This is a genomic window from Burkholderia guangdongensis, assembly GCF_013403875.1.
Classification (GTDB): Bacteria; Pseudomonadota; Gammaproteobacteria; order Burkholderiales; family Burkholderiaceae; genus Burkholderia; species Burkholderia guangdongensis.
In genome coordinates this window covers 1-106,883 of record NZ_JACBNX010000018.1, presented here as the reverse complement: position 1 = coordinate 106,883, position 106,883 = coordinate 1, and the positions used below count along the sequence as shown (strand labels likewise).

The 106,883-nt window shown below is 66.6% G+C and carries 97 protein-coding genes, 2 tRNA genes, 2 pseudogenes and 4 riboswitches; of the genes and pseudogenes, 46 read left to right on the top strand and 55 right to left on the bottom strand.

The annotated features are described in order from the left end of the window. Positions 1-138: 138 nt before the first annotated feature. From HZI36_RS18740 to HZI36_RS18715, 6 genes and pseudogenes are all read right to left on the bottom strand, one after another. Positions 139-471 (bottom strand): annotated as a pseudogene (locus HZI36_RS18740) (site-specific integrase); the annotation flags it as partial. A 120-nt stretch (positions 472-591) separates the two neighbouring features. Then, a tRNA-Ala gene (locus HZI36_RS18735) sits at positions 592-667 on the bottom strand. Positions 668-721: 54 nt separating this feature from the next. Then, complete coding sequence (locus HZI36_RS18730) at positions 722-1,066, bottom strand: c-type cytochrome (RefSeq protein WP_179404159.1); 345 nt, start codon at positions 1,064-1,066, stop codon at positions 722-724. Next, positions 1,066-1,863, bottom strand: a complete 798-nt coding sequence (locus tag HZI36_RS18725; RefSeq protein ID WP_179404152.1) for a BON domain-containing protein — start codon at positions 1,861-1,863, stop codon at positions 1,066-1,068. The genes HZI36_RS18730 and HZI36_RS18725 overlap by 1 nt, the downstream gene beginning before the upstream one ends. Before the next feature lie 17 nt (positions 1,864-1,880). Next, a complete protein-coding gene (locus tag HZI36_RS18720; protein ID WP_179404151.1) occupies positions 1,881-2,465 on the bottom strand; it encodes an SIS domain-containing protein in 585 nt (194 codons plus the stop codon). Between the two features lie 140 nt (positions 2,466-2,605). Continuing rightward, positions 2,606-3,088: a YraN family protein gene (locus HZI36_RS18715; protein WP_425485262.1), complete on the bottom strand. Its 483-nt coding sequence runs from the start codon at positions 3,086-3,088 to the stop codon at positions 2,606-2,608. Between the two features lie 46 nt (positions 3,089-3,134). Here HZI36_RS18715 and rsmI point away from each other — a divergent pair, with 46 nt between their 5' ends. After that, positions 3,135-4,037, top strand: a complete 903-nt coding sequence (gene rsmI / locus HZI36_RS18710) for a 16S rRNA (cytidine(1402)-2'-O)-methyltransferase (protein ID WP_179404149.1) — start codon at positions 3,135-3,137, stop codon at positions 4,035-4,037. A gap of 110 nt (positions 4,038-4,147) precedes the next feature. On the opposite strand, the gene HZI36_RS18705 is transcribed toward rsmI, so the two are convergent. Continuing rightward, a complete protein-coding gene (locus tag HZI36_RS18705) occupies positions 4,148-4,744 on the bottom strand; it encodes a septal ring lytic transglycosylase RlpA family protein (RefSeq protein ID WP_179404148.1) in 597 nt (198 codons plus the stop codon). Between the two features lie 638 nt (positions 4,745-5,382). Between HZI36_RS18705 and HZI36_RS18700 the strand changes: the two genes are divergently transcribed. The 3 genes from HZI36_RS18700 (at position 5,383) to HZI36_RS18690 (ending at position 7,219) form a co-directional block, all read left to right on the top strand. Further along, positions 5,383-6,027 (top strand): MBL fold metallo-hydrolase, encoded by a 645-nt coding sequence (locus HZI36_RS18700; RefSeq protein ID WP_179404147.1) that lies wholly within the window; start codon positions 5,383-5,385, stop codon positions 6,025-6,027. Next, a complete protein-coding gene (locus tag HZI36_RS18695) occupies positions 6,024-6,671 on the top strand; it encodes a 3'-5' exonuclease family protein (protein WP_179404146.1) in 648 nt (215 codons plus the stop codon). Before HZI36_RS18700 ends, HZI36_RS18695 begins: the two co-directional genes overlap by 4 nt. An 89-nt stretch (positions 6,672-6,760) precedes the next feature. Then, positions 6,761-7,219, top strand: coding sequence for an Lrp/AsnC family transcriptional regulator (locus HZI36_RS18690; RefSeq protein WP_006401367.1), 459 nt, complete (start codon positions 6,761-6,763; stop codon positions 7,217-7,219). A gap of 101 nt (positions 7,220-7,320) precedes the next feature. Here HZI36_RS18690 and HZI36_RS18685 read toward each other — a convergent pair whose 3' ends face one another. The 3 genes from HZI36_RS18685 to HZI36_RS18675 form a co-directional block, all read right to left on the bottom strand. After that, positions 7,321-8,487 carry a cation diffusion facilitator family transporter gene (locus HZI36_RS18685; RefSeq protein WP_179404145.1) on the bottom strand — a complete coding sequence of 389 codons (1,167 nt, stop codon included), beginning with the start codon at positions 8,485-8,487 and terminating at the stop codon, positions 7,321-7,323. Positions 8,488-8,720: 233 nt separating this feature from the next. Further along, complete coding sequence (locus HZI36_RS18680) at positions 8,721-9,017, bottom strand: H-NS histone family protein (RefSeq protein ID WP_179404144.1); 297 nt, start codon at positions 9,015-9,017, stop codon at positions 8,721-8,723. 356 nt (positions 9,018-9,373) lie between these two features. Further along, positions 9,374-10,030, bottom strand: a complete 657-nt coding sequence (locus HZI36_RS18675) for a pyridoxamine 5'-phosphate oxidase family protein (RefSeq protein WP_179404143.1) — start codon at positions 10,028-10,030, stop codon at positions 9,374-9,376. 170 nt (positions 10,031-10,200) lie between these two features. Here HZI36_RS18675 and HZI36_RS18670 point away from each other — a divergent pair, with 170 nt between their 5' ends. After that, positions 10,201-11,403, top strand: a complete 1,203-nt coding sequence (locus HZI36_RS18670; RefSeq protein WP_179404142.1) for an MFS transporter — start codon at positions 10,201-10,203, stop codon at positions 11,401-11,403. Positions 11,404-11,520: 117 nt separating this feature from the next. Here the strand turns inward: HZI36_RS18670 and HZI36_RS18665 are convergent, their stop codons facing one another. Next, positions 11,521-12,663: a branched-chain amino acid ABC transporter substrate-binding protein gene (locus HZI36_RS18665; RefSeq protein WP_179404141.1), complete on the bottom strand. Its 1,143-nt coding sequence runs from the start codon at positions 12,661-12,663 to the stop codon at positions 11,521-11,523. Between the two features lie 520 nt (positions 12,664-13,183). Here HZI36_RS18665 and HZI36_RS18660 point away from each other — a divergent pair. Then, positions 13,184-13,876 carry a dienelactone hydrolase family protein gene (locus tag HZI36_RS18660; protein ID WP_179404140.1) on the top strand — a complete coding sequence of 231 codons (693 nt, stop codon included), beginning with the start codon at positions 13,184-13,186 and terminating at the stop codon, positions 13,874-13,876. A 101-nt stretch (positions 13,877-13,977) separates the two neighbouring features. Continuing rightward, positions 13,978-15,450 (top strand): amidase family protein, encoded by a 1,473-nt coding sequence (locus HZI36_RS18655; RefSeq protein WP_179404158.1) that lies wholly within the window; start codon positions 13,978-13,980, stop codon positions 15,448-15,450. Between the two features lie 82 nt (positions 15,451-15,532). On the opposite strand, the gene metF is transcribed toward HZI36_RS18655, so the two are convergent. From metF to flhD, 24 genes are all read right to left on the bottom strand, one after another. Then, complete coding sequence (gene metF / locus HZI36_RS18650; protein WP_179404139.1) at positions 15,533-16,363, bottom strand: methylenetetrahydrofolate reductase [NAD(P)H]; 831 nt, start codon at positions 16,361-16,363, stop codon at positions 15,533-15,535. A 19-nt stretch (positions 16,364-16,382) separates the two neighbouring features. Then, on the bottom strand, positions 16,383-16,736 hold the full coding sequence (locus HZI36_RS18645; protein WP_179404138.1) for a phage holin family protein: 354 nt from the start codon (positions 16,734-16,736) through the stop codon (positions 16,383-16,385). Between the two features lie 124 nt (positions 16,737-16,860). Beyond that, positions 16,861-18,282 (bottom strand): adenosylhomocysteinase, encoded by a 1,422-nt coding sequence (ahcY, locus tag HZI36_RS18640; protein WP_179404137.1) that lies wholly within the window; start codon positions 18,280-18,282, stop codon positions 16,861-16,863. A gap of 31 nt (positions 18,283-18,313) precedes the next feature. Next, a riboswitch (S-adenosyl-L-homocysteine riboswitch) is annotated at positions 18,314-18,436 on the bottom strand. 133 nt (positions 18,437-18,569) lie between these two features. Beyond that, entirely contained in the window at positions 18,570-19,304 is a 735-nt protein-coding gene (locus tag HZI36_RS18635; RefSeq protein ID WP_179404136.1) for an RNA polymerase sigma factor FliA, read from the bottom strand. 23 nt (positions 19,305-19,327) lie between these two features. Continuing rightward, the gene (locus HZI36_RS18630) at positions 19,328-20,200 is read right to left on the bottom strand and encodes a MinD/ParA family ATP-binding protein (protein ID WP_179404135.1); all 873 of its coding nucleotides are present in this window, start codon (positions 20,198-20,200) and stop codon (positions 19,328-19,330) included. Next, entirely contained in the window at positions 20,193-21,977 is a 1,785-nt protein-coding gene (flhF, locus tag HZI36_RS18625) for a flagellar biosynthesis GTPase FlhF (protein ID WP_179404134.1), read from the bottom strand. Before flhF ends, HZI36_RS18630 begins: the two co-directional genes overlap by 8 nt. Continuing rightward, positions 21,974-24,076 (bottom strand): flagellar biosynthesis protein FlhA, encoded by a 2,103-nt coding sequence (flhA, locus tag HZI36_RS18620; RefSeq protein ID WP_179404133.1) that lies wholly within the window; start codon positions 24,074-24,076, stop codon positions 21,974-21,976. Before flhA ends, flhF begins: the two co-directional genes overlap by 4 nt. Further along, positions 24,073-25,266 (bottom strand): flagellar biosynthesis protein FlhB, encoded by a 1,194-nt coding sequence (gene flhB / locus HZI36_RS18615; protein WP_179404132.1) that lies wholly within the window; start codon positions 25,264-25,266, stop codon positions 24,073-24,075. The genes flhA and flhB overlap by 4 nt, the downstream gene beginning before the upstream one ends. Positions 25,267-25,551: 285 nt before the next feature. Further along, entirely contained in the window at positions 25,552-26,049 is a 498-nt protein-coding gene (locus HZI36_RS18610) for a VOC family protein (RefSeq protein WP_179404131.1), read from the bottom strand. Between the two features lie 27 nt (positions 26,050-26,076). After that, on the bottom strand, positions 26,077-27,333 hold the full coding sequence (locus HZI36_RS18605) for a DUF3443 domain-containing protein (protein ID WP_425485261.1): 1,257 nt from the start codon (positions 27,331-27,333) through the stop codon (positions 26,077-26,079). A 16-nt stretch (positions 27,334-27,349) separates the two neighbouring features. After that, on the bottom strand, positions 27,350-27,853 hold the full coding sequence (locus HZI36_RS18600; protein WP_179404130.1) for a DUF2844 domain-containing protein: 504 nt from the start codon (positions 27,851-27,853) through the stop codon (positions 27,350-27,352). A gap of 207 nt (positions 27,854-28,060) precedes the next feature. Beyond that, complete coding sequence (gene cheZ / locus HZI36_RS18595) at positions 28,061-28,849, bottom strand: protein phosphatase CheZ (RefSeq protein WP_179404129.1); 789 nt, start codon at positions 28,847-28,849, stop codon at positions 28,061-28,063. Further along, a complete protein-coding gene (cheY, locus tag HZI36_RS18590; protein ID WP_179404128.1) occupies positions 28,849-29,244 on the bottom strand; it encodes a chemotaxis response regulator CheY in 396 nt (131 codons plus the stop codon). The genes cheZ and cheY overlap by 1 nt, the downstream gene beginning before the upstream one ends. 109 nt (positions 29,245-29,353) lie before the next feature. Beyond that, positions 29,354-30,445 (bottom strand): protein-glutamate methylesterase/protein-glutamine glutaminase, encoded by a 1,092-nt coding sequence (locus tag HZI36_RS18585; protein WP_343050278.1) that lies wholly within the window; start codon positions 30,443-30,445, stop codon positions 29,354-29,356. Beyond that, positions 30,442-31,263, bottom strand: a complete 822-nt coding sequence (gene cheD, locus HZI36_RS18580) for a chemoreceptor glutamine deamidase CheD (protein WP_179404126.1) — start codon at positions 31,261-31,263, stop codon at positions 30,442-30,444. Before cheD ends, HZI36_RS18585 begins: the two co-directional genes overlap by 4 nt. Beyond that, positions 31,260-32,276, bottom strand: coding sequence for a CheR family methyltransferase (locus HZI36_RS18575; protein ID WP_179404125.1), 1,017 nt, complete (start codon positions 32,274-32,276; stop codon positions 31,260-31,262). Before HZI36_RS18575 ends, cheD begins: the two co-directional genes overlap by 4 nt. Before the next feature lie 3 nt (positions 32,277-32,279). Further along, a complete protein-coding gene (locus tag HZI36_RS18570; RefSeq protein WP_179404124.1) occupies positions 32,280-34,361 on the bottom strand; it encodes a methyl-accepting chemotaxis protein in 2,082 nt (693 codons plus the stop codon). A gap of 36 nt (positions 34,362-34,397) precedes the next feature. Continuing rightward, entirely contained in the window at positions 34,398-34,931 is a 534-nt protein-coding gene (cheW, locus tag HZI36_RS18565) for a chemotaxis protein CheW (protein WP_179404123.1), read from the bottom strand. 33 nt (positions 34,932-34,964) lie between these two features. Continuing rightward, a complete protein-coding gene (gene cheA, locus HZI36_RS18560) occupies positions 34,965-37,346 on the bottom strand; it encodes a chemotaxis protein CheA (RefSeq protein WP_179404122.1) in 2,382 nt (793 codons plus the stop codon). Between the two features lie 32 nt (positions 37,347-37,378). Beyond that, the gene (locus tag HZI36_RS18555; RefSeq protein WP_179404121.1) at positions 37,379-37,756 is read right to left on the bottom strand and encodes a response regulator; all 378 of its coding nucleotides are present in this window, start codon (positions 37,754-37,756) and stop codon (positions 37,379-37,381) included. Positions 37,757-37,771: 15 nt separating this feature from the next. Beyond that, positions 37,772-38,797, bottom strand: a complete 1,026-nt coding sequence (gene motB / locus HZI36_RS18550) for a flagellar motor protein MotB (protein WP_179404120.1) — start codon at positions 38,795-38,797, stop codon at positions 37,772-37,774. A gap of 13 nt (positions 38,798-38,810) precedes the next feature. Further along, complete coding sequence (gene motA / locus HZI36_RS18545) at positions 38,811-39,671, bottom strand: flagellar motor stator protein MotA (RefSeq protein ID WP_179404119.1); 861 nt, start codon at positions 39,669-39,671, stop codon at positions 38,811-38,813. Positions 39,672-40,020: 349 nt separating this feature from the next. Then, positions 40,021-40,608: a flagellar transcriptional regulator FlhC gene (gene flhC / locus HZI36_RS18540; RefSeq protein WP_179404118.1), complete on the bottom strand. Its 588-nt coding sequence runs from the start codon at positions 40,606-40,608 to the stop codon at positions 40,021-40,023. A gap of 126 nt (positions 40,609-40,734) precedes the next feature. Next, a complete protein-coding gene (flhD, locus tag HZI36_RS18535; protein ID WP_246327127.1) occupies positions 40,735-41,055 on the bottom strand; it encodes a flagellar transcriptional regulator FlhD in 321 nt (106 codons plus the stop codon). A 493-nt stretch (positions 41,056-41,548) separates the two neighbouring features. Between flhD and HZI36_RS18530 the strand changes: the two genes are divergently transcribed. Next, complete coding sequence (locus tag HZI36_RS18530) at positions 41,549-42,613, top strand: glycosyltransferase family 4 protein (RefSeq protein WP_179404116.1); 1,065 nt, start codon at positions 41,549-41,551, stop codon at positions 42,611-42,613. Positions 42,614-42,690: 77 nt separating this feature from the next. On the opposite strand, the gene HZI36_RS18525 is transcribed toward HZI36_RS18530, so the two are convergent. The 3 genes from HZI36_RS18525 to HZI36_RS18515 form a co-directional block, all read right to left on the bottom strand. Next, complete coding sequence (locus HZI36_RS18525; RefSeq protein ID WP_179404156.1) at positions 42,691-42,987, bottom strand: H-NS histone family protein; 297 nt, start codon at positions 42,985-42,987, stop codon at positions 42,691-42,693. Positions 42,988-43,548: 561 nt separating this feature from the next. Next, the gene (locus HZI36_RS18520; protein WP_179404115.1) at positions 43,549-44,373 is read right to left on the bottom strand and encodes a Cof-type HAD-IIB family hydrolase; all 825 of its coding nucleotides are present in this window, start codon (positions 44,371-44,373) and stop codon (positions 43,549-43,551) included. Positions 44,374-44,445: 72 nt separating this feature from the next. Further along, a complete protein-coding gene (locus HZI36_RS18515; protein ID WP_179404114.1) occupies positions 44,446-45,333 on the bottom strand; it encodes a glucosamine kinase nucleotide-binding domain-containing protein in 888 nt (295 codons plus the stop codon). Between the two features lie 142 nt (positions 45,334-45,475). Between HZI36_RS18515 and HZI36_RS18510 the strand changes: the two genes are divergently transcribed. After that, positions 45,476-46,066 (top strand): DNA-3-methyladenine glycosylase I, encoded by a 591-nt coding sequence (locus tag HZI36_RS18510; protein ID WP_179404113.1) that lies wholly within the window; start codon positions 45,476-45,478, stop codon positions 46,064-46,066. Between the two features lie 129 nt (positions 46,067-46,195). Here the strand turns inward: HZI36_RS18510 and rpsU are convergent, their stop codons facing one another. After that, positions 46,196-46,408, bottom strand: coding sequence for a 30S ribosomal protein S21 (rpsU, locus tag HZI36_RS18505; RefSeq protein WP_006401410.1), 213 nt, complete (start codon positions 46,406-46,408; stop codon positions 46,196-46,198). A 476-nt stretch (positions 46,409-46,884) separates the two neighbouring features. Here rpsU and HZI36_RS18500 point away from each other — a divergent pair, with 476 nt between their 5' ends. The 4 genes from HZI36_RS18500 (at position 46,885) to HZI36_RS18485 (ending at position 50,594) form a co-directional block, all read left to right on the top strand. Continuing rightward, positions 46,885-47,736: a flagellin N-terminal helical domain-containing protein gene (locus tag HZI36_RS18500; protein WP_179404112.1), complete on the top strand. Its 852-nt coding sequence runs from the start codon at positions 46,885-46,887 to the stop codon at positions 47,734-47,736. Between the two features lie 202 nt (positions 47,737-47,938). Further along, positions 47,939-49,462, top strand: coding sequence for a flagellar filament capping protein FliD (gene fliD / locus HZI36_RS18495; RefSeq protein WP_179404111.1), 1,524 nt, complete (start codon positions 47,939-47,941; stop codon positions 49,460-49,462). Between the two features lie 52 nt (positions 49,463-49,514). After that, positions 49,515-49,817 (top strand): flagellar protein FliT, encoded by a 303-nt coding sequence (locus HZI36_RS18490; RefSeq protein WP_179404110.1) that lies wholly within the window; start codon positions 49,515-49,517, stop codon positions 49,815-49,817. A gap of 3 nt (positions 49,818-49,820) precedes the next feature. Next, on the top strand, positions 49,821-50,594 hold the full coding sequence (locus tag HZI36_RS18485; protein ID WP_179404109.1) for a glycosyltransferase family 2 protein: 774 nt from the start codon (positions 49,821-49,823) through the stop codon (positions 50,592-50,594). A gap of 68 nt (positions 50,595-50,662) precedes the next feature. On the opposite strand, the gene HZI36_RS18480 is transcribed toward HZI36_RS18485, so the two are convergent. The 6 genes from HZI36_RS18480 to HZI36_RS18455 all read right to left on the bottom strand — a co-directional run bounded on the left by HZI36_RS18480 (position 50,663) and on the right by HZI36_RS18455 (position 61,638). After that, entirely contained in the window at positions 50,663-52,873 is a 2,211-nt protein-coding gene (locus tag HZI36_RS18480; protein WP_179404108.1) for an O-linked N-acetylglucosamine transferase, SPINDLY family protein, read from the bottom strand. Between the two features lie 160 nt (positions 52,874-53,033). Further along, positions 53,034-56,783, bottom strand: a complete 3,750-nt coding sequence (locus HZI36_RS18475; protein WP_179404107.1) for a beta strand repeat-containing protein — start codon at positions 56,781-56,783, stop codon at positions 53,034-53,036. 706 nt (positions 56,784-57,489) lie between these two features. Further along, positions 57,490-57,705: a hypothetical protein gene (locus HZI36_RS18470; RefSeq protein WP_179404106.1), complete on the bottom strand. Its 216-nt coding sequence runs from the start codon at positions 57,703-57,705 to the stop codon at positions 57,490-57,492. Positions 57,706-57,902: 197 nt separating this feature from the next. Continuing rightward, complete coding sequence (locus HZI36_RS18465) at positions 57,903-59,012, bottom strand: porin (RefSeq protein ID WP_246327126.1); 1,110 nt, start codon at positions 59,010-59,012, stop codon at positions 57,903-57,905. 133 nt (positions 59,013-59,145) lie between these two features. Further along, on the bottom strand, positions 59,146-60,531 hold the full coding sequence (locus HZI36_RS18460) for an MFS transporter (RefSeq protein ID WP_179404104.1): 1,386 nt from the start codon (positions 60,529-60,531) through the stop codon (positions 59,146-59,148). A 135-nt stretch (positions 60,532-60,666) separates the two neighbouring features. Beyond that, the gene (locus tag HZI36_RS18455; RefSeq protein WP_179404103.1) at positions 60,667-61,638 is read right to left on the bottom strand and encodes an amidohydrolase family protein; all 972 of its coding nucleotides are present in this window, start codon (positions 61,636-61,638) and stop codon (positions 60,667-60,669) included. Positions 61,639-61,806: 168 nt separating this feature from the next. Between HZI36_RS18455 and HZI36_RS18450 the strand changes: the two genes are divergently transcribed. The 3 genes from HZI36_RS18450 to HZI36_RS18440 all read left to right on the top strand — a co-directional run bounded on the left by HZI36_RS18450 (position 61,807) and on the right by HZI36_RS18440 (position 65,297). Then, a complete protein-coding gene (locus tag HZI36_RS18450) occupies positions 61,807-62,265 on the top strand; it encodes a MarR family winged helix-turn-helix transcriptional regulator (RefSeq protein ID WP_343050275.1) in 459 nt (152 codons plus the stop codon). Between the two features lie 36 nt (positions 62,266-62,301). Further along, a riboswitch (cobalamin riboswitch) is annotated at positions 62,302-62,498 on the top strand. A 204-nt stretch (positions 62,499-62,702) separates the two neighbouring features. Beyond that, positions 62,703-64,634, top strand: coding sequence for a TonB-dependent receptor domain-containing protein (locus HZI36_RS18445; RefSeq protein WP_179404102.1), 1,932 nt, complete (start codon positions 62,703-62,705; stop codon positions 64,632-64,634). A 372-nt stretch (positions 64,635-65,006) separates the two neighbouring features. Next, positions 65,007-65,297 carry a BrnA antitoxin family protein gene (locus HZI36_RS18440; protein WP_179404101.1) on the top strand — a complete coding sequence of 97 codons (291 nt, stop codon included), beginning with the start codon at positions 65,007-65,009 and terminating at the stop codon, positions 65,295-65,297. A 120-nt stretch (positions 65,298-65,417) separates the two neighbouring features. On the opposite strand, the pseudogene HZI36_RS27040 reads toward HZI36_RS18440, so the two are convergent. Both HZI36_RS27040 and HZI36_RS18435 read right to left on the bottom strand, forming a co-directional pair. Beyond that, positions 65,418-65,579: pseudogene (locus HZI36_RS27040) on the bottom strand (VOC family protein); the annotation flags it as partial. 122 nt (positions 65,580-65,701) lie between these two features. Continuing rightward, the gene (locus HZI36_RS18435; protein ID WP_179404100.1) at positions 65,702-66,598 is read right to left on the bottom strand and encodes a LysR substrate-binding domain-containing protein; all 897 of its coding nucleotides are present in this window, start codon (positions 66,596-66,598) and stop codon (positions 65,702-65,704) included. A gap of 206 nt (positions 66,599-66,804) precedes the next feature. Between HZI36_RS18435 and HZI36_RS18430 the strand changes: the two genes are divergently transcribed. From HZI36_RS18430 to HZI36_RS18380, 11 genes are all read left to right on the top strand, one after another. Continuing rightward, positions 66,805-67,443, top strand: a complete 639-nt coding sequence (locus HZI36_RS18430; RefSeq protein ID WP_179404154.1) for a hydrolase — start codon at positions 66,805-66,807, stop codon at positions 67,441-67,443. An 879-nt stretch (positions 67,444-68,322) separates the two neighbouring features. Then, on the top strand, positions 68,323-68,601 hold the full coding sequence (locus HZI36_RS18425; protein ID WP_179404099.1) for a metal/formaldehyde-sensitive transcriptional repressor: 279 nt from the start codon (positions 68,323-68,325) through the stop codon (positions 68,599-68,601). Positions 68,602-68,610: 9 nt separating this feature from the next. Further along, on the top strand, positions 68,611-69,909 hold the full coding sequence (gene dmeF, locus HZI36_RS18420; RefSeq protein ID WP_179404098.1) for a CDF family Co(II)/Ni(II) efflux transporter DmeF: 1,299 nt from the start codon (positions 68,611-68,613) through the stop codon (positions 69,907-69,909). 3 nt (positions 69,910-69,912) lie between these two features. Then, positions 69,913-70,098 (top strand): DUF1289 domain-containing protein, encoded by a 186-nt coding sequence (locus HZI36_RS18415; protein ID WP_179404097.1) that lies wholly within the window; start codon positions 69,913-69,915, stop codon positions 70,096-70,098. A 448-nt stretch (positions 70,099-70,546) separates the two neighbouring features. Continuing rightward, positions 70,547-71,056 carry a PAAR domain-containing protein gene (locus HZI36_RS18410; RefSeq protein ID WP_179404096.1) on the top strand — a complete coding sequence of 170 codons (510 nt, stop codon included), beginning with the start codon at positions 70,547-70,549 and terminating at the stop codon, positions 71,054-71,056. Further along, the gene (locus tag HZI36_RS18405; RefSeq protein ID WP_179404095.1) at positions 71,053-71,760 is read left to right on the top strand and encodes a VRR-NUC domain-containing protein; all 708 of its coding nucleotides are present in this window, start codon (positions 71,053-71,055) and stop codon (positions 71,758-71,760) included. The genes HZI36_RS18410 and HZI36_RS18405 overlap by 4 nt, the downstream gene beginning before the upstream one ends. Positions 71,761-71,765: 5 nt before the next feature. Beyond that, entirely contained in the window at positions 71,766-72,854 is a 1,089-nt protein-coding gene (locus HZI36_RS18400; RefSeq protein WP_179404094.1) for a type VI immunity family protein, read from the top strand. Positions 72,855-73,082: 228 nt separating this feature from the next. Continuing rightward, on the top strand, positions 73,083-73,397 hold the full coding sequence (locus tag HZI36_RS18395) for a hypothetical protein (protein ID WP_179404093.1): 315 nt from the start codon (positions 73,083-73,085) through the stop codon (positions 73,395-73,397). A gap of 571 nt (positions 73,398-73,968) precedes the next feature. Next, positions 73,969-74,424, top strand: coding sequence for a hypothetical protein (locus HZI36_RS18390; protein ID WP_179404092.1), 456 nt, complete (start codon positions 73,969-73,971; stop codon positions 74,422-74,424). Then, complete coding sequence (locus HZI36_RS18385; RefSeq protein ID WP_179404091.1) at positions 74,424-75,014, top strand: hypothetical protein; 591 nt, start codon at positions 74,424-74,426, stop codon at positions 75,012-75,014. The genes HZI36_RS18390 and HZI36_RS18385 overlap by 1 nt, the downstream gene beginning before the upstream one ends. Beyond that, a complete protein-coding gene (locus HZI36_RS18380) occupies positions 75,011-75,508 on the top strand; it encodes a hypothetical protein (protein WP_179404090.1) in 498 nt (165 codons plus the stop codon). The genes HZI36_RS18385 and HZI36_RS18380 overlap by 4 nt, the downstream gene beginning before the upstream one ends. A 261-nt stretch (positions 75,509-75,769) precedes the next feature. Here the strand turns inward: HZI36_RS18380 and HZI36_RS18375 are convergent, their stop codons facing one another. Both HZI36_RS18375 and HZI36_RS18370 read right to left on the bottom strand, forming a co-directional pair. Further along, positions 75,770-77,017: a PDDEXK family nuclease gene (locus HZI36_RS18375; RefSeq protein ID WP_179404089.1), complete on the bottom strand. Its 1,248-nt coding sequence runs from the start codon at positions 77,015-77,017 to the stop codon at positions 75,770-75,772. Positions 77,018-77,194: 177 nt separating this feature from the next. Then, positions 77,195-77,722, bottom strand: a complete 528-nt coding sequence (locus tag HZI36_RS18370) for a hypothetical protein (RefSeq protein WP_179404088.1) — start codon at positions 77,720-77,722, stop codon at positions 77,195-77,197. A 163-nt stretch (positions 77,723-77,885) separates the two neighbouring features. Between HZI36_RS18370 and HZI36_RS18365 the strand changes: the two genes are divergently transcribed. Continuing rightward, the gene (locus HZI36_RS18365) at positions 77,886-78,149 is read left to right on the top strand and encodes a hypothetical protein (RefSeq protein ID WP_179404087.1); all 264 of its coding nucleotides are present in this window, start codon (positions 77,886-77,888) and stop codon (positions 78,147-78,149) included. A gap of 188 nt (positions 78,150-78,337) precedes the next feature. After that, entirely contained in the window at positions 78,338-79,840 is a 1,503-nt protein-coding gene (locus HZI36_RS18360; protein WP_179404086.1) for an ATP-dependent nuclease, read from the top strand. A 71-nt stretch (positions 79,841-79,911) separates the two neighbouring features. Here HZI36_RS18360 and HZI36_RS18355 read toward each other — a convergent pair whose 3' ends face one another. Together HZI36_RS18355 and HZI36_RS18350 are read right to left on the bottom strand one after the other, a co-directional pair. After that, positions 79,912-80,913 (bottom strand): tyrosine-type recombinase/integrase, encoded by a 1,002-nt coding sequence (locus tag HZI36_RS18355; protein ID WP_179404085.1) that lies wholly within the window; start codon positions 80,911-80,913, stop codon positions 79,912-79,914. A 72-nt stretch (positions 80,914-80,985) separates the two neighbouring features. Continuing rightward, positions 80,986-81,061 (bottom strand) — tRNA-Arg (locus tag HZI36_RS18350). Between the two features lie 270 nt (positions 81,062-81,331). Between HZI36_RS18350 and HZI36_RS18345 the strand changes: the two genes are divergently transcribed. Then, entirely contained in the window at positions 81,332-82,222 is an 891-nt protein-coding gene (locus tag HZI36_RS18345; RefSeq protein WP_179404084.1) for a c-type cytochrome, read from the top strand. A 121-nt stretch (positions 82,223-82,343) separates the two neighbouring features. On the opposite strand, the gene HZI36_RS18340 is transcribed toward HZI36_RS18345, so the two are convergent. Further along, the gene (locus HZI36_RS18340) at positions 82,344-84,434 is read right to left on the bottom strand and encodes a UvrD-helicase domain-containing protein (RefSeq protein ID WP_218884049.1); all 2,091 of its coding nucleotides are present in this window, start codon (positions 84,432-84,434) and stop codon (positions 82,344-82,346) included. Positions 84,435-84,707: 273 nt separating this feature from the next. Between HZI36_RS18340 and HZI36_RS18335 the strand changes: the two genes are divergently transcribed. From HZI36_RS18335 to HZI36_RS18275, 13 genes are all read left to right on the top strand, one after another. Further along, complete coding sequence (locus HZI36_RS18335; protein WP_179404082.1) at positions 84,708-85,487, top strand: hypothetical protein; 780 nt, start codon at positions 84,708-84,710, stop codon at positions 85,485-85,487. Between the two features lie 62 nt (positions 85,488-85,549). After that, a complete protein-coding gene (locus tag HZI36_RS18330) occupies positions 85,550-86,317 on the top strand; it encodes an SDR family oxidoreductase (protein ID WP_179404081.1) in 768 nt (255 codons plus the stop codon). Between the two features lie 254 nt (positions 86,318-86,571). After that, on the top strand, positions 86,572-87,603 hold the full coding sequence (locus HZI36_RS18325; protein WP_179404080.1) for an AraC family transcriptional regulator: 1,032 nt from the start codon (positions 86,572-86,574) through the stop codon (positions 87,601-87,603). A 244-nt stretch (positions 87,604-87,847) separates the two neighbouring features. Continuing rightward, on the top strand, positions 87,848-89,221 hold the full coding sequence (locus HZI36_RS18320) for an MFS transporter (RefSeq protein ID WP_179404079.1): 1,374 nt from the start codon (positions 87,848-87,850) through the stop codon (positions 89,219-89,221). A 21-nt stretch (positions 89,222-89,242) separates the two neighbouring features. Continuing rightward, entirely contained in the window at positions 89,243-90,439 is a 1,197-nt protein-coding gene (locus tag HZI36_RS18315) for a CaiB/BaiF CoA transferase family protein (protein ID WP_179404078.1), read from the top strand. A gap of 61 nt (positions 90,440-90,500) precedes the next feature. Then, positions 90,501-91,505, top strand: a complete 1,005-nt coding sequence (locus tag HZI36_RS18310; RefSeq protein ID WP_179404077.1) for an NAD(P)H-dependent flavin oxidoreductase — start codon at positions 90,501-90,503, stop codon at positions 91,503-91,505. A gap of 10 nt (positions 91,506-91,515) precedes the next feature. Then, the gene (locus HZI36_RS18305; RefSeq protein WP_179404076.1) at positions 91,516-92,286 is read left to right on the top strand and encodes an enoyl-CoA hydratase-related protein; all 771 of its coding nucleotides are present in this window, start codon (positions 91,516-91,518) and stop codon (positions 92,284-92,286) included. Between the two features lie 219 nt (positions 92,287-92,505). Beyond that, complete coding sequence (locus tag HZI36_RS18300; protein ID WP_179404075.1) at positions 92,506-93,558, top strand: oxidoreductase; 1,053 nt, start codon at positions 92,506-92,508, stop codon at positions 93,556-93,558. 110 nt (positions 93,559-93,668) lie between these two features. After that, entirely contained in the window at positions 93,669-94,049 is a 381-nt protein-coding gene (locus HZI36_RS18295) for a hypothetical protein (RefSeq protein WP_179404074.1), read from the top strand. A gap of 72 nt (positions 94,050-94,121) precedes the next feature. Next, positions 94,122-94,225: riboswitch (glycine riboswitch) on the top strand. Positions 94,226-94,253: 28 nt separating this feature from the next. Next, positions 94,254-94,390: riboswitch (glycine riboswitch) on the top strand. Positions 94,391-94,475: 85 nt separating this feature from the next. Beyond that, on the top strand, positions 94,476-95,594 hold the full coding sequence (gene gcvT, locus HZI36_RS18290) for a glycine cleavage system aminomethyltransferase GcvT (protein WP_179404073.1): 1,119 nt from the start codon (positions 94,476-94,478) through the stop codon (positions 95,592-95,594). 104 nt (positions 95,595-95,698) lie between these two features. Then, a complete protein-coding gene (gcvH, locus tag HZI36_RS18285; protein WP_179404072.1) occupies positions 95,699-96,079 on the top strand; it encodes a glycine cleavage system protein GcvH in 381 nt (126 codons plus the stop codon). Positions 96,080-96,155: 76 nt separating this feature from the next. Then, positions 96,156-99,083, top strand: coding sequence for an aminomethyl-transferring glycine dehydrogenase (gene gcvP, locus HZI36_RS18280; RefSeq protein WP_179404071.1), 2,928 nt, complete (start codon positions 96,156-96,158; stop codon positions 99,081-99,083). 138 nt (positions 99,084-99,221) lie between these two features. Continuing rightward, positions 99,222-100,346: an alginate lyase family protein gene (locus tag HZI36_RS18275; protein WP_179404070.1), complete on the top strand. Its 1,125-nt coding sequence runs from the start codon at positions 99,222-99,224 to the stop codon at positions 100,344-100,346. A 335-nt stretch (positions 100,347-100,681) separates the two neighbouring features. Here the strand turns inward: HZI36_RS18275 and HZI36_RS18270 are convergent, their stop codons facing one another. Further along, positions 100,682-101,128, bottom strand: a complete 447-nt coding sequence (locus HZI36_RS18270) for a DUF2778 domain-containing protein (protein WP_179404069.1) — start codon at positions 101,126-101,128, stop codon at positions 100,682-100,684. Positions 101,129-101,430: 302 nt separating this feature from the next. Between HZI36_RS18270 and HZI36_RS18265 the strand changes: the two genes are divergently transcribed. Beyond that, positions 101,431-101,877, top strand: a complete 447-nt coding sequence (locus tag HZI36_RS18265; RefSeq protein WP_246327125.1) for a BON domain-containing protein — start codon at positions 101,431-101,433, stop codon at positions 101,875-101,877. 62 nt (positions 101,878-101,939) lie between these two features. Here the strand turns inward: HZI36_RS18265 and HZI36_RS18260 are convergent, their stop codons facing one another. Then, positions 101,940-103,328 (bottom strand): nucleobase:cation symporter-2 family protein, encoded by a 1,389-nt coding sequence (locus HZI36_RS18260; RefSeq protein ID WP_179404068.1) that lies wholly within the window; start codon positions 103,326-103,328, stop codon positions 101,940-101,942. Positions 103,329-103,495: 167 nt separating this feature from the next. On the opposite strand from HZI36_RS18260, the gene HZI36_RS18255 reads away from it, so the two are divergent. Beyond that, positions 103,496-105,220, top strand: a complete 1,725-nt coding sequence (locus tag HZI36_RS18255; RefSeq protein ID WP_179404067.1) for a thiamine pyrophosphate-binding protein — start codon at positions 103,496-103,498, stop codon at positions 105,218-105,220. 3 nt (positions 105,221-105,223) lie between these two features. Beyond that, positions 105,224-106,303, top strand: a complete 1,080-nt coding sequence (locus HZI36_RS18250; RefSeq protein WP_179404066.1) for a glycosyltransferase family 9 protein — start codon at positions 105,224-105,226, stop codon at positions 106,301-106,303. Here HZI36_RS18250 and HZI36_RS18245 read toward each other — a convergent pair. Beyond that, positions 106,276-106,883 (bottom strand): aldehyde dehydrogenase family protein (locus HZI36_RS18245; protein ID WP_179404065.1); only part of this gene is annotated, 608 nt, incomplete at its 5' end. The two genes, HZI36_RS18250 and HZI36_RS18245, sit on opposite strands and share 28 nt — an antisense overlap.

Genomic DNA, 106,883 nt, shown 5'->3' with positions numbered 1-106,883 from the left:
ACCAGTTGCTTGATCAGCTCCGGGTCAAGGTTCAAGCCCTTGCCCGGTTCAATCGTCACTTCTTCCTTGCGTTTGCGTGGCATAAAGTGGCTCCTTGGCCATCAGTTTATGCCTCACACACAAGGTTCCGGATAGGCTCCTCAGTTTGGCAATGTCCGCGCTTCGCACCGAAGCCATTGGTCTGGACGCGATGACCGTGCTCTTCCACATGCGCAGCAGAGACGCCTCCTGTACGTAGCCCTTCTTGGAGGCGGCGATTTCGCGATCGTATCGATCGAGCGCTTCCGCGAGCGTGGTCGATTCCGCTTCGGCCCGGCTGACGAAGACGCCGCGATCGATCTCCGACTCGATCAGTCGAGCCCAAGCCTCTGCTTCAGCTCGCGTGTTGAACGTCTTGATCTGTACCGGGTAGCCCTTGCGGCGAACGCGGGCCTGCCACTGAAGATCGCCTCGACGGGTGATAGATGCCATTCACTGCTCCTTAAGTGTTGCGTCCAAGGCTTCGACAGCCCAAGTGGCGCAAAATTGGCGCAATAAATCGAATCTACCAAAGAAAAAGGGCCTAGCCATCGGCTAAGCCCTTGATTCTATTGGTGGAGCGGATGAGGATCGAACTCACGACCTTCGCATTGCGAACGCGACGCTCTCCCAGCTGAGCTACCGCCCCAACAGACGATGATCATACACAAGTATTCTCGTGCTTAGCAATACCCCAAAACCATCATTTCAAAGGCGCCCCGACCAACACCCACTGCACGACCATCCGGATATCCGTATCGCTCATCCGTGGATGAGCCGGCATCGGCACCACACCCCACACCCCCGCCCCACCATCCTTCACCTTCTTCGCGAGCTTATCGACCGCCTGCGGATCCCCCTTATACCGGGCCGCAACATCCTTGAACGCCGGCCCGACGAGCTTGCGATCAACCGCATGGCACCCGAGACAAGCATTACTCCGCGCGATCCTGAGCCCATCCCCAACATCCGCGTGCGCATTCGCCCCGAAGACCATCCCAGCCAGCACCACCACCACGCCAGCCCCACGCCTCACACCCAACGACATCACGGCCCCACCGCCTTCGGGTTCCCCGGATGCACGTTCGTCGAATTCGAGATCGGCGCCGGCGCCTGCAACGGCGTCGCGCTCACCCCCGTATCCGGCACCGCACCCACAGTCGCATTATCCGGCACCGCCTGCGGCATCGACCCCGCATCGCTCACCGGCGCCCCCGACTGCTGCACCGCCTGCACGTCCTGCGGCTGAATATACTGGAACACCTTCACGACCTGCACGACACCCGGCACCTGGCTCGCGACATCCGCGCCACGATTGCCCTCGTCAACAGTCACGAGCCCCATCAGATAAACATTCCCGCGCTCGCAAACCACCTTGTAGTTGTTCGCCGAAATCCCCTTCTCGGCAACCATCGCGGCCTTCACGCGCCCCTCGAGATACGAGTCGTTCGCGCGGTCCGTGAACGAAGCCCCCGGCCCGACCGCCAGCTCGTTGATGATCCCGTTCACGTTGTTGATGTCGCGCACGATCGCCTCGGCGCGCTGCTTCGACGCGTCGTTCGGCACCTCGCCCGTCATCAGCACGCGCCGGTTGAACACCGCCACATTCACATGCGCTTCGTCCGGCAGGTTGGCCTTGATCTGGCTCAGCGCCTTGACCTGGATCTCGCGGTCTTCCGTCTGCGCCCCCACCGTGCGGCGATCGGTCGCGACGAGCGCGCCGCCGCCCGCGGCCGCGCCCACCAGCGCGAGCGCGCAGCCTTGCAGGGATGCCGCCGCGCCGGCAATCAGCGCGGCCAGCAGCGTGGTTCTGACGAGCGTCTGTCGGACGCGACTCTTATTCATCGACGGCTCTCCTTCGTTCAATCCTCGCCGAGCAGCATCGCGTCGATGCCGTCGCACAAGCAGTGGATGGTCAGCAGATGGACTTCGTGGATGCGCGCCGCACGCTCGGCGGGCACGCTGATCGGAATGTCGGTGTCGGACAGCACGGCTTCGAGCGCGCGGCCCGCGGCGCCCGTCAGCGCGACAACGGTCATTTCGCGCTCGTGCGCCTCCACGATCGCGGTCAGCACACGCGGCGACGCGCCCGACGGATCGATCACGAGCAGCACGTCGCCAGCGTGCCCGAGCACCCGCACCTGCTGCGCGAAAATCTGCTCGGCCGCGTCGGCGACGGTCAGCCCGCCGTGCGACGCGTCGGTCGCAAGCGCGATCGCGGGCAGGCCCGGCCGCTCGCGCTCGAAGCCGCCGACGAGCGATACCGCGAGGTGCTGCGCAGCGGCCGCCGACGGGCCGTCGCCGCACGCGACGATCTTGTTGCCGTTCGCCAGCGCTGCAAACATCGCGTCGACCGCGGCCGCGATCGGCAGCGACAGCGCATCGACGGCTTCGAGATGGAGCGCCACGCTGTCGCGGAAGTGTTGCTGAATACGTTCGACTGACATCGATTCCTGACCGGTACTACGCGCGCCGAACACGGCGCGACGGGCATCATGAGTGCGGCGAGTTTACCGCACTCCGGGGGCCACACCGCCGGCGCGGCGGAACTCTTTACATCTCGACACATTCGGCGGGCGCCGCCGCGCTACACGTCGTCGGCCCGAAACGCGTCGCGCAGCCACACGAGCCGCCCCGCCTCGAACGCGACGACGTCGAAGCGGCATCGCGCATCGTCGCCCCGCATCGCCCAGTAGCGCCGCGCGGCCGCGACGAGCCGCGCGCGCTTCGTCCGCCCGATACTCGCGGCCGCGCCGCCGTGCCGCGTGCTGCGCCGCGCGCGCACCTCGACGAATACGAGCGTACCGTCCGGCTCGCGCATCACGAGGTCGAGCTCGCCGACGCGCATCGACACGTTCGCCGCAACGAACGCGAGCCGTCGGCCTTCGAGGAAGCGCCGCGCTCGCATCTCGAACGCGCTACCCACCGATTTGGATCGCATCGGCGCGGAAAAGTTGTCCGGATGCGCAGGCACACGGTCTTCGGCCCGCGCCGCACGCACGCGCCGCACCGCCTGCGTGGTGCCAGGCGCGCCGGGCGCGCCGGGCGTCGCCGCCTTCACGTGGCACAATGCCGACCTTGTTCCGCTCGCGCCGCGTCCGCGCGCCTTGCCTGCCATGACTGCCCTCCTCGAACTTGCGCACACGCAGCACTATCCGACGGCCGCGCTGTACGTCGTCGCGACGCCGATCGGCAACGCGGCCGACATCACGCTGCGCGCGCTGCACGTGCTCGGCCTCGTCGACCGGATCGCCGCCGAAGACACCCGCAACACCGGCCAGCTCCTCGCGCGCTACGGGATCTCGAAGCCGCTCGCCGCGGTGCACGAGCACAACGAGCGCGAAGCGGCGCTGCGCGTGATCGAGCATCTGCGTGCGGGCGAACGCGTCGCGTACGTGTCGGACGCCGGCACGCCCGGCATCTCCGATCCGGGCGCACGGCTCGTCGACGCGGTGCGCGCGGCCGGCTTCGCGACGATCCCGCTGCCGGGCCCGAGCGCGGCGGTCACGGCGCTCAGCGTCGCCGGCGACTGGGCCGGCGCGTTCACGTTCGCCGGCTTCCTGCCGCCGAAGGCAAAGCAGCGTGCCACCGCGCTACAAGCGCTGAAAGCCCATCCGTACGCGCTCGTGTTCTACGAGGCGCCGCACCGGATCGTCGAGACCGTCGCCGCGCTCGCCGACACGCTCGGCGCCGCGCGCCGGCTGCTGATCGCGCGCGAGCTGACCAAGCTACACGAGCAGCTGTTCCAGGGCACCCTGGCCGAAGGGACGACGTGGCTCGAAGCTGATTCGAACCGGCAGCGCGGCGAGTTCGTGCTGGTCGTCGAAGGCGCGGCGCAGGACGCGGCGCCGGCCGACGACACCGCTCACGATGCGCTGCTGAAGCTGCTGCTTGACGAGGTGCCGGTGAAAAGCGCAGCGAAGCTCGCGGCGGCGCTCACAGGCGCACCGCGCAACGCGCTCTACGCGCGCGCGCTCGCGCTGAAGGATGCCGGCGTGGCGGACGACGACGACGCGTAACGGCAACGCGCACAGGCAACGCGCAAACGACAACGCGTAAGGCCAACGCCTAAACGCAAAAAGGGCTGCCCTGAGGCAGCCCTTTCTTCAGATGCGACAAATGCGCGCAGTTACTTCGTCGTCGTCGTCGACGCAAGCGTCTCGTCGCGAGCCTCGCGCGCTTCCTGCGGCGACAGCCCTTCGATCTTCACGCGCCCGGTGCCGGCATGGATCAGGCCGATCACCTTCGCGGCCGCGTACGACAGGTCGAGCACGCGGCCGCGCTTGTACGGCCCGCGGTCGTTGACCTTCACGACGACGGACTTGCCGTTCGACTGATTCGTCACGCGAATGTACGACGACAGCGGCAGCGTGCGGTGCGCGGCGGTCAGCGCGTTCATGTTGAAGCGCTCGCCGTTCGCGGTGCGGCGGCCATGGAAATCGCGGCCGTACCACGACGCGCGGCCGACTTGCCGGAAATCGGAAGCATCCGCCGCGTCGAGCGGCTTCGCGTCGGACAGCGACGCGTGCTTGGCATCCTTCGCGTCCGCGGGCGGCATCGACGCCAGCGCGGAATCAATGTTGACGTTGTCAGCACCCGCCGTATGAACGGCATTCTTCTGGTCAGCGTTGCCGGTCGTCTGGCCCGGCTGGTTGGGCGCGGCACAGCCCGTCAGCACGAGAAAAATAGCCAGAGCCCCGAAACGGCTCGGTAATCGAAAATTCATCGACGTGTCGCCTTCTGTTCGGGCCGCAAAAAAACTTCGCAAAAATGCGGCCCGGACGGCAAATGCGTGCACGTCCCGCTCGATTCGCGAGCGGGCGGCTAGCATGGACGCGGCTTACGTACTGCCGCAACCGTCCTGATTAGCTTTCACGTCTGGCACAGCCTGTCCCCGGCAGCCTGACCAGACCCCAAATGCCGCCATCGAACATGGCTCCCACGTTCGCGCGCGTCGCATAACGACCGACGCACAGGAACGGCGGCATAGGCCCCATCCGGCTTCGCGGCAGCAAGGCCGCAGCGGGCGCGCAGCACCCGGCCGGACAAGACGTGAGCACCGAACGTCTCGGTGCTGGATGATTCACCGCCGGACTACCCGGCGGTATTGCATTGACAGTGCCCGTCGCCCCGCGGAAACGGGGCACAAACACCTACAGATCGCGTGGTTTTCACGCAGGTTGAGCGCATTATACACAACACGAAACGGCACAGTCGCAGGAATAACACCGATATCCACCCGGCCATTCTCGCAATTGGCGTAACAATCGCGCCCTTTTACGTTGCGCTGCAGCATTTTACACGACCAGGACAGCCCCTGCACGCGGCCGGTACAATCGGTCTTTTTCAGCCGCCGGTGCCCTCATGAAAGTCACGCTGATCCCGGTCACGCCGTTCCAGCAGAACTGCTCGCTGCTCGTCTGCGAAAAGACGGGACGCGCCGCCGTCGTCGATCCCGGTGGCGATCTCCAGCTGATCGAACAGGAGATCGCACGGCAGAACGTGCAGGTCGAGAAGGTGTTCCTCACGCATGGCCACGTCGATCATTGCGCGGGCGCGAAGCGGCTCGCGACGCATTTCGGCGTGCCGATCGAGGGCCCGCAGGAAGACGAGCGCTTCTGGATCGAGAAGCTGCCCGCGCAGAGCGAGCGCTTCGGCTTTCCGGCCGCGGAGGCGTTCGAGCCCGACCAGTGGCTCAACGACGGCGACACCGTGCAGTTCGGCGACGAGACGCTCGAGGTCTATCACTGCCCCGGCCACACGCCGGGCCACGTCGTGTTCTTCAGCCGCGAGCATCGGCTCGCGATCGTCGGCGACGTGCTGTTCGCCGGCTCGATCGGCCGCACCGATTTCCCGCGCGGCAATCACGAAGACCTGATCCGCTCGATCAAGGAGAAGCTCTGGCCGCTCGGCGACGACGTCACGTTCGTCCCCGGCCACGGCCCTGTGTCGACGTTCGGCGAGGAGCGCCGCACGAATCCGTTCGTCGCTGACCGGGCCTACGGATGAGCGAAGAAATCTACGTTAGCACCGACGTCGAGGCGGACGGCCCGATCCCCGGCCCGCACTCGATGCTGAGCTTCGGGTCCGCCGCGTTCACCGCGGACAAGAAGCTGATCGCGACGTTTTCCGCGAACCTGGAGACGCTGCCCGGCGCGCAGCCGCATCCGGTCCAGGACGCGTGGTGGAAGACGCAGCCCGAAGCGTGGGCCGCGTGCCGCCGCGATCTGCAGGCGCCCGACGCGGCGCTCGTCAAGTACGTCGAATGGGTCGAGGCGCTGCCCGGCAAGCCGGTGTTCGTCGCGATGCCGGCCGGCTTCGACTTCACGTTCATGTTCTGGTACATGATGCGTTTCGCGGGACGCTGCCCGTTCTCGTGGTCCGCGCTCGACATCAAGACGCTCGCGTTCGCGATGACGGGGCTGCCGTACCGCAAGGCGATCAAGCCGCGCTTGCCGAAGCGCTGGTTCGACGAGCATCCGCATACGCACGTCGCGCTCGACGACGCGATCGAGCAGGGCGCGCTGTTCTGCAACATGCTCGCCGAGTTGCGCACGCAGCAGGCGGCGCTCTCGAGCGCCGCCGCGGTTGCATCGACCGGCAACGGCAACGACGCAGCGGGACAAAATCCTACGGACCCGCGCGCAAATTAGCGAATCTCCCTCAGCATCGCGCCTCTGATTGCGTTTCCTTTCTCCCGCTTCTAACATTGACGGTATTCAGCAGCCGTGTGGAGGCGCCGGTGACGCTCGATTCGTTTTCGCAAAAGATCCTTCGCCTGCTGCAGCTCGACGCGCGCCGTTCAGTGCAGGAGATCTCCGATCAGGTCGGCCTGTCCAGCACGCCGTGCTGGCGGCGGATCAAGGACATGGAGCAGTCGGGCGTGATCCAGCGCTACACCGCGCTGCTCGACCGCGAGAAGCTCGGCCTGCACGTCTGCGCGCTCGCGCACGTGCATCTGACCCGCCACAACGAAGGCGGCGTCGAGCAGTTCGAGCGCGAGATCGCGACTTGCCCCGAAGTGACCGAGTGCTACAGCACGACCGGTGAAGCCGACTACATCCTGAAGATCGTCGCGCCCGACATCAAGGCGTATGACGTATTCCTGCACGAGCGCATCTTCAAGATTCCGGCCGTGTCGCAGGTGCGCACGAGCGTCGTGCTGCGCGAGATCAAGTTCGATACGCAACTGCCGCTCTGACGCGGTCTCCACGCCCTCACGCGCGCCCTGATGTGCACTCCCGATGTGCACCCCGACGTGCACCCCTCAGCGCACCCTCACGCGCGCCCTCAGCACGTCCGCTAAGCACGCACCGGCACCGCGCGCGCGATGCCGATCCGGCGCGCGCCGAACTCGCGCTTCAGCGCTTCGACGTCCAGCCGCTCGGCGAGCGCCGCGTCGGTCTCGCCGCTCGTGCCCGGCTCGGCCGCGAGCGTCAGGTCGATCTCGAGCCCGGTGCTCAGATAGTGCAGGTTGACGGCCGTCGCGCGCAGTCCGCGGCGCGCGAGCTCGGCCTCGATCCGCGCGGCGACGTCGCTGCGCGGCGGCAGCGCGAGCGTCGGGCGCCGCATCGCGTCGTTCTCCGGATCGACGTGGATCAGCGCGTCGAGCACGCGATTGTCCGACAGCGCGCGCAAGCGCGCGCTCTCCGCGATGAAATGCCCTTCGGACACCGAGATCATCGGATCGACGAGGATGTGCGCGTCGACGAGCGCCGCGTCGCCCATCTTGCGCGTGCGCAGCTCGTGGACGTCGCGCACGCCCGGCGTCGCCGCGAGCAGCGCGCGGATCTCGGCGGTGTCGGCCTCGTCGAGCGCGCGGTCGGACAGATCCTGCAGCGCGTCCCAGCCGAACGTCCAGCCCATCCGCGCGACCATGAAGCCGACGATCGCGGCCGCGATCGGGTCGAGCAACCGCACGCCGAACAGGCTGCCGATGATGCCGAGCGCGACGACGAGCGACGACGCCGCATCGGAACGCGCATGCCACGCGTTCGCGACGAGCAGCGCGGAGCGCACGCGCCGCGCCTCGCGCAGCATGTAGCGGAACAGCGCCTCTTTCGACACGAGCACGGTGAACGCGACGATCAGCGCGGAGAAACGCACGGGCGGAATGTCACTGATATTCACGAGACGATCGCCGGCGCGCCACAGCATGCCCACCCCGACCGCGATCAGAATCGCGCCGAGAAACAGCGACGCGACCGTTTCGTATCGGCTGTGCCCGTAATTGTGATCGGCATCGGGCTGTGCGCCACTATGCCGATTGGCGAGCAATACGACAAAATCGGATATCAAATCCGAAATTGAATGCACGCCGTCGGCAATCAATGCCTGCGAATGCGCGATTGCGCCGATCACGATCTGCAATGTGGCGAGCACGACGTTCAGCACGATGCTGACGAAAGTGCTCTTGCGCGCAACGGCGTGCTTTTCGTTGCTCGCCTCTTCGCCGGTAAAGGTGGACATGGAATGCTTGAATTCGGAAGGTATGCCCGAATTCTATCAAGATTCGCGGGCAAGCCTTGCCGATACCCACAAATTTCGCATTAAAATCAATCGGTTATGCGAACAGCTCGCATTTTCATTCACGTGGCGGGCGACCACTCCGTGACATCGCGCACCATAATCGGGCACGCCAAAAAAGTAAAAAGCCACGTTCCCGCCCGGGAAACGTGGCTTTTCAGCCGAAGCGGCGGCGTTCAGATCGCGAATTGCTCGCGGTCCTTGCCGGCGATCCAGCGCGGCGGCTTGCCGCGGCCCGACCACGTCGCGCCACTTTCGGGGTCGCGATATTTCGCCGCAACGCCCGCGCGCGGACGCGCACCAGCCTTGCCGGCCTTCGCACGTGCGAGACCGAGTTCAGGCAGCGTAAAGCCGTAATCGGAGATTTTCTGCTTCACGTCATTGAGCACCTCGGCGTATTCACGCGCCTTGGCTTCTTCGATTTGCTTCTCCAGCTTCTCCCGCTGGGCGAGGAGGTCCTTGTAAGAAGACATGTGTTTCCTTTTATCTGAGCAAATGACGCCGATCTGAAGCCGGTTTGTCATTCGTACTGACTTTGATGCCTCGGATTTTCGAGGGCAGAGATTAACACAGAAAAGAATTGACCAACGTAAATATCCATATCAATCGCGACTTCGATTGATATGGCAACGCATTCTTTGGATCCGCACTGTCGAAATTCCGTTTTCTTCCGCTTTCTTTACGTCCTTACATTGAGATTAGGACAAATCTCAATATCCATTCAGTCTCGCAGCATACGCAATTACCCTGCATGCAAGGATTTTGAAGCTTTCATCCGACGACAGGATCGGGGCGGCCGCCCCGGCGCCCCCGTGCATCGCGCGATGCGTCATGCGATGCGCCGCGCGCACGCGTCGAGCAGCGCGCGCAGCGCGGCGGCGTCGGCCTGCGGCGCGTCGAACGCGGTCCGCACGCGCCGGCCCGCGTGCCGCCAGTCGGCGCCGTAGCGGTCGACCCCGAGCAGATCGAGCCCGGGCCGCGGCGCGGTATCGTACGCGTTCCAGAGCGCGCGCTCGTCGTCGAACCCGAGCGGCGCGAGCGGATCGAGCGCCGCGCCGTCGACCCAGCCCATCCGGCCGAATCCGCCGATATAGCGCAGCCGCTCGACGTCGAGCACCCAGAACGAGAAATCGCCGAGCGCGAGATACCGCTCGCCGTCCGGCTCGTAGCGCAGATAGCGCGCGACGAGATGCGGATCGTCGGCCGAAAGCCGCGCGATGCGGCCGAGCAGCGTCGCGCGCTCCGCGTCGCGGACGTCGCCGTCCGGCGCGTCGACGACGAAAAAGCCCGCGCGCGGATCGGCCACGAGGTTGCGCGTATGCTCGGCGAGGCTGCTCACGAGGATCACCGGCCGGTGCCGCGCGTCGAGCGCGTAGGGCACGACGCTCGGATACGGATAGCCCTGCGGGTCGCGCGCGATCGTCCCGAGCGTGCCGGACGCGCATCGGTGCAGCAGATTGAGCGGAAGGACCGAATCGATGTTCACGAACACTCCTGCGACTGAAAATGGACGCCCGACGCCGATGTTACCGGCGCGCCGCCGCCTGCGCGAGCGCGGCGGGTTCGATAGAATCTGACGATTTGCAAGGTGGCGGGCTTTTTCCGCGCGCGCCGCCGTCCGTCCTTCCGACGTTCCGACGTTCTGATTAGCCGACCGTGTCCGATACCGCCCCCGACTTCACCGCGCCGAGCGCGCACCGCGACCTCTCCCTGCCGACCCGTCGGCGCGCGCGCACCGCGACGATGGCGCTGTTCTTCGTCGCCGGCACGATGTACGCGTCGTGGGGCGTGCACGTGCCGACCGTGCGCGACAAGTTCGCGCTGAGCCCGGCCGCGCTGTCGGTCGCGCTGTTCTCGGTGGCGATCGGCTCGATCGTCGCGATGATGACGATCGCCCGCTGGATCGCGCGCGTCGGCTCGCGTACCGCGTGCCTCGCGGGCGGGCTCGCGATGGCGGCGAGCGGCGCGCTGATCCTCGTCGTGCCGAACTATCCGCTGTTGATCGCGGTGCTCGCGCTGTTCGGCTTCTCGATGGCGACGCTCGACGTCGCGATGAACGCGGAGGCGAGCGCGGTCGAGACGGCGCTCGGCCGGCCGATCATGTCGGCGCTGCACGGGATGTTCAGCGTCGGCGGGATCGCCGGCGCGGCGGCCGGCGGCGCGCTGCTGTCGGCCGGCATGGCGCCGGCCGTGCATCTCGCGCTCGCGTCGGCCGCCGCCGCCTTAGTGATCGGCGCCGCAACGCCGGCCGTGCTGCCGCACGTGCCGCCGCACGAAACCGCGCACGGCAAGCCCGGCGACCGCTGGCGCTCGCCCGCGCTGTGGATGCTCGGCGCGATCGCGCTCGTCGCGCTGATCGCCGAGGGCGCGATGTACGACTGGGCGACCGTCTACATGCGCGACGTCGTCGCCGCCGGCCCGGCGCTCGCGAGCGCCGCGTATGCGGCGTTCTGCTGCGGGATGGCGGCCGCGCGCTTCGCCGGCGACGCGGTGCGCGCACGCTTCGGCGCGCCGCAGCTCGTGTTCGCGAGCGCGTCGCTCGCGTGCGCGGGGATGGTCGGCGCGCTGCTGCTGCCGTATCCGGCCGCCGCGCTCACGGGCTTCACGCTGATGGGCCTCGGCCTCGCGAACATGATGCCGGTGCTGTTCGCGGCCGCGATGCGCGTGAAGGGGATCCACGCGGCCGAAGGGCTCGCGCACGTGGCCGGGCTCGCGTATTTCGGCCTGCTGTTCGGGCCGGTCGCGATCGGCGCGGTCGCGCAGGCCGCGAACCTGAAGGCCGGGCTGTCCGTCGTCGCGCTGTGCGCGGCGCTCGTCGCGATCGCCGCGCCGAAGGTGCTGGACCGACTGAAGGTCTGAAAATCTGGAGGTTCGAAGGTCCGAAGGCCGCCCCGGCGCCTGCGCGCGTCTCCCAAACGACAAGGCGCGCATGCGTTGCCGCATGCGCGCCTTCAACCCCTTCTGTCGACCGCTCGATTACATCTTCACTTCGTCGAGCAGCGTCTTCTTGCCGCCCTTGTAGTTGTAGAGCGAGATCACGCCGTGCTGCAGGTCGCCCTTCGAGTCGAACGTCGTCTCGCCGATCACGCCCTTGTAGTCCGTCGTCGGCATCTGCGCGAGGATCTTCGCCGGATCGGTCGAGTTCGCGCGCTTCATCGCGTCGACGATGATGTACACCGCGTCATACGTGAACGGCGCGTAGATCTGGATCGGCTGGCCGAAGCGCTTCTGGTACTTCGCCGCGAACGCGGCGCCGCCCGGCATCTTCTCGAGCGAAGCGCCCGCTTCCGAGCACACGACGTTGTCGGTCGCGTTGCCGGCCAGGTCCGCCAGCTTCTCCGTGCAGACGCCATCGCCCGCGAAGATCCTCGCGCGCAGGCCGAGCTGCTTCGCCTGTTTCGCGAACGGGCCGCCCGTCGCATCCATGCCGCCGTACATGATCGCGTCCGGATTCTCACCCTTGATCTTGGTCAGAATCGCGCGGAAGTCGACCGCCTTGTCGTTCGTCGCGTCGTGCGACACCACGGTCATGCCGAGCGCTTTCGCCTTCTTCTCGAACTCGTTCGCGAGACCCTGGCCGTACGCGGTCGCATCGTCGACGACCGCGACCGTCTTGATGCCGCCCTTCTTCGCGTAGGCCGCGAGCGCCGGGCCCTGCTGCGCATCGGTCGCGACGACGCGGTACGCGGTCTTGAAGCCCTGCTGCGTGTAGGCCGGGTTCGTCGCCGACGGCGAGATCTGCACGATGCCCGCATCGCTGTAGATCTTCGAGGCCGGGATCGTCGTGCCGGAGTTCAGGTGGCCGATGACGGCGACGACGTGATCGTCGACGAGCTTCTGCGCGACCTGCGTCGCCTGCCGCGGGTCGGCGGCGTCATCCTGCGCGTCGAGTTGCAGCGTGATCTTCTGGCCACCGACCGTGAGACCCTTGGCGTTGATCTCTTCGATCGCGAGACGCGCGCCGTTTTCGTTGTCTTTACCGAGGTGCGCAATTTCGCCGGTCAACGGGGCGACGTGACCGATCTTGACGACCTGGTCGGCCGCCGCATTCGTCACGCCTGCAGCGCACATCATCGCCGCAGCGGTAATCGGCAACAGCTTATGCATCTTGATATTCATATGAGTCTCCAGTTTCGATCCCAAAAAACGCCATCGTCCGGTGCCCCGCTGCCATCCCTGTGCTTGCAATCACTGGACGATTCGCCGGCTGCATCGTTCATGCACTTTGGCCTCAAGCGCTTGAAACGGCCGCTCGTAGCAACCGCCTCCCGCACTTGCGCGCAAGTGTAGGCGAACAAATTAATTTGTGGGGTCTTTTTGAGGTAGTGGTAACACTACCGATGTGTAACCCGCGCAACGCTTCCGTTCATATCAGTGAAACCCCCGTCGGATAAGGGTTTCCGCCAATTTTTTACCGTCGTGTGAAAGCCCCCGGCGCGAGTCGAGTGATTATTCGAATTCGATATTCGTGGCTTGCTTTCTACGAAACAAATGCGCGGACGCACCCGCGTTTTCGCGATCCGCCATTGCGCCGATCGGCCGAACGGCCACGCTGCAACCCGCGCCGATTGGTGGCACACTAGGCCGCCCGTTTTCCCATCACTGAGGCGCGCGGCGCCTCGTCTGCGAGGAGTTCAACGTGACTGCCCAATGGATCGACATCCCGTCCGGCAAAGACGCCTTCGGCGGCTACCTGTCGCTGCCCAAGCGCGGCAAGGGCCCCGCCGTCATCATCATCCAGGAGATCTTCGGCGTGAACGCGCACATCCGCGCGGTCGCCGATCAGTACGCGGCCGACGGCTACGTCGCGCTCGCGCCGGACGTGTTCTGGCGCACGCAGCCGCGCGTCGAGCTGACCTATGAAGGCGCCGACCGCGACAAGGGCATCGAGCTGCTGCAGAAGACGAACGTCGAGCTCGCGGTCGCCGACATCGCGACCGCGGCCGACCTGCTGCGCACGCGGCCCGAGGTCGGCGGCAACGTCGCCGCGATCGGCTACTGCTTCGGCGGCCGCCTCGCGTATCTCGCGGCGGCGACCGGCAAGATCGACGCGGCCGTCGCGTATTACGGCGGCGGCATCCAGGGCCGCCTCGACGTCGCGGGCAGCGTCACGCGGCCGATCCTGTTCCACTACGCGGAGAACGATCACGGCATTCCGCTCGCGGCCGTCGACGAGGTCAAGGCCGCGTTCGCGGGCCGCGACAACGCGTCGTTCCATCTGTATCCGGGCGCCGAGCACGGCTTCAACTGCACGGACCGCGCGTCCTACAACCAGCGCGCCGCCGCGCTCGCGCACGGCCGCACGCTGACGTTCCTCGCCGAGCACCTGTAAGCGCCCGGCCGCGGCGGGCTCGGGCCGGGCCCGCCCGCCCGCCGTTTCATCGATCTTATCGATCTTATCGATCACCAGACGTCACAACGGGGATGACCACGGTGCATGCCGACTATCTCGCACACGACGCGATCGGCCTCGCCGATCTCGTGCGCCGGCGCGACGCGAGCCCGCGCGAGCTGCTCGACGCGGCGATCCGCCGCGCGGAAGCGGTGAATCCCGCGATCAACGCGATCGTGCTCGCCGACTACGACGCGGCGCGCGAGCGCGCGGCCGCGCAACGCGCGCCGGACGGGCCGTTCGGCGGCGTGCCGTATCTGATCAAGGATCTCGGCGTCGCGGTCGCCGGGCTGCCGTTGACGATGGGCAGCCGCCACTACCGCTACTTCGTGCCCGACGCCGACGCGCCGCTGATCGCGCGCAGCCGCTCGGCCGGGCTCAATCCGTTCGGCAAGACCAACACGCCCGAGCTCGGCCAGATGCCGTACACGGAGCCCGAGCTGTTCGGTCCGTGCCGCAATCCATGGAGCCTCGACCACACGCCGGGCGGGTCGAGCGGCGGCGCGGCCGCGGCGGTCGCGGCCGGCATCGTGCCGCTCGCGCATGCGTCCGACGGCGGCGGCTCGATCCGGATTCCGGCATCGTGCTGCGGGTTGTTCGGGCTCAAGCCGAGTCGCGATCCCGCGCTCGTCACGCGCGTGAGCGCGGGCGAGCTGAGCGTCAATCACGCGGTCTCGCGCAGCGTGCGCGACAGCGCGCTGCTGCTCGACGTGACGACCGGCCGGACGCTGCCGACCGGCGCGCCCGGCACGTTCCTCGGCGCGCTCGACGAGCCGGTCGAGCCGCTGCGGATCGGGCTCGTCACCGATCCGATGCTCGCGCCCGCGCTCGACGCCGACGCGCGCGCGGCGCTCGACGATGCGGCCGCGCTTGTCGAATCGCTCGGCCATCACGTCGAGCCGGCCACGTTGAACGTCGATTTCGCGCGGATCGGCGAGCTGTTCCTGTCGCTGTGGGCGACGATCGCCGACGAGATGGTGCTCGGCGCGCAGCAGATTACCGGGCGCCGGCCACGGCGCGACGAGTTCGAGCTCGCGACGTGGGCGATGGCGCTCGTCGGCCGGCGGCTCGCGCGCGAGCGGCTGCCGGACATGCTCGAGCTGCAGCGTCAGCTGACGGTGCAGGTCACGAGCGCCGTCGCGCGCTATGACGTGATTCTGTGCGCGACGCTCGCCGGCGCGCCGCGCCGGATCGGCGAGCTGCGGCCGACGCCGTTCGAGCGCCGGCAGTTGCGGCTGATCGCGTCGCTGCCGTTAAAGCCGCTGCTGCGCGAAATGCTCGCGAAGGCATCGCAGAAGAGCTTCGCGTGGGCCGGCTGCACCGAGCTATTCAACCTGACCGGCCAGCCGGCGATGTCGGTACCGCTGTACTGGAACGCACGCGGCCTGCCGATCGGCGTGCAGTTCGCCGCGCGCCACGGCGACGACGCGCGGCTGCTGCGGCTCGCGCGCCAGCTCGAGCAGGCGCGGCCGTGGTTCGACCGGCGTCCGCCGCTGCTGCTGGCGCAGGCATGAAAAAACCCCGATCGCCGGACAGGGATCCGGCGATCGGGGTTCGTCAGGCGGCGCGCGCTGGCGCGACGTCAGCGGCGGCGGTTCAGAACCCGAGCCGCTCGCAAATCGTCCGCGTCGCGGCCGCGCCGTTCAGCGTGTAGAAATGCAGGCCCGGCACGCCCGCGTCGATCAGGCGCTGGCAGAGGCTGGTGACGACGTCGGCGCCGAACGCGCGGATCGCGTCGCGATCGTCGCCGAAGCTCTCGAGCCGGCGCGCGACCCAGCGCGGCACTTCGGCGCCGCACATCTCCGAGAAGCGCATCAGCTGCGAGAAGTTCGTGATCGGCATGATGCCCGGCACGATCGGTACGTCGACGCCGAGCTTCCGCGCGTCGTCGACGAAGCGGAAGTACGCGTCGCCGTTGAAGAAGTACTGCGTGATCGCGGAATTCGCGCCGGCCTTCACCTTGCGCGCGAAGTTCTCGAGATCGGCCTTCGGCGAGCGCGCCTGCGGGTGATATTCCGGATACCCGGCGACCTCGATGTGGAACCAGTCGCCGTGCTCCGCGCGGATGAAGCTGACGAGCTCGGACGCGTAGCGCAGCTCGCCGACCGAGCCCATCCCGGATGGCAGGTCGCCGCGCAGCGCGACGATGTGGCGGATCCCGTGCGAGCGGTACTGGTCGAGGATCGCGCGCAGGCTGTCGCGCGACGAGCCGATGCACGACAGGTGCGGCGCCGCTTCGAGGCCGTCCTTCTGCATGTCGAGGACGGTATCGAGCGTGCCCTGCTGGGTCGAGCCGCCGGCGCCGAACGTCACGGAGACGAATTTCGGTTTCAGCGGCATGAGTTGCGCGCGCGTCGCGCGCAGCTTCTCGACGCCGTCCGCCGTCTTCGGCGGAAAGAATTCAAACGAGAGTTCGATCGGTTTCATGATGAGAAGCGAGGCCCGCTCAGCCGATGCTGCGCTGGCCGAAGATCAGGGCGGACAGCAGCCACGACACGATGCTGTACAGGATCGAACCGAAGAACGCGGACCAGAAGCCCGACACCTCGAAGCCCTTCAGCAGCGACGCCGCGAGCCAGAAGCACAGCGCGTTCACGACGAGGATGAAGAGCCCGAGCGTGACGATCGTGACGGGCAGCGTGAACAGGATCAGCACCGGCCGGATCACCGTGTTGATCAGGCCGAGCACGACTGCGACGATCAGCGCGGTGCCGAAGCTCTTGATGTGGATCGACGGCACCAGATACGTGATGATCAGCAGCGCGAGCGCGTTGATGATCCAGGTCAGGATGAGGGTCATGCGATGCTCCCGGTTCGTTGTCGGTCGGCCGCGCGCGGCTGCCCGGTGACGATGGACGCGGGGCCGGCCGTGGCCGCCCCGCCCGATGCCGCCGTGGCCGGCGGCGCCTGGTGTCAGTGGCGGGTTAGTAGCGGTAGTGATCCGGCTTGAACGGGCCCGCCTTCGACACGCCGATGTACGACGCCTGCGCGTCGGACAGCTCGGAGAGCTGCGCGCCGATGCGCGCGAGATGCAGGCGCGCGACCTTCTCGTCGAGGTGCTTCGGCAGCACGTAGACCTTGTTGCCGTACTCGCCGCCGCGCGTGAACAGCTCGATCTGCGCGAGCGTCTGGTTCGTAAACGAGTTCGACATCACGAACGACGGATGGCCGGTTGCGCAGCCGAGGTTCACGAGGCGCCCTTCCGCGAGCAGGATGATCCGCTTGCCGTCCGGGAAGATGATGTGGTCGACCTGCGGCTTGATGTTGTCCCACGTGTACTGGCGCGTCGACGCGACGTCGATTTCCGAATCGAAGTGGCCGATGTTGCAGACGATCGCGTTATGGCGCATCGCCTTCATGTGATCGTGGCCGATCACGTGGAAGTTGCCGGTCGCGGTCACGAAGATGTCGGCCTTGTCGGCCGCGTACTCCATCGTCACGACGCGGTAGCCTTCCATCGCCGCCTGCAGCGCGCAGATCGGATCGATTTCCGTGACCCACACGGTCGCGCCGAGCCCGCGCAGCGACTGCGCGCAGCCCTTGCCGACGTCGCCGTAGCCGGCGACGAGCGCGATCTTGCCCGCGATCATCACGTCGGTCGCGCGCTTGATCCCGTCGACGAGCGATTCGCGGCAGCCGTACAGGTTGTCGAACTTCGACTTCGTGACCGAATCGTTCACGTTGATCGCCGGGAACGGCAGGCGGCCTTCCTTCTCCATCTGGTACAGGCGGTGCACGCCGGTCGTCGTCTCTTCGGTCACGCCCTTGATCTGCGCGAGGCGCGTCGAGTACCAGCTGCCGTCGGCGTCGAGATGCTGCGCGATCGACTTGTACAGCGCGACTTCTTCCTCGTTCGTCGGCTTCGCGATCACCGAGCGATCCTTCTCCGCCTTCGAGCCGAGGATCAGCAGCAGCGTGGCGTCGCCGCCGTCGTCGAGGATCATGTTCGCGAACTCGCCGTTCGGCCATTCGAAGATCCGGTGCGTGAACGCCCAGTATTCGTCGAGCGACTCGCCCTTGAACGCGAACACCGGCGTGCCGCCGGCGGCGATCGCGGCGGCCGCGTGGTCCTGCGTCGAGAAGATGTTGCACGACGCCCAGCGCACGTCCGCGCCGAGCGCCTTCAGCGTCTCGATCAGCACGCCCGTCTGGATGGTCATGTGCAGCGAGCCGGCGATGCGCGCGCCCTTCAGCGGCTGCTGCGCCTTGTATTCGTCGCGGATCTGCACGAGGCCCGGCATTTCGGTCTCGGCGATATTGAGCTCCTTGCGCCCCCAGCCGGCGAGCGACAGGTCGGCGACGAGGTAGTCGTTGGAGCTCTTGGAATCGATAACGGCGCTCATCACGCCCTCCTTTCTAAAAAAAGTTCTAGAAATTGTGACGTGAGCGCCGTTCAGGAAGCGGGTGGGCCGGCGCGATCTTCGATCGCCGCCGCGCGGCCGCTTGGTGAAGCCTTCCGAGCCTGGCGGGCGGGCGCCCGTCGCAACGCTCCTCGGAAAACGGGGGGGATTGTAGCAAATTGGCGCGAACAATGCCGGAGGCGGGCCGCCGCCGGTGCGTGCCCGCGCATGGTCGGTCCGTCGGAGAAGCCCGCGAAAGCGCCCTCGTAGTGCGCTCTCGCGGGCGGGCCGCGTCAGTTTTCCGCGCCGACCCAGGCCTGCTCGCGCAGCCGCGCGCGCAGCCGCGCGACCGCCTGGCTGTGCAGTTGGCAGACCCGTGATTCGCTGACTTCGAGCACCGCTCCGATCTCGCGCAGGTTCAGCCCGCGTTCATAGTAGAGCGACATCAGCAGCTTCTCGCGGTCCGGCAGCCGCTCGATCGCGTCGATCAGCGCGTCGCGCAGATGGTCGTCGAGCAGCGCCGACAGCGGGTCCGCGCGATCGACGCAATGGCGGTCGAGGAACGGTTCGTCGTCGGACGACCGGTCGAAGTCCTCGTAGTAGATCAGCTGGCTGCCGTGCAGATCCTGCAGCAGCCCCTGATAGTCGGTGAGCGGCATCTGCAGATGGTCGGCAACCTCGGTCTCGGACGCCGACCGGCCGAGCCGCTGCTCGACCTGGTGCACCGCGTGCTCGACCTCGCGCGAGTTCTTGCGCATGCTGCGCGGCAACCAGTCGTTGCTGCGCAGCTCGTCGAGCATCGCGCCGCGAATCCGCTGCGTCGCATAGGTCTCGAACTGCGCGCCCTGGTCTTCCTTGTAGCGGCCGGCCGCGTCGAGCAGCCCGATCATCCCGGCCTGGATCAGGTCGTCGAGATCGACGCTCGCCGGCATTTTCGCGACGAGCTGCAGCCCCAGGCGGCGCACGAGCGGCGCGTACTGCGCAAGCACGTCGGTCTGGGAAATCTTTCCTTGAGCGTTGTACATCATGGCGCTTTCTCCTTCGTCGGCGCTCACGCGGCGTGAGCCGCGCCCTTCTCGCGCGCCGGGCCGCCCGCGCGGCCCTCCCGCCGGTCTTCCGTGCCGCCGTCCAGCCGGCGATCCCCGTCGTCGCGGCGCGCGCCCGGTCCCGGGCGGCGCGGCCAGTACAGCAAGTCCGCGGCAATCTGCCGGTAGTCGCGCGCGGCCGGCGACGACGGGAACGCATCCGCCGCGGTGCGCGCGAGCGTGCGCGCGTGCTCGACGAGCGGATCGGCGCTCACGCAGCCCGCGTGCGCGAGCGACACCGCCAGATAGCGGCTCGCGACGCCCGCGAGGTTGTCGAACGTGGTCTTCGCGTCCGCGCGGCTGCCGACGTGATTGATCAGCACGCGGAACTGCGCGATCGCATGCACGAAATGCAGGCGCTTCATGCACGCGTACGCGTCGGTGATCGCCTGCGCGGCGACCCGCGTGACGATCAGCACGTCGTGCGCGTCGCGCGCGAGCGCCGATAGCCCGCCCTGCGCATCGAGCCGTGCGTCGACGAGCACGATGTCGGCCGCGCCGTCGACGATCGCGCGCAGCCGCGCGCCGCCGTCACCGTTGCTGTAGCCGTCGCGCGCGAGCGCGGCGGCCGCGCAGACCGAGAAGCCCGCGTCGACGCGCACGCATTCGCCGTCGCGCCGCCATCTGCCGTCGAGCGTCGTGGTGGCCGAGCGCGGGCCGTCGTGCTCGTCGACGACGAGCACGTCCTTGCCGAGCGCCGCGAGCGCGGCCGCGAGATTCACGACGGCCGACGTGCAGCCAACGCCCGTCGGGCCGCCGACGATCGCGACGATCCGCGATCCGGGCCCGGCGAGCAGCCGCCGCAGCCCTTCGGCCTGGTCGATCGTCTGTTTATCCAAAGCGCACCTCGTGCGGGTCGGCGGGGGAACGGACGGCGAGCGCGGCCAGCATGCCGGGCACGTCGTCGTCCTGCGGAACGAACGGCGAGCCGGCGCGCGGCACGCAGAACGCGCTCTTCACCAGAAACTTCTTCGTCGCGACGTACAGGTTCTCGGGCACCTTCTGGCCGGTCGACACGTAGTGCACCGGCAGCCGGTAGCGGATCACGGCGTCGAGCGTGCCGCCGAGGTTGGTCGCCTCGTCGAGCTTCGTCAGCACGCAGCCGGCGAGCTCCGGCCGGTCGTCGCCGCCGCGGTACGCCTGCACGACTTCGTTCAGCGTGTCGCCGTGGCTCGTCGCGTTCAGCAGCAGCAGGCGCTGCACCGGCGTGTCGGCGCCGTGCAGCATCGCGATCTGGTCGGACACCGCGCGGTCGCGCTGGCTCATCCCGATCGTGTCGATCAGCACGATGTGCTTGTTACGCAGCTCGGACAGCGTGAACTGCAGATCGCCCGCGTCCTTCACCGCATGCACCGGCACGCCGAGGATCTTGCCGAAGATCCGCAGTTGCTCGTGCCCGCCGATCCGGTAGCTGTCCGTCGTCAGGAGCGCGACCTTGCTCGCGCCGAAGCGCATCACGCAGCGCGCGGCGAGCTTCGCGGTCGTCGTCGTCTTGCCGGCGCCCGTCGGCCCCATCAGCGCGAACACGCCGCCGCGCTCCATCAGCGCATCCTCGCTCTCGAGCACCGGCAGGTTCGCGGCGAGCACCGTCTGCGCCCAGTCGATCGCGCGGTCGAGCGTCGCGGCTTCGTCGCCGTCCGGCAGGTTGTCGACGACCATCCGCACGAGCTGCGCGGAGAAGCCGGCCGCGAACAGGTGCTTCGTCAGCGCCGAATGCACGGCGCTGCGACGCTGGCGCTCGCGCCACATCAATCCGTCGAACTGCTCCTCGAGCATCCCGCGCAGCGTGCCGAGCTCGTGCATCACGGTCTCGTCGACGATCCGCTCGACGTGGCGCTTCATCGCATCGGCCACCGCGGCCGCCACGTCGAGCGCCGCGCGCGGCGCGGGGGCCGGCTGCGCGTCGCCGGCTCGGCGCGCGGCGGGCGCGGCGTCCGTGGCCGGCAGGCGGCTCGCGACGTTGCGCACGACGTCGCGGGCCCAGTCGGGCGACGCCGCGGAGGCGCGTTCGGCGGACTGCGCCGGCGCGGGCGGGCGCGCGAGCGCGTCGCGCTGCTTCGTCAGGCGCTTCGCGTGCTCGACGAGCCACGGCGCCGGCTCCGATGCGGCGGCGGGAGAGGCGGTCTGCATAGCGACCGGTGAAGCGACCTGTGAAGCGGCCTGTGAAGCGGTCTGCAAAGCGGCCCGCGAAGCGGACGCGGCGCTCGATGCGGCGGATGCGGGCGCAGATGCGGATGCGGCAGGCGCCGAAGCCACGCCAAACGTCGCGTCGGCCCCGTCGGCCGTGTCGGCGCGTGCGCCGAACACCGACGAGAACACGTCCGGCAGATCGCCGCTCGCGTAAGGGTTGAGGCCCGGATTGATGCCTGGATGAGTACCCGCGCGCGCCGGCGCCGGCGCCGGCGCGGACGCGAACGCGGACGGTGCGGCGCCCGCGCCCGGCGCGGCGGCCGGCGGCGCGATCGCGGCCAGCTCGGCATCGGCGAGCGCGGCGATTTCGACGCTGCCGTCATCGAGCGTGCGGTTCGACAGCACGACGGCGTCGTCGCCGAGCGCTTCGCGCACGAGGCGCAATGCGTCGCGATTCGACGCGCCGATGAATTTACGAATGTTCAAGCTGAACCCCCGATGACATTAACGACCTTGATCGTGCGCGTATCCGGCACCTCGGCATACGACAGCACCTTCAGTTGCGGCAGGCTGCGCCGCAGGAAGCGCGCGAGCATCGCGCGCAGCGCGTGCTGCACGAGCAGCACGGGCGGCAGACCCTGGTTCTGCTGGCGCTGGATCGCGTCCTGCGTGCCGGTCAGCAGCGAGTGCGCGAGGCCGGGCTCGAGGCCCGGGTTCGCGCCGGTGGCGAGCGCCTGCGACAGCACGCGCTCGAGATTCGAATCGAGCCCCATCACCTGCATCTCGCCCGCGCCCGGATACCACTGCTGCGTGATCGCGCGGCCGAGCGCGAGGCGCACCGCGGCGGTCAGGTCGTACGCGTCCGGCAGGCGGGCCGCGTGCTCCGACACCGCCTCGACGATCGTGCGCATGTCGCGGATCGGCACGCCTTCCTCGAGCAGGTTCTGCAGCACCTTGTGCAGCGTCGTCAGCGAGATCGTCTTCGGCACCAGATCCTCGACGAGCGACGGCGCATCCTTGCCGGTGCGCTCGATCAGCGCCTGCACTTCCTGGCGGCCGAGCAGCTCCGACGCGTGCTGCACGACGAGATGATTCAGGTGCGTCGCGACGACCGTGCTCGCGTCGACGACGGTGTAGCCATACACCTGCGCCTGCTCGCGCAGCGCCGCGTCGATCCACACCGCCGGCAGCCCGAACGCCGGATCCTGCGTCGGCGCGCCGGGCAGCGCGGCGCTCACCTGGCCCGGGTTGATCGCGAGCCACTGGCCCGGCTGCGCTTCGCCGGTGCCGATCTCGACGCCCTTCAGCGCGATCCGGTACGCGTTCGGCCGCAGCTCGAGGTTGTCGCGGATGTGGATCACCGGCGGCAGGAAGCCGATCTCCTGCGCGAACTTCTTGCGGATGCTCTTGATCCGCTTCAGCAGCTCACCGTCGCTGTTCTTGTCGACGAGCGGAATCAGCCGGTAGCCGACCTCGAGGCCGAGCGTGTCGATCAGCTGCACGTCGTCCCAGGTCGCTTCATGGCTGTCAGCGGGCAGCGCGGCGGCCGGCGCGACGTCGGTCAGGTCGCCGGCGGCCTTGCGCGCGGCCGCGCGCTTCGTCTGCGTGCGCGAGAGCCAGATCGCGCCGCCGCCGAGCAGCAGGAACGCGACGTGCGGCATCTCCGGAATCAGCCCCATCCCCGCGATGATCGTGCCGGTGATCATCAGCACGCGCGGGTTCGCGAACAGCTGGCCGGTGAGCTGCGTGCCGATGTCCTCGTCGGTCGCGACGCGCGACACGATCACGCCGGCCGCGGTCGAGATCACGAGCGACGGAATCTGCGCGACGAGGCCGTCGCCGATCGTCAGCAGCGTGTAGTTCGTGCCGGCGTCCGCGAAGCTCATGTCGTGCTGCAGCATCCCGACGATCAGCCCGCCGATCACGTTGATCGCCATGATGATCAGGCCCGCGATCGCGTCGCCGCGCACGAACTTCGACGCGCCGTCCATCGAGCCGTAAAACTCCGCTTCCTGCGCGACGGTCTGGCGGCGCTTTCTCGCCTGCTCCTCGTTGATGAGGCCCGCGTTCAGGTCGGCGTCGATCGCCATCTGCTTGCCGGGCATCGCGTCGAGCGTGAAGCGCGCGGACACTTCGGCGATCCGCCCCGCGCCCTTCGTGATCACCATGAAGTTGATGATCATCAGGATCACGAACACGACGATGCCGACCGCGAAATTGCCGCCCACGAGAAAATGACCGAACGCCTCGATCACATGGCCGGCCGCGTCGGGGCCGGTATGCCCTTCGAGCAGCACGACGCGCGTCGACGCGACGTTCAGCGACAGCCGCAGCAGCGTCGAGAACAGCAGCACGCTCGGGAACGCAGCGAAATCGAGCGGCTTCATCGTGTACATGCTGACGAGCAGCACCATCACCGACAGCGCGATGTTGAACGTGAACAGCAGATCCAGCAGCAGCGGCGGCAGCGGCAGGATCATCATCCCGAGGATCATGCAGATCAGGATCGGGCCGGCGAGCGCGCGCAGGTTCGCGTCCGCGAACTGCTTCGAGCGCTTGCCGAGGAACGCGGCGGGCATGTTCATGCTGCGTCTCCGCCGAGCGCTTCGTCGGCTTCCTCGTGCTCGTCGCCGGCGTCGATCCGCGTGCCCTTGTCGAGCTCGGCCGGCACGTCGAGATCGACCGGCGCGACCGGCACGGCGCCGCCTTCGGTGCGGAAGCGCTTGAGCTGATAGACCCACGCGAGCACTTCGGCGACCGCCGCGTACAGCGAGCCGGGAATCTCGCGCTCGAGCTCGACGTTGTGATACAGCGCGCGCGCGAGCGGCGGCGCCTCGAGCAGCGGCACGCCATGTTCGGCGGCAAGCTCGCGGATCCGCGCGGCGACGAGGTTCACGCCCTTCGCGACGACCTTCGGCGCGCGCATCTCGCCATCGGTGTACCGCAGCGCGACCGCGAAATGCGTCGGGTTCGTGACGACGACGTCGGCGCCCGGCACCGCCGCCATCATCCGGCGGCGCGCGAGCGCGCGCTGCTGCTGGCGGATCCGGCCTTTCACGTGCGGATCGCCTTCGTTCTCGCGATGCTCGCGCTTCACCTCTTCCTTCGTCATGCGCAGCTTCTTGTTGTGTTGCCAGAGTTGGTAGGGCACGTCGAGCGCGGCGACGACGAGCATCCCGGCAACCGTCGTGCCGCAGCAGACGGCGATCAGGTGCAGCGCGTCGGCGAGCGCGACGTCGAGCGGCTGCGTCGCGAGGCCGAGCAGCGCGTCCTTGCTGCGCCAGATCGCGAAGCCGCCGATCCCGCCGACGACCAGCGTCTTCGCAATCGACATCCCGAGCTGGATCGGCCCCTGGATCGAGAAAATCCGGCCGAAGCCCACGATCGGGTTCAGCCGGTCGAACTTCAGCTCGAACGTCTTCGACGAGATCAGCCAGCCGCCGAGCGCCATCGGCGCGCACAGCGCGGCGACGCCGGTCAGCGCAAGCAGCGGCGCGAGCGCGGCGAGGCCGTCGGCGCCGGCGCTGCCGGCCTCGGCGACCATCCGGTGCGTGTCGAACGCGGCCGCGCGGTCGAACGTGAACGCGTTGCGCAGCATCGACCGCAGGTGCCCGCCGATCGGCCCCGCAAGCAGCCACGCGCCGTAGAAACCCGCCGCGAGCAGCGCGAACGAAGCCAGCTCGCGCGAGCGCGCGACCTGCCCGTCCTCGCGCGCCTTCTCGCGGCGCCGAGGAGTGGCGGCTTCTGTTCTGTCGAGATTGCTCTCGTCTGCCACGCGGGCCTCCGTTCGGGAACGCGGCAGAATGCCGCTTTTCAGTGGGATCGATTATTCCCGCGGCGGTCAAGCGGCGATCGGTCGAGGAAAGCCGGGAAAGGGCGGTATTTCGGGGAATCGGGAGCGAGGGCGAGGACGCGCGAAAGCCACGCGGACAGGGGCGCGAGCGCCCGTCCGCGAGCGCGGTGATGGCGGAATTGGGGGGGCGGTGTGGAAGTCGGGGGCGGGTGCTACCCGGTGTTACCTAGCGCTACCGGGTGCCGACCGGTACGGCCTGGCGCGGCATCACGCCGCCGCGCGCTGCAACGCGGCGAGATCGATCTTCTTCATCTGCAGCAGCGCCTCCATCACGCGCTGGGCGCGTGCCGGATCGCCGTCGTCGACCAGCGTCGGCAGTTGCACCGGCACGATCTGCCACGACACGCCGAAGCGGTCCTTCAGCCAGCCGCACTGCTGCGCGCGCTCGTCGCCGCCTTCAGCGAGGCGCGTCCAGTAATGGTCGATCTCCGCCTGCGTCACGCAGTTGACGACGAACGACACTGCCGGCCCGATCTGGAACGCCGGCCCGCCGTTCAGCGCGACGAACGACTGCCCGTCGAGCTCGAACGCGACCGTCATCACCGCCCCCTCGGTCTGGCCGGACGCATGCGCGCCCGCCTTCCCGTACCGGACCGTGCGCGTGATGCGCGCATGGTCGAACACCGACACGTAGAACGTGGCGGCGGCCTCGGCCTCGCGATCGAACCACAGGAACGGCGTGATGCGTTGTACGCGCGCGCTCATGGCGAAACCTCCTCGATGTCAGGACGGTCAGAACGCGACGAAAGGCGCCGCGCCGCCGCTCGCGGTCCGGTCCATCCCGAAGTAGAGGGTCCTGCCGTAGAAGTACGGCATGCCGACGTCGAGCGTCGTGCCCTTGCCGTTGTACGGCCCGGCGAGATCATCCAGCGCGTAGTTCGCGCTCGCGAACAGTGTATTCGCGTTCGCGACCGACATCGTCACGTTCGCCTGCTGGCTGTTCTGGCCCCTTACCGTTGCCGTGTAGCTCGTCGTCGACGATGGGCAGTAGAAATCGTTGTTGGTGGTGGTGGTGCACTGGATCTGCGACGGATCGTCGAAGAAGTACCCGTTCGAGCCGGTATCGAAGAACGCGGTCACGGTCTTGCCAAGCAGTGTGCCGGTGATGTCGCCGTTGCTGGCCGACGTCATCACCGTCGTTGCGCCGAGCGTGTTGTTGGTCTGCGTACCGATCCCGAAGATCAGCTGGCCGGTCGCGCTCGCCTGCCCGTTCGCCGCCACCGCCGGCATCTGCACGATCACGCCGTTGTTGTCGGACGCGAAACGATGCACCGGATTCGCAACCAGCTGCGAACTCGACACCGCCGTCTGCGCGCAGCTCGCGTTGCCGCTCGGGCACGCGTAATAGACGCTGTAGGTCGCCGACGCCAGGCAGTTCGACCCGCAGTCATTCGGCGCCGGCCCGATGCCGAGGATGCCGTTCGCGCCGAGGATACTTGCGGTGTTGGCCGGCGTGCCGCCGCCCGAGCACGACGTCGGCACGTTCGACGAGCCGAGATCGCCGAGGATCTGCACCGGCAGCGCGCTCGCCTGCTCGCCGGCGATCTTCAGGTCGGCGGTGCGCACCGAGCCCCACGTGAAGCTCGACACGAACGTGCCGCATTCGGCGAGCGTCGCGCCGCCGACCGTCTCGACCGGCAGGCTGGGAAGCAGGCCCGACACCGCGCCGCTGACGAGGCGCAGCCCGAACGAGCCGGTGTCGACGAGCACGTGGTCGACGACCTGGCAGTTCGACGTGCCCGGCGCGCAGACCGTCACGCTGACGGTCGGGATGTTCACGAAGTTCGCGACGCCGGCGTCGACGGTGATGGCCGTCGTGTTCGCTACGCTGGACGAACCGGTGCCGGTGCCCGTCGACAGACCGCCGCCGCCGCCGCTGCCGCCACCGTCCCCGCCGCCGCATGCGGCAACGAGCGCGGCCATCGCGGCCATCATGAATACCAGGCGCAGCGCACCGAGCCGGCCGATCAGAGTGTGATGAATTCGCACGATCGCTCTCCCGCCGTCACTGGATATCGTTGCCGGTCATGCCGGCAGGCAGCGCCTGCGGCAGCCACGCCTGGCCGGAGAACGCGCCCATGTGCCCGCCGGTGCGCACGACGAGCCCGCTCGTCGTGACGGACACCGGCGCACGCCAGCCGTGCGCCGCGTGGGCCGACGCGACGCCGGCCTGGTATTGCGCGTAGTAGGTGCCGAAGATCGAGCGGAGATCGGGTATCGTCGGGCCCTGCCACGCGACGCCGAACACGTCACCCGCCGTGGACACGTATTCGTGGATCACCGTGCCCGAGCCGAGCGTGACTTCCCGGACGGTATAGGCGGCCGCGGCCGCCGGTGCGCTCGCCGCCGCGAGCACGCTGCGCTGCAGCGTGCGGACGGTCGCCGCGATGTCGTTCGCCGGCGGCGTCATCGGCGCGCCGCCCAGTTCCGCGCGCGCGTGGACGGCCCACAGCACGCTCGTTGCGGCCGCAACGCTGGCGGCGGCCCGGCTCATACGTTTCAGTTCCACACTGCCCCCTCGGGACTGCCCTCGATACGGGCGGGCTCGTGACGCTCGGCGCCGCCCTGCTTTTGACTGAACGCCGGTCGTTCGGCCGACGGTGAAACGTAGTATGCCTGCTGAGTGTGTCGCCGTGTCAAAAGAGCGGCGTAAGACTGTGTCAGATCAGTCTCGGCGCCGTATCAGAGCCGTCTCAGAGCCATTCCGGCCGCGTGCTCAAAAGCCGAGGCTCGCGAGCAGATCGTCGACCTGCGCCTGGTCCTGCACGACGTCGGCCTTGCCCTCGGGCGCGATCTGCGGGCCGTTCAGCAGCGCGTCGGGGCTCGCGGCGGCACCCGCCGACCGCTCGGCCGCGAACGCCGCGGCCGTCGCCGCGAACTGCTCGCGCCGCTCGGGCGCGATGTTCTCGATCAGCACGCCCAGCAGTTGCTGCTCGATCAGATAGACCATCTCCATGATCTTCTTGATCACCTGCCCGGTCAGATCCTGGAAGTCCTGCGCGAGCATGATCTCGAGCAGCTGCGCGTTGGTCGCGGCGGTCGCGGCCGGCAGTGCGCCGAGGAACGCGCGCGTGTCGTCCATCAGCTCGCGCACCTCCGCGCGCTCGATCGGCGCCGCGTACCACTGCGCCCAGCGCGCGTCGAGCGCCTCGGCCTCGTTCTGCACGCGCTCCTGCACCGGCTTCGCGACCTCGATCGCGGTCAGCACGCGCTCGGCCGCCTGCTCGGTCATCGACGCGACGTAGCGCAGCCGGTCGCGCGCGTCGGGCACCGCCTCCGCCGCACGCTCGACGTGCTTGTCGATCCCGAGCTCGTGCATCGAATCGCGCAGCGTGCGCGTCAGGTAGCCGATGCGCGCGAGGATCCGGTCGCTCGACGCATCGCCGGACTCGGCCAGGCCGTCGAGCGGAAGGTCCGCGCCGGCATGCGCCGCCGGGCCGTCCCACGCATGCTGGCTCGCCCCGTCGTGGGACGGCGAATGAAGAGAGTGCGTGGGCCGCTCCATCACGCCCCCGCCTTCGCCATTTTCTCGATGATCTTGCCGAGCTTCTCGTCGAGCGTCGCCGCGGTGAACGGCTTCACGACGTAGCCGTTCGCGCCCGCCTGCGCGGCCGCGATGATGTTCTCCTTCTTCGCCTCCGCCGTCACCATCAGCACCGGCAGGTGCGACAGCGACGCGTCCGCGCGGATCGCCTGCAGCATCGCGAGGCCATCGAGGTTCGGCATGTTCCAGTCGGAGATCACGAAGTCGAACCCGCCGTTGCGCAGCCGCACGAGCGCCGCCGCGCCGTCCTCGGCCTCGTCGACGTTGCCGTAGCCGAGTTCCTTCAGCAGGTTGCGGACGATCCGGCGCATCGTCGGGAAATCGTCCACCACCAGGATTCGCATGTTCTTGTCCATCTTCATTCCTCTTTCAGATTCGATTCCGCCGGCGCCCGCGCGAAGCGCGCACGCCGCTTTTTCGTTGCACGGCTACATGCGTAATACGGCGCTATACACGCTATACGCGCTATACGCGCTGCGCGCGCTCGCCCATCGTCGCGAGCCGCGCCATCACGCGCCGGCTCATCTCGGCGAGCGGCACGACCTCGTCGGCGCCGCCGACCGCGATCGCCTCGCGCGGCATCCCGAACACGACGCAGCTCGCCTCGTCCTGCGCAAGCGTGTACGCGCCCGCGCGGCGCATCTCGAGCAGACCGACCGCACCGTCGCGGCCCATGCCGGTCAGGATCACGCCGATCGCGTTCTTGCCCGCGTGCGCGGCCACCGAGCGGAACAGCACGTCGACCGACGGCCGGTGCCGGTTCACCGGCGCCTCCTCCGACAGGTGCGCGACGTAGTTCGCGCCGCTCCTCGCGAGCACCAGATGCGCGTGGCCCGGCGCGATGTACGCGTGACCGGGCAGCACGCGCTCGCCGTGCTCGGCTTCCTTCACCGCGATCCGGCACAGGCCGTTCAGCCGCTGCGCGAACGACTTCGTGAAGCCGGGCGGCATGTGCTGCGCGATCAGCACGGCGGGCGCGTCCGGCGGCAGCGGCGTCAGCACTTCGCGAATCGCCTCGGTGCCGCCCGTCGACGCGCCGACGATCAGCAGCTTCTCGGTGCTGACGAGCGGGTTGTTCAGCATCGGCACGGCCGCCTGCTGGCCGGCCGCGCGCACCGCCGCGTGCGGCTGCGGCGCGTGCCGCACGCGCGCGCGCGACGCCGCGCGGATCTTATCCGCAAGCTTTTCCGCGTAGTCGAGCAGCCCGTCGCGGATCCCGACGCGCGGCTTCGTGACGAAATCGACCGCGCCGAGCTCGAGCGCGCGCAGCGTGATCTCCGAGCCGCGCTCGGTCAGCGACGACACCATCACGACCGGCATCGGCCGCAGCCGCATCAGCCGCTCGAGGAAGTCGAGGCCGTCCATGCGCGGCATCTCGACGTCGAGCGTCAGCACGTCCGGGTTGTGTTGCTTGATGAGCTCGCGCGCGACGAGCGGATCGGGCGCAGTCGCGCAGACCTCCATGTCGGACTGGCCGTTGACGATCTCGGTCATCAGGCTGCGGATCAGCGCCGAATCGTCGACGCACAGCACTTTGATCTTCTGCACTTGGTTCACGACTCCCCCCGTTGTCTTGTGACGCTCCTGGGCGCGGCGGGCGCGCTCAGGCTGGTCGCGCCTGAGCCGGTCGCGCCTACGCTCGTCGCGCCAGCGCTCGTCGCACCTACGGCGGTCGCGCCTGCGCCAATCGCACCTACGCCGGCCACACCCACACCGGCCGCACCGAACAGCTCGATCCGCGCGGCCGCGCGCGGCGCCGGCGCCCGTGGCGAGAACAGCTCGACGCTCGGCCGCTCCCGCGCGGCGCGCGCCTCGTCGCGGGCGAGCGCGGCCTCGCGCACGGCCACGCCGGGCACCTGCAGCTTCAGCTTCTTCACCATCGCGCGGCCCGTGTGCGGCATATACGCAACCTTGCGCGGATGCACGTCCTGCAGATCCTCGGCCGTGATGCGGATCCGCTCGAGCGCCAGATAGCGGCGCACGAACTCCGCGTTGCGATCGCCGATGTTGATCGTCGTCATCCCGGCCAGCACCGCCGCGCCGCCGAACACCTTCGCCTCGAAGCGCTCGCGCCGGCCGCCTGCCTTGATCAACTCGTTGATCAGCACCTCCATCGCGTATGCGCCGTAGCGCATCGAATCGGACGCGGACGCGCCCGGCGCGGCGTCCGCGCCGTCGTCGGGCAGCATGAAATGGTTCATCCCGCCGATGCGTGCAATCGGATCGTGCAGGCACGCGGCGACGCACGAGCCAAGCACCGTCATCAGCACGATCTCGTCACCCGTCGTATAGAACTCGTTCGGCAACAGCTTCACGCCGGGCAGGCCGAAATGGTTGTCGAAGTAGCGGGTCGTCGCGATCGGCAGCGTGCTCATCGGCGATCCTCGCGGGCCGGCACGTGCGGATGCGGGGGAGTCCGGCCACCCGGCGCGGCCGGCGCGCGCACGCCGCCGGCGATCGAACCGCGAGCACTGGAGGCCCCGGAGACCCCGGAGGCGCCGCCCGCGCCGTCGCGCGCGCGCTCGTAGACCGTCTGCCCGCGCAGCCGGAACGCCTGCGTCACGTACGAGAAGTTCTCCGAATGGCCGGCGAACAGCAGCCCGCCCGGCTTCACGAGCGGCTCGAAGCGCGCAAGCACCTGCGCCTGCGTCGGCTTGTCGAAATAGATCATCACGTTGCGGCAGAAGATCGCATCGAACGGCTGCGCGATCCGGTAGTCCGCGTCGGTCAGGTTCAGCTGCTCGAAGCGGATCATCGCGCGCAGCTCCGGGCGCACCTTCACGCGCCCCGCCTGCGCGCCCGTGCCCCGCAGGAAGAAGCGCTTCAGCCGCTCCGGCGACAGGTGCTTGACCTGGTCGAACGTGTAGATGCCGGCCTCGGCCTTCGCGAGCACCTGCGTGTCGAGATCGGTCGCGAGAATCGTCGCGCCGCGCGACGCGTGCGCGCCGAGCGCCTCGATCAGCGTGATCGCGATCGAGTACGGCTCCTCGCCCGTCGACGCGGCCGAGCACCACACCGACAGCGGCACGTCGCGCCGCTTCGCGAACTCCGCGAGGATCGGGAAGTGGTGCGCCTCGCGGAAGAACGCGGTCAGGTTCGTCGTCAGCGCGTTCGTGAACGCCTCCCACTCGACCGGATCGTCGTCGCGCTCGAGCAGGTCGAGGTAGTCGCGGAACGTGTCGAGCCCGAGCGCGCGCAAGCGCCGCGCGAGCCGGCTGTACGCCATGTCGCGCTTGTGGTCGGACAGCGAGATCCCCGCGCGGCGATGGATCAGCGTGCGGATCCGCGCGAAATCGGCGGTCGTGAACGCGAAGTCGCGCCCCGGCTCGCCCGGGCGCGGCGACGCATCCGGGGACTCGGCACGAAGCGGCGCGCGCACGGTCGTCATGGCTTAGAAGGTCTCCCAGTCGTCGTCGGACGTGCCCGCGAGCGCCGGCTTCGGCTCGGCCGCGAGCGCGGGACGCACGAGCGCGGGCTTCGCGCTCGCCGATGCGGCGGCCGGCGACACCGGTTTGGCGACAGCGGCGGGCGCGCGCTTCGCGGCCGCGCGCGGCGCGGACGATGCGGCGGGCGCTGGCGCTGCGAACGCGGAAGCGGATGCGAAAGTGGCTGCGGAAGCGGACGCCGGTGCCGGTACGTGCGTAGACGCCGGCGCCGCCACGGACGCCCCCTTCGCTTCATCGCTCGCGCGCTTGGCCGCCGGCATCGCCTGCGCGGCGGACACGGCCGGCGCAACAGACGCACCGGACGCACCGGACGCACCGGACGCAACAGACGCACCGGACGCAACAGACGCACCGAACGCACTGAACGCACCGGACGCGACAGACCCAGCGGACGCACGCGACACGGCCGCCGTCCCGCGCGCGATCGCCGGCTCGCCGGCACCGCGCGTCGTCACCACCGTCTGCGCGATCCCGCCGGCCACGCGCCAGCCCGACACGACCGCCTTCAACTGCCGCGTCTGCTCCTCGAGCGACGCGGCCGCGGCCGCCGCCTGCTCGACGAGCGCCGCGTTCTGCTGCGTGACCGAATCCATCTGCCCGACCGCGCGGTTGACCTGCTCGATGCCGGTCGACTGCTCGTCGGACGCGGCGCTGATCTCGCCCATGATGTCGGTCACGCGGCGCACCGCCTGCACGATCTCGTCCATCGTCGAACCGGCGCGCGCGACGAGCGACGCGCCGCTCTGCACCTTGTCCACCGAATCGCCGATCAGCTGCTTGATCTCCTTCGCGGCGGCCGCGCTGCGCTGCGCGAGCGAGCGCACCTCGCCCGCGACGACCGCGAAGCCGCGCCCCTGCTCGCCCGCGCGCGCCGCCTCGACGGCCGCGTTCAGCGCGAGGATGTTCGTCTGGAACGCGATGCCCTCGATCGTGCCGATGATGTCGACGACCTTGCCCGAGCTCCCCGCGATGTCCTGCATCGTCGTGACCACCTCGCCGACCACGCGCCCGCCCGTGAGCGCGATGTCCGACGCGTTGACCGCGAGCTGGCTCGCCTGCCGCGCGTTCTCCGCGTTCTGGCGCACGGTGCCGGTCAGCTGCTCCATGCTCGCGGCCGTTTCCTGCAGCGATGCGGCCTGCTCCTCGGTGCGCTGCGACAGGTCGATGTTGCCGGCCGCGATCTCGTGCGCGCCGACGTCGATCGATTCGGAACCGCGATGCACGGCCTGCACCATCGACGTCAGTGCGACGTGCATCCGCTGCAGGCCCGCGAACAGCCGGCCGATCTCGTTGTTCGTCAGCACCTTCACCGGCACGGTCAGATCGCCCGCCGCGATCCGCTCGCAGTGCGCGATCGCGGTCACGAGCGGCCGCACGATCAGCCGGCGCATCAGCAGTTGCATCGCGACGACGAGCACCACCGCGAGCCCCATGCCGACGGCGATCAGCACGGTCATCAGCTCGCTGCGCGCGCGCGTCGACGCATAGCGTGCATCGGCGCTCTTCTCCAGCGCATTGGCGACGTCGTCGGTCGCCCCGCTGTATGCGGCGAACATCGGGCTGATCTTCGTGTCCGCGACCTGGTGATAGGCCGCCATGTCCTTGTCGCGCACCGCCGCGATTTCCGGCCCGAGGCCGTCGTTGACGATCGCCGTGAAGCGCGCGCCGAGCGTCTGGACGAGCGCCGGCTCGACATCCGCGTTCGGAATCGCCTGGAACGTTTGCCACTGCTTCACGCCCCGGTCGCGCAGGCTTTCCGCGAGCACCAGCACCTTTTCCCCGCCGTCGAAGTCGCCCGCCTCGGTCAGTGCACGCGCGCGCTCGACGAGCACGCGTGCGCTCAGCAGATACGCCGACGCATTGTCGAGCGCGCGGATCGCGGGCAGATCGACGTGCGCGTTCGCGTCTAGCGAGCGGCTCGCGCGATTCAGCGCGAACAGGCCGAGGCCGCCGAGCATCATGGCGAGACACACGAGAATGAGTCCGGCGGACGCGAGCGTCGTGCGGACCGACCAGTTTTTCAGCATTGCGGGTTCTCCTCCGTCCTTCCTTGTCGCGGCCGCTTATGCGCCGACCGCGTCGATCAGCGCCATCTCCTGGCTCGACATCAGCTTTTCGATGTCCATCAGGATCAGCATCCGGCCGTCGACGGTGCCGAGGCCCGTCAGATACTCGGTCGTCAGCGTCGCGCCGAACTCGGGCGCGGGCATGATCTGCTCGGTGCCGAGCGTGAGCACGTCCGACACGCCGTCGACGACCATCCCCACCACGCGATGCGCGACGTTCAGGATGATCACGACCGTCTGGTGGTCGTAGTCGACGCGGCCGAGATTGAACTTGATCCGCATGTCGACGATCGGCACGATGATCCCGCGCAGGTTGATCACGCCCTTGATGAACGCGGGCGCGTTCGCGATCCGCGTGACGCTGTCGTAGCCGCGGATCTCCTGCACCTTCAGGATGTCGATGCCGTACTCCTCGTCGCCGAGCGTGAACACGAGGAACTCCTGGCCCGCCGCGTCGCCGTGCCCGGCGTCGCGGCGCACGGGCGCCGCTTGCGCGGCCGCCGGATGGATCAGTTGGACTTCTGCAGACATGGTTGCCTCCAGTCGGATGATGAATGGCGTGAATCAGGAAAGGGCGGCCTGTGCCCCAAGGGCACTTCCTTCGGGGCGTACGGCACGCGGATGCGCACCGTGCGTCGCGCGGGCGTCGCGGTTCAGCGCGGCGACGTCGACGATCAGCGCGACGCTGCCGTCGCCGAGAATCGTCGCGGCCGAGATGCCGTGCACCTTGCGATAGTTCGTTTCGAGGTTCTTCACGACGACCTGCTGCTGGCCGACGAGCTCGTCGATCAGCATCGCGAAGCGGCGGCCCTCGGTCTCCATGATCGTGACGATCCCCTGCGTCGGATCGGTGCGCGCGTCGTCGACCGAGAACACGCCGTGCAGCGCGACGAGCGGCAGGTATTCGCCGCGCACGCGCACGACGCGCTCGCCGTTGCCGACCGTGTAGATGTCGTCGGCGCTCGGCTGCAGCGACTCCATCACGAAGTTCAGCGGCAGGATGAAAATTTCGCGGCCGACCTTCACCGACATCCCGTCGAGGATCGCGAGCGTGAGCGGCAGCATGATGCGCGTCGTCGTGCCGCGGCCGGCCTGCGACGCGATCTCGACGTGCCCGCCCATCGACTGGATGTTGCGCTTCACGACGTCCATCCCGACGCCGCGGCCCGACACGTCGGTCACGGTCTCGGCGGTCGAGAAGCCGGGCTCGAAGATCAGGTTCCACACGTCTTCGTCCGCGATGTTCTCGGACACGTGCATCCCCTGCTTCGCGGCCTTCGCGAGGATCCGCTCGCGGTTCAGGCCCGCGCCGTCGTCGCTGACCTCGATCACGATGTTGCCGCCGTGATGCGCGGCCGACAGCACGAGCTGGCCGACCGGCGCCTTGCCGGCCGCGCGCCGCTTCTCGATGGTCTCGATCCCGTGGTCGAGGCTGTTGCGCACGAGGTGCGTGAGCGGATCGATGATCCGCTCGATCAGGCTCTTGTCGAGCTCGGTCGCCTGGCCGAACGTGACGAGCTCGACTTCCTTGCCGAGTTTGCCGGCGAGATCGCGCACGACGCGTGGGAAGCGGCTGAACACGTAGTCCATCGGCATCATCCGGATCGACATCACCGCTTCCTGCAGGTCGCGCGCGTTGCGCTCGAGCTGCGCCATCCCGTTGAACAGGCGGTCGTGCAGCGCGGGGTCGAGCGTGCTCGCGGTCTGCGCGAGCATCGCCTGCGTGATCACGAGCTCGCCGACGAGGTTGATCAGCTGGTCGACCTTCTCGACGCCGACGCGGATCGAGCCGCCTTCGCCGTTCGCCCCGGCCGCGGCGGCCGGGCGCGCACGGCGGTCGTCGTGGGCGGGCGGGGGCGGCTGTGTGGCGGTGGATGGGGTCGGCTGCGCGGCGGCGGGCACGGCCGGCGAAACGTCGGCGGACATGGCCGGCGCGGGTTGTGGCACGTCCGGGCGGACGGCGGATTGTGCGGCAGTGGACGGGGTCGGCTGCGCGGCGGACGCCGGCGGCAGATCCGCCGGATGCGACGCCGCCTGCGTCGCGGCCTCGGCCTCCGTCCGCGCGGCCTGCTCGCCCGGCGCGGCGCCGCGACTGACGCGAATCTGGCTCGCGTCGATCACGAAGCAGCAGACCGCGACGATGTCGTCCGCCGACACGTCCGATTCGAGCCACAGCGTCAGGTCGCCGCCGTCCTTCGCACGGCCGACGATCTCGCCCAGATTGCCGAGCTCCTCGGTCAGCAGCGCCTGATCCTTCTCGTCGACGCCGGAGAGCGTGATCCGCAGGTGCGGGCCGTCACCGCCATCGGCCGGCGGATGCGCTGCTTCGAGCGCCTGCTCGACGACGTGGTCGGGCGCGCCGTCCGCCGCGCTGCCCGTCACGCCGCCCGTCGCACCGCCCGTCGTATATGCCGATGCGGACGCCAGCGCCGGCGCGCCGGCAACGTCGGCCGAAAACAGCCCGGCGGCAGCCGGCATGCCCGGCGCGGCCGATACCGCCTGCGCCGTCGGCGCGACCGCCTCGGCCACCCCGGCGGTCGACGCCCCCGCGTCCCCGCTCTCGGCCCCGAGCCGCTCGAGCGTCGCGCAGATCGCGGCGGCGGCCGCCGCGTCCGGCTCGGTGCTCGCGCGATAGTCGGCGAGTTGCTCGGACAGCACGTCCTTCGTTTCGAGGAACGCGTCGACCATCCGCTTCGTCAGCGTCAGCTCACGGTTGCGCGCGCGGTCGAGCAGCGATTCGAGGATGTGTGTGGTCTCGGTCAGCGCCGAAAAGCCGAACGTCGCGGCGCCGCCCTTGATCGAATGCGCGGCGCGGAAGATCGCCGCGAGATCCTCGGGGTCGGGCGCGCCGACGTCGAGGTTCAGGAGCAGTTGCTCCATCTGCGCGAGCAGCTCGTCCGCCTCGTCGAAGAAGGTCTGATAGAACTGAGTGATGTCGAGAGTCATGCCGGGTCACCGATGAATTCGTCGCATTCGATTCAGGATGCCGTCTGCGCGGACAGCGACGCGACCAGCTCCGTCAGCATGTCCGGCGCGATCGGCTTCGCGATCCAGCCCGTTGCGCCCGCGTCGCGCGCGGCCGTCTTGAACGCGTCGCCGCTCTCGGTCGTCAGCACGAGAATCGGCGTCGCCTGGTACGGCGGCCATGCGCGCAGCGCCGCGATCACCTCGAGGCCGCTCTTGCCCGGCATGTTGTGATCGGTCAGCACGAGGTCGAATGGCGTGACCGACGCCGCCTCGATGCCGCGATCGCCGTCCGCCGCGACCGTCACGTCGTAGCCCGCCTGCGCGAGCGTCGTCTGAAGAAGCGCGCGCATGGTCGCGGAATCGTCGATGGCGAGAATGGTTCGGATCATGGGTGTCTGAATGCGTCAGGGTTGGACCGCGCGGGGAGCCGCCGCGCTCGTTGCGGGCGCAACCGGGCCGGCGCCCGGCGCGACGCCGAGCTGCTCCGAGAACTGCCGCGAGCCCGCGGCGTCGGCCGACAGCGTCGTCGTCGTCGCGTCGTCGCGCGTGAACGCCGCCTCGGCCCGGCTGTTCAGCACGATCACGCTGATGCGGCGGTTCTCCGGGTCGAGCGGGTCGGCCTTGTTCAGGTTCTGCGTCGACGCGAGGCCGATCACGCGCAGCACCTTCGCTTCGTCCATCCCGCCCGCGACCAGCTCGCGGCGCGACGCGTTCGCTCGGTCCGACGACAGCTCCCAGTTGCTGTAGCCGCGCTCGCCGGCCGCGTACTGCACCGCGTCCGTATGCCCCTGCACGATGATCCGGTTCGGCACGCCGTTCAGCGTGTTGCCGATCTCGCGCAGGATGTCGCGCATGTACGGCTCGACCTGGTCACTCGCCGTCGCGAACATCGGCCGCTTCTGCGTATCGACGATCTCGATGCGCAGCCCCATCAGCGTCGAATCGATACGGATCTGCTGGCGGAACTGGCGTAGCGTCGGGTTCGCGTCGATCGCGGCGATCAGCTTGATCTGCAGGTCGTGCAAGCGCGCGCGCTCGACGCGATCGAGCTCGCCCTGCGCCTGCGCGCGCGCGTTCTCGTCGTTCTGCTTCGCGAGGCGGTCGGCCAGGCTCGTCGAGCCGTCGGTGCGGCGCGTCGTGCCCGCGTCGGCGCTCGTCAGGTCGCGCCCGCCGCCCTGCAGCACGCTCGAATCGGTCGCGCTGCGGTCGCCGCCGCCGAGCAGCGCGGCCTTCAGCGGCATGTTGAAATATTCCGCGATCCCCTTGAGCTGCGCGGTCGACACCGAGCCGAGCAGCCACATCAGCAGGAAGAACGCCATCATCGCGGTCATGAAATCCGCGTACGCGAGCTTCCACGCCCCGCCGTGGTGGCCCTTCTTGCCCGCCGTCACACGCTTGACGACGATCGCGCGATCCTTGTCCTTGCTCATCGGCGGCCTCGCGTCACTGCGCCTTCACGCGGCGCACGTGCTCTTCGAGCTCCGAGAACGACGGGCGCTCGGTCGAGAACAGCACCTTGCGGCCGAACTCGACCGCGATCGCCGGCGCATAGCCGTTCAGCGTCGCGAGGATCGTGACCTTGATGCACTGGAACATCTTCGTCGACTCGGCGACGCGCTGCTCCGCGAGGCTCGCGAGCGGGCCGAACAGGCCGTACGACAACAGAATGCCGAGGAACGTGCCGACGAGCGCCGACGCGATCATCGCGCCGAGCACCGCGGGCGGCTTGTCGGCGGACGCCATCGTGTGCACGACGCCCATCACCGCCGCGACGATCCCGAACGCGGGCATCGCGTCGCCGACGCGCATCAGCGCGTGCGCGGGCGCTTCGCCCTCGGTGTGGTGCGTCTCGATCTCCTCGTCCATCAGGCTTTCGATCTCGAACGCGTTCATGTTGCCGCTGACCATCAGGCGCAGGTAGTCGGTCAGGAATTCGACGATGTGGTGATCGGACAGGATGCGCGGATGCTGCGTGAAGATCGGGCTCTTCGACGGATCGTCGATGTCGGACTCGAGCGCGAGCGTGCCTTCCTTGCGCGCCTTCGCGAGCAGCACGTACAGGAGCCCCATCAGCTCCATGTACAGTTCCTTCGAGTATTTCGAGCCCTTGAAGAGCGTCGGCAGCATGCGCGCGGTCGCCTTGATCGTCTTGATGCCATTGCCGATGATGAACGCGCCGAAGCCCGCACCGACGATCATCAGGATCTCGACCGGCTGAATCAGCGCGCCGAGATGCCCGCCGGCCAGCGCATAGCCGCCGAACACGGACAACAGCGTCACGAGTGTTCCCACGAGAATCAGCACAGCCCGTCCCTCACAGAATGAACGGCGGAAGACCGCCGTGATGAGCACGTTTACGGCAGCCGGCGGGAAAACTTTGGCGGCGGGGTGGGAACCCGGGGGCGGGGGAACCCTTGGGCGACGCGGATTTGCGGCGAAGACCGGGAAGAGGCGGCGGGAAAGAGACGGCGATCCGGCGCGTGGCGCGGCCGTTCAGCCGCGCTGCGCCCAGGACTCAGACGGCGACGAGCGCGGGATCCGGACGGCGGCGGACGCGGAACTCAGACGCGACGCCGCGCGCGGGATTCAGACAGCGGCAGGCGCGGGATTCAAACGGCTCCGCGCCGGATTAGGACGGCGACGAACGCGGGATTCAGGCCGCGGCGAACGCCTCGGCGGGCGCGACGGCCGGCGGCGGCGCGACCCGGCCCGCCCGCTCGGCCGCGGCCTTGCGGGTCTTGCCGGCGCGCGACGGCGGCTGGCACAGCCCGCAGACGTAGCCCTGATGCGGATCGTGCGCATGCGCGACGAAGTGCCCGCCGCAGCGCGTGCACGGCACGCGCTCGAGCATCCCGGAATCGAAGAAGCGCACGAGCGTCCACGCGCGCGTGAGGCTCAGCACCTCCTCCTCGCCGGACAGCCGGATGTGTTCGAGATAGAGCCGGTACGCCTTCACGATCGACTGGATCGAATCGCAGCGGCCGTGATCCTGCATGAAGCGGTAGATGTTGTAGAACAGCGACGAGTGAATGTTCGGCTGCCAGGTCATGAACCAGTCGGTCGAGAACGGCAGCATCCCCTTCGGCGGCGATTCGCCGCGGAGTTCCTTGTACAGCTTGATCAGCCGATCCCGCGACAGGTTCGTCTCGGCCTCGAGCAGTTGCAGCCGGGCGCCCAGTTCGATCAGTTCGATGGCGAGCGTGATTTCCTTCACCTCGACCACGACGCTTTTGCTTGCCATAGTGATAACCGTTCCAGTGGTGACCGCCCGCTTCCGCCCCCGCCGCTGCCGTTGCCGTGGCAACAGCCGCCCGTGCGGCGCGTGCGCGTCGGCGGGAACCGCGAGGACAACGTTTAACTGATGCGTCTAGCAGAGGCTTTCGACCGGCTGGCCGGCCATCAGGATCGCGGAATGCGCATGTGTGACGGCGTCGCCCCGCCCCTTGTCGGCAAGCGAGGCGAGCAGCGCGTGATCGTCGAAGCGGAAGCGGCACAGCATCTGGTTCGATGCGGCGAGCTTGACCGTCTGCGCGAGCGTGAGATTGACGAGAACGTCGGCGAGCTCCTCGGAAATCCCCATGCGAAACATCCCCATCGGCTTGTCTTCGCGCAGCAGGCGCTGCGACAGAAGCAGGTACGACAGGTTCACTTCCTTTATCTCGCCGAGCATGTCGTTCGATGCGTTCATGATTGCCCCGATTGTCTTCAAGTCTTTGACGTGCCGTGGAAACGTTGTCCGAGCGCGCGCACGTGGCGCGCAATCGCTGGTCTCCTGAGCATCATTCTGACCAATCGGCATTTACACGGGTATCGGGAAAGAGGTGCGCGCTCTGCGAGATTTCTCTGTAAACCGCGTAGGAATATTCCGACAAGTCTGACGGAAAAGCAGAACGGAACGAAAAGACACGACGAAACGCCGCGAAAGGCAGGCCCGGCAAGGCTGCCGGGCAGGTCGATCAAGGAAAAATTATAGGGATTTTTCGTACCCGCGCAATACTAATTGAGGGCGCAAATCGACCGAACAGACGCCATTTTTCAGGTCAATTTTCCCGTATTTCATCGTGTAACAAGGGTTAAGTGTTTGAAAAAACGCTCGAATCGAGCGGATCGATCCCGATAATGGATTCCATTGGGCGGGGGCGGCCCTCAAGCCCCCACCCGATCGACCCAGGAGATCGTTCATGCGCATTGCCCAGATCGCCCCGCTCCACGAAGCCGTTCCGCCGAAACTCTACGGCGGTACCGAGCGCGTCGTGTCCTACCTCACCGAAGCCCTCGTCGAGCTCGGCCACGACGTCACGCTGTTCGCGAGCGGGGACTCGGTCACGTCCGCCCGCCTCGAGGCAGCCTGGCCGCGCGCGCTACGGCTCGATCCGTCGATCCGCGACGCGATGGCGCCCCACATGCGTCTGCTCGAGCAGGTCGCTCAAGTCGCACACGAATTCGACGTGCTGCACTTCCATCTCGACTATCTGCCGTTTCCGCTGATGTCGCGCCTCGACGTGCCGTACGTGACGACGCTGCACGGCCGCCTCGATCTGCCCGAGCTGCAGCCGGTGTTCGACACGTTCCCGGACGCGCCCGTCGTGTCGATCTCCGACGCGCAGCGCAAGCCGCTGCCGCAGGCCGCATGGGCCGGCACGGTCCATCACGGGCTGCCGGCCCAGCTGCTGACGCCGCACGCCGGCGCGAAGCCGGAATATCTGGCGTTCCTCGGCCGCATCTGCCCGGAAAAGCGCGTCGACACCGCGATCCGGATCGCCGCGCAAAGCGGGCTGCCGCTGAAGATCGCCGCGAAGGTCGACAAGGCGGACGAGACGTACTTCAAGGAAGAAATCGAGCCGCTGCTCGGCGCCGCGCACGTCGAGTTCGTCGGCGAGATCAACGAGGCGCAGAAGCCGGCGTTCCTGTCCGGCGCGAAGGCATTGCTGTTCCCGATCGACTGGCCGGAGCCGTTCGGCCTGGTGATGATCGAGGCGATGGCGTGCGGCACGCCGGTCGTCGCGTTCAACCGCGGCTCGGTGCCGGAGGTGATCGAGGACGGCGTGACGGGCTTCATCGTCGAGGACGTGCAGGGCGCGATCGGCGCACTGCAGCGCATTGACGCGCTTTCGCGGGAATCGATCCGCGCGCGATTCGACTTGCGCTTCAGCGCGCAAACGATGGCGCGGCGCTACGTGGAAACTTACGAATCGCTTTGTGCGGCGACGAAACGGCCAGCATTGCGCCGGGTGGCAGGCGGCTGACGCCCCGATATTCCCCGGGAAAACCGCCGCGAAAATCGAAAGAGCCGCATCGACGATGCGGCTCTTTTGCCGAATGCTTATTCGATCAGAAAGCGGTCGCGGTTTTTGCCGGCAATCCAATTCGGCGGTTTGCCACGGCCACTCCAGGTCGCGCCCGTCTTCGGATCGCGATATTTCGGCGGCAGCGGCGCCTTTTTCGGCGGCCGGCCGCGGCGCGCGCGCTCCGCAAACCCCAGATCCTGCGCCGTCAGGCCGTATTCGGCGATCAGCCGCTGCACGTCGGCGATCACGGCTTCGACTTCCTGTCGACGCACCTCGTCCGCTTGCGCCTGCAATTCGACGATCTGTGCCTTGATCTTGGCGTATTGAGACATTTGAGCTCCCTGTTTCATGATTTCGCGCCGGCAATTCCAGCCTAGGTATCGTGCGTGGGTAACGCAATCCGCACTGGCACCACCCATGAAGCAATAAACAACCGTATTTTTAACCAAAACGGCTATATAAAGAATGCGGACTTATTCTAATAAAAACGGCCCCGCCAGCCTTTCGGGATTTGACAATCCTTGACGCTTGTTACGCGCAAACGTTTTCTATAATGCTAACCAGAGTTCGGACGAGGGCTGAAACAGAAAACCGAACCACAACTTCCGGCTGCGCGCGACTTCGCTCACACGGCGACGACGAGCGAAAACCGGCCCGCACGGCGGCCGGCCAGCCGGTGCACGAGGCGCACGAGGCGCATAAACACGGACAAACGCGAACGAACGTTTCGCCGATCGAGAAATACGACGGGGCCTGAGAGGCCGAAAACCGGCCATCCGCCCGCTCGGACGACAATAACCAAACCGGGGCACGCGGGTATGGAGCAGCGAGCCTCTCGCTGTCGAACAAGACTAGAGGCACATCCCTTCGACGGGCGCTACGGCGCCCGTTTTTCATTGCGCGGCGATATCGTCCTCGAGCGCGAACAGCGTGCGCAGATGGCGAGCGACGCCGGCATCGTAGTTATTACCGATTCTTGGGATGTGCGGCAAATGCGCGACCAGATCGGGGTTCGCGTTGTTCATCATGAACGCGTGACCGGCGGTTTCGAGCAGGTCGATGTCGTTCATGTTGTCGCCGAACGCGATGCAGTGGCCGGGATCGACGCCGAGGCGCCCGAGCACCGCGCGCAGCGCGCGGCCCTTCGACACGTTCGCCGCCATCACTTCGAGGCAGTCGGGCAGCGAGTACGTCACGTACAGCGCGTCGCCGAACTGCGCGCGCAGTTGCGCGGCCACCTCCGCGAGATCCGACGGCTCGCCGATATAGAGCACCTTCGCGATGTCGGTGCCGTCGTGAGACGCCATCTCGATCACCTGATAGTTGAAGCCCGAATCCTGATGGAAATCGAGCAGATGCGGCGCGTCGCGATCGATCAGCCAGCCCCGCTCGGCGAACAGGTTGACGATCACGCGGCCGTGCGCGCCGGCGACGTCGGGCAGCACGATGCGGCGGACGATGGCCGGGTCGATGTCCTGCGCGTGGATCGTCGTGTCGTCGGGCGCATGGACGCGCGCGCCGTTCGACGTGATCAGATAGGGCCGGATGCCGAGCACATCGCGAATGCCCGCGACGTCCGCGTAATGACGCCCGGTCGCGATGACGAACTGCAGCCCGTCGCGATCGAGTCGGCGCACCGTGTCGATCGTGTACGGATCGAGCTGATGCGCGGCGTTGAGCAGGGTGCCGTCGAGATCGGTGGCGATGACTTTGTACATGGGACGAAAAAGGCGGGCCGCGCAGGCGAAACCGGCATTTTAACGTCCGCGGCCCGGGCGCGCCGCGACGCGTCAGGCGCCCTCCCGTCCAGCCAGCTCGGCCAGCCGCAATGCCACGCGCAGCGCGCCGTGCGCGGAATCCTCGAGCGGCGCGCGCAGCCGCGCGACGTGGCGCGCCGGGACGGACGGCGCGAGCGCATCGGCGAGCCCGCCGCACAGCGCGACCGGCCATTCGCCGCGCGGATCGAGCGTATCGATCATCTTGCCGATTTCATCGCCCGCCTGCGCGATCAGCGCGCCGGCGAACGGATGCGCGCGGTGCGCGAGCACGATCGGCGCGAGCCGCGCGTAGGCCGTCTGGTTCGCCTCGCACGACCACTGGACGAGCGCGTCGCGATCCTGCGCGCCGGTTTCGGCGAGCAGCGCGGCGGCCAGCGCGTCGCGCGGCACGCGGCCGTCGAGCGCCTGCTGCGCATACGCGAGCGCGCGCAGCCCGAGCCACGCGCCGCTCGCTTCGTCGCCGGACGGGAAGCCGTAGCCGCCCGCGATCCGGCACACGCCCGTGCCGTCGAGCGCGGCCGCGATGCTGCCGGTGCCGAGCGCGACGATCACGCCCGGCGCGCCGCCGTGCGCGCCGACGACCGTTGTGTACGCATCGCTTTCGACGTCGAGCGCCCGCAGCGGCGCCTGCGCGCGGAACGCGGCGAGCCAGCCCGCATTGTTCACGCCCGCGAGCCCGCAGCCGAGCACGCAGCGCGACCAGTCGAACGCGAGGCCCGCCTGCGTGAACGCATCCGCGCATGCCGTGCCGATCGACGCCCATGCGCGCTCGATGCCGAGGCCGAGCCCCGACGGGCCGGCGCGCCCCTGCGCGAGTTCGCGCCCTTCCAGATCCGCGAGCACCGCGCGCGTGCCGGTGCCGCCGCCGTCGATGCCAACCGCGTAGCGAGTTTCCGTCATTCCTTGATCCCGACGATTCGAACAGGCGCCCAGCTTAACCGGATCGCGGCCCCGCGCCCATCCGCCGTTCGGCCAGCTTTGCCGCCCCGGACGGTTCCGCTATGCTGGCGCGATCGAATCGGGACAGCAAGCGGGGAACACGATGTCGCAACGGTGCAACTGGGTCAGGACGGAAGCGGACGCTCACTATCACGACACCGAATGGGGCGTGCCGTCGCACGACGACCGCCATCTGTTCGAGATGCTGATCCTCGAAGGCGCGCAGGCGGGGCTGTCGTGGTCGACGATCCTGAACAAGCGCGCCGGCTACCGCGCGGCATTCGCCGATTTCGACGTCGACGCGGTCGCGCGCTTCACGCCGAAACGCATCGACAAGCTGCTGCTCGATCCGGGCATCGTCCGCAATCGCGCGAAAGTGGAGGCCACGGTCACGAACGCCCGCGCGGTCCAGCAGATTCGCGCGGAACACGGCTCGCTCGCGCGGTTTCTGTGGTCGTTCGTCGATCACGAGCCGATTCAGAACGCATGGCCGTCGTATCGCGACGCGCCCGCGTCGACCGAGCGCTCCGACGCGCTCAGCAAGGCGCTGAAGGCCTACGGGTGCAAGTTCGTCGGCTCGACAATCTGCTACGCGCTGATGCAGGCGACCGGCATGGTCAACGATCACGAGGTCGGCTGCCCGTGCCATGCCCGCTGCGCGGCGCTCGGCGGCAAGCAGCCAGCCGGCCGCTAGGCGCCGCCCGAGAGAATCCCGCCCCGATTTCACGCGGATTTCACGCTTTGTGCGGGGCCCTCAAAGCAAAACGGCGGAGCGGCTTCCGAGGAAGCACGCTCCGCCGTTGCGCGGCGAACCGGAAAAAGCTTAGTGGAGCTTCTTCGGCAGCATCTGGCTGCGCAGGCGCTTGTGCAGACGCTTCACCGCAGCGGCCTTCTTGCGCTTGCGGACAGCGGTCGGCTTTTCATAGGACTGGCGCTCACGCAGCTCGGCGATCAGGCCGTTCTTTTCGATCGCGCGACGAAAGCGGCGGATCGCCACTTCGAACGGCTCGTTTTCTTTCAGAAGAATCGTCGTCATGTAATTCCTAACTTTTGCTTGATACGGTTTATCGAGGTGGCGGCGAACCGCGCACGCGCCAGCCGCGCCGCCCGCACCGGGCAACCCGACGGATCGGACCCGAACGCACCGCACAGCCGCCATGTAGGCCGGAAAAGAGAAGTGGGAGCTCGCTGCAAAACGAGGCCGGCGCACGACGCCTGGGCACTCCACTTGTCAGCCGCTGCTTTGCACTTTGTTCGCCGCTTGGACAACCTGCGAACCAAGCAAATATCTCAATCCACTCGCGAACTCGCGATGATAACAGGAAAGTCATTCGCTGGCTACTATCTATTCGCGGCGTGTTCGCGGCGCGACTCGATCCGACACCGCCCTAAAGTTCCGCCGCCTGGTCGCCGACAACCAGGACAGGCGGACAGCGCCGAACGCGGAATGCGCGACGCCATTGCCAATGCTCGAACCAGCCACTTGAGGGCGTTTTCCAAACGAGGACCGACATGCTGAACATCAACACCAATATCTATTCGCTCACCGCGCAGAACAACATCAACAACACGCAGAACGCGCTGCAGCAGGCGATCAGCCGCCTGTCGTCGGGCAAGCGGATCAACTCGGCGGCGGACGATGCGGCCGGCCTCGCGATCTCGACGTCGATGCAGACGGCGGTCAACTCCTACAACCAGGGCGTGTCGAACGCGAACGACGCGGTGTCGATGGCGCAAACCGCATCGAGCGGCCTGTCAGCGATCACCGCCGACCTGCAGCGTATCCAGCAGCTCGCCGTCCAGGCATCGGACCAGTCGATCGGCACGGCAGCAGCAGCCAACCTCGACACGGAAGTCCAGGCGCGTATCACGGACATCAACCGCATCGCCGGTCAGACGACCTACAACGGCATCAACCTGCTCGACGGCAGCGCGAACGCGTCCGGCTCGCCGCTCCAGTTCCAGATCGGCGCGACGTCCGGCCAGACGCTGACGATGGATCTGAGCGGCAACTTCGGCACGACCGGGGGCACCGGCACCGCGGCGCTCGCGGGCCTGGCCGGCGGCAACGTCACGACGTTCGCGAACGCGCAGTCGATGATGGACGCGGTCAACACGGCGCTCACGACGGTCAACAACGCGCAGGCGCAGCTCGGTGCGAACATCAACGTGTTCCAGGCCGCGATTTCGCAGACGACCACCCAGTCGGCGAACCTCTCGGGCGCAAGCGCGCAGATCACCGACGCGAACTTCGCGCAGGAAACCGCGAACCTGTCGAAGGCGCAAGTGCTGCAACAGGCCGGCATCTCGGTGCTCGCGCAGGCGAACTCGATGCCGCAGCAAGTGCTGAAGCTGCTGCAGTAACCCGCCGCGCACCGGCACGGCCGCGGCGCGCTCAAGAAACGCGCCGCGCTGCCGTCAACCAGGAAAAGCGCGCCACCGCCCGCCCGACGCCGTCGGGCAGGCGCGCGCGCTTCGTGCGTCGTGTCGCGTGCGACGCCGCCCGCGCGATTTCGCGCTTTCCCCGCGCGCGATTCCGCGCTTTCCGATCCGCACGGAGTGTTTCATGTCGACGATCCCGACCAGCGCCAGCAGCACGGCGACCAACACGAGCGCCACCAGCAGCAACAGTTCCGCGATCTCGGCCGCGAACAGCGCCATCTCCTCGGCCGCGCAGTCCATCATCAGCGGCGTGACGAACTCGACGGCCGATCTCTCGTCGATCGTCTCCGCGATGGTGACCGCGCAGACGTCCGCGCAGACCACCGCGAACACCACGCGCCAGAACTACGACAACACGCAGCTGTCCGCGATCGGCACGCTGCAGTCGTCGCTGTCGTCGCTGCAAAGCGCGCTGTCCGGCCTCACCACCGGCTCCGCGCTGCAGCAGCTCACGGCGAGCGCGAGCGGCGCCGGCCTGACCGCGACCGCCGCGACCGGCGCCGTCGCCAGCAGCTATTCGGTCAACGTGACGAACATCGCGACCGCGCAGAAGCTCGTGTCGGCGAACGCGCTGTCGACCACCAGCGGCATCGGCACCGGCAACCTGACGATCTCGCTCGGCGGCTCGCCGATGACCGTCGCGATCAACTCGGGCAACAACACGCTCGCGGGCATCGCGAACGCGATCAACGCGTCGAGCAGCAATCCCGGCGTCACCGCGACCGTCGTGTCGGGCACGAAAGGCGCGTATCTCGCGCTGACGTCGACCGTGACCGGCGCGTCGAACACGATCCAGGTGTCGACCAATTCGACCGACGGGCTCGCGGCGCTCGCGACCATCGATTCGAGCGGCAACCCGACGACCAATTACACCACGATGATCCCCGCGCAGAACGCGAACCTGACGATCGACGGCGTCAGCGTGTCGAGCGCGAGCAACGCGGTCTCGAACGCGGTCACCGGCCTCACGCTGAACCTGAGCGCCGCGGCGGCGGGCACGACGCAGACGCTCACGGTCTCGCCCGACAACACGAGCGCGACCACCGCGATCAACGCGTTCGTGTCCGCTTACAACTCGTTCGTGAACACCGCGACGTCGCTGTCGACCAACAGTGCGAGCAGCAGCTCGAGCTCGTCGACGAGCAACACGGCCGGCCCCTTGATCGGCGACTCGATGCTGAACACGATCGTCAACTCGCTCGCGACGACGATCGCGCAGGGCGTGACGAGCGGCGGCACCACGGCCAGCCTCAGCGCGATCGGCCTGAACCTGCAGCCGGACGGCACGATCAGCGTCGACAGCACGGCGCTGTCGAACGCGCTGCAGAACAATCCGTCGACCGTGCAAACGCTGTTCAATTCGACGAACGGCGTCGGCGCGACACTGAACAACAGCATCACCGCGTATCTGCAGACGGGCGGCATCATCAGCACGCGCCAGCAGGCGCTCAACGCCGATCTCGCCAACGCGCAGACGCAGGCCGCGTCGCTACAGGCGTACGCGCAGCAACTGACCACGCAGTACAACGCGCAATTCACCGCGCTCAACACGCTGATGGCGCAGATGCAGAGCAATTCGCAATATCTGACGCAACTGTTCGGCGGCACCAACAGCGCGGGCGCGCTCGCGACGGCCAAGTCGGGCTAATCATCACGTGACGGCGGCTCACGCGCCGGCTTCTATCGAGGTCATCATCGACATGGATTCCACGAACCCGATCGAGCGCATCTGGGCGCTCACGCAGGCGATCGAGCATGCGGCAGCAATGGCCGACTGGCCGTGCGCCGCGCGCCTCGTCGACGAGCGCTCGCCGCTCGTGATGGCGCTCGGCGCCGAGCAAACGCCCGACGCGCTCGCGACGATCCGGCGCATCCAGGCGATCGACGCGGCGGTGTTCGCGCAAGCGAAGACCACTCAGCATGCGCTGCAGATCGATTTCCGCGCGGCGATCGGCCGCACCGACGCGGCGCGACAGTATCAGCGGATCGCGGCGGGACGCTGATCGATGTCCACCAGCACGCCTTCCGCGGGCGTCCGCCCGCTCGTCAGCGTCGTCACCCCGACTTACGGCCGGGAAACGATGCTGCCCGCCGCCTATCGCTGCTTCGCGTCACAGGACGTCGCCGACAGCGAATGGATCGTGCTCGACGACAGCGACACGCCGAGCGCGTTCCTCGCGAGCCTCGACGATCCGCGCGTGCGCTACCGGCATCTGCCGTCGCGCCTGACGATCGGCGAGAAGCGCAACATCGCGAACGACATGGCGCGCGCCGACGTGATCGCGCATTTCGACGACGACGAGTACTACGCGCCCCACTACCTTCGGACGATGCTCGCGTCGATGGACTCACAGCAGGCCGATTTCGCGAAGCTGTCCGCGTTCTTCCTGTATAGCCACGTGTACCGCAAGTTCGGCTACTGGGATCTGCTTCTGAAGGAAGGCCCGCACCTGCGCTGGTCGCCGGCGCCGATGACCGTCGTCACGCTCGAGCCCGGCAACGGGGCGTTCCGCGACAACCATCTCGGCTACGGCTTCAGCTATTGCTACCGGAAAAGCGTGTGGGCCGGCCATCCGTTCCCGCACCAGCAGTTCAACGAGGACGGCGAGTTCATCGTGAACGCGGTGGCGCGCGGCACGCGCGTCGCGCTGCTGCAGGACGACGCCGGGCTCTGCGTGCACGTGCTCCATCAGTCGAACACGTCGATCTGCTTCCCGCAGTACGTGATCCCGGACGTGCTCGTGCAGCGACTGTTCCCCGGCATGCCCGATTTCGTTTGACGCGACGCGCGGCTTCGCGCGTCGAGTCAAACGTTCAGTTCGTCCAATCGATCAGGCCGCGCAATCGATCACGCCGCGCACTCGGCGACGTCGATATGCGGCAGCGGCTCGCCGCTGCGGCTCGCGCTCACCATCCGCTCGATCGCGGTCTCGAAGTGGCGCGTGAAGCGCGCGGTGTCGAACAGCGGTGCGTGCGCGATGCCGTCCCCGACGCGCGCGCGAACCTGCGCGCGATAGTCGGCGTCGTGTCCGATGTGTGCCGCGATCCGCACCATGTCGTCGTGATCGCTTCCGACGAGCTCGTCGAGATCCATCGCGTTCAGCAGGCTCTCGGTCACGCGCGACGCGAAATGCACACCGCGCGCGGTGATCACCGGCACGCCGGCCCACAGCGCGTCGGACGTCGTCGTGTGGCCGTTGCAGACGAGCGTGTCGAGCGCCGCGTCCGCGAGCGTGAGCCGCGCGAGATGCCACTCGGGCGTCGCGAACGGCGAGAAGATCAGCCGCTCGGGCGCAACGCCCGCCTCGGCCGCGACGCGCCGCAGATTGCGCTGCGCGGCGTCGCCCTGCCCGAGCAGCCACAGCACGCTGCCCGGCACCGCGTGCAGCACGCGCATCCACACCGCGAAGCTCTGCCGGTCGATCTTGTACGACTGGTTGAAGCTGCAGAACACGACCGCGTCGTCCGGCAGCCCGTGCGACGCGCGCGTGCCCGGATCGGCCACCGCCTGGCGCTTGCGGTCGTTGCACTGATACGAATGCGGCAGGCGGCACAGCTTCTCGGTATAGAACGGCGCGCTGCCGTCCGGCGTCACGAAACGGTCGCCGACCACGTAATCGACGTACGACGCGCCGGTGCTGCCCGGATAGCCCAGATACGCGACCTGCAGCGGCGCCGGCCGATACGCGAGAATCGCCGGGCGCGCCCAGCCCGTGTGCCCTTTCAGGTCGAACAGGATGTCGAGCCGGTCCTGCGCGATGCGCGCGGCCGCGTCGGCGTCGGTGAGCGCGGTGACGTCGACGTGATGATCGATCGCCGCGAGAAAGCGCTGCCGGTATGCGGACGTGTCCGGCTTGCTGTAGTCGTACGCGTAGATCTCGAAGCGGTCGCGGTCGTGATGCTCGAGCAGCCCCGCGAGCAGATGCATCGTCGCGTGGTTGCAGAAGTCGCACGACAGATAGCCGATGCGGATCCGCTCGCCCGGCGCCGCGCGGCGCGGCGACGCGACGAGCGGCAGCGCGTCGGCCGGCGTGCGGCTCGCGACGTACGCTTGCGTGACAGCAAGGTTGTGCGCCTCGTCGGCACACCACGTAACGTGCGTCAGCGGATATTCCTGCGCGGCCGCGTAGCGGCCCTGCGCGTAGTGCGCGCCGATGCGTGACTGGATCGACTCGATCCAGTCCCACTCGCACGTGTAGCGCGCGGGCACGAGCGCGGCGCCGAGCTGCGCCGGATTGTCGTCGCGCGCGCCGATGAACTTCTTGAACACCTCCGACGCTTCCTCGTGCTGGCCCGCCGTCTGCAGCAACAGCGCCGCGTTCGACAGATGCCGCTCGTCGCGGCTCACGCCGAGCAGCCGCATCGCGAACAGCACGCCTTCCTGATAGCGGTTCGCGTTGAACAGCGTCGTCACGAGCGTGTTCAGCACCTCCTCGTCGCCGGGCGCGTCGGCGATCGCGCCGAGCAGCGCGTCGACCGCCTCGTCGAAGCGGCGCTCCTCGCCGAGCAGGATGCCGGCGACGAGCCAGTTGCGCGCGCCCGCGCCCGCCAGCGCCGCGCGGCGATACGCGTCGATCGCGTCGCGCCGGCGGCCCGCGGTGCGCAACGCTTCCGCACGCAGCGTCAGCAGCCCGAGATTGCCCGGATGCCGGTCGAGCAGCGCATCGACGTGCCGCAGCGCGTGCTCCGGCTGCCCGCCGCCGATCTGCTCGAGCAGCGCGGCGACGAGCCCTTCGAGCACCGTCGCGTTCAGCGGATCTTCGGCGTTCGCGTACGCGAGGCATTCGATCGCGTCATCGAGCCGGCCCGCGGCCTGCAGCAGAATCCCGGCGACCTGCCAGTTGCGCGGCCCGCCACCGACCGCGCCCGCGCGCCGGTAAGCGTCGGCGGCGGCCAACGCGTGCCCCGCGAGCCGCAGCGCCTCGGCCTTCAGCGTCAGCAGCCCCGGATGGTTCGGCTGCGTGCCGAGCAGCGCGTCGATCTGCACGAGCGCGTCGGCGGCCTCGCCGTTGTTGATCTGGTACAGCAGGATGTCGATCAGGTTTGCTTTCGTATCCATATCGCCCCGGCCCGACGCCGGTCAGTGAAAAGCATCGCGCGGCGCGCGCCGGCCACGCATGGCCCGGCGCCGCGACATGGGCTTGCCGCCCACCGCCGCCACACCTGGCCGGCGGGCCGGCGCGAGCGCGCCGCGCCCGCGCCGGCGCTCACGTTACGCGTTACGCGAGAAAGCCCTGCAGGTACTGGACATTCGTGCCCAGCGCCTGCAACTGCGTCGCGCTCAGCTGCGCGACCTGGCTCGACGACAGCGACGCGACCTCGCTCGTCGCCAGGCTCTGCAGCTGCTTCGCGGTCAGCGCGCCGATCTGGCTCGTCGCGAGATCGGAGATCAGGCTCGTCGTGCCGCCGCTCGCGTCGAGCGCGCCGAGCTGCGTCGACACGAGCGCGCCGATCTGCGCATACGTCATCGCCTGCACCTGCGACGCCGTCAGCTGGCCGATCTCGGTCGTCGTCAGCGCGCCCGCCTGCTTCGCGGTCAGCCCGTTCGTCACTTGCGCGGTCGTCAGATCGGACAGGATCGACGTGGTGCCGCCGTGATCGAACGCGCCGAGCTGGCTGGTCGACAACGCGCCGATCTCCGCGTACGTCAGCGCCTGCACCTGCGCGGACGTCAACTGGCCGAGCGCCGCGTTCGACAGCCCGCTGATCTGCGTGCCGCTCGCCGACTGCAGTTGCGGGTTCGACAGCGCGCCGACGACGGCGCCGAGCTGCGAAGTCGTCAGCGCGGCGATCTGGCTCGTCTTCAGGTCGGTCAGGATCGTCGTGCCGCCGCTCAGGTCGTTCGCGCCCAGCTGCGCGGTGGCGAGCGCCGCGACCTGTGCGTTCGTCAGCGCCTGCACCTGCGCGGACGACAGCCCGCCGATCGCCGTCGTCAGCGCCGCGAGCTGTGAAGTCGTCAGCGCGGCGATCTGGCTCGTCTTTAGATCCGTCACGAGCGTCGTGCCGCCGCTCGAATCGTGCGCGGCAAGCTCCGCCGCGCCGAGCGCCGCCACTTGCGCGTTCGTCAGCGCCTGCACCTGCGCGGACGACAGCAGGCTGGCCGCCGCGGCCGACAGGTGCGACACCTGCGCGGTCGTCAGCGCGGCAAGCTGCGTGTTCGAGAGCTGGCCGACGAGCGCGTTCAGTTGCGTCGTCGTCAGCGACGACACCTGGCTCGTCTTCAGGTCGGAGAGGATCGTCGTCGTGCCGCCGGTCGAATCCGCAGCGTTCAGTTGCGCGGTGGACAGCGCGGCGATCTGCGAGGCCGTCAGCGCCTGCACCTGTGCGGACGACAGTTCGCTGATCGACGTCGTCAGGCCCGTCAGCTGCGCGGTCGTCAGCGCCGCGATCTGGCTCGTCTTCAGGTCGGCAAGCGGCGCGGTCGCGCCGCTCGACACCGCGACGCCGAGCTGCGACGCGCCGAGCGCCGCGACCTGCGGGTTCGTCAGCGCCTGCACCTGCGCGGACGACAGCAGGCCGACCGACGTCGTCAGACCCGCGAGCTGCGCGGTCGTCAGCGCGGCGACCTGGCTCGTCTTCAGGTCGGTCAGCAGCACGGTGCCGCCGGTCGAGTCCGCCGCGGCGAGCAGCGGCGCGCCGAGCGCCGCGACCTGCGCATTCGTCAGCGACTGCACGTGCGTCGCCGTCAGTTGCCCGACCGCCGCGATCGACAGATTCGCGACCTGCGCGGTCGTCAGCGACGACAGTTGCGCGGTCGACAGCTGGCCGACCAGCGCGTTCAGCTGCGTCGTCGTGAGCCCCGACACCTGGCTCGTCTTCAGGTCGGTGAGGATCGTCGTCGTGCCGCCGGCGTCCGCCGCGCTCAGCTGCGCGGTCGTCAGCGCGGCAATCTGCGCGTTCGTCAGCGCGCCGAGCTGCGCGCTCGACAGCTGGCTCACGACGCTGCCGATCTGCGCGGACGTCAGTGCGCCGATCTGGCTCGTCTTCAGGTCGGTGACGATCGCCGCGGACCCGCCGATGTCTTTCGCCGACAACTGCGCGGTGGAGAGCGCGGCGATCTGCGCGTTCGTCAGCGCCTGCACCTGCGCGGACGCGAGGTCGCTGATCGCGCTCGACAGCGCCGACAATTGCGTCGACGTCAACGCGGACACCTGGCTCGTCTTCAGGTCGGTCAGCAGCGCGGTGCCGCCGCTCAGGTCGTGCGCGGCAAGCTGCGCGGCGGAGAGCGCGGCGACCTGCGTGTTCGTCAGCGCCTGCACCTGCGCGGATGCGAGCTCGCTGATCGAGGTCGACAGCGACGACAGCTGCGTCGACGTCAGCGCGGACACCTGGCTCGTCTTCAGGTCGGTCAGCAGCGTCGTGCCGCCGCTCAGGTCGTGCGCGGCAAGCTGCGTGGCGGAGAGCGCGGCGACCTGCGCGTTCGTCAGCGCCTGCACCTGCGCGGACGCGAGCTCGCCGAGCGCGCTCGACAGCCCGGACAGTTGCGTCGACGTCAGCGCGGCGATCTGGCTCGCCTTCAGGTCGGTCAAGAGCGTCGTGGCGCCGCTCGAATCGGCCGCGCCGAGCTGCGCGGTGCCGAGCGCGGCGATCTGCGCGTTGGTCAGCGCCTGCACCTGCGCGGACGAGAGCTGGCCGAGCGCCGAGGTCGCCAGATGCGACACCTGCGCGGTCGTCAGCGCCGCGAGCTGCGTGTTCGAAAGCTTGCCGACGAGCGCGTTCAGTTGCGTCGACGTCAGCGACGACACCTGGGCCGTCTTCAGGTCGGCGAGGACCGTCGTCGTGCCGCTCGCGTCGTTCGTGGTCAGTTGCGTGGTGGAGAGCGCGGCGATCTGCGCGTTCGTCAGCGCCTGCACCTGCGCGGACGACAGATCGCCGATCGCGGTCGTGAGGCCCGCGACCTGCGTGGACGTCAGCGCGGCGATCTGGCTCGCCTTCAGGTCGGCGAGGATCTTGACCGAGCCGCCGAGGTCGTTCGCGGTCAGTTGCGCGGTGGAGAGCGCGGCGATCTGCGCGTTCGTCAGCACCTGCACCTGCGCGGACGACAGCCCGCCGATCGCCGTCGCGAGGCCCGACAGCTCGGACGTCGTCAGCGCGGCGACCTGGCTCGTCTTCAGATCGGTCACGAGCGCGCTGCCGGTCGAATCGTTCGCGCCGAGCAGCGTCGCGCCGAGCGCGACGACCTGCGGGTTCGTCAGCGCCTGCACCTGCCCGGACGACAGCAGGCCGATCGCCGCAGCCGACAGATGCGACACCTGCGCGGTCGTCAGCGCCGCGAGCTGCGTGTTCGAAAGCTGACCGACGAGCGCGTTCAGCTGCGTCGTCGTCAGCGACGACACCTGGCTCGTCTTCAAGTCGTTCAGGATCGACGTCGCGCCGCCGGCGTCCTTCGCGGTCAGCTGCGCGGTGGTCAGCGATGCGATCTGCGCACCCGTCAGCGCCTGCACCTGCGCGGACGACAGCTCGTCGACGGCCGCCGTCAGCGCGGACAGCTGCGTCGACGTCAGCGCGGCGACCTGGCTCGTCTTCAGGTCGGCGAGCACGTGCGCGCTGCCGGTGTCGGTCGACGTGAGCTGCGCGGTGCTGAGCGTGGCGATCTGCTGGTTCGTCAGCGCCTGCACCTGCGTCGACGACAGTTGCCCGATCATCGACGACAACCCGACGAGCTGCGCGCTCGTCAGCGACGCGATCTGCGTGCCCGACAGGTTCGTGCCGGACCCCGTGAACAGCGCGTCGAGCTGGCTCGCGTTGAACTGCGCGACGCCGGCCGCGCTCAGATAAACGATCGCGGACGGCTGCGCGGTCACGAGCGACGCGAGCTGCGCCGACGTGAGGCCGCTGATCTGGCTCGACGACAGCGCCGCGATCACCGACGTCGACAGCGAATCGATCTGCGACGTCGACAGCGTCGCGATTTGCGTCGACGACAACGCCAGGATCTGGCTCTGCGGTACGCCTGAAACGGAACTCATGCTTTTCTCCTGTCGAGAATTATGTTTTTGAAAGGTCTGGCCAGACCTTGCCGCCGGCCGGCTGCGCGCCCGGCACCGGCGCGCCGCGGAGACGATTACCCCGTCGTCGTCCGCCTTGCCGAAAAACCGCAAACCCTTTCAATTCAGAAAGAAACCGGCGCGCGCAAAGCGCCGTTATCCCCCCGGATTACGGTTCGAATTCGTGCAACTTAAGGGAAATCGGAAAAAAGTGGATTACGTCTGACGAATAAGGCGGGAGGCACCGCGCCGGCACGGCCGGCCGGCTAAATCGGCAGCGTGAAATGCGTATTGAAAAGGCACGCAAACACGCTGCCCGATAAAGGGCCATTTCGATACTTCTTATTGAACGCTTACTCTATGAGAGACAAAGCTAGAGACAAAACGAAACGCATAAAATGCGCGAGATGACCGCAAGTTCCCGCCAAATGCAAAAAAGCCCCGACCACGGGGCTACCGTGATCGGGGCACGAATGCATCCTCTCGGGGCACGAGGTATTTGGATGCGCGCGCAGTATATGCCGCTTTGTAAGATTTTAAAATATAGGAATAGTGCTAATCCGCGCGCGTATTTACTAACTTATTACTCATACTTGACGCGGGCGCGAAAGAAATATTCGAATGCGTCCGCGGATGGCATTGACCGGCGGCCGCCAGCGCACGGCGCCCCGATCCCGGATGGCCGTCGTCAGTCCTGGCAAGTGGCCGCCACATCGGCCAGCGCCCGCGTTCCGTCGCGGTGCGCGTCGTCCTCGGCGGCAAACGTCTGCTCGCTGTACGCGATCAGCTTGAAGCCGCCGCCGGGCGATCGCGAGATCGTGATCCCCCAATGCCAGCCGCCCGCCTGTTCGAAGACGTGCAGGATGGGGGGCGATCGATCGTGTGATGCTTGAAATGTCGTCATGGCGCGCTCTCCCTTCACGGAACGGCCGTGGGTGGGCAACTGCGTAATTGCTGAGAATCCAGCATGCAGTCTAGAAGCGCTTCTGTTGCAACGCAACATATCGTTTGTGAGGAAATGTCAAAGCTGAAACCGTCACAATCCTGACAAATTTGCGTGCTCCGCCGCCCGGGGTGGGCGGGCGGCCGATGCCGACTCGATCAGAACAGGTGACGAATGCCGATCATCACGCCGGTCTGATCCACGCCATCCACCGGCGACGAGCCGGTCACGGCGCCTCCGTCGATCGTGAAGGCCGCATGGCGCTGATTGAACAGGCGCCCGGCGGTGACGTACACCGCGCTGCGCGCCGAAAGCAGATACATTGCGCGCGCCGCGATCACGGACGCACCGGCGTCGTGTCCGCTGACGGTCAGGTGGCCGTACTGTGCGTCGAGAACGACTTTCGGAATCGGCAGATAAGTCCCGCCGATCCACCAATAGTTGCTGTTCGCATCGACAATGCCCGGCGCCAGCTGTCCATGATTGATCCGATGCAGGAAGCCGGCGCCGATCGTCGCGGTTCCGAACTTCACGTAGCCGTCGACGACGCCGCGCGTGTCCGTCTGCGAGCTGTTCGGCAGCGGCGAGCCGGCGCCGCCGCCGCCGTCGTTCCGGTCGAACGCCGCCGCGGCGCCCCAGCTCGGCGCCTCGTACTTCACCATCGTGGAGATCGACTTGCACGCTCGCCAGTCGGTCGGCGACTGGCCGACGCATCCGCCGGCGGCCGCGGGCGATACCGCGTCGCGCCCGAGCGAGTAGGTCACGCCCACGGTCAGCCCGGAAGACGTGAAGCTGTAGACGATCGAGTTGTCGTCTCGCGGCTGGGTCAGGTACGTATCCAGCACGCCGGCGGCGAATATGTTCGGCCCCAGCGTATCGCCGGGCAGCGCCCAGAATATCTGGGAATACTGGCGGCCGAACGACAGCGTGCCCCACGGCCCCGACAGCCCGACGTACGCCTGCCGGCCGAACAGCCGGCCGCTCTGGTTCAGCGAGCCCTGCCCGGGCGCGAAGCCCGATTCCAGCACGAAGACCGTGCTCAGGCCGCCGCCCAGATCCTCTTTGTCGCGCAGGCCCCAGCGCGAAGGCAAGGACGCGGTGAGCTGCGGCACTTTCACCGCGCTGGCCTTTTGTGGACCGATATCGCTCAGGTATTCGACGCCGGTGTCGATGATCCCGTACAGCGTCACGCTCGATTGCGCGTGCGCCGCGCCCGATGCACATGCGGCCAGCGATGCCAACCCGTACCAGACCGTCGTAGGCGACAAACGCGCACGGCGGGACAACCTCATACAAGGGCTCATTCGTCGATCTCCAATGTCGTTTTGTCTTTTCGCGGAAGATCCTTGCGCATCTTCCGCAAGCTTCATCCCCAACTGAGCGCCGGGATGATCGCGCCCGTCACCCGTTCAGGATCGGCAACGACCCGTCGGTTCGATTTCCGCCCGCCACGCCGGCGAGCGCAACCAGCATCAGGCACGATGCGAGCGCGGGCACCGCGGCCGCGACGAACAGCGCCGTATTCGACCAGTGCAGCTCGATCAGCCGCCCGGCCAGCACCGGACCGATGATCGAACCCGCCCGCCCCACGCCGAGGCTCCAGCCCACACCGGTCGCCCGCAGCGACGTCGGATACAGCGTCGCGGTCAGCGCGTTGACCGCCGGCTGCCCGCCGACGATGCAGACGCCACTGATCAGGACAACTGCATAACGCAGACCCGTCGACAGATCGGGCAGGCCGACCGACGAGACGGCAACCGTCGCGACCAGAAAGCTGAACGCCAGCACGCGATAGAACCCGAAACGGTCCATCAGCGGGCCCATCAGCAGCGCGCCCACCGTGCCGCCGATCTGCAGCGACGTGCCGATCAGCACGGCCGTCGACGTACCCGCGCCGATCCGCAGCGAAAGCATCGGCAGCCAGTTCGACAGAAAGAAGAGATCGAGCAGGTTGGCGAAATTGATGCCCCACAACAGCAGCGTCGTCGTGCCGCGGCCGTGGCGAAAGAGTTCGCCGACGGAAGCCTTCGCGTGCTTCTGCCCATGAACGACGAAGCGGGTGTGTGATCCGATCTGCGCGTTCGGCGCGATTCTGCCGAGCCACTGGACGACCTTTTCAGGATTGCGCCGCGTCAGCGCGAGCAACTGCAGCGATTCGGGCAGATACCGGAGCATCGCGACCGCGATCGCGAGCGGCAGGATGCCGCCGACCAGAAACACCGACCGCCAGCCCTCGGACGGCACCAGCGCGGCGCTGAGCAGCCCTCCCATGATCGCGCCGCCCGTGAACCCGCATGACACCCAGGTCATCAACGACGCCCGATACTTCTGCGGGCTGTACTCGCTGACCAGCGCGATCGCGTTTCCCATCACGCCGCCGATGCCGACGCCGGTCAGGAAGCGGATCACGAGGAATTGTGGAATGTTCTGAATGAGCGTCGTGCCGAGCATGCACAGCCCATAGAAAACGGTCGCGCCGACCAGCACCGGACGGCGCCCGATCCGATCGGCCATCGCGCCGAGCACGATGGAGCCCGCGAGCATCCCGAACAGGCCTGCGCCGAAGACGGGCCCCAGATTCGCGGGACTGATGTGCCACGCCCGGACGATCGCGGGCGCGACGAAGCCCATGGTCTGCACGTCGAACCCGTCCATCACCACCGAGCAGCCGATCAGCACCATGACCCATTTCTGGAAGGTGCTCAGCGGCTGGCCGTCGATCAGGGCGGCGATGTCGACGACGGTCGCATCCGCCTCTTCGACTTGCTTTGGCGTTCCGGGGATCACGATCGCACCTCGCTGCGTTCGGTTACCGGGATCGTCCCCCCGCTTGCGGGTTTCCCTCCGCCGCTATAGATCCTGTCGCGCCACACGGATTCCGGCGCCAATTCGGTCGCTGCCATCACGTTCTCCCGTTCGCCGTCATTCGAGCCCGAACAGGCGCCGTGCGTTGTCGCGCCCGATCTTCACGCGGTCCGTTTCGCTGATCGAACACGCGTCGAACCACTGCGCCGCCTCGTCATGCGTTTCGAACGGGTAATCGACCGAGTACATGATTCTGTCGCTGCCCATTTCCAGCATCGTGGACAGCAGCGTCTGCGTCCGGAAATTCCCGCTCGTCGTCACGTGGACGTTTTCCCGCAGGTATTCGCCGACGGTGCGCTGGCAGGGCAGCCCGCGCGGCGCCTTCTCGAGAATGTGGTCGACGCGCCAGATGTTGAACGGAATCCCTTCGCCGAGGTGGCCGAGAATCATCTGCAGTCCCGGATTTCGATCGAACAGGCCCGACGTCATCAGGCGCAGCGCGTGAATGCTCGTCTCGACCGCGAACGCCCAGGTCGCCGCGCCGAGCCACGGAAAACCGTCATAGATCGGCTCGCGGGACGGCAACGGATCGCGCGGATGCATGTAGAACGGCTTGCCGAGCGCCGCCGCGCTCGCCCAGAAATCCGCGTACCGCGGCGCGTCGTAATACGCGACGGTTTCGGCATCGCCGACCTGCGAGAAGCCGTTCACCATGAAGCCGTGAAAGCCCAGCTCATTGACGCAGCGCTCCAGCTCGCGTGCCGCGGCGTCCGGATCCTGCATCGGCAGCGCGGCGAAGCCGCCCAGGCGCGTCGGGTGACGGGCCACATGCTCGGCGAGCACGTCGTTGGCCCGCTTCGCGACGTAAATCGCTTCCTTCGCATCCGGAATGCCCTGAATGCCGGGCGAGTTCAGCGACTGGATCGCGTACTCGACGCCACCCTGCTCCATCCGCTCGAGCCGCTGCTGCTCGAGGTCCATCAGATTGGACTTCAGCCTCTCCCAGAAGACGGGCGGCGCATAGGCTCTCGATTGCTCGATGGTGAGGTCAATCGCAAAGTGCTCTTCAAGCGCAATCTTGTTTCTCATCGATCTGCTCCAGTTCGACGCGCCGCCCTGCTCGCACAAGGGAGGCGACGTGTATCACACGGGCTCGTCCGGACGCCCATTTACTTGATTTTTCAAGCATTGTGAGGCGGAGTATAATTGATTTTTCAAGCATCTACACGCTCGTAAACCCTCGACCTCGATCACACCGTGAACACTCCCAAGCGACCCGAAGAACTGGAAAAGGCGATTCCCTTCCTGATGGTTCGTGCGATGAGCCGGATGGGCAACGCGTTCTCGAAGGCACTCAAGCCGTTCGGCCTGAACCTCAGCGAGTGGCGCGTCTGTGCGTCGCTGCTGTACGTGCCGGGCCAGACGCTGTCCGAGCTGTCGCTGCATGCGTCGTCGGATTTGTCCGCGCTGTCCCGGATCATCGACCGGCTCGAGGATCAGGAACTGGTGCGCCGCGAAAGGAGCGCGACCGATGGTCGGTCGATCCGGGTCGTGCTGACCGACAAGGGCGAAGCACTCGCGCTGCGCATCGTCCCCGTCGCGAAACGGCACGAGTCGGTGGCCCTCGCCGGCTTCACCGCGAGCGACGTCAAGGCGCTGCGCTCGATGCTGCTCAAGCTGTACGAGAACGCCGGCGCGCTCGACGACCTCGCTTGATCACGCGAAAGCTTGACGCGGCCCGGCCCGACTCTGGTACCCTCCCGCGCTGATGGTTCCCGCCACCGGGATCAAAAGGGAACGCAGTAGAAGCGCCCGCGCTTCGAGTCTGCGGCTGCCCCCGCAACTGTAAGCGGCGAGTCCGTGCCAATCGTGACCACTGGGAAACCGGGAAGGTCGGCCACGGACACCGACCCGCGAGCCAGGAGACCTGCCATCGACCGAGGTCCATGCAGCCGCACCGGGCGGGGTGTCCCGATGTGCCGCGCCGCGTCACGCGGTCGCCCGTTGCAGGGACAGCCCGACCTCAGGATCTGTCACGTGTCTACCGTTCCGGAAATCGCTTCCGCACTGGGAGCATTGCGTCGCCGCGTCGCCGGCGTCCACGCATTTTCGCGGCCGCTGCGCGTGCAGCGCCGATAACAACGGATTTCCCCATGAATTTGCGTCATTTCATCGTCACGTCCGCCGCGACGGCCCTTCTGTCGCAGACCGCCCACGCGGCCGGCGACGCGTCGCCCTCGCCGTCCGGCCAGCCGTCGGACGACGCCGTGCTGCCCGCGATCGTCGTGGTTGGCGATACGCAGCATCTGCCCGAATCGTTCGACCAGCGCTACGCGACGACCCAGGTTCTCACGCGCGACGATCTCGACCGGCTGTCGCCAAGCGATCCCAGCATCACGCAGGCGCTCGCGACCCTGCCCGGCGTGACCGTCTGGCAGAACGGCGGCCCCGGCTCGAACGCGTCGGTCAGCATCCGCGGCTCGTCGGCGAGCCAGGTCGCCGTCTTCGTCGACGGCATCCGCGTGGGCTCGGTGACGACCGGCATCGCCGAATGGGCCGACCTGCCGACGGCCGCGTTCGACCGCGTCGAGGTGATTTCCGGCCCCGCCGCGGCGTCGTTCGGCGCGGATGCGATGGGCGGCGTCGTGCAGCTCTTCACGCGCCGCGCGGCGAACCTGCCGAACCAGACGACGATCTCCACCGGCGGCGGCTCGAACAAGACGTTCGACACGCAGATCCGCACGTCGGGCACGATCCCGTCGACGGGGCCGCTGTCCGCGCTCGGCGGGCTCACCTATTCGCTCGGGCTGCACGACTACAACACCGCCGGCATCGACGCGACGCAGCCGTACGCGTACGGTCACGAGGACGGCCGCAATCCGTACCACGCGCAGGACGTCGACGCGCGGCTCGGCTACGCGCACGGCAACTGGTCGATCTCGACGTTCGCGCTGTATCACCGGTCGAATCTGTCGTACGACAACGCGGGCGGCAACGACTGGCAGCTCGATCACCAGCTGACGACGGGCGTCGCGTTCCATCTGGACGTCACGCCGGACACGCAGTTCGACCAGTCGATCGGCTATGCGACCGACCGCCAGTTCGTGTACTCGGCCGATCCGACCCTTCCGACCGACGAGATCGACTCGACGCGCTTCAGCACGTCGACGTCGCTGACCCATCAGGAACGCGGGTACAAGCTGTTCGACCTGCCGCTGTCGGGTGAGACGAAGCTCGCATACGACTTCACCCGCGAGCAGGCGTACCTGCCGATCGACATTCCGAGCGGCGTGCCGGCGCGCAACGATTCCGCGGTGTCGGTCCATCAGTCGACGACGCTCGGCGCGGTGACGATGTTCCTGGCCGGGCGCCACGAGATCGTGTCCGGGCAGGCGGTGAACACCGGCAACGCCGCGCTCGCGTGGGCGATCACGCCGGTGTACACCGCGCGCGTGTCGTACGGCAACGCGTTCCGGCTGCCGACGTTCAACGATCTGTACTATCCGGGCTACGCGAATCCGGACCTGCAGCCGGAGCGCAGCGACACGGTCGAGGCGGCGCTCGACGCGACGACGTCGTTCGGCACATTCTCGGCGGCCGTCTACGACACGCGGGTCAACAACCTGATCAGCTACGACGCCGCGACGTATCTGCCGGTGAACGTCGGCCGGGCGCACATCCAGGGGATCGACCTGTCGTACAAGGGCACGCTCGGGCGCTCGACGCCGGTCAGTCTCGCGATCGGGATTCTGAATCCGCAGGACGTGACGAACCAGACGTGGCTGAACCGACGTCCGCGTCAAAACGTCAGCCTGAGCGTCGACCACACGTGGGACGAGCTGCATCTGCATGCGCTGAGCACGGGGGTATCGGTGCTGTATGGCGGGTCGACGTTCGACGATCAGTTCAATACGACTTATCTGCCTTCGTACACGACGGTGAGCCTGCGGGCGTCGTACAAGATCAATGCGCATCTCGCGGTGTCCGCGTCGCTGTCAAATCTGTTCGATCGGCGGTATATGACCGCGTATGGGTATAACTCGGTCGGGCGGGCTGCGTTTGGGAAGGTGACGTATACGTTCTAAGAGAGGTTGACGGTTGTCGTTGCTTGGCCGGTGGTCGACCTAGCCGTATACGAGGGCGCAAACTTGACCACACGACAGCCGCATCACCCCGCGCACTTCACCTCATCTCCCTAAGACCCTGCAAGCACCGAGTCGCCGCGGCGGCTTCATCCACGCCATCGCCAGACGGAAAAGGGGCCGCGCCTGATTGCTCAGTGCGCGGCCCTCCCGCGTGAATTCGTACGATTGTTGCTCTATGACAGAGCCAATGCCGGCGCGGTCATGTATTTTTTGGGGGCACAAATATTCATTGTAACCACTATTTATCGGGGGTACAATAATTGACATGGTCATCATGTCTGCGCAAAGCCAATCCCCGCGAGGTGAAACGATATGAGCAAGCGAAAAGTGAATGAGCCGGCCGACGACAATCCGGTCTGGACGGGAACCGACTTCGCGCGCGCGCGACCAGCAAAAGACGTGTTGCCCGAGTTGTTCGGCAAGGAGACAGCCGAGAAGTTGCTCAAGCCGCGCGGCCGACCGAAATCGGCAAATCCGAAAGTACCGCTGAAACTGCGAATCGATCCCGATATCGTGACAGCGTACAAATCTCAGGGCGATGGATGGCAAACGCGCATGAACGAAGCGCTGCGGGATTACGCCAAATCGCACGGCATGATGTAAGCGCGTGCCGCGCCAGATAAGACGTCAAAACCGCCCACTGCCTTGCGGGTACCACCCACACCAAACAATTGGACTCCCGCCAGGCGGCGATCGCTTAGTGCACGTCAAGTTTCAAGCCTTTCAAGTTTCGGCGTTCTCGAAGAAATACGCTGGCACGTCAGGCCCCCACAGATACAGGGAGTCTTCAGGCGGATGGTTGCCGCCGGGCCACTCGGTGCCCGCTCCGACGTAGTCGATATCGGCCGAGTATTCCCAGAACGAGCCCCAAGGGTCCCGCACATACATAGAAATGGGCTGGCGGCCGCGGTAGATCGCGCAGCCGCACAGAGTGTCCTGTCAAAGGAACAATCGAAGAACGCGCAATCGAAGCACACGGCTGAAGCCGGATATCGCGCGCAAAACGCTCATTCATCCTTCTGAATGTGCGTGGCGAGGTAATCGATCAGGAGCCGCACGGCCGGCAGCAGGCCTCTGCGTGACGGAAAGACGGCATGAACGAGCCCGCCCTTGGGCGTCCAGCCTGGCACCACATCGACCAGCGTGCCTTTTTCGAGCTCGTTTTCGACAACCATGCACGGCATCTGCACGACGCCCACGCCTTTCAGGGCGGCCTGGCGAAGCACGGTCATATCGTCGGTGATGTAGCGCGGCGCGTGAGGCAAGCGCGCCTCGGCTCCGTCAGGGCCCACCAGAGCCCAGGCGTGATCGCGCTGCGGTCCCCAATCGATGCTGGGCATGCCGGCGAGATCCGCCGGATGCGCAATCCTGGCGTGCTGTTTCAGGAGCGCCGGAGCGGCAACGAGGCGTTGCGGACTGGCGGAGAGCACACGCATGACGAGTCCGCTGTCTTCGAGCGGGGGGAAACGCACGCGCAGCGCGAGATCGAGCCCTTCGCCGAGGACATCGACCCGGCGATTGGTTGCATCGAGAAGGATCCGCACCTTCGGATATTGCATCATGAAGTCAGCCACGAGACCTCCGATGCGGTATTCGAGCAGCGTCGTAGGGCAACTCATACGCACAGTGCCCTGGGGTTCCGACACCCTGCGCTCCATGACCTCGCGGGCCGCATCGGCTTCCACGAGCACCGCGATGCAGCGCTCGTAGAACTCTTGTCCTGTCTCCGTGACCGAGAAGTGCCGCGTGGAGCGGTTGAGCAGGCGAACGCCGTATCTTGCTTCGAGTTCGGCGACGCGGCGACTAAGCTTGGACTTGGGCATGTTGAGCGCCCGGCCGGCCTGCGTGAAACCGTGATTTTCGACCACTTTCACGAAGTAGAAGATGTCGTTCAGGTCGTCCATTACTGTTCCTTTGGCAGAACAATCAACGCATCTTAAAGCAGGATGCCAGCGATCGTCGTTGTTCCTCCCATAGGACACTGTCGGCATTTTTCGGGGCTTCAAACCGGTTTGTGGCCCGCATAGGATTGAAGGTGCGTGCAGAGCCGATGCGCCACGCATCGATCCCGGGATCCCCCCCACTTCCTGCACTGTTTCTGGAGACAACCATGGCAAGCGAACCCATTCGCGACCCCGCGAACGATCATCTGCTCACCCCGCAGAACGCGGCATTCATCGTCATCGATTACCAACCGGTTCAGGTGAATTCGATCGCGTCGATGGATCGCCAACTGCTGGTCAACAACATTGTGGGCGCCGCCAAGGCCGCAGTCGCCTACAAGCTGCCGATCGTTCATTCGACGGTCAACGTGAAGACGGGGCTGAACAAGCCACCCATCCCGCAACTGCGCTCCGCGCTTGGCGACTATCCGACGTACGATCGCACGAGCATCAACTCGTGGGAAGACGTCGAATTCCGCAAGGCCGTCGAGGCTACGGGTCGCAAGAAGCTGATCATGACGGCACTCTGGACGGAAGCCTGCCTGACGTTCCCGGCGCTCGATGCGCTGAAGGCCGGCTACGAGGTCTATGTGGTCGTCGATGCGGTTGGCGGCACGTCAGTCGCTGCGCACGAAGCCGCGTTGCGCCGTATCGAACAGGCAGGCGGCAAGATGATCAGCGTCGCCCAACTGTTCTGCGAGTTGCAGCGCGACTGGGCGCGCAGCGAAACCGTCCCGGCATTCATCAACCTGTTCATCGAAACCGGCGGCACGGCCGGCATCCAGTTCTCGTACGACAAGAACTGATGGGTCACGCGCGCGGCCGGGGTTGCGGTACCTGTTCGCGCGCATGTGCGATGTGCGACGGATGTCGCCGCGGTCTTTGCGAATATGTTTGCGTGGTCACACTTCGGCCCCAATGGTCCGTCAAAGGAACACGGGCTACCAAGGGCGTTCAAAGCCCCCTTTGAGTAGACGCAGCCCTCCCCACAAGAACATACCGATTCCTCCTAGTCCCGTGATCGTCGCCGAAAATAGATATCTGCCGGGATGTTCCCGGTAATCGAGAGGAATATCGTGAAACCGCGTTACCCAAAGCGTCGGGTGTGCTGTGAATGCGATGAACGCGTTGTATACGCAATAAGCCCCGATCGCGATGCACACCAAGCCTTGCAGCATGTTCAAGCACCACTGATACATCAAGCGGCGGCGTCGTTCCATGTCAGTGGTAATGAAGTTTCTTCGGGTCACGGCAGTTCCGTTTTCTATTTGGTCGACGAGTAGATCGGTTCATTCCCACGGTGCCCCTGAATGATCGCATCCGTTTGTTCAGCGCGGTATCACGAACGCTTTCTCATCCACAGCATGGGCCGCGCCATTACGTTCGCCAGAGAGCAGATAAAGAACATCAACTCCACGTGAAGCGTGGAAGTGCGCAGCAGCCTATCGCGTCCCGTCCGGTTAAATTAAGTGCCTGAGCAACCCCGCTCGGGCGAAACCAAGGCTAACCAAGATCGATCAAGGCCGCCCAAGCTCACCCAAACTGTATTGTCACTGTACTCGCGATGCGTGTGGGCGCACGCCGCTGCCGCGAAGTGAGCGATAGTCTGGCTGCCGCAAATACCCCTACCCCCTATACTGTCATCGATCTTTAGCTATACTCCCCTACGGTATATGGAGAGCGCTATGAGCCACACCGTACGAGAGAAGCAAAAGTTGCTCAACCGGGTCCGCCGCATCAAGGGACAGATAGAGGCGATCGAGCGCGCGCTCGAGGACGAGCGCGGTTGCAACGAGGTGCTGCAGCAGATTACGAGCTGCCGTGGTGCGATGAACGGCCTGCTGGCCGTTGTCCTGGAAGACCACATCCGCACACATCTGGTCGATGCGGATCAGCACGATGACGACACGCAAGGCAGTGCGACAGAGCAATTGATCGAAGTAGTGCATAGCTACTTCAAGTAGGGGAACACGATGAGCAATTTCAACGATGCCGCGTTCGGGGCCGGGCACGACCACATCTTTTTGGGCGCGGCGCACGAGGAAAACGAGCGCCGGACGTGGGCGGTGATTGCGCTCTGCAGCGCGATGATGGTCGCGGAAATCGTCGGCGGGAGTGTGTTCGGGTCGCTGGCGCTCGTCGCCGACGGGCTGCACATGTCGACACACGCGGGCGCGATGCTGATTGCGGCGATGGCCTATACGTACGCGCGCAAGCATGCGAGCGATCCCCGTTTTGTGTTCGGCACCGGCAAGCTCGGCGACCTCGCGGGATTCACCAGCGCGATCGTCCTCGCGATGATTGCGCTGCTGATCGGCTATGAGGCCATTTCGCGCTTTCTTGCACCAGTGCCGATCCATTTCGGCGAAGCGATCCCGATCGCCGTCGCGGGTCTGCTCGTGAACCTCGCCAGTGTCTGGCTCCTCAGCGGCGACCATCACGGACACAGTCACGGTCACAGCCACGGCGGCCATCATGGCCACGGTCACGACGATCACGACGACGAACACGGCCACGACGACGAGCCGAAAAAAGTTTTCGTGCGCGCGGGCGCCTTCGACGTGTCGGTATTCGAGGACAACGTGCCGCCGGTGTTTCGTATCACGCCTGCGACAGACGGCTCCAAGTTCGGCGACGCACCGGTCCTGATTACGACGGTGCGCCCGGATGGCACGCGGCAGGCGTTCACGATGGTCGATCGCGGCGGCTATCTGGAGTCGAGCGAGGAGATTCCGGAGCCGCACGAATTCAAGGCGCTGATTCGCCTCCAGGGCGAAGAGCGCGAAGTCGAGTTCGTCGAGCATCACCATGATCACCACGGCTCGCATGACGCCACGGCGCGGGACAATAACATTCGATCGGCCTATATCCATGTCATCGCGGACGCGGCCGTTTCCGTGCTTGCGATCATCGGCCTCGTGCTCGCGCGCGCGTTCGGCTGGCTCTGGATGGACCCGCTGGCCGGCGTGATCGGCGCGCTGGTTATCGCGAACTGGTCGTTCGGGCTGATGCGCGATACGAGCGGGGTGCTGCTCGACATGAATCCCGACAAGCGCGCGTCCGAGCGTGTCCGTCAAGCCATCGAAGGATGCGGCGACCGGGTTGTCGACCTGCATATCTGGCGCCTCGGTCCGGGCCACATGAGTGCGGTCGTTTCGGTGGCGACCATGCAATCCAGCCGGGACTCGCGCTTTTACCATGCGATTCTCCGGCGCTTCAAAGAGCTGTCGCATATCACCGTCGAGGTGACGCCGGCCAACACGGCGAGGTGAGCGATGGCCGTCAAATCGCCGTGCATCGACGTGTGTTCGTTCGATGGAAAGTCCGGCTATTGCGTCGGCTGCCTGCGCACGCTCGAGGAAGCCCGGTTGTGGAAGAAGATGACAGACCACCGCCGCCACCAGATCATCAACGATCGACATCGCCGGCAAGCCAAATTGAAGGTCGAGATCAGCGAGTAACCGACATGCCCCGCCGAATTGGCGGGGCATGTTCGTTTGTATGTGGCTGCGTTGCCTCCTGCGCCGACATCCTTGCTCTGACGCAAATATTCGGTGGATGATCGTGCAACACTATCGCCGCGCCACGGACAATGACCATCGGCGGGACACAACGAAAACTACCTGAGAGCGACTTCCGAGGACTTCTTATGCCCGTTGAGTGCACGTACGTCTTGAACGAGAACGACATGTCGGTGCTGAGCGGGTACGACAGCGCGCTCGGGGCCGTCGTTGACGTCCCCCTTCCTGTCCGAGGGCACGACGCCCACCGAACGTCCAGACAGCGTCACACGGCCCGTCTGCCCGTCGGCCAGCTCCTCGCTTGCGACAGTTCCACGAACCCCGCACAAACCCGTTACGTCCGACGAATGATGTAGAGTGATGACCGGTGTTCCACTACGGGGAAACTATGTCGTTCTCATTCATTCGAGAAGGCGATCACACGGATCATGGCGGCACCGTCCTGTCTTCCGGAGCGATCACCGTTATCGACGGTCGGCCGATTGCGTTCGTTGGCACGATGGTGACGTGCCCGAAATGCAGGGGCATCTTTCCAATAGTCACCAGCAAGAATCCGGGGATGAACTTCGATGGACGGCACGCGGCGTTCGAGGGAGACAGAACTGCCTGCGGCGCAACACTGATAGCCAGCCAGGGCAATGCCTTTGCAAACGTTCCAGTCGGTGCAGGCCGCTCGTCCACGTCGGCCAGACACGAGACGGACGACACCACGGAGCGCTACCGTGGACGCTTCCAGGTTGTCGGAGCGGACGGCAGGCCCGCGGCGAACACGCCATACAGCTTGCGGACACCCGAAGGCCGGACCATCAGTGGCACAACGGACGTCGATGGGTACACGCAGTGGCACCACGCAGACTCGCCCGCATCTCTCATCTTCAGCCGGGAGGAGCCCGAATGAGCCGTGATGTCCCCGGTGGAATGTCGAGTGACGGGACAACGACCAAAGTCCATCTCGGCGGCGATCTCGATCCACAAGACAAAAAAGTGCTGTGTGCGGCCCTCTGCCAATGCAAAAAGGGACCGAATATCAGCATCGTGGGTGCTCGGCTAAAGCAGGCGTGTGTGGCGACGAAGCTCAGCGCGCTCGACGCCAAGGGCGACAGCATCTACAAGCCCGAGGTCAGCTACAACATGAACGAATATCCGCCGGCGCCGATCATGTCGTCGAGAAATCCGCTCGAACCGCACGGATTTATCCCGGCCTGGATTAAAGCCAACTATGGAGAAGGCTATGTTCCTGGCGTCGGCTGGATTCGGCGCCCCGACGTCGTGATCGTCAAGGATCCTACGCAACCGCCGACGCAGGATAATCTGGCGAGTGTGGTTGATATGAAATTTCCACCAGACAAACGCAACGTCGAGCAGATGGCCGACTATCAGGAAATCGCGGGCCCGAACGCAACAGTCGCAGAGCTGGATCCTGCCAGTTGTGGGTGTCCCGATGACGACAATGCTGACGAGTCATCAAGTCCGACGGCCGATGCACTGCGCGACGCGTTTTCCTCGATCGGAAAACAGGTGAGGACACTGCTCAACCAGACGGGTGCAGGCCCTCAGCCCGGTGCGGGCTTGCCTCCTCCAGTACCTTTCCCAGTTCATTGACCGACATGACCGACAAGGCATTCATCGAATACGCCAAGGCTCACCAGCATGAAGCATTGATTCCTGGGGGAGCGCTGGAACCAACCGCCAAGCACGATTATGTGGGCGCGGCTGTCGTCGTCCGTGGTGCGCTCTTCTTTCGCAATGCAGCCGATCCCGCCGTTCGCGACGCCATTGCTCAATGCTATGAGCAATATCGTGCTGTCGCCAAGGACGAGTTGAAATGGCTTTGGCAGGACGGCAAGCAACCGGTCAAACTCAAGAGCGGCAAACTGCCTGCGGACCTATTCACGGCATACTCCGACAAGGTGGCCTTGACCGCCTATGTGACATCCGGCGACACCGCAGCCGACGCGGGCTTCTGGCATTTTCAGGTGTTCGGTCAGCAGCGCTGGCGTGAAGAGCGCCCACATGCCGGCTTGAACACGCTGACGTTTTCCACCTCGCTGCTGTACGTCGCAGAGAATCCCGCGACGTTTCAAAAGCTGTTCGTCGACTTCGCCCGCCGGCTCAACGCGGCCAGTGGATACGCAGGCTACGCAGTCAATCTCAGTCTCGCGACGACCGCTGCGAACGTGCCGACGGAATACCAGCTCGCCAAGCAGATGATCGCGCTCGACGTCGGGGAACCGCTGCTGCATGCCGCGCGGCTTCGCAATGGCATCAAGACTGTCGGCTGGTTGACTGCGCTGAACAAGGAACTGCTCGAAAAAGCCGGCGGATTGGATACGCTGAGAAACGAGCTCCCGCCCGACTGGTTCGCGCTCTACGATCTGAACAGCGGTGTCGTGATCCAGGCCGGCCGACGTCCCGAATCGGGTTCGCCAGCCCATGACGACGAGAACGGCCCGCCGGTCCCACCGGCTAGCTACGTGATCCTGAACGCCGCCTTGAAATCGGTGCGTGTCCCGAGCGTTTGGCAATTGCAAGTCGGTCAGACAGGCTCTGCAGCCCCATATTTCGCCACAACGTCCGAAAGCGATGATTGGCTGCGGCGCTTCGACGTGCCGGACCAGCAGCTCTTCGAGTACAAGGCGAAGTTGCTGCAAATGCCGGTGCTCGACGCTGAATACACGCTGCCGGATCGCCTGTAGCTGCTATCGACAACCCTCGGATCGAATCACCAGCGCCGGCCCAGTGCGGACACCGGGTCGGCCCTCGCATTAGAAACCGCCCCCCTTTCGGCATCTGATAATCACTGAACCGGACGACCTCGATGCCAAGCCAGTCGTTAATTTCACGTACCCTCGCACCCGAGAGGGCCGCAGCGCTGCGTTCTGAGCTGCTGTCACTGGCCCGCCAATGGTACGAGGGGGCGACCCGTGGAGCTGTCCGACGAAATCGATCGCCGGATCGACGCAATCGATCTCGACGGCATTGCGTCGGCGGAATGGCTGCGCGCCATTTCGGCGGAACAGCTCGAACAGCTCGACCACCTGCTGGCTTGCCGCTGTCTGCGCGGCTCGGTGACTCGGGCCAATTTGTCTATCGACCTGCTCGCGCAATACAAGCAGATTCGGACGCTTTACCCGAGTGGTATCGCCGACGCCGACTGCCGCCGGTACGCGGCGCTCGAATACGAGCGCCGGGCCGGCACGAAGGTCACGCCGCGCATGGTGGAGGTTGCGCTGTCATGAATGCCAAGCGTTCAACAGCACGCCCGTCAGCGGGCGTACGCGCAACCGTGGTCGATCTGGCGAAGGATACGCGGCTCTAGCATCAGCACTGCGTGCGGCTCTGTCCATGCGGCCAGCCCGTTGCCCACTAGCGTGGAGCCTCACCGAGGGACCACCGCACCTCGCGGCCAGAACCACAATCTTGCGCAGTCAGCACCCACGCCCTGAGCACGCCACACGGCAGCGCGGCTAGGCCCGTCGCCCGAAACCGAACGGCGCACGCAGCGGCGAGGCCAACGCACCCCGCCCTCTTCAGGCAGTCGCATCCACGCCCGTCGTGCGTCATCCGCGCGCCGAGACGCATACGAGACGCGCGGTCGGCCTCGACGCCCGAAACGGCCAGCGGCAAGCCCTCCTGCACCCAGTCCGACGTACCGCCCGAATCGGCCCCGCCGACCAACGAGAACACCGCAGGAGCCGTTGCGAGAGCTTCGCCGTACCGAAATCCACCCGGCCCGCCACGACCGCCAGTAGACCACGACACTAGCAGCCACTACCCTACGCGCGAGACAGACATTGAAGAGCAACGATCATGGCAGCGGCAATCGCAGACACCTTCGCAAACGACGTAATCCAGCGCTGCCACGGCACGGCACTCAACCGTTACATCAGGCTCAAGGCCATCGGCAGATCGAGCATCGCGGCTCTGTCCGGCGCATTCGGCGCTGACTACAGTATGTCGATGAACCCGCACGTGTACATCGACCTGATCGAAACGTCAGATGCATACGTGAACGGACTTCCGCACGCCATCGAAGCGCTCAAAGACCACTCGATTTGGAATGCAGAGATCAGCGCACGCGTGCTCGCGTCCATCGCCACGGACGAATCAGCGAAAAGGTCCGACCGCATCGCAGCGGCCAAGGAGCTCAACGTCATCTATGGCGTGACCGTCATCGATGAGAACGGCAAGACGAAGGCCGGCATGACGCTCGACGATCTGCTGAAGATGACGCCGTCCGCTGCACCTGTCGCCAAGGTCCATTGATGATCGACAGCGAGACCTATCAGCGCTTGCTGAATGCTCACGGTCGGCGCGTCGCGAACCGGGCCGCAGTGGACTCGATACCGCGCGGCCAGCGCACGCTGTCGATGTTCTACGCCTGTCACGGCAGCGAGGAAATGTTGTCGACAGACGAGCGTATGCGCCCCGGCAACCCGGCCAACGAATTCGACCCGACCGGCTGGACACTGCTCTACGCCAACCATCCGTCGGATGAGCACAGCCAAATCTATCAAGATACAAACGGAGCGAGCGCATATTGGTTCGATCAACTACGCAACGCGCGCAAGTCCTGGGGCGGCTGGGTCATCCGCTTTATATACAGGAGCCTTGTGCGCGACGAGTCACACGAGGTCTATGACGCGATTGCCGATGACCAAGGCGACTTCGTATCCCGCGAAGATCACGCGATCTTTTGTGCGTGGTCCAAAGGCTGGCGAGGATGGGCGGCGTGGGCCGCGAGCCTGAGCGAAGATGACCTATCGGCGTTGCGCAAAGTGTTCGCATGGCTGCGCGGCGAAGAGTTCACCCACAGATGGCCTGAGCCTGAAGTTCCAAAGGAGAATGAGCAATGAGCCTGTTATCGAAACGTACCGCTCAAATTGCCAAAGCGGTTGAGGCAGTAGTGAAGATCGAAGGCCAGCAGGCGAAGGAAGAGTCCGGCACGTTCTTCGCCAACAATTCGGACGTGGCAGCAGCGAGACCGGCGCAGCGTTGGCGCACGGAAGAGTCGACCGCACATCAGCCGCAACGTACCGGCGATGAGATGCTACAGCAGTCGATCCCGGCACCCGATGCGCACGCGCGCTCGATGGCGAGGACCAAGGACATTGCCGCCCAGCCGACCGATGCGCGCCGCCCGGAACATGTCATGCGGCCCAAGGCAACGCACTTCGACACAGGCACGCGCGATCCGCTCTTTGATCTATCGACCCATCGCGCAGCGCAGCGAGACCCGGTTGAAGACGCCGAACGCAAGCGTCAGCGGAAGGAAGAGCAAGAGCGTCGTGCGTGGGATGGATTCGCGTTCTTGATGTCGCTTCTGAGCATCGGCAGTGGACGAGGCTAGGCGCTGGCTGCGGAAGTCGCCCCATATCGACCTACAGGCCCGCCCGTCCGAAGCCAGCAGAACACCGATTTACACACCGCGCGGCCGAATCCGTGCGCAGTCCACGCCTCTTCCGTCGTCCCGTCGCACGCACGCAACACCATCGCGCGTCCTGCATGCGTCCCGCCGATCCTCAAACGCACGTCGGGATTGGCGTGGACTGCCCACAATAGGCAGTACCGGCCCCAATCGCCCAGGCACTAGTCGCGGCCATCTGCCGTCTCAAAGCGCCCTTACAGCGCTAATCACCTGCGCTCCCAACTGCCGAGTGTTCAACTCGTTCCCATTTCCGTTCTGCAGCTGGACGTTTAATTGCTGTGCCAGATCGCGCAATACTGGCTTAACCGGCTGCACGAGCACCCCTTGATGCTCGACCTCAATAGCTCCGCTCTCACGCTGACGAATCACGTACTCCCCGTGCGGCACTTCGTCAACAACCGCAGTTGTCGGTACATAGCTAATATTGTCTGCACCCGGTATTAGTTCGATTACGTTGCCGATTGCACGAAGCGTCTGAGATCCCCATTGAGTAGTGAAAGCATACGTTCTGCCATCGGCATGAAATAAATCATCGTCTGAGGTGTAGTTGCGCAGACGCTTCCCCGCGAACGCTGCTTGTAGCTCTTGTTCATTCAGGTCGCCATCAGCCGAAAGGAAGATGTTGCCCTTCCAGGGGACCGCATCAACGATTTGGCTGATGGTCACGCCGCGTCGAATTGCTTCGGAAACGATCTCATAGATCAGGCGGCGCTTGGGCAGATTCGTAAGCGTGGCATCCCCGATGGATAGGTCATAGCGCGTCATGTCGCGCTCTTGCGCGCGCGCAGCGGCCTGCTCCATCGATTTCTCACGGACCGCAACTTGGTATTGCTCGGCCTCCGGGAGCGGGATGACTTGCTGGATATCGATCAAGACGCGATCGTCAATCTGGTGCGGCCGCATCTGCACGCATCGGAGGTCCAGACCTTGCTTGTTAAGCCACAGCACGGCCGTTGTTAGTTCTTGCGGGAAGTCCGATGCCGCGAGCACGATTCGAACGGTTTCCGACAAAGCCACTGGCCCTTCTTCTTGCTCAAGGAATTCCCGAATCGCCTGTTCTGGGTCCTCCGTCGAGCCGACCGATTGCAGATACTTGCGATGCGCTTCTACAGCTTGATCGAACCGCATAGTCGAAACCATCGCGGCATATCGCAGAGCTTGCAGTTCCATGTGCGCGCCATCCTCGCGCTTGAGCTCTACGACAACAAGCTGAGCCTGCTCGTCGAGGCATAGGAGGTCGATTCGTCTATTCGCGCCGACCCAATCACCGAATTCTTCGGCCAGCACCATCGTTTTGACGCCCGGCGTAATGGCCGCGATGTGCGTGCGAACGGCTCGCTGAATGTCCTGTCGCTCCCGCCATCCCAATTCGGTGAACGTCTTCTGAGCAACTGGTTTGAGGCTTTCCCCCGTGATCTCATAAAGCGCCATGCGTATCCCCGTATTGTTAGTCGTTGGAAGCATGGTATCAGCGAAACCGGCACTAGTGAGAGTGACTATCGGTGCATTATGTCGTGTTCATCCAGGCGGCTCGTCCCGTCTGCGTCCTTCGCAATGGCACTTCCGCGCCCGTACAATTGACGACCGCCCGCACGAGGCAGTTGGCATCTACCAGAGCGTCGAACGAATGTAGCTCACGGCCCGCTCCCACTGATGCCGTTTACGCAACTTCGCAAGATCAGCGCTGGTCGCGTCAGTGGACAGGTAGACGTTCAATTCCTGCTGCTGCAATGACGGACTCGTACCAGTTCGCGTGCGGCCGCAAGCGGTTTGTGCATAGGCGCATTTGAACCGGTGTTTGACGGACTCCATGATGTCGCCCGGTTCCGGCTGGAAGCGTATGGAATCGCGCGCCTTCAACTCAATGGGGAATTGACTCCCTGCTGGCGCGACAAATTTGAGCACTTCGCCATTCTGGTTCCTGTACATGAAACCCACCTCGCTCACGTACAGCGTGAACTGGCTCAGATTCACAACTTGGACTCGTATCTGATGCGTGTCCGGGTCGTCTCCGCGTGCTGGACCTTCCAGCGGAATCGTCGGTACGACCATCAGTGAAACGTGCCGCGAGCGCATCAGCATGTACGCATTGAAGACGCCCAGGACAATGTTAACGGTCGTTGCTACTGCGCCCATTTCAGCACCCGCCTACGAAGTCGGACCGAGAAAGACTATCACAAGCCAGATACACCATCGGAGTGAACAAATCCACACGCTGCACGAAAATAAAGCGCTGGCAATGTTCACTAATGTTTCGTTCAATGGCGCCTCACCCAACTTATGACCGAGGAACCGAAACATGGAAGAGAAACTGAGCACTTGCGACCTTGAGACGGCGCAGTACGCAATCTACATGGCCATTGGCGCAGCAGGATTCAGCGAATCGGAATTCAACATTGCGCAGAATTACCTTGAAGCTGGCGATAGTGTCGACATTACTTGTGACGACCCGCACCGCATGAAGAACCTGATGCACGCTGTAGCGTCAGCGGTGGATACGATGCTCGTGTTTGGCCAGTCTGCGCCGGAGATTCGGTTCAAAGCGTGTCAGCCTGCCGCGTGAGGGCAGTCGCAGGTCCGCGGCGCGGGTTTCGCGCCTGCGGAGAGACTTTTGCGGGCCTCACCACCGGAGTCCGCACTTGTTGATCTCGCGTTAGCGACGTCAGCGCGGCACGAGCGGACAATGCTATGATTTCCATAGTATTTCTTCCTTACATGCATCTCAATTTCATTCCGGGGTGATACGCGGCCATGACTTTCAAAAGCGAGATTCGTGATAGCACAATAAACGGCCTACTTGAAAAAGCGGCCACGAGAAATTACGGTCAGTACTTGGCGAAATTGGTGCTCAAGCATGTGCGTGGCTTTAACAACGAACCGGTATCCTTCGATTTCCCGGTAACCGCCTTAATCGGCCCAAACGGCGGCGGCAAGACTACGATTCTGGGCGCTGCGGGCTGTGCGTACAAAGCAATATCACCAAAACGTTTCTTTGCGAAAAGCGGAAAGTATGATGAATCCATGCAGGATTGGGCGATTGAGTATGAAATTATCGACCGAGACTTGAATAAAAAGGACGCAATTCGACGCACCACTAGCTTCCGAAATCAACGATGGAACCGCGACGCACCTAATCGCCGCGTGCTCGTATTTGGTGTGTCGCGCACAGTGCCGGCCAACGAACGCCCGGAACTCGTCAGGTGTGCCTCCAATTCTTTCAATGTGCCAGATGCACACATTCAACAGCTTGCGGAGCCAGTGCGCCAGGCTGTTTCGCGGATTCTCGGCAAAGACGTTAGCGGTTTCAGCCGTATGCAGGTTGACTCGAAAGGACGTGTGACGCTACTTGCCGGACGCACTAAAGATGGAAAGGGATACTCAGAATTCCATTTCGGCGCGGGCGAATCCAGCGTCATCAGAATGGTCGCGGAAATCGAGTTAGTCGAAGAACAAGCACTCGTTCTCATCGAGGAGATCGAAAACGGCCTGCATCCAGTGGCCACAGTTCGGATAGTCGAGTATTTGATCGAAGTTGCGGAGCGCAAAAAGCTGCAAACAATTTTCACGACTCACTCAAATGACGCACTCAAACCGCTCCCATCTAAGGCAATTTGGGTTGCGACGCAGGACCGGATATTCCAAGGAAAGCTAGACATCCATTCCCTGCGCGCCATCACCGGACAAATTGAAGCGAGCTTGGTGATATTTGTTGAAGATCCATTTGCTAGGCTTTGGGTTGAGGCGATGCTGCGACAGTCGGGCAATATCGCCGTTGACCACATCCAAGTACATGGGATGGAAGGCGACGGCACGGCGGTCGCGATGAATCGCTATCACCGACTAGACCCTTCATCGAAATTTCCGTCCATATGCGTTATTGATGGTGATTCGAAGCAAGGCGAATCTGCCGAGGGCGGGGTGTTTAGGTTGCCGGGACAATCGCCTGAATCATTCGTGTTCGATGAAGTAATGAGCGCTTGGGATTCTTTTGGCGGCAAGCTGTCGGTCGCCCTGCTTCAGCGCTTCGAGAATGCGGACAAGGTGCAGCAGGTCTGCCAGTCAGTGAGGACGACCAATATGGACCCGCACTTGTTGTTTGCGCAGGTTGGTGAACGGCTAGGCCTCGTCCCAGCGCTTACCGTCGCGGCGGCGTTCGCCAATATCTGGGCGCAGGCCTATGCCGAAGCGGTCAAGCAGACTTTGGCCCCCTTTCTTAGTTACCTTCCGATGGAGAAGGCAGAAGTAGGTGCGTGAACTGCCGTGTAAGGGCAGTCCAGCACGCGCGGCGAGCCGAACAGCCCCGCCGCGCGACTCCTACGGGACGATCACCCCATCAACGCAACCACGTCATCCGACTTGAGGTGCGTATAGCGCTGTAGCATCTTAATGTCCTTGTGGCCGCTGATTACGGCAAGCTGCAAGGGGTTCATGCCGGTTCGCGCGTACCGCGTAAGCGCCGTATGCCGAAGGTCGTGAAAGTGGAAGTCATCAACCTCGCAGCGTTTCGTAAGCCGGATGAACAGACGCTTTAGTGTCTCGCTCGTGAGCCCTTCGAACACTCTGCCGGTGGACCGATCCAACCCGGCCAAGGTTGCGAGCGCGGCTGTCGACAGCGGCACGTCGCGTGGCGTCCCGTTCTTCGCTTCACGCACGCGGCAGACCTTCCGCTCCACGTTCACATCGGTCCATCGCGCGTTGATAATCTCACCCGCACGCATCGCTGTCGCAAGCGCGAACTGAATGGCCGGGGCCAGATAATCATTCGACGATTTGCGGGCAGCGGCCAACAGCTTCTTCTCTTCGTCCTTCGTGAGCACGCGGTCTCGGTGCGCCGGTTGCTTCGGACGCTTCACTTTGCAATCCGGTATCGGCACGCCCCAGTCCAGACGGGCCTTGTTGATCGCGGAGTACAGGATGTTCATCTGACGTGCGACTGATGCAGGCTTCAATTCCTTCAGCCGCTGATCGCGCCACGTCGCGATGACCGTCGGGGACAGATCGCTGATGCGAGTGTTCGTGAACTCCACCTGCTCGCGGAGCCACGCGTTGATAGATAGCGTCTCGATCCAGCCGCCCTTGTGGTTCGGTGCGACCTCATCGCGGTATCGGCGTAGAACATCGGCGAGCGAGCCGTGGGCGGCATCGGCTTGTCTGGCGTCCTTCGGAAGCTCGCCTAGATCAAACGCGCGTTCGATCTGTCGCGCCCACTTCTTCGCGTCCGCGAGGTTCTTAAACGTCTTGGATTGGGTCGGATGACCTTTGCGGCGGCACTTCGCTTGATGGGTGACTTCGCCCGTGGAAGTTACGCGCTTGGAAAAGGTAGCCATGCTTTGCGTCCCGTACGAGTCCCGTGGAACGCAGATTGGCGAGAGAGAATGATGCTAAGTCTTTGATTCACTTGGCGCGCCCGGCTGGGATCGAACCAGCAACCCCTGCCTTCGGAGGGCAGTACTCTATCCATTGAGCTACGGGCGCATGCGAGACAGTGTTACGACCCCAACCAAACCGGCCGCGACACGAATGACAAGTCCGCAAGCATACCGCGTTTCGCATGACGCGTCCACCGCGTGTCCGCACCGCGCGCCCGCACCACCCTCCACCCCGCACCCGTGCGGGTAAACACGCGCCGCACCACGACTCGCCCTCATGTAAACGTTCCGTCTATAATCGTCCGAGCTTCTCCGGACTGCCCCCGTTGCCGTTGCCGCACCGCTCACCATTCCTATTCATGGAGACAAGGCAAGCATGAGCGAAGCATCCCACGAATCTCCGGTCAAAACCCCCGGCCAACTGATTGCCGTCATCATCGCGTCGTTCGCGATCCCGATCGCGCTCATCGTGCTGTTTGCCACCTACGCCAACCACGCATTCCGCTCCGGCGCCGGCACCGACGCGCTGTCCGATGCGTCCGTCGCGTCGCGCATCGCGCCGCTCGCCCATGTCGACGTGAAAGACGCCAACGCACCGCACGTCTACAAGACCGGCGAGGAAGTGTTCAAGGCCGTCTGCGTGGCCTGCCACGGCACCGGCGCCGCCGGCGCGCCGAAGTTCGGCAACAAGGACGACTGGGCGCCGCGCATCGCGCAAGGCTACGACACGCTGCTGAAAACGGCACTGGCCGGCAAGGGCGCGATGCCCCCGCGCGGCGGCACGAGCCCCGCCGACTACAGCGACTACGAAATCGCCCGCACGATCGTCTATATGGCCAACAACAGCGGCGCGAACTTCACCGAGCCGCCCGCGCCCGCCGCCAACGCCGCACCGGCCACCGGCGCCGCCCCCGCGTCCGACGCCGATGCCGCGAACGCGCAGGCCGCCGCAGCAGCAGCCGCGATCGCGGCGATTCCGACGGCAGGCTCGGCGCCCGCGGCAGCGCCGACGGCGAGCGCCGACAGCGCATCGGCCGGCAAGGCGCTCTTTCAGTCGGTCTGTATCGCCTGCCACGGTTCCGGCGTCCTCGGCGCGCCGAAATTCGGCAACAAGGACGACTGGGCGCCGCGCCTCAAGGATCCGATCGACAAGGTCTACGACTACGCGCTGCACGGCAAGGGCGCCATGCCGCCGAAGGGCGGGTCGACCGCGTCCGACGCCGACGTGAAGGCCGCCGTCGACTACATGGTCAACGCCGCGAAGTAACCCGGCCTCCCCCGAACGACAAAAACCCCCGCGCTGCTGAACTGCCGCTGCTGAACTGCAAGGCATCGCGGGGGTTTCTTCATCACGCATGCGGCGGTGAACACCCGCCGCCGCGCCGTCGTCACTTCTGCAGCAGCGCCTTCAGGCTCGCGAGCCGGTCCTTCGGCGTCATCGGCGCCTCCTCGGGCGTCGGCGGCGGCGCTTCGTCGAGCCCCATCTCCGCGATGAAGCGCGACTGCTCGCAAACCACCGTCTCGCGCGCCCGCTTGCGCTTCTTGCACCAGTTCAGGTGCAGGCTGCGCTGCGCGCGCGTGATCGCGACGTACATCAGCCGGCGCTCCTCCTCGATCCGCTCGCTGTCGATCGGGCCGTCGTCCTCCGAGCCGCCGCGGTGCGGCATGATCCCCTCCTCGACGCCGACCAGGAACACGTGCGGATACTCGAGCCCCTTCGACGCGTGCACGGTCGACAGCCGCACCGCGTCCGGATCCTCGTCCTTGCCCTCGAGCATCGACATCAGCGCGACCGTCTGGATCAACCCGAGCAGGTTCTTGCCGGTATCGGCGAGCCCGTCCGCGTTGTGGTAGCCGTCGGCCTCGCCGTCGACGGCCTCCCTGGCCTCTGGCTTCGTGCCCTTCCGCTTCAGCCATTCGAGGAATTCGAGCACGTTCTGCCACTTCGACTGCGCCTGCCGCTCGTCGAACGCGTCGTACAGATACGCCTCGTAATGGATCGCCTCCATCATGTCGTCGAGCACGACGGTCGCGGGCTCCTTGTCCGCGCGGTCGGTCAGGCGCTGGATGAAGTCGCAGAACATCCTGAGCGGCTCCACCTGCCGCGCGGAGAGCCGCGCCTCGATCCCGCCCATGTACACGGCCTCGAACAGCGACACCTTCGCCTGCCCCGCGAACGCGCCGAGCGCCTCGAGCGTCGTGTTGCCGATCCCGCGGCGCGGCGTGGTGACCGCGCGGATGAACGCGGGATCGTCGTCGGCGTTCGCGATCAGCCGCAGATACGCGCACAGATCCTTGATCTCGGCCTTGTCGAAGAACGACTGGCCGCCGGACAGCACGTACGGAATCCGCTCGCGCCGCAGCACCTGCTCGAAGATCCGCGCCTGGAAGTTGCCGCGATACAGGATCGCGTAGTCGCGGAACTGCGCGCGCCGCTCGAACTTGTGCGCGGACAGGCGAAACACGACCGATTCGGCCTCGTGCTCCTCGTCGTTGCACGGCGTGACGGTGATCGAATCGCCCATCCCGTGCTCGGACCACAGCTTCTTCTCGAACAGCTTCGGATTGTTCGCGATCACGTTGTTTGCGGCGGTCAGGATCCGCACGGTCGACCGGTAGTTCTGCTCGAGCTTGACCAGGTGCAGCTTCGGGAAATCCTTGCCGAGCTGCGCGAGGTTCTCGAGCGTCGCGCCGCGCCAGCCGTAGATCGCCTGATCGTCGTCGCCGACCGCGGTGAATGCCGCGCGCGGGCCGGCGAGCAGCTTCAGCAGCTCGTACTGGCACGCGTTCGTGTCCTGATACTCGTCGATCAGCAGATAGCGCAGCTTGTTCTGCCAGCGGTCGCGAACCTGCTCGTTCCGCGCGAACAGCTCGGTCGGCAGCCGGATCAGGTCGTCGAAGTCGACCGCCTGATATGCGTGCAGCGTCGCGACGTAGTTGCGGTACACGAGCGCGGCCTGATGCTCGTCCTCGTTCGCGGCGATCGTCATCGCCTCCTCGGGCATCACGAGGCCGTTCTTCCACAGCGAGACGATGTTCTGGATCTTGCGGATCAGACCCTTGTCCGTTGTGCCGATCTGCCCCTGGATCATCCCGAAGCAGTCGTCGGAATCCATGATCGAGAACTGCGGCTTCAGGCCGACGTGCTCGGCCTCCTGGCGCAGGATCTGCACGCCGAGCGAGTGGAACGTGCAGACGGTCAGTTGGTTGACCGGCACCTTGCGGCCTTCCTTGCCCGGCGTCGTCAGCGTCTTGCCCTCGAGCAGCTTCGACACGCGCTCGCGCATTTCGGCGGCCGCCTTGTTCGTGAACGTGACGGCGGCGATGTGGCGCGGCTCGAAGCCTTTCGCTTCGATCAGGTGCGCGATCTTCTGCGTGATCACGCGGGTCTTGCCGCTGCCCGCGCCGGCGAGCACGAGGCAGGGACCGTCGAGGTAGCGCACCGCTTCGCTTTGAGCGGAATTCAGGCCTGCGGACATGGTTGCGGATGGAGTTGCGGTTGACGGCTGCGGTTGACAGCGAAAAGCCCGGACGGCGCCCTCGCGTGGTGCACGACGGCGTGCGGACGGCGTGCGGATGCGTGGGCGGGACGCGCATGTTAACACGAGCGCGGGGTGTGGTTCGGGTGCGGTTCAGGCTCGGTCCCAGCGCACTTCTGGCCCCTGTTACTGCGCGGGTTTGCGGGCGCCGCAGCTGCCACCTTCCCCCACCGCGCTCTGCTAGCATGCGGTTTTAATACGGGCCGCATCTCCATGCTCGCACTGAAGCTCACGCTGGTTCCGCTGTTCCTGTCGCTCGTGTCGATGTCGGGCAAATGGTGGGGGCCGGCCGTCGCGGGCTGGCTCGCCGGCTTGCCGGTCGTCACCGGCCCGATCCTGCTGCTGCTCACGCTGCAGCACGGCGCCGCGTTCGGCGCGCACGCGGCGGTGCTGTCGCTCGCCGCGATCCTCGCGTCCGAAGCGTTCAATTTCACCTATGCATGGACGTGCCGCCGCCACGCGTGGCCGCTCGCGCTGCCGGCGAGCTTCGCCGCCTGGCTCGCGGCGGCGTCGTTGCTGTCGCGGCTGCCGGCGACGCCCGGCGCGGCCACGGCCGTCGCGCTCGCCGCGATCGCGTTCGGCCAGTCCTGCCTGCCGCGCGCGCAAGCATCGGGCGCGAACGCGCCGCTCACGCGCGCCGATCTGGCCGGCCGCGCGTGCGCGGGCGCCGCGCTGACCTGGGCGGTCACGTCGTTGTCGGGCACGCTTGGCCCCGCATGGAGCGGCCTGTTCGCGGTGTTCCCGCTGCTCGGCAGCGTGCTGGCCGTGTCGTCGCACCGCGCGCACGGGCCCGCGTTCGTGATCCGGCTGCTGCGCGGCATGGTGCTCGGCCGGTTCTCGTTCGTCGCGTTCTGTCTTACGCTCGTCGGACTGCTGCCGCGCATGCCGGTGGGCACCGCATTCGCGTCGGCCGCCGTGCTGTCGATCATCGTGCAGGCCGCGGTCCGGCAAATCGCGGGACTTCGGCCGGCGACGGCGACAGCAGCGGACTGAAGCAACGGACTGAAACAGCGAACTGAAGCAGCGGACTGACTTTGCAGAGGAGACTCGCAGCAATGACTACCACCACGAAGCCGAGCAAAATCGCGCTCGTCACCGGCGCGGGCAGCGGGATCGGCCGCGCGTGCGCGCAACGGCTGCTCGAACACGGCTACACGGTCGTGCTGGCCGGCCGCCGCGAAGCGCCGCTCGCGTCGCTCGCCGCCGACGCGCATGCGCGCGGCCAGCACGCGCTCGCGATCGTCTGCGACGTGACGGATCCGGACAGCGTCGCGCGCCTGTTCGACGAGATCCGCACGCGCTACGGCCGCCTCGACGTGCTGTTCAACAACGCGGGCCGCAGCGGCCCGCCGGTCGAAATCGACGCGCTCGACATCGACGCATGGCGCGCGGTCGTCGACACGAACCTGACCGGCGTGTTCCTGTGCACGCGCGCGGCGTTCGGGCTGATGAAGGCGCAGTCGCCGCGCGGCGGGCGGATCATCAACAACGGCTCGATCTCGGCGCACGCGCCGCGGCCGAACAGCATCGCGTACACGTCGACCAAGCACGCGATCACGGGCCTCACGAAGTCGGTGTCGCTCGACGGGCGCAAGTACGACATCGTCTGCGGGCAGATCGACATCGGCAACGCGGCGACCGAGATGGCCGAGCGGATGGCGCACGGCGTGCCGCAGGCGAACGGCGAGATCGCGGTGGAGCCGCTGATGGACGTCGCGCACGTCGCCGACGCGGTGCTGTACATGGCCGAGCTGCCGCTCGCCGCGAATGTGCAGTTCTTGACCGTGATGGCGAGCAAGATGCCGTTCGTCGGGCGAGGGTGACGAGGATAACGAGGGTCACGCGGCCGTCCCGGCGCGCACGGCTTCGCGGACGGACGCCGGCCGCACTCAATCACGCCATTCGGCATCCCGGAAGGGGGAACGTGACCAGAACCCGGTTATTTTCGGCCTGACTCGACGTATCGCATCGCGGGCCCGGCATGAACGATACATATCGCCGACGAAATCCGGGTCATCATCGATTGGTGTCGTCCGACGCGCGGGTAAGATTGATCCCCACTTAGGAGAGCCACCGAATGCAGCTCGCTGGACCGGGTTTCAATGACAAGGTGTATCCGCCACACAAGATCGCCGCGCTGGCCTTTGCGCTGTCCGAGATCGGCATCGATCCGGCCGACGTCCTGGCGGGTACCGGCATCACGCCGGAGCGGCTTCAGTCGCCCGACACCCGGGTGTCGTATCGGCAGACGCAGCAGGCGTTTCTGAACGCCCTCCGGCTGACCCCGGATGCCAGCCGCTGCGCGTTCCGCGCCGGCGAGCGCATGCGCGTCACCGCTTACGGGATGTACGGCTATGCGCTGCTCAGCAGTCGGTCTCATCAGGAGTCGTTGCAGTTCGCACTGAAGTACCACCGCGTGATGGGGCCGGTGGCCGACATGACGTATGACGAAGACGGCAACGACGCGATTTTCGTCTACACGCCCTTGCTGTGCGATTCGCCGGATGACGATCTGTACCGGCTGACCATGGAGTTTCAGTTCGCCAGTCACGTCACGATCAACCAGGATCTATACGGGTCTTCGTTCAGGCTGTCGGGTGTGCGCGTCAGATACGCGGCGCCCGAACACGCGCGCGACTACGAGCGCGTGTTCGGCTGCCCGGTGCGATTCAGCCAGGAACGCAACGAGTTGCGATTCGATCGGCGCTGGATGACGGAGCCGATGCGCTATGCGAATCCCATCACCAACGCGATGGCGCTGGAGATGTGCGAAAGAGGTCTGGCCGAAGTCCGCAAGGCCGGAACCATCGCCGCGGAGGTCTATCGGGTCTTGTTCGAGCAGCCGGGCCGGTTTCCGAACATCGACGCGATCGCCGGGGAATTGAAGACCAACGCGCGAGCGCTGCGCCGCCGGCTCGCGGCCGAGCAGATGTCGTATCGCGACATCCTGGCCGAGGTGCGGATGCGCCTCGCGATCGAGTATCTGCGCAATACCGACATGACGAACGACGAGATCGCGACCCGGCTGGGCTACAGCGAGGCCGCCAATTTCCGTCACGCGTTCATCCGGTGGACACAGCACAATCCTTCGTACTATCGCAAGCCGTAGGCGTACCGCACGACATCGGCCCATCCCGGCAGCGCCGGCGCGCTCGACGTTCGGCGATGACGCAGCGGTGGTCGAAACTCACTGCGCGCTGAGCGAATCAAACCTTCCGGGCGCATCGCCGCATTCGATAGTCTCCGATATCAAGCCCACTCAAAGAGCGCAAGGAGCCGTCGCGACACATGATCGCGCGCTCGTTGCGATCAAGAACAAGCATGCCCGATTCGATCGGCGCACGGAGACGGAAATGAACCCCAAGTCGAACCCGATCGGCCCCACGGCGGGGCGCGCGGCCCCCGCGACGGAAGACGCCGCTGTCTACAGGAAGGTCAACTGGCGCCTGCTGCCGTTGCTGCTGGTCTGCTACATGGTCGCGTTCCTGGACCGGATCAACATCGGGTATGCGCAGTTGCAGATGAAGCAGACGTTGAGCTTCGACGCGCCGGTGTACGCGCTCGGCGCCGGCATCTTCTTCATCGGTTATTTTCTGTTCGAAATCCCGAGCAATCTGATGCTGGAGAAGATCGGCGCACGCAAGACGCTTCTGCGCATCATGTTCTGCTGGGGCCTCGCCGCGGCCGGCATGATGTTCGTCGGCACGCCCACCCAGTTCTACGTGCTGCGCTTTCTGCTCGGCGCGCTCGAAGCCGGCTTCTTCCCGGGCATCATTCTTTACTTCACGTACTGGTATCCGTCCGCGCGGCGCGGCCAGGTGATCGCGATCTTCATGTCGGCCGCGACGGTCGCCGGGATGGTGGCCGGCCCGATTTCGGGCGCGATCCTCAAATACTTCGACCATGTCGGCGGATATTTCGGCTGGCAGTGGCTGTTCATCCTGCAGGGGCTGCCGGCGGCGATACTCGGCATCGTGATCTATCTGCGCCTGGACGACGGCCCGGAACACGCGGACTGGCTGTCGCCGGCCGAAAAAGCGCTGCTGCGCGAGCGGCTCGAACACGACGAAAAGGATATCGAAGGCGAGTCGGACGGCGGTTTTCTGCACATGCTGCGCGACCCGAAGGCGTACTGCCTCGCGCTCACGTACTTTCTGCTGCTCGGCGCCACCTACACGGTCGTCTTCACGCTGCCATCGCTGATTCACGGCTGGGGCATCCACGATCTCTTCACGGTCGGGCTGCTCGCCGCCGTCCCGCAGGTCTGCGCGATCGGCGGGATGATCTGGTTCGCGCGCCACTCCGACGCACACAAGGAACGGCGCCGCCACTATGCGTTCGCCACGACGCTGGCGGCGGCCGGGCTCGGCGTGGTCACGCTGACGCAAGGGCACGCGAGCGCGCAAATCGCCGCTTCGCTCGCCGGCCTGACGCTCGCGTACATCGGACTCAGTTCGGCGACCCCGCTCTTCTTCGCGCTGACGAGCGAATACCTGTCCAAAGGCGCAGCCGCGGGCGGGCTCGCGCTGATCAGCAGCCTCGGCAACCTCGGTCCGGCGGTCGCCCCGTCGATCAACGCGATGCTCGCGAAGAGCACGGGCAGCAACGTATACGGCCTCTATCTGCTGATGGCCATGTATGTCGCGTCCGGGCTCGTCGTCCTCGCGGCGATCAGGGCGGCCGGCACGCATCCCGGCGCGAGCGCGCATGTTGCGGGCCGGACCTGAACAGTTGAAGAGGATACCTACATGATCTTCGAAGGCCTGCGCGTCATCGACTGCAGCAGTTTCATCGCCGCACCCGGCGCCGCGACCGTGCTGGCGGATTTCGGCGCCGACGTGATCAAGATCGAGCCGCCGGGCGCGGGAGACCCCGGCCGCAATCTCGCGCGGATACCGGGCACGCCGAAAGCGGACCTCAACTACGTCTGGCTGCTGGACAATCGCAACAAGCGCGGCCTAGCGCTCAATCTCGCCAGCCCCGAAGGCCTGGCGGTGCTGCAGCGTCTCGTGCGGCAGGCGGACGTCTTCATCACCAATTTCCCGCTGGCGGTGCGCAAGAAGCTCGGCATCGGCTACGACGCGCTCTCCGCGCTCAACGAGCGGCTCATCTATGCGTCGTTCACCGGTTATGGGGAGGTCGGCGACGAAGCGGGCAAACCCGGCTTCGACCAGACGGCCTGGTGGGCGCGTTCGGGGTTGATGGACGGCGTGCGCAACGCCGCCGAATCCGCGCCGGCCCGCGCCAACCTCGGCATGGGCGACCAGCCGTCCGCGATCTCGCTGTTCGCGGCCATCGCGGCCGGGCTTTACGAGCGCGAGCGCAGCGGGCGCGGCATGCAGGTCGGCTCGTCGCTGATCGCCAACGGCCTGTGGGCGAACGGCACCACGGTCCAGGCCGCGTTGTGCGGGGCGACCTTTTTCCCGAGGCCGCCGCGCGAACGCCATTTCAATGCGCTGACCGCCTATTACCGCTGTCGCGACGACCGCTGGCTGATGCTGACGATCCTCAACGAAGAGCGCCAATGGCCCGTTCTCGCGAAATGCCTGGGCGTCGAATCCCTGCTCGACGATCCTCGCTTCGCCACGCAGCCCGACCGATTCGAACGTTCGACCGAATTGATCGCGGCCCTCGACGCCGCGTTCGCGACGCGCGAGCGCGGCGAATGGCAGGCCATCCTGAACGAGGCCGGTCTGGTGTTCGAGATCGTCGCCGACCATAACGATGCCGCCAACGACCGGCAGGCGATCGACAACGGTTTTCTGGTGCCGTTCGAAAACGACACGCTGATGACGGTCGACTCCCCGCTGTTCGTTTCCGGCCAACCCAAAGTCAAGCCGCGCAAGGCGCCCGACGTCGGCCAGCACAGCGACGAGATTCTGCGCGAGGCCGGCTACGACGCAGACGAGATCGCCAGGCTGCGCGCCGGCAACGTGGTGGGATGAAACCCGATTGAAGTCCGATTGAAACCCGAATGACGACCGATAGAGACACAGGAGCATTGTCATGAAGACTGCAATTACAGAACTGTTCGGTATCGAACACCCGATCATTCAAGGCGGGATGCATTGGGTCGGTTTTGCCGAAATGGCGGCGGCGGTGTCGAACGCCGGCGGGCTGGGGATCATTACGGCGGTCACGCAGCGCACGTCGGAAAACCTGGCGAATGAAATCGCGCGTTGCCGCGAGATGACCGACAAGCCGTTCGGCGTGAATCTGACCTTTCTGCCGTCCGTCACGCCGCCCGATTACCCCGGGTTCGTGAAAGCCATCATCGATGGCGGCGTCAAGATCGTCGAGACGGCGGGCAACAACCCGAAACGATGGCTGCCGCCCCTCAAGGAGGCCGGCATCAAGGTCATCCACAAGTGCACCGCCGTTCGGCACGCGTTGAGTGCGGAGGCCGCGGGCGTCGACGCGTTGAGCATCGATGGATTCGAATGCGCGGGCCATCCAGGCGAAGACGACATCCCGAACATGATTCTCCTGCCGCTTGCCGCCCGGAAACTGAAGGTGCCGTTCGTCGCGTCGGGTGGCATGGGCACCGGCGCCCAACTGGTTGCCGCGCTTGCGCTGGGCGCCGAGGGCATCAACATGGGGACGCGCTTCATTGCGACGAAGGAGGCGCCGGTGCATGAAAACGTCAAGCGCGCGATCGTGGCGGCCACCGAACTCGACACGCGCCTGATCATGCGGCCGCTGCGCAACACCGAGCGCGTGCTCACGAACGCGGGCGTCGAGCGCCTGCTGGAGAAGGAGAAAGCGCTGGGCTCGAAGATCGTGTTCGAGGACATCGTCCCCGAAGTGGCCGGCGTCTATCCGAAGGTCATGAAGGACGGCGATATGGACGCAGGCGCCTGGTCGTGCGGTCTCGTCGCTTCGCTGATCGACGACATCCCCACGGCGCGGGAATTGATCGATCGCATCATGCGCGACGCCGAACACATTACCCGCCGCCGGCTGACCGGCTTGTTCGATGGCGCCCACGCGCCGGCCAACACCCTTGCTTGAGGAAACCGCCATGACGGAATACGTGAAGACCGAAATCGCGGATGGCGTGATGACGCTGACGCTGCAACGGGCCGACAAGAAGAACGCACTCACCGGTGCGATGTACGACGCGCTGTCGGATGGGCTGGATCGGGCCGAGGCCGATGCGTCCATCCGGGCGGTCCTGCTCCAGGGGGACGGCGACAGCTTCACGGCGGGCAATGACATCTCCGATTTCGCCGCCCGATCGCGCAGCGAAAGCACCGGCCCCAGTCCGGCGCATCGCTTCATCAGCACGATCGGCAAGGCCGGCAAGCCGCTGATTGCGGCGGTGCAAGGCAATGCCGTCGGCGTCGGCACCACGATGCTGCTGCATTGCGACCTGGTCTATCTCGCCGAAAACGCACGGCTGACGACGCCGTTCGTCAATCTCGCGGTGGTGCCCGAGGCGGCGTCGAGCCTGCTGCTGCCGCTGCGGATCGGTCATGCGCGCGCCTACGCGATGTTCGCGCTAGGCCAGCCGATGGACGCTCAGACCGCGCTCGCGTGCGGGCTGGCGAATGCCGTGGTGCCACAGGCCGAATTGCGCAAGGCGGCGCTGGACGCGGCGATCGCGCTGACCAAACGGCCGGCCGGCGCCCTCAGCATCACCAAGCGGCTGATGCGCGATCAGGAGCGGATCCTCGCGCGGATGGCCGAGGAAGGCGCGCTGTTCGCCGATCGGCTGAAGAGCGCGGAGGCGCGCGAAGCCTTCGCCGCGTTTGCCGAACGCAGACCGCCAGACTTCTCGAAGCTGTCCTGATCGCGGACATTCCGTCCGAAGCGCCGGGGTCGTCGCCCCGGCGCACCCGCGCGCACACACGCATGCGCAGGTTGCCCCGCCCCCACCCCTGGCCGCTCGGCCAATACCCCCTTCCTCCACGCGCCGCCGTGCCACAATAGCGCCCTGTCGCGCGAGCTCCGGCCGCCGCGCCGCCTGCACCGCACCGTCCGCACATTCCGCATCGTTCACAGGATCGCCATGTCGTCATTGCTCAAAGTGGGTTTGATGGGTTTCGGTTTCGCCGGCGCGACGTTTCATGCGCCGGTGATCGCCGCGAGCGGCCGCACGCAGGTCGCCGCGATCGCGACCGGCCAGCCGGAGCGCGCGCAGGCCGCGTATCCGGGCGCGCGCGTCGTCGCCGATCTCGACACGCTGCTCGCGTTCGACGACATCGAGTGCGTGGTGATCGCGACGCCGAACGACACGCATTTCCCGCTCGCGCAGCGCGTGCTCGAGGCCGGGCGGCACGTCGTCGTCGACAAGCCGGTCACGCTGACGTCGGACGAAGCGCTCGCGCTCGCGCGGCTCGCGAACGCAAGGAGCCGCGTGTTCGCGCCGTTCCACAACCGCCGCTGGGACGGCGATTTCCTGACCGTGCGCGGGCTCGTCGAGCGCGGCGAGCTCGGCCGCATCACGTACGTCGCGTCGCATTTCGACCGCTTTCGCCCACAGGTGCGCGCGCGCTGGCGCGAGGAAGCCGCGCGCGGCGGCGGCCTGCTGTACGACCTCGGCCCGCACCTGATCGACCAGGCGCTCGCGCTGTTCGGCGTGCCCGACACCGTCGACGCAACCGTCAAGACCCGCCGCGACGGCGGCACCGCGCCCGATTTCGTGCATCTGCTGCTCGGCTATCCGGACAAGGACGTCGCGCTGCATGCGAGCGCGCTGTCCGCGATCGAGCCCGCGCGCTTCACGCTGCACGGCACGCTCGGCAGCTACCAGAAGTTCGGCCTCGACACGCAGGAGGACCAGCTGAAGGCCGGCCTCACGCCGGATCACGTCGAGTTCGGCGGCGGCAACCGGCCCGGCGTGCTGCGCGTGCTGGACGGCGAAGTCGAGACCGAGCGCCCGGTGCCGACGCTCGACGGCGCGTATGCGGAGTTCTACCGCGCGCTCGCCGCGTCGATCCACGACGGCGCACCGTTCCCGGTCACACCGCAGGACGCGGTCGACGTGATGACGATCATCGAACTCGCGGCGCAAAGCGAGCGCGAAGGCCGCCGCCTGCCGTTCGTCCGCCAGCCGGTCTGATCCGCGCCTAATAATCAGTTACAAATCACCCGGCGCGCGCGTCAGCGTCGAGCGGGGCTGACACGTTTCCCGAACAGACGATCCCACACCAAATCCATCAGGAGAACAAGATGCAAAGGCTGATTCGCGCAGCAGCGTGCTGCGCGCTGGTTACATCGCTCGCCGCCTGCGTCGTCGCACCGCCGCCGCGCCCGGCGCCCGCACCGGCCCCGGCCCCCGCGCCCGCGCCGCGCCCGAATCCGCAGGTCGCCGCGTACGAGCGGATGCAGCAGATCCAGGGGCGGATCGACAACCTGAGCCGCCGCATCGACGCGCGCGTCGACGCCGGCTACTACCCGCCGCCGCAGGGTGCGGCGCTGCATCGCCGGCTCGACGTGATCCGCCAGGAAGCGAACGACATGGCCGCGCAGCACGGCGGCGGGCTGTCCGGCGACGAGCAGCGCGTGCTGAACCAGGAGCTCGACACGGCCGCGCGCGCGATCGGCGAGTAAGCCGTCCCACTTGTCGTCACACGACGGCCATTTGTCCAAATTGACAACGTTCCGGCGCTCGCGTACAGTCGCCGGCACGCGTCGGGAGAGCGCGTGACCGCACTGCAGCAACGCCGGTCGCGCCGCCGAAGGGGCACACCCGCAAACTCTCAGGCAAAAGGACCGGCCGCGTCGGGGAAACCCGTCTGCACGCATCGCAGGCGCTCCCCGCACTCTGGAGAGCGGCAGTAGCCGGCAGCGCATCGCGCAGTGCCGGCAAGCTGCCCACCGAAGGGGCGCGCGTTCGCAGGGCTCGAAGCCCGCGGCGCAATCTCTCAGGTATCGAGGACAGAGGGGCATGTAACGAATCGTCCGCAGGCCATGTGCCGCGAGCGATCCACCACATCGCCGTTTTGATCCGCGCGCAAGCGCCAGCCCGAGGCCTCGATGACCGCACTCAAACACACCCCGCTCAACGCCGCGCATCGCGCGCTCAACGCCCGCATGGTCGATTTCGGCGGCTGGGACATGCCCGTCAACTACGGCTCGCAGATCGAAGAGCACCAGGCGGTGCGCACCGATGCCGGCATGTTCGACGTGTCGCACATGTGCGCCGTCGATTTCACCGGCAGCCGCGCGCGCGCGTTCTTCGAGCACGCGATCGCGAACAACGTCGCGAAGCTGAAGACGCCCGGCAAGGCGCTGTACTCGTGCCTGCTGAACCCGGAAGGCGGCGTCGTCGACGACCTGATCGTCTATTACTTCACCGAGGATTTCTTCCGCGTCGTCGTCAACGCCGGCACCGCCGACAACGACATCGCGTGGTTCAACCGGCTCAACGACGAAGGCGGCTACGGCCTCACGATCGCGCCGCGCCGCGATTTCGCGATCGTCGCCGTGCAGGGCCCGAACGCCCGCGAAAAAGTCTGGTCGACGATTCCCGCCGCGCGCGCCGCGACGAGCGAGCTGAAGCCGTTCAACGCCGCGCGGGTCGCGGGCACGCCGTTCGGCGACCTGACCGTCGCGCGCACCGGCTACACCGGCGAGGACGGCTTCGAGGTGATCGTCCCGGCCGTCCACGTCGACGCGCTGTGGAGCGCGCTGCAGCAGCACGGCGTGCGCCCGTGCGGCCTCGGCGCGCGCGACACGCTGCGCCTCGAAGCCGGGATGAACCTGTACGGCCAGGACATGGACGAGACGGTATCGCCGCTCGACGCCGGCCTCGCCTGGACGGTCGATCTCGCGGCGCCGCGCCCGTTCGTCGGCCGCGACGCGCTCGAGCGCAACGGCTCGCGCGCCGCGTTCGTCGGCCTGATCCTGCAGAAGGAGAACGGCAAGGCGGGCGGCGTGCTGCGCGCGCACCAGAAGGTCGTCACGCCGCACGGCGAAGGCGAGATCACGAGCGGCACGTTCTCGCCGTCGATGCAGGAATCGATCGCGTTCGCGCGCGTGCCGGCGGCCGTGCAGATCGGCGACGTCGTCCACGTGCAGATTCGCGACAAGCAACTGCCCGCGCGCGTGGTTAAATTGCCGTTCGTGCGCAACGGCAAGGTGCTCGCGGCCTGACCGTCCCGGCATGCCGCGCCGCGCCGTCCCGCGACACGACACTGGCGCGCCCGCGCGGCGCGCCGCAACCCTACGAAACACCTTCACAATCCAGGAGCAATCCGATGAGCAACGTCCCGGCCGATCTGAAATACACCGATGAGCACGAGTGGATCCGCACCGAAGCGGACGGCACGCTGACGGTCGGCATCACCGATCACGCGCAGAGCACGCTCGGCGACATCGTCTTCCTCGAGCTGCCGGAAGTCGGCAAGTCCGTGTCGGCGGGCGACGCGGTCGGCGTCGTCGAGTCGGTGAAGGCCGCGTCCGACATCTACTCGCCGGTGTCGGGCGAGATCGTCGAAGTGAACACGTCGATCGCCGACACGCCGGACGAGGTCAACGCGGACGCGTACGCGAGCTGGCTGTTCAAGATCAAGCTCGCCGACGGCGCATCGACCGACAAGCTGATCGACGCGGCGGCCTACGGCAAGCTGATCGACTAACCCCCTACCCCCGAACCGCGCGGCGCGCCGGGCCCGGATGGCCCGGCCGCGCACCGCATGGGACCAGAGTCACGCCATGAAGCTCGAACACCCGGATCGTCTGATGAACCGCACGCCCCTCTCGCTCACCGCACTCGAAACGCACGACGCGTTCGCCGAACGCCACATCGGCCCCGACGACGCCAGCCAGAACGCGATGCTCGACACGCTCGGCTTCGCGTCGCGCGCCGCCCTGATGGAGGCGGTGATCCCGGCCGCGATCCGCCGCCAGGACGCGCTGCCGCTCGGCCCGTTCGCGCAGCCGAAAAGCGAGGCGGAAGCGCTCGCGGCGCTGCGCGAGCTCGCGGACAAGAACCAGGTGTTCCGCTCATACATCGGCCAGGGCTACTACGACACGGCGACGCCGGCGGTGATCCTGCGCAACGTGCTCGAGAACCCGGCCTGGTACACGGCGTACACGCCGTACCAGCCTGAAATTTCGCAGGGCCGCCTCGAGGCGCTGCTGAACTACCAGCAGATGATCACGGACCTGACGGGCCTCGCGATCTCGAACGCGTCGCTGCTCGACGAGGCGACCGCCGCCGCCGAGGCGATGACGCTGCTGCAGCGCGCCGGCAAGCCGAAGTCGAACGTGTTCTACGTCGCCGACGACGTGCTGCCGCAGACGCTCGAAGTGGTCCGCACGCGCGCGCAGCCGATCGGCATCGACGTGCGGGTCGGCCCGGCCGCCGACGCGGCGGGCGCGAACGCGTTCGGCGTGCTGCTCCAGTATCCGGGCGTGAACGGCGACGTGCGCGACTATCGCGCGCTCACCGACGCGATCCACGCGGCGGGCGGCCACGTCGTCGTCGCGGCGGATCTGCTCGCGCTGACGCTGCTGACGCCGCCGGGCGAATGGGGCGCGGACGTCGCGGTCGGCAACTCGCAGCGCTTCGGCGTGCCGATGGGCTTCGGCGGCCCGCACGCCGCGTATATGGCGGTGCGTGACGCGTTCAAGCGCCAGATGCCGGGGCGCCTCGTCGGCGTGACCGTCGACGCGCAGGGCAAGCCCGCGCTGCGCCTCGCGCTGCAGACGCGCGAGCAGCACATCCGCCGCGAGAAAGCGACGTCGAACGTCTGCACCGCGCAGGCGCTGCTCGCGATCATGGCGAGCATGTATGCGGTCTATCACGGCCCGCACGGGCTGAAGACGATCGCGCTGCGCGTGAACCGCATCGCCGCGCTGCTCGCGAGCGGCGTGAAGCAGCTCGGCTTCGCGCTCGTCAACGATACCTTCTTCGACACGCTGACCGTCGATACCGGCGCGCGCACCGCGCAGGTTCACGAGCTCGCGAAAACGAAGCGCCTCAACCTGCGCCGCGCGGGCGCGACGCAAGTCGGCATCTCGATCGACGAGACGACGACGCGCGGCGATCTCGCCGACCTGCTCGCCGTGTTCGCGCAAGCCGCGGGCGGCACCGCACCCACCGTCGACGCACTCGACGCCGCGCTCGGCGGCGACGCGGCGCTGCCGGCCGGCCTCGCGCGCACGAGCGCGTACCTGACGCACCACGTGTTCAACCGCCATCACTCGGAAACGGAAATGCTGCGCTACCTGCGCAGCCTGTCGGACAAGGATCTCGCGCTCGACCGCTCGATGATCCCGCTCGGCTCGTGCACGATGAAGCTGAACGCGACGTCGGAGATGCTGCCGGTCACGTGGCCCGAGTTCGGCCGCATCCACCCGTTCGCGCCGGCGGACCAGACCGTCGGCTACCGCGAGATGATCGACCAGCTCGAGCAGATGCTCGTCGCGGCGACCGGCTACGCGGCGGTGTCGCTGCAGCCGAACGCCGGCTCGCAGGGTGAGTACGCGGGCCTGCTGATCATTCACGCGTACCATCAGTCGCGCGGCGAAGGCCACCGCGACGTGTGCCTGATCCCGGCATCCGCGCACGGCACGAACCCGGCGTCCGCGCACATGGCGGGGATGAAGGTCGTCGTCGTCGCGTGCGACGCGCAGGGCAACGTCGACATCGACGACCTGAAGAAAAAGGCCGACGAGCACGCGAACGACCTCGCGGCGATCATGATCACCTACCCGTCGACGCACGGCGTGTTCGAGCAGAACGTGCGCGAGATCTGCGAGATCGTGCATGCGCACGGCGGCCAGGTGTACGTCGACGGCGCGAACATGAACGCGATGGTCGGCCTGACCGCGCCGGGCCAGTTCGGCGGCGACGTGTCCCATCTGAACCTGCACAAGACGTTCTGCATCCCGCACGGCGGCGGCGGCCCGGGCGTGGGCCCGGTCGCGGTCGGCGCGCACCTCGCGAAATTCCTGCCGAACCAGAAGTCGACCGGCTACCAGCGTGGCGAGGAAGGCATCGGCGCGGTGTCGGCGGCGCCTTACGGCTCCGCGTCGATCCTGCCGATCTCGTGGATGTACATCGCGATGATGGGCGCGAGGAACCTGACCGCCGCGACCGAAACCGCGATCCTGAACGCGAACTACATCGCGAACCGTCTCGCGCCGCACTATCCGGTGCTGTACTCGGGCCCGGGCGGGCTCGTCGCGCACGAGTGCATTCTCGATCTGCGTCCGATCAAGGAATCGAGCGGGATCACCGTCGACGACGTCGCGAAGCGCCTGATGGACTACGGCTTCCACGCGCCGACGATGAGCTTCCCGGTGCCGGGCACGCTGATGGTCGAGCCGACCGAATCGGAAGCGCAGGAAGAGCTCGACCGCTTCGTCGACGCGATGATCGCGATTCGCGACGAGATCCGCGCGGTCGAGGAAGGCCGCGCCGATCGCGAGGACAACCCGCTGCGCCACGCGCCGCACACCGCCGCGGTCGTCACCGCGAACGACTGGCCGCACGCGTACTCGCGCGAGCAGGCCGCGTATCCGGTCGCGTCGCTCGGCACGAACAAGTACTGGCCGCCGGTCGGCCGCGCGGACAACGCGTACGGCGACCGCAACCTGTTCTGCGCGTGCGTGCCGATGTCGGAATACGCGTAACGCGCGCGGGCGATCGGTTCACGCATCGCGTGTCGATCGCGCACCGCACGCAATGTGAAGTTGCGTGCGGTGTTTAGCGTTTACCCCCAAGTCCGGATAACATCTCAGTCCTCGCTCCAGCCAATCAAGGAGTTCCGCATGGTGCGTCTGATGTTCCCGGGCCGCGGCGCGCGACGCGCGCGCGCGCTCGTGCCGGTGTTCGTGACGTCGCTCGCCGTCGGCGCCGCCGCGCTCGGCATACCGCAAGCCGCGCACGCGGCGATGAATTTCTGCGCGGCGCCCGCGCTGCAGGCGAGTGAGACGACGCAGGGGGAGCCGGGCGTGCAGGCGCTGATTCGCGGCGTCGACGCGCACCTGTCCGACCCGCCGAAGGCGATGCCGCGCGTGCACACCGAAGGCACGCTGCCGCACGAAGGCATCTACGACCAGAGCGTCGACGCGCTGAAGGACATGGATCTGATGCGCGACGCGGCGCTCGCGTGGCGCGTGACGAACGATGTCCGCTATCTGCAGTTCGTCGACCGCTTCCTGTACGCGTGGGTCACGACCTACCAGCCGAGCTTCAACCCGATCGACGAGACGCACTTCGACAGCCTGATCCTCGCGTACGACATGACCGCGAGCGCGCTCACCGTGAAGACGCGCAACGCGGCGGCGGCATTCGTCGCGAAGCTCGGCGCGGGCTACGTCGCGCGGATCGACGCGCAGCGGCGGCCGCTCGCGGGCACGTGGCGCAACAACTGGCAGAGCCACCGGATCAAGCTGATCTCGCTCGCGGCGTTCACGCTCGGCGACCGGCGGATGATGAAGGCCGCGCAGCGGCTGTTCATCGAGCACCTGGCGGACAACATCGGCCCGGACGGCGTCACCGTCGACTTCGGCGAGCGCGACGCGCTGCACTACGTGGTGTACGACCTGCAGCCGCTCGTGACGGCCGCGCTTGCCGCGCGCCGCTTCAACCGCAACTGGCTGCGCGAGCGCGGCGCGAACGGCGCGACGCTCGCGGCCGCGCTCGACTGGCTCCAGCCGTACGCGCTCGGCGAAAAGACGCACGAGGAATTCGTGCATTCGACGGTCGCGTTCGACGCGAAGCGCCGCGACGCCGGCCTGCCGGGCTACGCGGGGCCATGGGACCCGAAAGGCGCGGCCGAGCTGTTTCATCTGGCCGCGCGGATCGACGGGCGCTATGCGCGCGTTGCGCGGCAGCTATCCCCGAATCCGCCCGCGTGGCTCACCGCCTGCCTGCCGCTGCAGGCGCGCTAGAACTTCGGATAGCCGCGCAGGGACCCGGACCATGCGCGACTACATGCGGCCGACTCGACGAAACAGCGCGAGTCCATGGCGCCGGAACCGCCATAACAGTTGGCCCGCGATGGTAACGGGTGCAACCGTGACGAATGCCCCAAGCAGCAGATAGACCGAGTCCACTTCTTCGGGCGTGTGATGGGACCAAGGCATCCACTCCACGATTGCATGGGCCACCGGGACCAATGCGGCGTAGTGAGGAAATATATCTTCAGTGTGGGTCCACGTAAAAATATACGCGATCATCAGAAAAAAAATGAAGAGCGCCCATATAGCGCTTCGGAAAATGCATTTCACTTGATGATCACCTTTCCATAGCAGCCGATATCTGTCCTTGGAATATACGCCGACATCCCACGCAATATTCCTCTGATCACATTGAAGTCGGCCTGATTCGGAATCGTAATGCACCCCTTGCTGACTCGGCCGCTATGCAACCTGAAACTCCCGCGCTTCACACCATCACAGAAAAGCTCATCGTCGATCCGACCGTCATCGGCATACAGCGCAAACCAGTCGTCATGACTCGATATTGCGTCCCATAACCAGCCAAGCCGTCCACCCGATTTTCGATCCACAATGTAGTACGTTCCCGCCGGCAGCGGCCCCTTATTGACCACGCACGCATACGCTCGTTTATTGGTATAAGGCGACTCGCCCGAAAACGCCGGAAACTTGCGTCCCGCAATCTCGAACACACTCATCGGCTCGCCATTCAGCTCGAACTTGCAAATATGCATCAATCCTCCATGTCTTCCTGCTTTTCGATCGAAAACGAGGCTAAACAAAAACATGGAGCACAACCATCAGACTGGTCTGAAAATCAAGCCACCCAACCGTGACACATGCACGCACCCTGACACGCCCTTCTCCTTAGCCAGCGCCCCATCAAAACCCGCGGCACCCGTCCAGAGGTCGCCTGCGGCATCGCCTCGGCGACGGTGCGACGAGCACGAAACCGAGCGTCATCCACGTCGAAGGCAACCCCCACGGAATAAAAGTCACGCACTGACGGTTATCTCGACGTGGGACGCTGTTTGGAATGCAGCGACGTTTCGGGCCGGTTCTTGAACGGCTCGAGTGTTTCCTGTTCGTTCTTGTCGAGGAGAGGATGATGAAGATACGTTTCATGATTGCCGTTGCCGGCATCGTCGCGTTGTCGTCCGCAACGTGTTACGCGCAATCCGATACGCCCGAAGCGCAAACGGCCCAACTCGCGGCGATGTCGCCTCACGCGGCAAAGAAAGTCGAGCGCGCAGCGAACCGCGCGTTCGCGAAGAAGGTCCGTCAGGCGCTCATGAAGACGCCCGGCATCGCCGGTGCGCAAGTCACCGTGTTCGCCAAGGCAAAGACGGGCGCGGTCACGCTGGCCGGATTGATCACCGACGAGTCGCAGGACAAGGCCGCCGTGGAGGCGGCTCGCCAGGTGCCCGGCGTGACCTCGGTGACGAGCAATCTCGAGTTGCGATTGCCGGAAGGCGGGCAGTGAGCGCGAAAGGCGCCCGTTCGATCCATGAGCCTTCCGCCCTGCCTCGCCGCGAGATCAATGCATCATTTCGTTTCCGGCAGGAACCAGTTCATCACCAGCGCGCAGATGCCGCCGGTAGCAACACCCGATTCCAGCACGCTTTTCAGCGCGTGCGGCAGATGCGCGAGGATCTCCGGCACCTGGGCCACGCCCAGCCCCAGCGCCAGCGACACGGCGACGATCAGCAGCGCGCGGCGATCCAGCCGGACCCCGGCGAGGATGTTGATGCCCGACGCGGCCACCGCACCGAACATCACCATCGCGGCGCCGCCGAGCACGGGCTCGGGCACCGCCTGCAGCACGCCCGCGACCGGCGGAAACAGGCCCAGCACCACGAGCATGCCCGCGATCCAGATGCCCACGTGGCGGCTCGCGATGCCGGTCAGCTGAATCACGCCGTTGTTCTGCGCGAAGACGGAGCTCGGAAACGTGTTGAACATGCCGGCCAGCAGCGAGTTCGCGCCGTTGACCAGCACGCCGCCCTTGATCCGCTGCATCCACAGCGCGCCCTCGACGGGCTCTTTCGAGATCTTGCTGGTCGCGGTGACGTCGCCGATCGCTTCCAGCGACGTGACCAGATAGATGATCAGCATCGGCACGAACAGCGACCACGAGAAGCCCAGGCCGAAGTGCAACGGGGTCGGAATCTGAAACAGCGCGGCTTCGTGCACGCCGGTGAAATCGAGGCGGCCCATCGCGGCGGCCGCGAGATAGCCGATCGCGAGCGCGATCACGAGCGCGGTGCTGCGCACCCAGACGATGGGCACCCGGTTCAGCACGATGATCGTGCCGAGCACCAGGCCGGAAAGGGTCAGGTTGTCCGCGTTGGCGAACGTGCCCTTGGCCATCGCGCCGTAGCCGCCGCCCATGCTGACGAGGCCGACCTTGATCAGCGTGAGACCGATCAGCAGCACCACGATGCCGGTGACGAGCGGCGTGATCAGGCGCTTGACGAACGGCAGGATGCGGGAAACGCTCATCTCGACGAACGAGCCGGCGATCACGACGCCGAAAATCGCGGCCATCACGGTTTCGACCGGCGTGCCCTGCTTGACCATCAGGCTGCCGCCGGCGATCAGCGGGCCGACGAAGTTGAAGCTGGTGCCCTGAACGATCAGCAGGCCCGCGCCCAGCGGGCCGAAGCGCCTGCATTGCAGGAACGTCGCGATGCCGGAGATCACTAGCGACATCGATACGATCAGCGTGGTATCGCGGCTGGACACGTTCAGCGCCTGGCAGATCAGCAGGCCGGGCGTGACGATCGGCACCAGGATGGCCAGCAGGTGCTGCAGCGCGGCGACGAACGCGATCGCCGGCGCGGGCCGGTCGTCGGGGCCGTAGACCAGGTCGCGGGTGACATCGGCGACGTCGGCATCGTCGGCGGCGGGTTGGACGAGGGAAGCGGGTTGCATCGGGACAGTGACGGTCAGGGTTGAAAACGCGAAGTGCGCAATTTTACGCGAGCGCGCCGCCGCCCTCCGCCGCCTCACTCCGCCGCCTTCCCTGCGCGTCGTCATCCGGCGTAAGCTATCCGTCCCTTCACGCCCGTCACCCCCATCACGCCCGAGGCCCGCGTCACATGCCGAACTCCCCGGATTCCGAATCGCGCGCGACGACCGGCGCGCGTCTCGTCGTCGATGCCCTGCTCGCGAATCGCGTCGAGCGCGTGTTCTGCGTGCCCGGCGAGAGCTTTCTCGCGGTGCTCGACGCGCTCGCCGACGACACCGCCCGCATCCAGACCGTCGTCTGCCGCCACGAAGCCGCGGCCGCGAACATGGCCGAAGCGGTCGGCAAGCTGACCGGCCGGCCCGGCGTCGCGTTCGTCACGCGCGGCCCCGGCGCGACGCACGCGTCGATCGGCGTGCACACCGCGTTCCAGGACTCGACGCCGATGATCCTGTTCATCGGCCAGTGCGCGCGCGAGCATCTCGACCGCGAGGCGTTCCAGGAGATCGACTACCGGCGCATGTTCGGCCAGATGGCGAAGTGGGTCGCGCAGATCGACGACGCGCGCCGCATCCCCGAATACCTGAGCCACGCGTTCCACGTCGCGATGTCCGGCCGGCCCGGCCCCGTCGTGCTCGCGCTGCCCGAGGACGTGCTGTCCGACGCGTGCGCGCCGCAGCCCGTCGCGCCCGCCGCGAAGCGCATCGTCGCGGCGCCGTCGGCCGCGCAGGTCGCCGAGCTGCGCGAGCGGCTCGCGCGCGCCGAGCGGCCGTTCCTGCTCGTCGGCGGCAGTGGCTGGACGCCCGAGGCCTGCGCGGACCTGCGCACGTTCGTCGAGCGCTGGCAGTTGCCCATCGCGTGCGCGTTCCGCTATCAGGACACGTTCGACAACGCGCATCCGAACTACGCGGGCGACGTCGGCCTCGGCCTGAATCCGGCGCTCGCGAAGCGGATCGGCAATGCCGACCTGCTGTTCGCGCTCGGCCCGCGGCTCGGCGAGGCGACGACGGGCGGCTACACGCTGCTCGACATCCCGAAGACTCGCCAAACGCTGATCCACGTGCATCAGGGCGCGGACGAGCTCGGGCGCGTGTATGCGGCCGACCTGCCGATCGTGTCCGGGATGCCGGAGATCGCGTCGCTGCTCGCGGCGCTCGAGCCGCCCGGGTCGCCCGGGTCGCCGGAATCGCCGGCCTGGGCCGGCAGCGCAGCCGACGCGCACCGCGCGTATCTCGCGTGGCACGCACCGCTGCCGATGCCGGGCGACGTGCAGCTCGGCGACGTGATGAAGCAACTGCGCGAGCGCCTGCCGCACGACGCGATCGTGACGAACGGCGCGGGCAACTACGCGACCTGGCTGCATCGCCATTTCGCGTACCGGCACTTCCGCTCGCAGCTCGCGCCGACGAGCGGCGCGATGGGCTACGGCGTGCCGGCCGCGCTCGCCGCGAAGTCGTTGTATCCACAACGGCCCGTCGTCGCGCTCGCCGGCGACGGCTGCTTCATGATGGCCGGCAACGAGCTCGCAACCGCAATGCAGTACGGGCTGAACATCGTCGTGATCGTCGTCAACAACGGGCATTACGGGACGATCCGGATGCATCAGGAACGCAATTACCCGGGGCGCGTGCACGGCACCGGCCTCACGAATCCGGATTTCGCCGCGTACGCGCGCGCGTTCGGTGCGCACGGCGAGACGATCGAGCGCACCGCGGACTTCGCGAGCGCGCTCGATCGCGCACTGACGTGCGGACTGCCCGCGCTGATCGAGATCCGCGTGCCGCAGGATGCGAGCACGCCATCGGCGACGCTCGAGCAGATCCGCGAGCAGGGCCGCCGCGCGCGCGGCGGCGCATAGCCGATGCCCGTGCAGGCGATACCCGCGCTGACGCACGACGCGGCGCTCGCGTGGCCCGGCACGCTGCTCGCGCCGGACCGCACGCTCGTCGCGCCGTACGACCTCGAGCGCGCCGGCGTCGAGGTCGTCGGCCACGTGCCGGCCGCGCCCGCGCTCGGGCTGCTGCACGCCGCGCACCGGCCGTTCAGGCTCGCGTACGACGGCACGCCGCACGTGCACGTGATCAACGGGATGGGCGTCGCGCTAGGCGATTCGGTGATCGGCCTCGCGGCGCTCGCCGCGCTGCGCGACCGGCATCCGGGGCTGCGCTTTACGCTCTATCGACCGGCCCGCGCGCCGCGCCACGTCGAGGCGCTCTACGCGCTCGCGCGCGACGTCGTCGCGCCGTCGCGGCCGCTGCCGTGGCCGGCCGACGCGCTGCCCGCGAACGAGCCGTGCGTCGATCTCGGCAATCAGGTGTACTGGCGGGATTTCGCGCGCCTGCCGATGATCGATTTCTTCTTCACGGCGCTCGGCGTCGATCCGGCCGCGATCTCCACCGCCGAGAAGCGCAACCGCTGGCTCGCGCGGCTGACGCTGCCCACGCTGCCCGATGCATGGCGTGACCGGCCGTACGTGCTGTTCTGCCCATCCGCGAGCACCGCGGTGCGCAGCGTGCCGCCCGCGCTGCGCGCGGCGCTCGTCGACCGGCTCGCGGCGCGCTACCGGATGCTGATCGTCGGCTTCGGCCCGCTCGCGCATCCGGCGTACGTCGACGTCAGCGGCCACGCGCCCGACACCGCGCATTTCATCGCGTGGATCGCGGGCGCGCGGATGCTGTTCTCCGCGGACAGCGCGGCACTGCACGTCGCCGACGGCTTCGACGTGCCGACGCTCGCGTGCTTCACGACAATCGAGCCGGCATTGCGCGTGCGCGACTATCCGCATTGCGTGCCGCTCGCGCTCGACGTGCCCGACACGCTGCGCGGGATGCATGCGAGCGAGCACGCGGCCGACATCGCGGCGGTCGATGCGGCCTATCGCGCGGTCGATTGGGATGCGCTCGCGTGGCCCGATCAGAAGAACCCGAGCGCCTCCGCCTGATAGCTGACGAGCAGGCACTTCGTCTGCTGATAATTCGACAGCGCGACCTTGTGCGTCTCGCGGCCGATGCCCGACTGCTTGTAGCCGCCGAACGTCGCATGCGCCGGATACAGGTGATAGCAGTTCGTCCACACGCGCCCCGCCTCGATCTCGCGGCCCATCCGGTATGCGCGCGTGCCGTTGCGGGTCCAGACACCCGCGCCGAGCCCGTAGAACGTATCGTTCGCGAGTTCGATCGCGTCCTGCTCGTCCTTGAACGTCATCACCGACGCGACCGGCCCGAAGATCTCCTCCTGAAACACGCGCATCTTGTTGTTGCCGAGCAGCATCGTCGGCTTCACGTAAAAGCCGGTGCCCAGCTCCGCGGCGGGCGCCATGCGTTCGCCGCCCGTCAGGCACTGCGCGCCCTCGCCGCGGCCGATGTCGATGTACGACAGGATCTTGTCGAGCTGCTGCTGCGACGCCTGCGCGCCGATCATCGTCTGCAGGTCGAGCGGATGGCCGGCCTTGATACGCTCGACGCGCGCGACCGCCTTCTCGATGAAGCGCTCGTAGATCGATTCCTGGATCAGCACGCGCG

What these genes read in the sequence shown, in the direction of transcription:
- HZI36_RS18610 (WP_179404131.1), bottom strand. Translation starts at nt 26,049, where the DNA reads ATGAGCGCGCGCGTACAACGCATCACGCCGTTCCTGTGGTTCGATCGC.
- HZI36_RS18250 (WP_179404066.1), top strand. Translation starts at nt 105,224, where the DNA reads ATGCCCGTGCAGGCGATACCCGCGCTGACGCACGACGCGGCGCTCGCG.
- HZI36_RS18700 (WP_179404147.1), top strand. Translation starts at nt 5,383, where the DNA reads ATGAAAGTCACGCTGATCCCGGTCACGCCGTTCCAGCAGAACTGCTCG.
- HZI36_RS18265 (WP_246327125.1), top strand. Translation starts at nt 101,431, where the DNA reads ATGCAGCGACGTTTCGGGCCGGTTCTTGAACGGCTCGAGTGTTTCCTG.
- HZI36_RS18270 (WP_179404069.1), bottom strand. Translation starts at nt 101,128, where the DNA reads ATGCATATTTGCAAGTTCGAGCTGAATGGCGAGCCGATGAGTGTGTTC.
- HZI36_RS18255 (WP_179404067.1), top strand. Translation starts at nt 103,496, where the DNA reads ATGCCGAACTCCCCGGATTCCGAATCGCGCGCGACGACCGGCGCGCGT.
- fliD (WP_179404111.1), top strand. Translation starts at nt 47,939, where the DNA reads ATGTCGACGATCCCGACCAGCGCCAGCAGCACGGCGACCAACACGAGC.
- cheY (WP_179404128.1), bottom strand. Translation starts at nt 29,244, where the DNA reads ATGGACAAGAACATGCGAATCCTGGTGGTGGACGATTTCCCGACGATG.
- dmeF (WP_179404098.1), top strand. Translation starts at nt 68,611, where the DNA reads ATGAGCAATTTCAACGATGCCGCGTTCGGGGCCGGGCACGACCACATC.
- HZI36_RS18295 (WP_179404074.1), top strand. Translation starts at nt 93,669, where the DNA reads ATGCAAAGGCTGATTCGCGCAGCAGCGTGCTGCGCGCTGGTTACATCG.
- HZI36_RS18385 (WP_179404091.1), top strand. Translation starts at nt 74,424, where the DNA reads ATGATCGACAGCGAGACCTATCAGCGCTTGCTGAATGCTCACGGTCGG.
- HZI36_RS18445 (WP_179404102.1), top strand. Translation starts at nt 62,703, where the DNA reads ATGAATTTGCGTCATTTCATCGTCACGTCCGCCGCGACGGCCCTTCTG.
- HZI36_RS18485 (WP_179404109.1), top strand. Translation starts at nt 49,821, where the DNA reads ATGTCCACCAGCACGCCTTCCGCGGGCGTCCGCCCGCTCGTCAGCGTC.
- flhA (WP_179404133.1), bottom strand. Translation starts at nt 24,076, where the DNA reads ATGAACATGCCCGCCGCGTTCCTCGGCAAGCGCTCGAAGCAGTTCGCG.
- HZI36_RS18365 (WP_179404087.1), top strand. Translation starts at nt 77,886, where the DNA reads ATGGAAGAGAAACTGAGCACTTGCGACCTTGAGACGGCGCAGTACGCA.
- HZI36_RS18530 (WP_179404116.1), top strand. Translation starts at nt 41,549, where the DNA reads ATGCGCATTGCCCAGATCGCCCCGCTCCACGAAGCCGTTCCGCCGAAA.
- HZI36_RS18665 (WP_179404141.1), bottom strand. Translation starts at nt 12,663, where the DNA reads ATGAATATCAAGATGCATAAGCTGTTGCCGATTACCGCTGCGGCGATG.
- HZI36_RS18500 (WP_179404112.1), top strand. Translation starts at nt 46,885, where the DNA reads ATGCTGAACATCAACACCAATATCTATTCGCTCACCGCGCAGAACAAC.
- motB (WP_179404120.1), bottom strand. Translation starts at nt 38,797, where the DNA reads ATGAGCAAGGACAAGGATCGCGCGATCGTCGTCAAGCGTGTGACGGCG.
- HZI36_RS18305 (WP_179404076.1), top strand. Translation starts at nt 91,516, where the DNA reads ATGACGGAATACGTGAAGACCGAAATCGCGGATGGCGTGATGACGCTG.
- HZI36_RS18355 (WP_179404085.1), bottom strand. Translation starts at nt 80,913, where the DNA reads ATGGCTACCTTTTCCAAGCGCGTAACTTCCACGGGCGAAGTCACCCAT.
- HZI36_RS18260 (WP_179404068.1), bottom strand. Translation starts at nt 103,328, where the DNA reads ATGCAACCCGCTTCCCTCGTCCAACCCGCCGCCGACGATGCCGACGTC.
- HZI36_RS18440 (WP_179404101.1), top strand. Translation starts at nt 65,007, where the DNA reads ATGAGCAAGCGAAAAGTGAATGAGCCGGCCGACGACAATCCGGTCTGG.
- HZI36_RS18310 (WP_179404077.1), top strand. Translation starts at nt 90,501, where the DNA reads ATGAAGACTGCAATTACAGAACTGTTCGGTATCGAACACCCGATCATT.
- rpsU (WP_006401410.1), bottom strand. Translation starts at nt 46,408, where the DNA reads ATGACGACGATTCTTCTGAAAGAAAACGAGCCGTTCGAAGTGGCGATC.
- HZI36_RS18725 (WP_179404152.1), bottom strand. Translation starts at nt 1,863, where the DNA reads ATGAATAAGAGTCGCGTCCGACAGACGCTCGTCAGAACCACGCTGCTG.
- HZI36_RS18525 (WP_179404156.1), bottom strand. Translation starts at nt 42,987, where the DNA reads ATGTCTCAATACGCCAAGATCAAGGCACAGATCGTCGAATTGCAGGCG.
- HZI36_RS18300 (WP_179404075.1), top strand. Translation starts at nt 92,506, where the DNA reads ATGTCGTCATTGCTCAAAGTGGGTTTGATGGGTTTCGGTTTCGCCGGC.
- HZI36_RS18275 (WP_179404070.1), top strand. Translation starts at nt 99,222, where the DNA reads ATGGTGCGTCTGATGTTCCCGGGCCGCGGCGCGCGACGCGCGCGCGCG.
- HZI36_RS18360 (WP_179404086.1), top strand. Translation starts at nt 78,338, where the DNA reads ATGACTTTCAAAAGCGAGATTCGTGATAGCACAATAAACGGCCTACTT.
- HZI36_RS18510 (WP_179404113.1), top strand. Translation starts at nt 45,476, where the DNA reads ATGTCGCAACGGTGCAACTGGGTCAGGACGGAAGCGGACGCTCACTAT.
- HZI36_RS18730 (WP_179404159.1), bottom strand. Translation starts at nt 1,066, where the DNA reads ATGTCGTTGGGTGTGAGGCGTGGGGCTGGCGTGGTGGTGGTGCTGGCT.
- rsmI (WP_179404149.1), top strand. Translation starts at nt 3,135, where the DNA reads ATGACTGCCCTCCTCGAACTTGCGCACACGCAGCACTATCCGACGGCC.
- HZI36_RS18320 (WP_179404079.1), top strand. Translation starts at nt 87,848, where the DNA reads ATGAACCCCAAGTCGAACCCGATCGGCCCCACGGCGGGGCGCGCGGCC.
- HZI36_RS18435 (WP_179404100.1), bottom strand. Translation starts at nt 66,598, where the DNA reads ATGGACGACCTGAACGACATCTTCTACTTCGTGAAAGTGGTCGAAAAT.
- HZI36_RS18315 (WP_179404078.1), top strand. Translation starts at nt 89,243, where the DNA reads ATGATCTTCGAAGGCCTGCGCGTCATCGACTGCAGCAGTTTCATCGCC.
- HZI36_RS18695 (WP_179404146.1), top strand. Translation starts at nt 6,024, where the DNA reads ATGAGCGAAGAAATCTACGTTAGCACCGACGTCGAGGCGGACGGCCCG.
- HZI36_RS18575 (WP_179404125.1), bottom strand. Translation starts at nt 32,276, where the DNA reads ATGACGACCGTGCGCGCGCCGCTTCGTGCCGAGTCCCCGGATGCGTCG.
- HZI36_RS18470 (WP_179404106.1), bottom strand. Translation starts at nt 57,705, where the DNA reads ATGACGACATTTCAAGCATCACACGATCGATCGCCCCCCATCCTGCAC.
- flhD (WP_246327127.1), bottom strand. Translation starts at nt 41,055, where the DNA reads ATGAACGCATCGAACGACATGCTCGGCGAGATAAAGGAAGTGAACCTG.
- HZI36_RS18425 (WP_179404099.1), top strand. Translation starts at nt 68,323, where the DNA reads ATGAGCCACACCGTACGAGAGAAGCAAAAGTTGCTCAACCGGGTCCGC.
- HZI36_RS18375 (WP_179404089.1), bottom strand. Translation starts at nt 77,017, where the DNA reads ATGGCGCTTTATGAGATCACGGGGGAAAGCCTCAAACCAGTTGCTCAG.
- cheA (WP_179404122.1), bottom strand. Translation starts at nt 37,346, where the DNA reads ATGACTCTCGACATCACTCAGTTCTATCAGACCTTCTTCGACGAGGCG.
- HZI36_RS18415 (WP_179404097.1), top strand. Translation starts at nt 69,913, where the DNA reads ATGGCCGTCAAATCGCCGTGCATCGACGTGTGTTCGTTCGATGGAAAG.
- HZI36_RS18400 (WP_179404094.1), top strand. Translation starts at nt 71,766, where the DNA reads ATGACCGACAAGGCATTCATCGAATACGCCAAGGCTCACCAGCATGAA.
- gcvT (WP_179404073.1), top strand. Translation starts at nt 94,476, where the DNA reads ATGACCGCACTCAAACACACCCCGCTCAACGCCGCGCATCGCGCGCTC.
- gcvP (WP_179404071.1), top strand. Translation starts at nt 96,156, where the DNA reads ATGAAGCTCGAACACCCGGATCGTCTGATGAACCGCACGCCCCTCTCG.
- HZI36_RS18430 (WP_179404154.1), top strand. Translation starts at nt 66,805, where the DNA reads ATGGCAAGCGAACCCATTCGCGACCCCGCGAACGATCATCTGCTCACC.
- HZI36_RS18410 (WP_179404096.1), top strand. Translation starts at nt 70,547, where the DNA reads ATGTCGTTCTCATTCATTCGAGAAGGCGATCACACGGATCATGGCGGC.
- HZI36_RS18455 (WP_179404103.1), bottom strand. Translation starts at nt 61,638, where the DNA reads ATGAGAAACAAGATTGCGCTTGAAGAGCACTTTGCGATTGACCTCACC.
- HZI36_RS18325 (WP_179404080.1), top strand. Translation starts at nt 86,572, where the DNA reads ATGCAGCTCGCTGGACCGGGTTTCAATGACAAGGTGTATCCGCCACAC.
- HZI36_RS18335 (WP_179404082.1), top strand. Translation starts at nt 84,708, where the DNA reads ATGCTCGCACTGAAGCTCACGCTGGTTCCGCTGTTCCTGTCGCTCGTG.
- gcvH (WP_179404072.1), top strand. Translation starts at nt 95,699, where the DNA reads ATGAGCAACGTCCCGGCCGATCTGAAATACACCGATGAGCACGAGTGG.
- cheW (WP_179404123.1), bottom strand. Translation starts at nt 34,931, where the DNA reads ATGTCTGCAGAAGTCCAACTGATCCATCCGGCGGCCGCGCAAGCGGCG.
- HZI36_RS18680 (WP_179404144.1), bottom strand. Translation starts at nt 9,017, where the DNA reads ATGTCTTCTTACAAGGACCTCCTCGCCCAGCGGGAGAAGCTGGAGAAG.
- HZI36_RS18645 (WP_179404138.1), bottom strand. Translation starts at nt 16,736, where the DNA reads ATGACCCTCATCCTGACCTGGATCATCAACGCGCTCGCGCTGCTGATC.
- cheD (WP_179404126.1), bottom strand. Translation starts at nt 31,263, where the DNA reads ATGAGCACGCTGCCGATCGCGACGACCCGCTACTTCGACAACCATTTC.
- HZI36_RS18720 (WP_179404151.1), bottom strand. Translation starts at nt 2,465, where the DNA reads ATGTCAGTCGAACGTATTCAGCAACACTTCCGCGACAGCGTGGCGCTC.
- HZI36_RS18705 (WP_179404148.1), bottom strand. Translation starts at nt 4,744, where the DNA reads ATGAATTTTCGATTACCGAGCCGTTTCGGGGCTCTGGCTATTTTTCTC.
- metF (WP_179404139.1), bottom strand. Translation starts at nt 16,363, where the DNA reads ATGAAACCGATCGAACTCTCGTTTGAATTCTTTCCGCCGAAGACGGCG.
- HZI36_RS18515 (WP_179404114.1), bottom strand. Translation starts at nt 45,333, where the DNA reads ATGACGGAAACTCGCTACGCGGTTGGCATCGACGGCGGCGGCACCGGC.
- HZI36_RS18390 (WP_179404092.1), top strand. Translation starts at nt 73,969, where the DNA reads ATGGCAGCGGCAATCGCAGACACCTTCGCAAACGACGTAATCCAGCGC.
- HZI36_RS18370 (WP_179404088.1), bottom strand. Translation starts at nt 77,722, where the DNA reads ATGGGCGCAGTAGCAACGACCGTTAACATTGTCCTGGGCGTCTTCAAT.
- HZI36_RS18405 (WP_179404095.1), top strand. Translation starts at nt 71,053, where the DNA reads ATGAGCCGTGATGTCCCCGGTGGAATGTCGAGTGACGGGACAACGACC.
- HZI36_RS18685 (WP_179404145.1), bottom strand. Translation starts at nt 8,487, where the DNA reads ATGTCCACCTTTACCGGCGAAGAGGCGAGCAACGAAAAGCACGCCGTT.
- HZI36_RS18380 (WP_179404090.1), top strand. Translation starts at nt 75,011, where the DNA reads ATGAGCCTGTTATCGAAACGTACCGCTCAAATTGCCAAAGCGGTTGAG.
- HZI36_RS18475 (WP_179404107.1), bottom strand. Translation starts at nt 56,783, where the DNA reads ATGAGTTCCGTTTCAGGCGTACCGCAGAGCCAGATCCTGGCGTTGTCG.
- cheZ (WP_179404129.1), bottom strand. Translation starts at nt 28,849, where the DNA reads ATGGAGCGGCCCACGCACTCTCTTCATTCGCCGTCCCACGACGGGGCG.
- HZI36_RS18635 (WP_179404136.1), bottom strand. Translation starts at nt 19,304, where the DNA reads ATGATGTACAACGCTCAAGGAAAGATTTCCCAGACCGACGTGCTTGCG.
- HZI36_RS18570 (WP_179404124.1), bottom strand. Translation starts at nt 34,361, where the DNA reads ATGCTGAAAAACTGGTCGGTCCGCACGACGCTCGCGTCCGCCGGACTC.
- flhC (WP_179404118.1), bottom strand. Translation starts at nt 40,608, where the DNA reads ATGGCAAGCAAAAGCGTCGTGGTCGAGGTGAAGGAAATCACGCTCGCC.
- HZI36_RS18345 (WP_179404084.1), top strand. Translation starts at nt 81,332, where the DNA reads ATGAGCGAAGCATCCCACGAATCTCCGGTCAAAACCCCCGGCCAACTG.
- HZI36_RS18555 (WP_179404121.1), bottom strand. Translation starts at nt 37,756, where the DNA reads ATGATCCGAACCATTCTCGCCATCGACGATTCCGCGACCATGCGCGCG.
- HZI36_RS18520 (WP_179404115.1), bottom strand. Translation starts at nt 44,373, where the DNA reads ATGTACAAAGTCATCGCCACCGATCTCGACGGCACCCTGCTCAACGCC.
- HZI36_RS18490 (WP_179404110.1), top strand. Translation starts at nt 49,515, where the DNA reads ATGGATTCCACGAACCCGATCGAGCGCATCTGGGCGCTCACGCAGGCG.
- HZI36_RS18480 (WP_179404108.1), bottom strand. Translation starts at nt 52,873, where the DNA reads ATGGATACGAAAGCAAACCTGATCGACATCCTGCTGTACCAGATCAAC.
- HZI36_RS18330 (WP_179404081.1), top strand. Translation starts at nt 85,550, where the DNA reads ATGACTACCACCACGAAGCCGAGCAAAATCGCGCTCGTCACCGGCGCG.
- HZI36_RS18340 (WP_218884049.1), bottom strand. Translation starts at nt 84,434, where the DNA reads ATGTCCGCAGGCCTGAATTCCGCTCAAAGCGAAGCGGTGCGCTACCTC.